The organism is Humibacter soli (assembly GCF_054779035.1).
Genome location: NZ_BAAGYX010000001.1, coordinates 1,192,748 through 1,308,090, shown reverse-complemented (window position 1 = coordinate 1,308,090; position 115,343 = coordinate 1,192,748). Strand labels below are relative to the sequence as shown.

At 67.9% G+C, this 115,343-nt stretch carries 106 protein-coding genes, 2 tRNA genes and 1 riboswitch (2 of these 109 running past the window's edge); of the genes, 78 read left to right on the top strand and 30 right to left on the bottom strand.

Going from position 1 to position 115,343, the window contains the following annotated elements; translation table 11 throughout:
- From ACYVDN_RS06150 to ACYVDN_RS06085, 14 genes are all read left to right on the top strand, one after another.
- Positions 1–1,176, top strand: the 3' portion of a protein-coding gene (locus tag ACYVDN_RS06150) for an FHA domain-containing protein (RefSeq protein ID WP_460569468.1). It extends 189 nt beyond the left edge of the window; 1,176 of the gene's 1,365 nt are visible here — the last part of the coding sequence; its start codon lies beyond the left edge, outside the window; the stop codon is at positions 1,174–1,176.
- Positions 1,173–2,831: a serine/threonine-protein kinase gene (locus ACYVDN_RS06145; RefSeq protein ID WP_460569466.1), complete on the top strand. Its 1,659-nt coding sequence runs from the start codon at positions 1,173–1,175 to the stop codon at positions 2,829–2,831. Before ACYVDN_RS06150 ends, ACYVDN_RS06145 begins: the two co-directional genes overlap by 4 nt.
- Positions 2,828–3,529: a hypothetical protein gene (locus ACYVDN_RS06140; RefSeq protein ID WP_460569464.1), complete on the top strand. Its 702-nt coding sequence runs from the start codon at positions 2,828–2,830 to the stop codon at positions 3,527–3,529. The genes ACYVDN_RS06145 and ACYVDN_RS06140 overlap by 4 nt, the downstream gene beginning before the upstream one ends.
- Before the next feature lie 121 nt (positions 3,530–3,650).
- Positions 3,651–9,005 (top strand): Ig-like domain-containing protein, encoded by a 5,355-nt coding sequence (locus ACYVDN_RS06135; RefSeq protein WP_460569462.1) that lies wholly within the window; start codon positions 3,651–3,653, stop codon positions 9,003–9,005.
- A 66-nt stretch (positions 9,006–9,071) separates the two neighbouring features.
- Entirely contained in the window at positions 9,072–10,034 is a 963-nt protein-coding gene (locus ACYVDN_RS06130) for an AAA family ATPase (RefSeq protein ID WP_460572264.1), read from the top strand.
- 4 nt (positions 10,035–10,038) lie between these two features.
- Positions 10,039–11,331 (top strand): DUF58 domain-containing protein, encoded by a 1,293-nt coding sequence (locus tag ACYVDN_RS06125; RefSeq protein ID WP_460569460.1) that lies wholly within the window; start codon positions 10,039–10,041, stop codon positions 11,329–11,331.
- Positions 11,332–11,393: 62 nt separating this feature from the next.
- Positions 11,394–13,691, top strand: a complete 2,298-nt coding sequence (locus ACYVDN_RS06120; protein WP_460569458.1) for a transglutaminase-like domain-containing protein — start codon at positions 11,394–11,396, stop codon at positions 13,689–13,691.
- An 8-nt stretch (positions 13,692–13,699) separates the two neighbouring features.
- Positions 13,700–14,176 carry an FHA domain-containing protein gene (locus ACYVDN_RS06115; RefSeq protein ID WP_460569456.1) on the top strand — a complete coding sequence of 159 codons (477 nt, stop codon included), beginning with the start codon at positions 13,700–13,702 and terminating at the stop codon, positions 14,174–14,176.
- Between the two features lie 67 nt (positions 14,177–14,243).
- Positions 14,244–15,740 (top strand): 3-isopropylmalate dehydratase large subunit, encoded by a 1,497-nt coding sequence (leuC, locus tag ACYVDN_RS06110; RefSeq protein ID WP_460569454.1) that lies wholly within the window; start codon positions 14,244–14,246, stop codon positions 15,738–15,740.
- Between the two features lies 1 nt (position 15,741).
- A complete protein-coding gene (gene leuD / locus ACYVDN_RS06105) occupies positions 15,742–16,341 on the top strand; it encodes a 3-isopropylmalate dehydratase small subunit (RefSeq protein WP_460569452.1) in 600 nt (199 codons plus the stop codon).
- Entirely contained in the window at positions 16,341–17,711 is a 1,371-nt protein-coding gene (gene murA, locus ACYVDN_RS06100; protein WP_460569450.1) for a UDP-N-acetylglucosamine 1-carboxyvinyltransferase, read from the top strand. The genes leuD and murA overlap by 1 nt, the downstream gene beginning before the upstream one ends.
- A gap of 40 nt (positions 17,712–17,751) precedes the next feature.
- On the top strand, positions 17,752–18,534 hold the full coding sequence (locus ACYVDN_RS06095; RefSeq protein WP_460569448.1) for a lysophospholipid acyltransferase family protein: 783 nt from the start codon (positions 17,752–17,754) through the stop codon (positions 18,532–18,534).
- A gap of 19 nt (positions 18,535–18,553) precedes the next feature.
- Complete coding sequence (locus tag ACYVDN_RS06090; RefSeq protein WP_460569446.1) at positions 18,554–19,648, top strand: NAD(P)H-dependent glycerol-3-phosphate dehydrogenase; 1,095 nt, start codon at positions 18,554–18,556, stop codon at positions 19,646–19,648.
- On the top strand, positions 19,551–20,639 hold the full coding sequence (locus tag ACYVDN_RS06085) for a D-alanine--D-alanine ligase family protein (RefSeq protein WP_460569444.1): 1,089 nt from the start codon (positions 19,551–19,553) through the stop codon (positions 20,637–20,639). Before ACYVDN_RS06090 ends, ACYVDN_RS06085 begins: the two co-directional genes overlap by 98 nt.
- A gap of 125 nt (positions 20,640–20,764) precedes the next feature.
- On the opposite strand, the gene ACYVDN_RS06080 is transcribed toward ACYVDN_RS06085, so the two are convergent.
- The gene (locus tag ACYVDN_RS06080; protein WP_460569442.1) at positions 20,765–21,304 is read right to left on the bottom strand and encodes a DUF3515 family protein; all 540 of its coding nucleotides are present in this window, start codon (positions 21,302–21,304) and stop codon (positions 20,765–20,767) included.
- 132 nt (positions 21,305–21,436) lie between these two features.
- Between ACYVDN_RS06080 and ACYVDN_RS06075 the strand changes: the two genes are divergently transcribed.
- Positions 21,437–22,474: a thiamine-phosphate kinase gene (locus ACYVDN_RS06075; RefSeq protein ID WP_460569440.1), complete on the top strand. Its 1,038-nt coding sequence runs from the start codon at positions 21,437–21,439 to the stop codon at positions 22,472–22,474.
- On the opposite strand, the gene rsmD is transcribed toward ACYVDN_RS06075, so the two are convergent.
- Entirely contained in the window at positions 22,444–23,040 is a 597-nt protein-coding gene (gene rsmD / locus ACYVDN_RS06070) for an RsmD family RNA methyltransferase (RefSeq protein ID WP_460569438.1), read from the bottom strand. The genes ACYVDN_RS06075 and rsmD overlap by 31 nt on opposite strands.
- Positions 23,041–23,089: 49 nt before the next feature.
- Here rsmD and ACYVDN_RS06065 point away from each other — a divergent pair, with 49 nt between their 5' ends.
- From ACYVDN_RS06065 to mutM, 9 genes are all read left to right on the top strand, one after another.
- Complete coding sequence (locus ACYVDN_RS06065; RefSeq protein ID WP_460569436.1) at positions 23,090–25,342, top strand: ATP-dependent DNA helicase RecG; 2,253 nt, start codon at positions 23,090–23,092, stop codon at positions 25,340–25,342.
- Between the two features lie 91 nt (positions 25,343–25,433).
- Positions 25,434–25,916: a pantetheine-phosphate adenylyltransferase gene (gene coaD / locus ACYVDN_RS06060; protein ID WP_460569434.1), complete on the top strand. Its 483-nt coding sequence runs from the start codon at positions 25,434–25,436 to the stop codon at positions 25,914–25,916.
- On the top strand, positions 25,913–26,944 hold the full coding sequence (locus tag ACYVDN_RS06055) for an AAA family ATPase (RefSeq protein ID WP_460569432.1): 1,032 nt from the start codon (positions 25,913–25,915) through the stop codon (positions 26,942–26,944). Before coaD ends, ACYVDN_RS06055 begins: the two co-directional genes overlap by 4 nt.
- 10 nt (positions 26,945–26,954) lie before the next feature.
- Positions 26,955–28,289: a DUF58 domain-containing protein gene (locus ACYVDN_RS06050; RefSeq protein ID WP_460569430.1), complete on the top strand. Its 1,335-nt coding sequence runs from the start codon at positions 26,955–26,957 to the stop codon at positions 28,287–28,289.
- 46 nt (positions 28,290–28,335) lie between these two features.
- Positions 28,336–30,642 (top strand): transglutaminase TgpA family protein, encoded by a 2,307-nt coding sequence (locus tag ACYVDN_RS06045; protein WP_460569428.1) that lies wholly within the window; start codon positions 28,336–28,338, stop codon positions 30,640–30,642.
- Between the two features lie 112 nt (positions 30,643–30,754).
- Positions 30,755–31,249 carry a YceD family protein gene (locus ACYVDN_RS06040; protein WP_460572262.1) on the top strand — a complete coding sequence of 165 codons (495 nt, stop codon included), beginning with the start codon at positions 30,755–30,757 and terminating at the stop codon, positions 31,247–31,249.
- Positions 31,250–31,254: 5 nt separating this feature from the next.
- A complete protein-coding gene (gene rpmF / locus ACYVDN_RS06035) occupies positions 31,255–31,458 on the top strand; it encodes a large ribosomal subunit protein bL32 (protein WP_460569426.1) in 204 nt (67 codons plus the stop codon).
- 58 nt (positions 31,459–31,516) lie between these two features.
- The gene (gene rnc / locus ACYVDN_RS06030) at positions 31,517–32,197 is read left to right on the top strand and encodes a ribonuclease III (RefSeq protein WP_460572260.1); all 681 of its coding nucleotides are present in this window, start codon (positions 31,517–31,519) and stop codon (positions 32,195–32,197) included.
- A 1-nt stretch (position 32,198) separates the two neighbouring features.
- Positions 32,199–33,128 carry an Fpg/Nei family DNA glycosylase gene (mutM, locus tag ACYVDN_RS06025; protein WP_460569424.1) on the top strand — a complete coding sequence of 310 codons (930 nt, stop codon included), beginning with the start codon at positions 32,199–32,201 and terminating at the stop codon, positions 33,126–33,128.
- On the opposite strand, the gene ACYVDN_RS06020 is transcribed toward mutM, so the two are convergent.
- Together ACYVDN_RS06020 and ACYVDN_RS06015 are read right to left on the bottom strand one after the other, a co-directional pair.
- On the bottom strand, positions 33,115–34,101 hold the full coding sequence (locus ACYVDN_RS06020; RefSeq protein WP_460569422.1) for an MDR/zinc-dependent alcohol dehydrogenase-like family protein: 987 nt from the start codon (positions 34,099–34,101) through the stop codon (positions 33,115–33,117). The two genes, mutM and ACYVDN_RS06020, sit on opposite strands and share 14 nt — an antisense overlap.
- Entirely contained in the window at positions 34,101–35,174 is a 1,074-nt protein-coding gene (locus ACYVDN_RS06015) for a GNAT family N-acetyltransferase (RefSeq protein ID WP_460569420.1), read from the bottom strand. Before ACYVDN_RS06015 ends, ACYVDN_RS06020 begins: the two co-directional genes overlap by 1 nt.
- A 205-nt stretch (positions 35,175–35,379) precedes the next feature.
- On the opposite strand from ACYVDN_RS06015, the gene ACYVDN_RS06010 reads away from it, so the two are divergent.
- Together ACYVDN_RS06010 and smc are read left to right on the top strand one after the other, a co-directional pair.
- Positions 35,380–36,597, top strand: coding sequence for an MFS transporter (locus ACYVDN_RS06010; protein WP_460569418.1), 1,218 nt, complete (start codon positions 35,380–35,382; stop codon positions 36,595–36,597).
- Between the two features lie 118 nt (positions 36,598–36,715).
- Positions 36,716–40,270, top strand: coding sequence for a coiled-coil domain-containing protein (gene smc, locus ACYVDN_RS06005; RefSeq protein WP_460569416.1), 3,555 nt, complete (start codon positions 36,716–36,718; stop codon positions 40,268–40,270).
- Here smc and ACYVDN_RS06000 read toward each other — a convergent pair.
- From ACYVDN_RS06000 to ACYVDN_RS05990, 3 genes are read right to left on the bottom strand one after another with little or no spacing between them, the layout of a single operon-like run.
- Entirely contained in the window at positions 40,239–41,600 is a 1,362-nt protein-coding gene (locus tag ACYVDN_RS06000; RefSeq protein ID WP_460569414.1) for an FAD-binding oxidoreductase, read from the bottom strand. The genes smc and ACYVDN_RS06000 overlap by 32 nt on opposite strands.
- Before the next feature lie 41 nt (positions 41,601–41,641).
- Positions 41,642–42,148, bottom strand: a complete 507-nt coding sequence (locus ACYVDN_RS05995) for a hypothetical protein (protein ID WP_460569412.1) — start codon at positions 42,146–42,148, stop codon at positions 41,642–41,644.
- A complete protein-coding gene (locus ACYVDN_RS05990; protein ID WP_460569410.1) occupies positions 42,135–42,461 on the bottom strand; it encodes a helix-turn-helix transcriptional regulator in 327 nt (108 codons plus the stop codon). Before ACYVDN_RS05990 ends, ACYVDN_RS05995 begins: the two co-directional genes overlap by 14 nt.
- Positions 42,462–42,512: 51 nt before the next feature.
- On the opposite strand from ACYVDN_RS05990, the gene ftsY reads away from it, so the two are divergent.
- Genes ftsY through ffh form a run of 3 tightly spaced genes read left to right on the top strand, consistent with a single transcriptional unit; the run spans position 42,513 to position 45,515 of the window.
- Entirely contained in the window at positions 42,513–43,385 is an 873-nt protein-coding gene (gene ftsY / locus ACYVDN_RS05985) for a signal recognition particle-docking protein FtsY (RefSeq protein WP_460569408.1), read from the top strand.
- Between the two features lie 3 nt (positions 43,386–43,388).
- Positions 43,389–43,889 (top strand): DUF2004 domain-containing protein, encoded by a 501-nt coding sequence (locus ACYVDN_RS05980; protein ID WP_460569406.1) that lies wholly within the window; start codon positions 43,389–43,391, stop codon positions 43,887–43,889.
- A gap of 54 nt (positions 43,890–43,943) precedes the next feature.
- Positions 43,944–45,515, top strand: a complete 1,572-nt coding sequence (gene ffh / locus ACYVDN_RS05975; RefSeq protein WP_460569404.1) for a signal recognition particle protein — start codon at positions 43,944–43,946, stop codon at positions 45,513–45,515.
- 30 nt (positions 45,516–45,545) lie between these two features.
- Here the strand turns inward: ffh and ACYVDN_RS05970 are convergent, their stop codons facing one another.
- The gene (locus ACYVDN_RS05970) at positions 45,546–46,679 is read right to left on the bottom strand and encodes a glutamate--cysteine ligase 2 (protein ID WP_460569402.1); all 1,134 of its coding nucleotides are present in this window, start codon (positions 46,677–46,679) and stop codon (positions 45,546–45,548) included.
- 259 nt (positions 46,680–46,938) lie between these two features.
- On the opposite strand from ACYVDN_RS05970, the gene rpsP reads away from it, so the two are divergent.
- The 14 genes from rpsP to ACYVDN_RS05900 all read left to right on the top strand — a co-directional run bounded on the left by rpsP (position 46,939) and on the right by ACYVDN_RS05900 (position 58,132).
- Positions 46,939–47,358 (top strand): 30S ribosomal protein S16, encoded by a 420-nt coding sequence (gene rpsP / locus ACYVDN_RS05965; protein ID WP_460569400.1) that lies wholly within the window; start codon positions 46,939–46,941, stop codon positions 47,356–47,358.
- A gap of 4 nt (positions 47,359–47,362) precedes the next feature.
- Positions 47,363–47,590, top strand: coding sequence for an RNA-binding protein (locus ACYVDN_RS05960; protein WP_460569398.1), 228 nt, complete (start codon positions 47,363–47,365; stop codon positions 47,588–47,590).
- 5 nt (positions 47,591–47,595) lie between these two features.
- Positions 47,596–48,198 carry a ribosome maturation factor RimM gene (gene rimM / locus ACYVDN_RS05955; RefSeq protein WP_460569396.1) on the top strand — a complete coding sequence of 201 codons (603 nt, stop codon included), beginning with the start codon at positions 47,596–47,598 and terminating at the stop codon, positions 48,196–48,198.
- Positions 48,199–48,269: 71 nt separating this feature from the next.
- A complete protein-coding gene (locus ACYVDN_RS05950) occupies positions 48,270–49,904 on the top strand; it encodes an acyl-CoA dehydrogenase family protein (protein ID WP_460569394.1) in 1,635 nt (544 codons plus the stop codon).
- A 28-nt stretch (positions 49,905–49,932) separates the two neighbouring features.
- Positions 49,933–50,652 (top strand): tRNA (guanosine(37)-N1)-methyltransferase TrmD, encoded by a 720-nt coding sequence (gene trmD / locus ACYVDN_RS05945; protein ID WP_460569392.1) that lies wholly within the window; start codon positions 49,933–49,935, stop codon positions 50,650–50,652.
- A gap of 74 nt (positions 50,653–50,726) precedes the next feature.
- Positions 50,727–51,194, top strand: a complete 468-nt coding sequence (locus ACYVDN_RS05940; RefSeq protein WP_460569390.1) for a hypothetical protein — start codon at positions 50,727–50,729, stop codon at positions 51,192–51,194.
- Between the two features lie 233 nt (positions 51,195–51,427).
- Positions 51,428–51,775, top strand: a complete 348-nt coding sequence (rplS, locus tag ACYVDN_RS05935; protein WP_460569388.1) for a 50S ribosomal protein L19 — start codon at positions 51,428–51,430, stop codon at positions 51,773–51,775.
- 173 nt (positions 51,776–51,948) lie between these two features.
- On the top strand, positions 51,949–52,695 hold the full coding sequence (lepB, locus tag ACYVDN_RS05930) for a S26 family signal peptidase (protein ID WP_460569386.1): 747 nt from the start codon (positions 51,949–51,951) through the stop codon (positions 52,693–52,695).
- Positions 52,696–52,705: 10 nt separating this feature from the next.
- Positions 52,706–53,533 carry a ribonuclease HII gene (locus tag ACYVDN_RS05925; RefSeq protein ID WP_460569384.1) on the top strand — a complete coding sequence of 276 codons (828 nt, stop codon included), beginning with the start codon at positions 52,706–52,708 and terminating at the stop codon, positions 53,531–53,533.
- A gap of 11 nt (positions 53,534–53,544) precedes the next feature.
- Positions 53,545–53,868, top strand: a complete 324-nt coding sequence (locus ACYVDN_RS05920) for a DUF2469 domain-containing protein (RefSeq protein WP_460569382.1) — start codon at positions 53,545–53,547, stop codon at positions 53,866–53,868.
- A gap of 142 nt (positions 53,869–54,010) precedes the next feature.
- On the top strand, positions 54,011–54,376 hold the full coding sequence (locus ACYVDN_RS05915) for a YraN family protein (protein WP_460569380.1): 366 nt from the start codon (positions 54,011–54,013) through the stop codon (positions 54,374–54,376).
- Complete coding sequence (locus tag ACYVDN_RS05910; RefSeq protein WP_460569378.1) at positions 54,376–55,899, top strand: YifB family Mg chelatase-like AAA ATPase; 1,524 nt, start codon at positions 54,376–54,378, stop codon at positions 55,897–55,899. The genes ACYVDN_RS05915 and ACYVDN_RS05910 overlap by 1 nt, the downstream gene beginning before the upstream one ends.
- A complete protein-coding gene (gene dprA / locus ACYVDN_RS05905) occupies positions 55,896–57,107 on the top strand; it encodes a DNA-processing protein DprA (RefSeq protein WP_460569376.1) in 1,212 nt (403 codons plus the stop codon). The genes ACYVDN_RS05910 and dprA overlap by 4 nt, the downstream gene beginning before the upstream one ends.
- A gap of 98 nt (positions 57,108–57,205) precedes the next feature.
- A complete protein-coding gene (locus ACYVDN_RS05900; protein ID WP_460569374.1) occupies positions 57,206–58,132 on the top strand; it encodes a tyrosine recombinase XerC in 927 nt (308 codons plus the stop codon).
- 95 nt (positions 58,133–58,227) lie between these two features.
- On the opposite strand, the gene ACYVDN_RS05895 is transcribed toward ACYVDN_RS05900, so the two are convergent.
- A complete protein-coding gene (locus ACYVDN_RS05895; protein ID WP_460569372.1) occupies positions 58,228–58,821 on the bottom strand; it encodes a peptidoglycan DD-metalloendopeptidase family protein in 594 nt (197 codons plus the stop codon).
- A gap of 225 nt (positions 58,822–59,046) precedes the next feature.
- On the opposite strand from ACYVDN_RS05895, the gene ACYVDN_RS05890 reads away from it, so the two are divergent.
- From ACYVDN_RS05890 to ACYVDN_RS05850, 9 genes are all read left to right on the top strand, one after another.
- The gene (locus ACYVDN_RS05890; RefSeq protein ID WP_460569370.1) at positions 59,047–60,516 is read left to right on the top strand and encodes a sugar porter family MFS transporter; all 1,470 of its coding nucleotides are present in this window, start codon (positions 59,047–59,049) and stop codon (positions 60,514–60,516) included.
- A 244-nt stretch (positions 60,517–60,760) separates the two neighbouring features.
- Complete coding sequence (gene rpsB / locus ACYVDN_RS05885; protein WP_460569368.1) at positions 60,761–61,732, top strand: small ribosomal subunit protein uS2; 972 nt, start codon at positions 60,761–60,763, stop codon at positions 61,730–61,732.
- A 45-nt stretch (positions 61,733–61,777) separates the two neighbouring features.
- Complete coding sequence (gene tsf, locus ACYVDN_RS05880) at positions 61,778–62,605, top strand: translation elongation factor Ts (protein WP_460569366.1); 828 nt, start codon at positions 61,778–61,780, stop codon at positions 62,603–62,605.
- Positions 62,606–62,718: 113 nt separating this feature from the next.
- Positions 62,719–63,429 carry a uridine monophosphate kinase gene (gene pyrH, locus ACYVDN_RS05875; RefSeq protein ID WP_460569364.1) on the top strand — a complete coding sequence of 237 codons (711 nt, stop codon included), beginning with the start codon at positions 62,719–62,721 and terminating at the stop codon, positions 63,427–63,429.
- 91 nt (positions 63,430–63,520) lie between these two features.
- Positions 63,521–64,075 (top strand): ribosome-recycling factor, encoded by a 555-nt coding sequence (frr, locus tag ACYVDN_RS05870; RefSeq protein ID WP_460569362.1) that lies wholly within the window; start codon positions 63,521–63,523, stop codon positions 64,073–64,075.
- Between the two features lie 7 nt (positions 64,076–64,082).
- Positions 64,083–65,072, top strand: a complete 990-nt coding sequence (locus ACYVDN_RS05865; protein ID WP_460569360.1) for a phosphatidate cytidylyltransferase — start codon at positions 64,083–64,085, stop codon at positions 65,070–65,072.
- 43 nt (positions 65,073–65,115) lie between these two features.
- Positions 65,116–65,658 carry a DivIVA domain-containing protein gene (locus ACYVDN_RS05860; protein WP_460569358.1) on the top strand — a complete coding sequence of 181 codons (543 nt, stop codon included), beginning with the start codon at positions 65,116–65,118 and terminating at the stop codon, positions 65,656–65,658.
- A 184-nt stretch (positions 65,659–65,842) separates the two neighbouring features.
- Positions 65,843–66,457 carry a lysozyme family protein gene (locus ACYVDN_RS05855; RefSeq protein ID WP_460569356.1) on the top strand — a complete coding sequence of 205 codons (615 nt, stop codon included), beginning with the start codon at positions 65,843–65,845 and terminating at the stop codon, positions 66,455–66,457.
- Positions 66,458–66,543: 86 nt separating this feature from the next.
- Positions 66,544–66,840 carry a hypothetical protein gene (locus ACYVDN_RS05850; RefSeq protein ID WP_460569354.1) on the top strand — a complete coding sequence of 99 codons (297 nt, stop codon included), beginning with the start codon at positions 66,544–66,546 and terminating at the stop codon, positions 66,838–66,840.
- A gap of 15 nt (positions 66,841–66,855) precedes the next feature.
- On the opposite strand, the gene ACYVDN_RS05845 is transcribed toward ACYVDN_RS05850, so the two are convergent.
- Positions 66,856–67,896 carry an AI-2E family transporter gene (locus ACYVDN_RS05845; protein ID WP_460569352.1) on the bottom strand — a complete coding sequence of 347 codons (1,041 nt, stop codon included), beginning with the start codon at positions 67,894–67,896 and terminating at the stop codon, positions 66,856–66,858.
- A gap of 28 nt (positions 67,897–67,924) precedes the next feature.
- A complete protein-coding gene (locus tag ACYVDN_RS05840) occupies positions 67,925–69,373 on the bottom strand; it encodes a coiled-coil domain-containing protein (RefSeq protein ID WP_460569350.1) in 1,449 nt (482 codons plus the stop codon).
- Between the two features lie 316 nt (positions 69,374–69,689).
- Here ACYVDN_RS05840 and ACYVDN_RS05835 point away from each other — a divergent pair, with 316 nt between their 5' ends.
- On the top strand, positions 69,690–71,570 hold the full coding sequence (locus tag ACYVDN_RS05835; protein ID WP_460569348.1) for a hypothetical protein: 1,881 nt from the start codon (positions 69,690–69,692) through the stop codon (positions 71,568–71,570).
- Positions 71,570–72,523, top strand: a complete 954-nt coding sequence (locus ACYVDN_RS05830; protein WP_460569341.1) for a tetratricopeptide repeat protein — start codon at positions 71,570–71,572, stop codon at positions 72,521–72,523. Before ACYVDN_RS05835 ends, ACYVDN_RS05830 begins: the two co-directional genes overlap by 1 nt.
- A gap of 361 nt (positions 72,524–72,884) precedes the next feature.
- Here the strand turns inward: ACYVDN_RS05830 and glgB are convergent, their stop codons facing one another.
- Positions 72,885–75,098, bottom strand: a complete 2,214-nt coding sequence (glgB, locus tag ACYVDN_RS05825) for a 1,4-alpha-glucan-branching protein (RefSeq protein ID WP_460569339.1) — start codon at positions 75,096–75,098, stop codon at positions 72,885–72,887.
- Positions 75,095–77,149 carry an alpha-1,4-glucan--maltose-1-phosphate maltosyltransferase gene (locus tag ACYVDN_RS05820; protein ID WP_460569337.1) on the bottom strand — a complete coding sequence of 685 codons (2,055 nt, stop codon included), beginning with the start codon at positions 77,147–77,149 and terminating at the stop codon, positions 75,095–75,097. The genes glgB and ACYVDN_RS05820 overlap by 4 nt, the downstream gene beginning before the upstream one ends.
- Positions 77,150–77,233: 84 nt before the next feature.
- Here ACYVDN_RS05820 and glgP point away from each other — a divergent pair, with 84 nt between their 5' ends.
- Positions 77,234–79,792, top strand: a complete 2,559-nt coding sequence (gene glgP / locus ACYVDN_RS05815; protein WP_460569335.1) for a glycosyltransferase family protein — start codon at positions 77,234–77,236, stop codon at positions 79,790–79,792.
- Between the two features lie 125 nt (positions 79,793–79,917).
- On the opposite strand, the gene glgX is transcribed toward glgP, so the two are convergent.
- Positions 79,918–81,966 carry a glycogen debranching protein gene (gene glgX / locus ACYVDN_RS05810; RefSeq protein WP_460569333.1) on the bottom strand — a complete coding sequence of 683 codons (2,049 nt, stop codon included), beginning with the start codon at positions 81,964–81,966 and terminating at the stop codon, positions 79,918–79,920.
- A gap of 19 nt (positions 81,967–81,985) precedes the next feature.
- Between glgX and ACYVDN_RS05805 the strand changes: the two genes are divergently transcribed.
- Positions 81,986–83,254: a cysteine desulfurase family protein gene (locus ACYVDN_RS05805; RefSeq protein ID WP_460569331.1), complete on the top strand. Its 1,269-nt coding sequence runs from the start codon at positions 81,986–81,988 to the stop codon at positions 83,252–83,254.
- Between the two features lie 246 nt (positions 83,255–83,500).
- Complete coding sequence (gene mnmA / locus ACYVDN_RS05800; protein ID WP_460569329.1) at positions 83,501–84,613, top strand: tRNA 2-thiouridine(34) synthase MnmA; 1,113 nt, start codon at positions 83,501–83,503, stop codon at positions 84,611–84,613.
- 11 nt (positions 84,614–84,624) lie between these two features.
- Here the strand turns inward: mnmA and ACYVDN_RS05795 are convergent, their stop codons facing one another.
- Positions 84,625–85,173: an RBBP9/YdeN family alpha/beta hydrolase gene (locus ACYVDN_RS05795; protein WP_460569327.1), complete on the bottom strand. Its 549-nt coding sequence runs from the start codon at positions 85,171–85,173 to the stop codon at positions 84,625–84,627.
- Between the two features lie 132 nt (positions 85,174–85,305).
- Between ACYVDN_RS05795 and ligA the strand changes: the two genes are divergently transcribed.
- The 9 genes from ligA to ACYVDN_RS05750 all read left to right on the top strand — a co-directional run bounded on the left by ligA (position 85,306) and on the right by ACYVDN_RS05750 (position 96,550).
- Positions 85,306–87,690, top strand: coding sequence for an NAD-dependent DNA ligase LigA (ligA, locus tag ACYVDN_RS05790; RefSeq protein ID WP_460569325.1), 2,385 nt, complete (start codon positions 85,306–85,308; stop codon positions 87,688–87,690).
- Positions 87,683–89,422, top strand: coding sequence for an alkaline phosphatase family protein (locus ACYVDN_RS05785; RefSeq protein ID WP_460569323.1), 1,740 nt, complete (start codon positions 87,683–87,685; stop codon positions 89,420–89,422). The genes ligA and ACYVDN_RS05785 overlap by 8 nt, the downstream gene beginning before the upstream one ends.
- A gap of 118 nt (positions 89,423–89,540) precedes the next feature.
- Positions 89,541–89,840, top strand: coding sequence for an Asp-tRNA(Asn)/Glu-tRNA(Gln) amidotransferase subunit GatC (gatC, locus tag ACYVDN_RS05780; RefSeq protein ID WP_460569321.1), 300 nt, complete (start codon positions 89,541–89,543; stop codon positions 89,838–89,840).
- Entirely contained in the window at positions 89,840–91,390 is a 1,551-nt protein-coding gene (gene gatA, locus ACYVDN_RS05775) for an amidase (RefSeq protein WP_460569319.1), read from the top strand. Before gatC ends, gatA begins: the two co-directional genes overlap by 1 nt.
- Complete coding sequence (gene gatB / locus ACYVDN_RS05770) at positions 91,390–92,892, top strand: Asp-tRNA(Asn)/Glu-tRNA(Gln) amidotransferase subunit GatB (RefSeq protein ID WP_460569317.1); 1,503 nt, start codon at positions 91,390–91,392, stop codon at positions 92,890–92,892. Before gatA ends, gatB begins: the two co-directional genes overlap by 1 nt.
- A 144-nt stretch (positions 92,893–93,036) precedes the next feature.
- Positions 93,037–93,363: a YciI family protein gene (locus ACYVDN_RS05765; RefSeq protein WP_460569315.1), complete on the top strand. Its 327-nt coding sequence runs from the start codon at positions 93,037–93,039 to the stop codon at positions 93,361–93,363.
- Between the two features lie 148 nt (positions 93,364–93,511).
- A complete protein-coding gene (locus ACYVDN_RS05760) occupies positions 93,512–95,128 on the top strand; it encodes a DUF7059 domain-containing protein (protein ID WP_460569313.1) in 1,617 nt (538 codons plus the stop codon).
- 35 nt (positions 95,129–95,163) lie between these two features.
- A complete protein-coding gene (locus ACYVDN_RS05755) occupies positions 95,164–95,610 on the top strand; it encodes a DUF3054 domain-containing protein (protein ID WP_460569311.1) in 447 nt (148 codons plus the stop codon).
- A gap of 31 nt (positions 95,611–95,641) precedes the next feature.
- Complete coding sequence (locus ACYVDN_RS05750; RefSeq protein ID WP_460569309.1) at positions 95,642–96,550, top strand: oxygenase MpaB family protein; 909 nt, start codon at positions 95,642–95,644, stop codon at positions 96,548–96,550.
- Positions 96,551–96,558: 8 nt separating this feature from the next.
- Here the strand turns inward: ACYVDN_RS05750 and ACYVDN_RS05745 are convergent, their stop codons facing one another.
- The 4 genes from ACYVDN_RS05745 to ACYVDN_RS05730 form a co-directional block, all read right to left on the bottom strand.
- A complete protein-coding gene (locus ACYVDN_RS05745; RefSeq protein WP_460572258.1) occupies positions 96,559–97,206 on the bottom strand; it encodes a DUF1345 domain-containing protein in 648 nt (215 codons plus the stop codon).
- 5 nt (positions 97,207–97,211) lie between these two features.
- Complete coding sequence (locus ACYVDN_RS05740) at positions 97,212–98,912, bottom strand: acyl-CoA synthetase family protein (protein ID WP_460569307.1); 1,701 nt, start codon at positions 98,910–98,912, stop codon at positions 97,212–97,214.
- 77 nt (positions 98,913–98,989) lie between these two features.
- On the bottom strand, positions 98,990–99,559 hold the full coding sequence (locus tag ACYVDN_RS05735; protein ID WP_460569305.1) for a TIGR03086 family metal-binding protein: 570 nt from the start codon (positions 99,557–99,559) through the stop codon (positions 98,990–98,992).
- A gap of 119 nt (positions 99,560–99,678) precedes the next feature.
- Entirely contained in the window at positions 99,679–100,374 is a 696-nt protein-coding gene (locus ACYVDN_RS05730; RefSeq protein WP_460569303.1) for an SDR family oxidoreductase, read from the bottom strand.
- A 100-nt stretch (positions 100,375–100,474) separates the two neighbouring features.
- On the opposite strand from ACYVDN_RS05730, the gene ACYVDN_RS05725 reads away from it, so the two are divergent.
- The 3 genes from ACYVDN_RS05725 (at position 100,475) to ACYVDN_RS05715 (ending at position 101,941) form a co-directional block, all read left to right on the top strand.
- A complete protein-coding gene (locus ACYVDN_RS05725) occupies positions 100,475–100,849 on the top strand; it encodes a hypothetical protein (RefSeq protein ID WP_460569301.1) in 375 nt (124 codons plus the stop codon).
- The gene (locus tag ACYVDN_RS05720) at positions 100,846–101,202 is read left to right on the top strand and encodes a gamma-glutamylcyclotransferase family protein (protein WP_460569299.1); all 357 of its coding nucleotides are present in this window, start codon (positions 100,846–100,848) and stop codon (positions 101,200–101,202) included. Before ACYVDN_RS05725 ends, ACYVDN_RS05720 begins: the two co-directional genes overlap by 4 nt.
- A 76-nt stretch (positions 101,203–101,278) precedes the next feature.
- Positions 101,279–101,941: a hypothetical protein gene (locus tag ACYVDN_RS05715; RefSeq protein ID WP_460569297.1), complete on the top strand. Its 663-nt coding sequence runs from the start codon at positions 101,279–101,281 to the stop codon at positions 101,939–101,941.
- A gap of 35 nt (positions 101,942–101,976) precedes the next feature.
- Here ACYVDN_RS05715 and ACYVDN_RS05710 read toward each other — a convergent pair whose 3' ends face one another.
- Complete coding sequence (locus tag ACYVDN_RS05710) at positions 101,977–102,981, bottom strand: aldo/keto reductase family protein (protein ID WP_460569295.1); 1,005 nt, start codon at positions 102,979–102,981, stop codon at positions 101,977–101,979.
- Between the two features lie 92 nt (positions 102,982–103,073).
- Here ACYVDN_RS05710 and ACYVDN_RS05705 point away from each other — a divergent pair, with 92 nt between their 5' ends.
- On the top strand, positions 103,074–104,351 hold the full coding sequence (locus tag ACYVDN_RS05705) for a DNA polymerase IV (RefSeq protein WP_460569293.1): 1,278 nt from the start codon (positions 103,074–103,076) through the stop codon (positions 104,349–104,351).
- Positions 104,352–104,423: 72 nt separating this feature from the next.
- Here the strand turns inward: ACYVDN_RS05705 and ACYVDN_RS05700 are convergent, their stop codons facing one another.
- On the bottom strand, positions 104,424–105,344 hold the full coding sequence (locus tag ACYVDN_RS05700; protein WP_460569291.1) for an endonuclease/exonuclease/phosphatase family protein: 921 nt from the start codon (positions 105,342–105,344) through the stop codon (positions 104,424–104,426).
- Between the two features lie 93 nt (positions 105,345–105,437).
- Between ACYVDN_RS05700 and ACYVDN_RS05695 the strand changes: the two genes are divergently transcribed.
- Entirely contained in the window at positions 105,438–105,812 is a 375-nt protein-coding gene (locus tag ACYVDN_RS05695; protein WP_460569289.1) for a spore germination protein GerW family protein, read from the top strand.
- Here ACYVDN_RS05695 and ACYVDN_RS05690 read toward each other — a convergent pair.
- On the bottom strand, positions 105,784–105,987 hold the full coding sequence (locus ACYVDN_RS05690; protein ID WP_460569287.1) for a hypothetical protein: 204 nt from the start codon (positions 105,985–105,987) through the stop codon (positions 105,784–105,786). The genes ACYVDN_RS05695 and ACYVDN_RS05690 overlap by 29 nt on opposite strands.
- A 109-nt stretch (positions 105,988–106,096) precedes the next feature.
- A riboswitch (TPP riboswitch) is annotated at positions 106,097–106,207 on the top strand.
- Between the two features lie 59 nt (positions 106,208–106,266).
- Between ACYVDN_RS05690 and ACYVDN_RS05685 the strand changes: the two genes are divergently transcribed.
- The 5 genes from ACYVDN_RS05685 to ACYVDN_RS05665 are packed head-to-tail and all read left to right on the top strand — an operon-like array spanning position 106,267 to position 110,190.
- The gene (locus tag ACYVDN_RS05685; RefSeq protein WP_460569285.1) at positions 106,267–106,947 is read left to right on the top strand and encodes an ECF transporter S component; all 681 of its coding nucleotides are present in this window, start codon (positions 106,267–106,269) and stop codon (positions 106,945–106,947) included.
- A gap of 9 nt (positions 106,948–106,956) precedes the next feature.
- A complete protein-coding gene (locus ACYVDN_RS05680; RefSeq protein WP_460569283.1) occupies positions 106,957–108,507 on the top strand; it encodes an ABC transporter ATP-binding protein in 1,551 nt (516 codons plus the stop codon).
- Positions 108,504–109,301: an energy-coupling factor transporter transmembrane component T family protein gene (locus tag ACYVDN_RS05675; protein ID WP_460569281.1), complete on the top strand. Its 798-nt coding sequence runs from the start codon at positions 108,504–108,506 to the stop codon at positions 109,299–109,301. The genes ACYVDN_RS05680 and ACYVDN_RS05675 overlap by 4 nt, the downstream gene beginning before the upstream one ends.
- Positions 109,288–109,884, top strand: a complete 597-nt coding sequence (locus ACYVDN_RS05670; protein WP_460569279.1) for a nucleoside/nucleotide kinase family protein — start codon at positions 109,288–109,290, stop codon at positions 109,882–109,884. The genes ACYVDN_RS05675 and ACYVDN_RS05670 overlap by 14 nt, the downstream gene beginning before the upstream one ends.
- 45 nt (positions 109,885–109,929) lie before the next feature.
- Complete coding sequence (locus ACYVDN_RS05665; RefSeq protein WP_460569277.1) at positions 109,930–110,190, top strand: hypothetical protein; 261 nt, start codon at positions 109,930–109,932, stop codon at positions 110,188–110,190.
- Positions 110,191–110,212: 22 nt separating this feature from the next.
- On the opposite strand, the gene ACYVDN_RS05660 is transcribed toward ACYVDN_RS05665, so the two are convergent.
- The 7 genes from ACYVDN_RS05660 to orn form a co-directional block, all read right to left on the bottom strand.
- Entirely contained in the window at positions 110,213–110,560 is a 348-nt protein-coding gene (locus ACYVDN_RS05660; protein WP_460569275.1) for a metallopeptidase family protein, read from the bottom strand.
- Between the two features lie 49 nt (positions 110,561–110,609).
- Complete coding sequence (locus ACYVDN_RS05655; RefSeq protein ID WP_460569273.1) at positions 110,610–111,302, bottom strand: response regulator; 693 nt, start codon at positions 111,300–111,302, stop codon at positions 110,610–110,612.
- Positions 111,272–112,468, bottom strand: a complete 1,197-nt coding sequence (locus tag ACYVDN_RS05650; RefSeq protein WP_460569271.1) for a sensor histidine kinase — start codon at positions 112,466–112,468, stop codon at positions 111,272–111,274. The genes ACYVDN_RS05655 and ACYVDN_RS05650 overlap by 31 nt, the downstream gene beginning before the upstream one ends.
- Positions 112,465–113,166, bottom strand: a complete 702-nt coding sequence (locus ACYVDN_RS05645) for a DUF2306 domain-containing protein (RefSeq protein ID WP_460569269.1) — start codon at positions 113,164–113,166, stop codon at positions 112,465–112,467. The genes ACYVDN_RS05650 and ACYVDN_RS05645 overlap by 4 nt, the downstream gene beginning before the upstream one ends.
- Before the next feature lie 77 nt (positions 113,167–113,243).
- A complete protein-coding gene (locus ACYVDN_RS05640) occupies positions 113,244–113,852 on the bottom strand; it encodes a TetR/AcrR family transcriptional regulator (protein WP_460569267.1) in 609 nt (202 codons plus the stop codon).
- A 205-nt stretch (positions 113,853–114,057) separates the two neighbouring features.
- Positions 114,058–114,130: transfer RNA gene (locus tag ACYVDN_RS05635), tRNA-His, on the bottom strand.
- A gap of 30 nt (positions 114,131–114,160) precedes the next feature.
- Complete coding sequence (orn, locus tag ACYVDN_RS05630) at positions 114,161–114,781, bottom strand: oligoribonuclease (RefSeq protein WP_460569265.1); 621 nt, start codon at positions 114,779–114,781, stop codon at positions 114,161–114,163.
- A gap of 158 nt (positions 114,782–114,939) precedes the next feature.
- On the opposite strand from orn, the gene ACYVDN_RS05625 reads away from it, so the two are divergent.
- Positions 114,940–115,200, top strand: a complete 261-nt coding sequence (locus ACYVDN_RS05625; RefSeq protein ID WP_460569263.1) for a YbbN family protein — start codon at positions 114,940–114,942, stop codon at positions 115,198–115,200.
- A gap of 45 nt (positions 115,201–115,245) precedes the next feature.
- Positions 115,246–115,321, top strand: a tRNA-Arg gene (locus ACYVDN_RS05620).
- A 20-nt stretch (positions 115,322–115,341) separates the two neighbouring features.
- Here the strand turns inward: ACYVDN_RS05620 and ACYVDN_RS05615 are convergent.
- Positions 115,342–115,343 carry a 2-nt sliver of a site-specific integrase gene (locus ACYVDN_RS05615; protein ID WP_460569261.1) on the bottom strand. It continues 1,156 nt past the right edge of the window, so only 2 of the gene's 1,158 nt are visible here; the start codon falls outside the window, past its right edge; only part of the stop codon is in view: it crosses the right edge, with 2 bases visible at positions 115,342–115,343.

Below are 115,343 nucleotides of genomic sequence, written 5' to 3'. Positions count from 1 at the left end.
GGCTTCGTGCTCGCGGAATGGGATGGCGGCGATTCCGCCGATGGCAGCACCTTCGAGGCGCGCTTCATCGTGCGCGGCGGCGCCGGCGTGGCGGTCGAGACCGAGGGCGGCAGCGAAGACATCACCGCGCGCGGCGTCTCCACCTGGGTCGAGCGCCCGGTCTCCGACATGACGGGATTCCGCATCGAGTGCTTGCCGTCGGACCACGTCCCGGGCCCGGCTCTCCCCCTGGTCGTCGGCACGGCATGGGTGAGCGCGCTGACCTTCGGGTCGCTCGTTGGCGGCTTCGCCGAGGTCGCTGCGGCGATCCCGACCGCCGACGTCGACCTCGATCGCACCATCGCCGATCTCGAGTTCACGGTCGCGGGCGCGGATGCCCCTGAGCCCGCGCGCGCGACGAGCCGCGACACCACCGTGCACGACACGACCGTGCACGACAGCACCCTGCGCGACAGCACAGTGCGCGAGGCACCGCACGAGACCACCGGGTATGACCACCTTTTCGGCGCCACCATGATGCGCAGCGTCGAGGATGCCGCGGCCCGCCCCGCTGAGGATGTCGAAGAGCCAGGTGCGGACGCCCTGAGCAGCACAGCGTTCGGCGCCACCGCGCTCGGCGGAGCGGCGCCGAACGGCCCGGCCCAGGGCAACACCGCCCATGGCAACACCGCCCAGGGCGGTACGGCACTGGGCGACCACGACGGGCTCACCGTGATGAGCGGTGATCTGCGGGTGCTTCGCGAGTCGACAGGGGCTCACGCTCAGTCACCGGCTCCGGGGCACCCCGGCCCCGCAACGCCGGCATCTCCGGCCGCCGCACCGGCCGTGCCGGACGAGCCCGGCTTCGTGCTGCAGCTGCCGGATGGCGGCGTCGAGCCGATCGACGGCATGGTCGTCGTCGGCCGCGCGCCGAGCGTGAGCAAGATGGGCGGCGGACGGGTTCCCCGCCTCGTGACGGTCGACAGCGTGGAGCACGACATCTCGCGCAACCACGTGCAGCTCACCGTCGAGGGCGGCACGGTGGTCGTCACCGACCTGCACTCGCGCAACGGCACGTTGATCGCTCTCCCCGGCAAAGCGCCGCAGAAGCTGCGAGCCGGAGAGCCCACCTCGGTGATCGCCGGAACCGTGATCGACCTCGGCAGTGGAGTGACACTGGGCGTCGTTCAGGCATGAGCAGACGCGCCGCCGCTCAAGCGCCCGACCTTCCGGGCTACGACTATCAGCGGCTCCTCGGCTCTGGTGGCTTCTCCGACGTCTTCCTCTACGAACAGAAACTGCCACGACGCAACGTCGCCGTGAAGGTGCTGCTCACCGACCAGCTCGACCAGCAGTCCCGCACGCAGTTCGTCGCCGAGGCGAACGTGATGGCGCAGCTGTCTGCACATCCCTACATCGTCACGATCTACCACGCGGATGTCTCGGCGGATGACCGACCGTACTTCGTGATGGAGTACTGCTCTGGACCGTCGCTGGGGGAGCGGTACAAGCGGGAGCGGCTGCCGGTCGAAGACGTGCTGCGCATCGGCATCCGGGTGGCAAGCGCGGTCGCGACAGCGCACGCCGCAGGCATCCTGCACCGCGACATCAAACCGGCGAACGTGCTCACCAACGACTTCGGATGGCCCGCGCTGACCGACTTCGGCATCTCCTCGACCCTCGAAGACGAGCTGCCCGTCCACACCACGACGCTCTCGCGGCTCGAGGCCGCATCGGGCGCGACCGACACGACGAAGCAGTCGATCGGTCTCTCGGTGCCGTGGTCGCCGCCGGAGATGTTCGAGGACGATCCGAAGCCCGACGTGCGGAGCGACGTGTTCTCGCTCGCGGCCACCGTGTACACCGTGTTGGCCGGGCACACGCCGTTCGAGATCCCCGGGCGCTCCAACGGCACGCTGGACCTGATCGGCCGCATCGAGCGCGGAGCGATCACACCGATCGACCGACAGGATGTACCGCGCACGCTGATCGCCGTACTGGCAAAGGGCATGGCATCGCGTCGGGAAGACCGGTTCGCATCGGCCGTCGACTTCGCACGGGCACTGCAGCGCGTCGAGATGGAGCTCGGATACGCGCCGACCGGCATCGAGGTGCCGAATCTCGTGACGCCGGCCCCCTCGACGCGCGAATCGGCGGATTCCGCTGACGAGACCAGGGTGCGTTCAGTCGCCACCGTCGTCGCGCAGAAGCCGCCGGCGCCCAGTCCACCCCAACGGCAGGCACCGCCCCCGCCCGCGCCGACATCTCCCGTGCCGACGCCGCAGCCCGATTCGGCGGTGCAGGCCGACGCGACGAGGCTCCGTGGGATGCCTGTTGTGGATGCCCAGGCTCCCGAGCACACCGTCATCCGCTCGACACCCGTCTCCCAGCCTGTCGTCGACGTTCCTGCCGTGCCGGAAGAAGAGTCGCGGCCGTCGAAGCGCCGCACGGCGCTCATCCTCGGCATCGTCGCCACGGCCGTCGTCGTCATCGGTGGAGTCGTCGCAGCGATCGCGCTGGTTCCGCACACCTCGGCGCCGACGCCGGCCGCCCACTCAGCAGGGAACGGCGACGGCACCATCCAGGTCTCGGCCGTGCCCGATCCGAAGCTCAAGTCGGCTGTGCGCAGCGCGGACGGCACCAGTGTGACGTTCACCTGGACGAATCCCAAGCCCAAGGCGAACGACCACTACGAGTGGCAGCAGGAGGGCACGACCCACGGAGCGCAGTCGACCACGACTCCGACCGCGACCGTCACGGGACTGACCCCCGGCTCCGCGGTGTGTGTCGACGTCGCGATCATCCGTGACGGCGTCGCATCTCCGAACCCGCTGAAGGCGTGCAACCCATGAACCCGATCAGCGTGGAGTTCGTCGGCGAGACGTTCGACATCACCTCGCCGGGCGACTTCGGCATCGGCAGGGAAGCCGACCTGACCATCGATGACAACCCCTACCTGCACCGTCGGTTCCTTCGCATCTTCGACGAGTTCGGCATGTGGTGGATCGCCAACGTCGGCACACTGCTCACGGCGACCGTGACCGACGGAACGGGCGGGGTGCAGGCGTGGCTCGCACCTGGAGCACGGCTGCCGATCGTGTTCGAGACGATGCACGTCATGTTCAGCGCCGGCCCGACCACGTACGACTTCACGATCCGCAACCCGAACGACCTGTTCAGCACCTCGCGCATCACGCAGGAGTCCGCCGGGTCGACGACCATCCTGCCCGTCACCCTGACGACGAGCCAGCGGCAGCTCATCGTCGCCCTCGCTGAGGGCGTCCTTCGGCAGCAGATCCCCGGCAGGGCAGAGGTGCCGACTTCAGCGGATGCCGCAGCACGGCTCGGCTGGTCGATGACCACCTTCAACCGCAAGCTCGACAACGTATGCGAGAAGCTCGACAAGCTCGGTGTCGCCGGGCTTCGCGGCGGGGCGGGCAACCTCGCGACCAGCCGGCGCACGCGTCTGGTGGAGTACGCCGTCGCCACGCGTCTCGTCGGTCAGGAAGACCTCGCGCTGCTCGATCGAGAGCCAACCGAAGGCGCGTGAAACCGGGCATTTCTCACGTTCAATGCACCGATCTGTCTAGTCCTCGTTCGTGTGCTAGCTTGTACGGGGCTCGGGGGAGTCCGGGGTCACACATCGACGAGTACTGGGGGAGGCACGCGCCGTGCTGAGATCCCTCTCGATGTGGATCCGACGGCACAAAGCCCTCACCTCGGCCATCGTCATCGCTCTCGTCGCCGCCATTCCGGTCACCGTCGCCGTGTTGCACAAGGGCTTCCCGACCGACGACGTGAACCTCGACGCTCGTGATGTCTGGGTGACCAACGGCGACAAGCTGATGGGCGGAAGGCTCAACCACCAGATCGACGAGCTCGACGCGGCTGTGAACGGCGCATCCAGCGATCTCGACGTGCTGCAGGACGGCACTGCCTACTTCTTGACCGACAGCAAGAACGGAACGCTCGAGCGCATCGATCCCGCGTTCGTCTCGCTGACCGACCGAGTGAGCATCCCCGCAGGCTCCCAGGTGTCGTACGGCGGAAGCACCCTCGCCATTACGTCGCCGGACGGCAAGGTGTGGGTGCTCGACGCCTCGACCAGGCTCGCCTTCGATCCTTCGAAGACACCGGTGTCTGCGAAGATCGGCACGGGCACGAAGACCGTCGTGACGAAGCAGGGTGTCGCCTACAGCGCATCACCGGCCAAGCACGTGCTGGTGCGGTTCGACCATCCCGGCGCATCCGGCCAGTCGTCGTCGTTGGATGTCCCGCAGTCGTTCCAGCTGTCTGCAGTCGGCGACCATCCCGTCGTGCTCGACACCAAGCGCAACAGGGTGCTGATCGGAACCGGCACCGTCGTCGCCTTGCCGATCAAGGGCATCCAGCTCCAGGAGCCGGGGGAGGACAACTCGTACGCTCTTGTCGCATCGGGGAGCGGTCTGCTCAAGGTGCCGGTCGGGGGCGGACACGTGCAGATTGTCGGCGCGGGCATTCGACATGCGGTGACGAACGCCGATCAGGTCTCCGCGCCGGTCTGGCTGAACGGATGCTCGTACGGCGCCTGGGCGGGCGCTTCCCGCTATCTCTACGCCTGCGACGGCAAGCCGGCCGTCGGCGTCGACATCGCGCAGCAGGTCACCGGCGATGATCTGCGGTTCAGAGTAAACGGTGACGTGATCGCCCTCAACAACCTGCGCAACGGCGACGCGTGGGTCGTGTCCAGCAACATGCGGCTCGTGCAGAACTGGGCGAGCCTGAAGCCGAACGAGTCCGAGGTCAACGGCAACACGGGCCAGACGAAGCCCGTGCTGCAGTCGTTCCAGGACACGCTCGCCCACCGAACGCCGGTGAACCATCCGCCGATCGCCGTCGACGACAGCTTCGGGGTGCGCGCAGGGCGATCCACTGTGCTTCCGGTGCTCGACAACGACACCGACCAGGACGGCGACGTCCTGACCGTGACGCAGGTCTCACCCATCCCCGCAGCGATCGGCCATCTCGACATCATCGAGGGCGGCCGGGCCGTGCAGCTCACCGTCGCCGACGGGGTAACGGGCGGTGTCTCGTTCCGCTACACGATCGACGACGGCCGCGGAGGCATCGCGTCGGCGCAGGTGAATGCCACGGTGCACCCCGCGACGCAGAACGCGGCCCCGGTCAGCAAGCGGGAGAGCGACGCCTCGGTCGAGGTCGGTCAGTCGGTGAGCTACGACGTGCTGAACGACTGGAGCGACCCGGACGGCGACGACATCTCCCTCACCTCCGCGCAGTCCACGACGGATGACCAGGTGCAGTTCCAGCCGGACGGCAACGTCACCTTCGTGAGCAAGAACGGCCAGACCGGCGTCAAAGAGGTGCGGTACACGGTCTCCGACGGGCATGCCAGCGCGACGGGGTCGCTCATGGTCACGGTGAAGCCGCAGGGCTCCCTCGACCCGGTCGCGACGCCTGACTTCGCGTCGGGCGTCACCGGCCAGGCGATCACCATCGACCCGCTGACGAACGACCTCTCGCCCTCCGGAGACGACCTGAATCTGGTCGGCGCCAACTTCGACAGCGGCCCTTCGGAACCGGTCGTCGTCGCCGACCCGCAGAAGGGCACGGTGACGGTCAGTGCGTCGGAGCCGGGGGAGTACTACCTCAAGTACACCCTGGGAGCGGGCGCGAAGACCACTGTCGGCTTGATCAGGGTCGACGTGACGCCGGGGAACGGCGACGGCGGACCGATCGCGGTCGCCGACGATGCGTACGTGCGACCGGGCGAGACGACCACGGTGAATCCACTCGCGAACGACAGCTCGCCATCGGGCAGGGTGCTCGCGGTGCGCTCCGTGTCGAAGTTCGACGCCTCAGCCGACCTGAACGTGGAACTGCTCGACAACCAGGTCGTGAAGATCACCTCTCCGAACGTGCTGCCGCAGCAGGTGCAGCTGAACTACGTGGTCTCCGACGGGCTCAAAGAGGCGACATCCACCATCACCGTCGTGCCCATTCCGCCCCTCGTCGTACACCAGCCGCCCGTGGCGACGGATGACGCAGCCACGGTTCGCGTCGGCGACATCACGACCGTCAGCGTGCTGGACAACGACTACTCGCCCGACAACGAGCCGTTCACCATCGACCCGAAGCTGCACGACACGTCGAACGCGGGCGCAGGAGCCACCGCCTTCGTCAGCGGCAACACGGTGCGCTACCAGGCGCCGGACAAGCCGGGCCAGTACTCGGTGTCGTACGGCATCAGCGACAAGTGGGGGCAGAACGCGATCGCGACGGTCACGTTCCAAGTGACGGGTAAGGATGGCAAGGACCGGCCACCCGTGCCCTCGACACTCACCGCACGGGCGTTCGCCGGGTCGAGCATCCCGATCACCGTTCCGCTGAGCGGCATCGACCCCGACGGCGACTCAGCGACCCTCGACGGCATCATCAGCCAGCCGACGCTCGGACGCATCGCGAGCTCCGGCTCGAACTCCTTCACGTACGAGGCGTACCCGGGCTCAGGAGGCACTGACACCTTCACGTACCGGGTCGTGGACACCTACGGCAAGACCGCGACCGGCACGGTGCGCATCGGCGTGATCCCGCGGCCGACGAGTCTGCAGCCCCCCGTCGCTGTGAACGACACGGTGCAGGTCAAGCCGGGCAAGACGGCATCGGTGCCGGTGCTCGCGAACGACTCCGATCCGAACGGTTACACCATCTCGGTGCAGAAGAAGCTCACCGACGTCGACCCGGCGCTCAAGGCGTCGGTGCACGGCCAGATCGTTCTGGTGCAAGCCCCGCAGAAGCAGGGCGTCTACGTCGCTCGCTACACGATCACGAACGGCCAGGGCGGTCAGGACAGCGCCTACGTGCAGGTCATCGTGACCAACGACGCGAAGCCGGTCTACCCGACGGCGATCGACCAGATCGTCGAGCCGAACCAGGTGGCGGGCAAGAAGAGCGTCAAGGTCAACGTCTACGACGGCGCCGTCAACCGCTCTGATCTCGTCAACGCCCTGCAGGTCGGACTGACCGGACCGAACGCGAAGAGCGCGACGGTCGGCCAGAACGGGTCGGTGACGGTGACGCCGGGGAACGAGCGGATGGCCGTCGCCTATACGCTGACAGACCCGGCGACGGGGTTGAAGGGCGAGGCGTTCATCGTCGTGCCGCCGGCCTCGGACGGCACGCCTCCTCCCAGGGTCAAGGTGCCGCAGCAGATCGTGTCGATGAACGCGTCGAAGACGTGGAAGCTGTCCGACCTCATCACGGTGCCGTCCGGACGTCCGGCGAAGATCACCGGGGCATCCGGCGTCACGGTGACGCACTCCGCTGTCTTGCCGTTCGTGGATGACCAGACGCTGACCTTCACGGCCGAGAAGGACTACCGCGGACCGGCCGCCATCACCTTCAAGGTGAACGACGGACGCGAGCCAGGCGCGAGCGGCGACCGCGTCACGTCGCTCGTGCTCCCGATCACTGTCGGAAACCCGGACCAATCGGATGTCCCGCCGACGTTCACGCCGCCGAACGTCACCATCGAGGCGGGCGAGAAGGCGACGACCGTCGACCTGCGCGCGTCGAGCTTCCACCCCAACCCGCAGATCTTGAGCAAGCTCACGTACACCGACTTCTCGGGAGCGTCGAACGGCATCGTGGCGACGCCGAACGGCTCGACGCTGACACTGTCGGCACCGTTCGGCGTGCAGCCGGGCTCCACGGCGACCATCACGTTCAAGGTGAATTCGGCGACGGCCTCGATCGCCGGATCCGTGAACGCCAAGGTCGTGAGCTCGACGCGTCCGATCGCGCAGCAGAAGAACCCGCCGATCACGCGGGACATCCGCCGCGGAAACACGACGACTGTCTCCGACGCGGCGAGCGACGACAACTGGGTGAATCCGTTCCCCGGGCACGCCCTGACGATCGCCACGGCGAAGCAGGTCAGCGGGCCGAACGGGGTAACCGTCACGTTCACCGACTCCTCGATCACGGTGTCGGCCGCCTCAGGGGCGGACATCGGCGTGGTCAACGTGCAGTTCACGGTGCAGGATGCGACGAAGGATCCGGCCAGAACGAAGGCGACGATCGGCCAGCTGCAGGTGACCCTCCACGACGTGCCCTCGAAACCCGATCCGCCGACCGCCGCGGCCAACGGCGACAGCTCGATCAACGTTACGTTGAACGCCCAGCCCGCCGACAACGGCAAGCCGATCCAGGACTACGTCATCTACGCCAATGGGTCGAAGGCGAAGACGGTCACTGCGCTCGGCACCTATGCGATCGACGTCGTGAACGGCACGGGATACACGTTTACGGTCGTCGCAGAGAACGCTGACGGTCCGAGTGTCGCCTCCGCGGAGAGCAACGGCGTCACGACGTGGGGCACGCCAGTGACGCCAGGGCAGCCGTCGATCGGAGAGAGCGGGGATTCACCGAACGGTGTCGTGACCTTCGGCTGGAATACGGTGGACACGCGCGGCGCGTTGCAGACCTACGAGTGGCAGCTGAGCAGTGGCCAAAGCGGTCAGACGACAGGAAACAACGCATCGGTCGGTGGCCTCGGCCAGGGCAGTTACTGGGTCAAGGTCCGCGCGCAGAATAAGGGCGGCGTCTGGAGTGCCTGGTCGCCGCAGAGTTCGAGCGTCAACGTGCCCAACCCGCCACCACCGAACCCCTCGGGCGACGTCGTCAAGGGTAAGCATCCGCCGTCGGGCTGGGGCAGCTGCAGTACGGGCTGGAATTTCATCGCAGCGAGTTACACCGATGTGCCGTCGGGCAGCTACAAGCTCATCCCGTCGCTCTCCAACAGCCCGGCGGGGAGCGGTCCGATCGGCAGCGACTTCATCACAGTGGATATCGGCGGATCAGGGACCGTTTCCACCCACGGCTGCTTGGGCAATCCGGGCGCGGGATCAACCGTCACGGTGGAATTCCAAGCAGTCAGCGGCACCAACGCCAAGTCGTTCAGCGTGTCAATCTCGGGCTCCGGCTGGAACAGCCTGCCTATGACGAGCGTCGGCCCGGCGGGCTCATGACCGAGCGATCCCGATGAACAGCACGACCAGAGACATCAGCACGAACAGAGAGGACCGACCATGGCGGTGACGCAGGAGCAGGCGAACTGGTTCGCCGGTGCCTTCGGGCAGTTGGTGGCGAACGTCGACAAGGCGATTCTCGGCAAGGAGCACGCCATCAAGCTGGTGGTGACCGCCATGCTGTCCGGCGGCCACGTGCTGCTGGAGGATGTGCCTGGAACCGGCAAGACGGTTCTGGCGAAGGCGCTGGCCAACACCATCCAGGGCACCCAGTCGCGCATCCAGTTCACGCCCGACCTTCTGCCGTCGGATGTCACAGGTGTGACCATCTACGACCAGTCGAACGGCCGCTTCGAGTTCCACCCCGGTCCGATCTTCGCGTCGGTCGTGCTCGCGGACGAGATCAACCGCGCCTCGCCGAAAACGCAGTCGGCCCTGCTCGAGGTGATGGAGGAGGGCATCGTCACAGTCGACGGTGTGAGTCATCCCGTCGGCAACCCGTTCATGGTGATCGCCACCCAGAACCCCATCGAGCAGGCCGGTACGTACTCGTTGCCCGAGGCGCAGCTCGACCGCTTCCTGATCAAGACGTCGCTCGGGTACCCGGACCACGACACGACGGTTCGGCTGCTGATGGAATCCTCGAACCGGGCTCGCGCCGCATCGGTGTCCGCGATCATCGCGTCGGAGTCGGTGACGACCATGTCGCAGCTGGCGGCCGACGTGCACACCGACGGCGCCGTGATGGGATACCTGAGCGAGCTGGTCAGTGCCACACGTGCCGACAAGGATGCCGCACTCGGTGTCAGCATCCGCGGCGCCCTCGCGCTCGCCCGGGCGGCGAAGACCTGGGCCATCGCGGCCGGCCGCACCTACGTCACACCGGATGACGTGCGCGAACTCGCCGTCCCCGTTCTCGCCCACCGCGTGATCGTCGACCCGGAGGCCGAGTTCGCCGGAGTGCGCGCCGAGGACATCGTCGACCGGGCCGTCGCGACCGTGAACCCGCCGGTGTACCGGGCGGCGTGATCGCATGACCACAGCCGAGCAGCAGCCGCGCTCGCAGGCGACCTTCGCCCTGCGAGAGCTGTGGCGCGCCCTCGGCACGGCCGCCTCGAGACTCCTCAGGTGGCTCGAGCGCACGTTCGAGAAGCCGATCGCCGTCGCCGTGAAGGCCGGGCGGACCGTGACGCCCGTCGGCTGGATCGTGACGGTCGGTGCCGTCGTGTCGCTGCTGCCGGCGTTCGTGCTCGGCTGGGCAGAGTTCGCCTTCATCGGGTTCACACTGGCCGCGGCGATGCTCGTGGCATGCGCCTATCTGTTCGGCCGTGCAACCTACCGGGTCACCGTCGAGCTGAATCCGCGTCGCGTCACGGCAGGGGACCGCGCCATGGGCAGCATGGCCGTCGTCAACTCCGGCCGGCGTCCTGTGCTTCCCACCCGCATGGAACTGCCGGTCGGCGACGGTCTCGCCGAGTTCGTCGTGCCACGGCTCGCTCCGGCGGCCGAGGAGGAGAACCTCTTCGCCATCCCCACCGAGCGTCGAGCGCTCATCGTCGCGGGCCCTGCCATCAGCGTGCGCGGCGACCAGCTCGGGCTGCTGCGCCGCACGACGACGTGGACCGACCAGGTCGAGCTCTTCGTGCATCCGAAGACCGTGAGGATCGCGGCGACCGCACGAGGTCTCGTTCGCGACCTCGAAGGGCAGACCACCAAGGCCATCACGGACAGCGACCTCGCGTTCCACGCCCTGCGGTCGTATGAGCCGGGCGACGACATCCGCAACGTGCACTGGCGCAGCTCGGCGCGCACCGGCCAGCTCATGGTGCGGCAGTACCAGGAGACGCGCCGCTCCCAACTGCTCCTGCTGATGAGTGCGGAGAAGAGCCTCTACGCCTCCGACGAAGAGTTCGAGCTCGCCGTCTCCGCCCTCGCATCGATCGGTGTCGAGGTGATCACCGAGGAGTCGGAGCTCGACGTCATCTGGGAAGGCGCAACGCTGCGCGCCCGTACCCCCATGACGCTCCTCGATGACACGTGCCGCATCCAGCCGGTGGAGAGCAGGTACTCCACGCTGCGCGAGTTCGCGCGCACAATCGGCATGCGGCTCGACGCTCCCAGCCTCGTGATCGCCGTCGTCGGAAGCACCGTCACCAACCGTGACCTCCACGCTCTCTCGTCGCTCTACCCGAGCGACACCCCGGTGATCGCCGTGCGCGCGGACGTGAACGGCGAGCCCGGTCTGCGCAAGGCGGGCAACGCGATCGTGGCGACCGTGACGAAGCTCACCGAGCTGTCGCCTCTGCTGCAGAGGGCCGGCCGGTGACCGCGGCGACACCATCGACCCGCGCGACACGGGCACCGGCGAGCGGAGCGTCCACGAGTCGGGTGTCGGCGATCCGCGCATCCGTGTGGACAGACGTCGTCGTGTTCGCGGTGCTCACCTTCGTCGCTCTGCTCGGGTTCGCCCCGGCGTTCGGACCTCTCGGCTACCTCGTCGCGGGCATCGGCGGCCTCGTGATCGGATCGGCGGTCGCCGTAGTCGGAGTGCTCCTGCGGCTGCCCGTCGTGATGACGGTGCTGATCGGCATCGCCGCCTACTTCGTCTTCGGTACGGCGCTCGCCCTGCCCGGCGAGGGCATCGCGGGGGTCGTGCCGTCGGGAACGTCGCTGCTCGACCTGGCCACCGGCGCCGTTTTCGGGTGGTCTGACGCCGTCACCCTTCGGGCTCCGCTGGAGGCTCCGCCCTACATCGCCGTCGTTCCCTACGCCGCGACCCTGATCGTCTCGCTCGCCTGCGTCTCGATCGCCCTCCGTTGGCCGGCCGAGGGCAAGCGGGCCACGCTCCGCGCCGCGCTGATCGTCGCCGGACCGCTGGTCGTGTTCCTGCTCGCCATCCTGCTCGGCACCCGGGATCCGTTCTACGCGGGCATCCGCGGTGTGCTGTTCGCTGCGATCGCGATCGGGTGGATCGGATGGCGGGTGCGACGCTCCAAGCGCTCGATCGCCGCCGACCCAGGGCTGCAGCGCAAGGCGATCACAGGATCCGCGATCGTCGTGGTGCTCGCCGTGGTGATCGGTGGGGCCGCGGGATTCGTCGTGGCGCCGTCATCCGCATCGAGGGTCGTGGTGCGCGACGAGGTGCAGCCGCCGTTCGATCCGCTGGAGTACCCGGCGCCCCTCGCGGGCTTCCGCAAATACACGAACGACCTGCAGAAGACGAAGCTCTTCAGCGCCACGAACCTGCCGAACGGCACGCTCGTGCGCCTCGCGACGATGGATGCCTACAACGGCGTCGTCTGGAGTGTCACCGGACCGGGGGAGCAGACCAACGGTTCCGGCAGCTTCGAGCTGCTCGGCAGCACGATCCCCACGCCGCCGCTGTTCACCGCTGGGGCCTCGACGACGTCGAAGTTCACCGTGCTCGGCTACAACAACGTCTGGCTGCCCAACCTCGGTTACGTGGACAAGCTGACCTTCGACTCGCACCCCGGCGACACTGATCCGACCACGACCGTGCGCGTGAACGCAGCGACCGGAACCACCGCCGTCACGAGCGGCGTCTCGCGCGGACTCACTTACACGATCGACGCGACGGCACAGAAGATCCCCAACGACAAGGCGCTGAAGAACGTGCCCGTGGCGTCGATCACCATGCCGAGCGTCACGAATGTGCCCGACGTGATCGCCACGAAGGCTGAGCAGTACGCGGGTGGTTCGGCCAGCGCCATCCAGAAGCTTCGCAACATCGAGCGGTCACTGAAGAAGCTCGGCTACCTCAGCCACGGTCGCGCCTCCGACCCCGTGCCGTCACGGGCAGGCGAAGGCGCCGACCGCATGAGCGACCTGCTGCAGAAGACTCCGATGGTGGGCGACCAGGAGCAGTACACCTCGGCGTTCGCGCTGATGGCACGTCACCTCGGGTTCCCCGTGCGCATCGTGATGGGCTTCACGGCGCACAGTGACGGCAAGGGTGCGACGACGTACACGGGCGACGACATCACGGCGTGGGACGAGGTCGCGTTCCAAGGCGTCGGCTGGGTGCCGTTCTTCCCGACCCCGACCAAGACGGATGCCCCCAAGGACCAGACCGTCAAGCCGAAGCTCCAGCCGCAGCCCCAGGTGCGTCAGCCCCCGAACACGCCCCCGAAGGCCGACGACCTGCTCACCCCGGTCAAGACGAAGGACAGCAAGCCGCCGAAGGACAAGCACGCGTTCGTGGTGCCGGTCTGGACGTACTACGCCGGTGGAGCCCTGCTCGTCGTGCTCCTGGCGATCTTCCTTCCGATGCTCGTCGTTGCCATCCGCAAGGCGCGACGCCGCAGACGAAGAGCGAACGGCCCTGGCGACAGACGAGCGGCCGGTGCATGGAGCGAGCTGGTCGATCGGTTCGGCGAGCTCGGGTATCAGGTGCCACCCGTCGCGACACGAAGTCAGACGGCAGCGTCGCTGGAGGCGCAGTCCGAGCAGCAGGGCATCCCGCTCGAACCGGCAGTGCTGCGCGGTCTTGCCGCCGATGCGGATGCCGCCGTGTTCGACGGTTCAGACGTGACGTCGGAGCGCAGCGACCACGTGTGGGGAAGGGTCGACGCCGTACTGCGGTCAGTGTCGAGCTCGGCAGGATGGCTGCGTAGGCGCATCGCGTCGTATCGGTTCCACAAGCGTCGTCCGACCCCATCGGTATAGTGATTTCGGTGGACACGCCGGGTTTCATCACGCCGCCTCCAGGCCTGATTCCGCCGCGCGAGAACACCGGAACGCACACCGAGCGCATGCCGCAGCGCACCTCGCTGCCCACCTTCAACGCGCCCGCGCCGAACGAGGATCAGTCGCCCGCTCCGCGCACGTGGCTCGTCGTGCTTCCGACCGGAGCACGGGTGCCGGTCGATGGGGCTCTGCTGGTCGGTCGCAATCCGGTGCGGTTCGAACCGTGGACCGAGGCGAGCCTGCTGCCCGTCGACGACCCAGCCCGCAGCGTGTCGAAGACCCACGCCGTGATCGAGACGGTCGGCGACGGAGTGCGTGTCACCGACCTGCACTCCACCAACGGCGTGAGCGCGACGGGCCCCGAAGGCACCTCGGTCGCCCTCGCTCCCGGAGAGGCCTTCCCGGTCGATGCCGGCGCGATCGTCATGCTCGGCAGCTACCGGGTTCAACTGATCGCCGGGTAGCTCATCCGGGTGATCAAAAGTGGTATCCCAAAGTGGTATCCTGACGCACACGCAAGGAGGGTTCGACATGACCACAGCATCCGATGCCGTGCGCACCGACGAGCAGGCGACGACCGGCGAAAGCCGTCCCCGCACGCTGGCCGAGAAGGTGTGGGACGACCATCTGGTCGTCAAGGGCGAGAACGGCACGCCCGACCTGATCTACATCGACCTGCACCTCGTGCACGAGGTCACGAGCCCGCAGGCGTTCGACGGCCTCCGCGCGGAGGGCCGGCCGGTGCGCCGCCCCGACCTCACGATCGCCACCGAGGACCACAACACGCCGACCATCGGCATCGACAAGCCGATCGCCGACCTGACAAGCCGCACGCAGATCGAGACGCTGCGCAAGAACGCGCAGGAGTTCGGCATCCGTCTGCACTCTCTCGGCGACCTCGAGCAGGGCATCGTGCACGTGGTGGGCCCACAGCTGGGCCTGACCATGCCGGGCATCACCGTGGTCTGCGGAGACTCCCACACGTCGACCCACGGAGCATTCGGCGCGATGGCGTTCGGCATCGGAACGAGCGAGGTCGAGCACGTGCTCGCGACGCAGACTCTGCCGCTGAAGCCCTTCAAGACCATGGCCATCACCGTCGAGGGTGAACTGCGACCGGGGGTGACGGCGAAGGACATCATCCTGGCCGTCATCGCCAAGATCGGCACCGGCGGCGGTCAGGGCTACGTGCTCGAGTACCGCGGCAGCGCCATTCGCGCCCTCTCGATGGAGGGCAGGATGACCATCTGCAACATGTCGATCGAGGCCGGAGCCCGCGCCGGCATGGTCGCCCCTGACGAGACCACGTTCGCCTACCTGAAGGGCCGCCCGCACGCTCCTGCCGGTCAGGACTGGGATGACGCTATCGAGTACTGGAAGACACTGACGACCGACGACGACGCCGTGTTCGACGCAGAGGTCTTCATCGACGCGAACGAGCTCGAGCCTTTCGTCACCTGGGGAACCAACCCCGGCCAGGGCGTCTCGCTGAGCGACGTCGTTCCGACCCCGGCCGACTTCGAGGACCCGAACGCCCGCGCGGCGGCCGAGCGCGCCCTCGAGTACATGGATCTGGAGGCGGGAACGCCGCTCAAGGACATCCACGTCGACGCCGTCTTCATGGGTTCGTGCACCAACTCGCGCATCGAGGACCTGCGCGCGTTCGCCTCCGTCATCAAGGGGCACACGAAGGCCGACGGTGTTCGGGTGATGGTCGTTCCCGGCTCCGCGCGCGTGCGCATCGAGGCCGAGGCCGAGGGGCTCGACAAGGTGTTCGAGGAGTTCGGCGCCGAGTGGCGGTTCGCAGGGTGCTCGATGTGCCTCGGCATGAACCCCGACCAGCTCGCGCCGGGGGAGCGCTGCGCCTCGACCAGCAATCGCAATTTCGAGGGACGCCAGGGCAAGGGCGGGCGCACTCACCTGGTGTCGCCGGTCGTGGCGGCCGCGACGGCAATCCGCGGCACTCTCTCGAGCCCGTGGGACCTCGAACGATCCGAAGTCCGTGACGACGTGAAGGCAGGGGTTTGACATGGAGAAGATCTCGACGCTGACCGGCGTCGCCGTTCCGCTGAAGCGGTCGAACGTCGACACCGACCAGATCATCCCCGCAGTGTTCCTGAAGCGGGTCACCAAGACGGGCTTCGACGACGCGCTGTTCTACGCGTGGCGACAGGACCCCGACTTCGTGCTCAACCAGGAGCCCTTCCGAGCGGGCAAGATCCTCATCGCCGGCCCTGACTTCGGCACCGGTTCGTCGCGTGAACACGCCGTGTGGGCGCTGCGCGACTACGGGTTCACCGCGGTGCTGAGCCCGCGGTTCGGCGACATCTTCCGGGGAAACTCAGGGAAGCAAGGACTACTCACAGGAACCATCTCCGAGGACGACCTCGAGCGCCTGTGGGCGGCGATCGACGCCCAGCCGGGAATAGCGGCCACGGTGGATCTGGTTGAGCGAAAGGCGAGCATCGGCGGGGTGACCGTCGGATTCGACATCGATGATTACACTAGGTGGCGATTGCTCGAGGGGCTGGATGACATCGGCCTCACCTTGCGTGATGAAGCGCAGATCACAGAATTCGAAACCCGCCGCGCCTCGTGGCGGCCCAAGACATTGCCGGTGAAAATCTAGTGAACTCACTTCTTCAGGATGCGCAGGCCGCAGGGGCCAGGGTCGGATTGACCGCCGAGAAGATCACCATCAACGGCGGGCGGCCCCTGAAGGGCAGCATCCAGTTGAAGGGGGCCAAGAACCTCGTCACCAAGGCGATGGTCGCTGCGCTGCTCGGCGACGGCCCGAGCGAACTGCGCGACGTTCCCGACATCAGCGACGTGCGCGTCGTGCGGGGACTCCTGGAGATCCACGGTGTCAAGGTCACCGACGGTCCCGACGAGGGCGTGCTGCTGCTCGACCCGAGCAACGTCGAGAGCGCCCACATGGCCGACATCGACGCGCACGCCGGGTCGAGCCGCATCCCGATCCTGTTCTGCGGTCCGCTGCTGCACGCGCTCGGTGAGGCCTTCATCCCCGACCTGGGCGGATGCCGCATCGGAGACCGTCCGATCGACTTCCACCTCGAGGTGCTGCGGCGGTTCGGCGCCGTCGTCGAGAAGCTGCCGAGCGGCATCCGCATGACGGCTCCGAACGGTCTGCACGGGGCGAAGGTCGAGCTGCCCTACCCGAGCGTCGGTGCGACCGAGCAGGTTCTGCTCACCGCGACGAAGGCCGAGGGAATCACCGAGCTGCGTGGCGCGGCGATCGAGCCCGAGATCATGGATCTCATCAACATCCTGCAGAAGATGGGTGCGATCATCACGGTCGACACCGACCGCGTCATCCGCATCGAGGGTGTTTCGCGACTCACCGGCTACAGCCACACGGCGCTCTTCGACCGCAACGAGGCCGCCAGCTGGGCTGCGGCCGCGCTGGCCACCGGCGGAGACATCTTCGTCGGGGGAGCCCGCCAGCCCGAGATGCTCACGTTCCTCAACGTGTTCCGCAAGGTAGGCGGCGCCTTCGACATCGACGACGACGGCATCCGGTTCTACCACCCGGGCGGCGACCTCAAGGCCGTCGTGATCGAGACGGATGTGCACCCCGGCTTCATGACGGACTGGCAGCAGCCGCTCGTCGTCGCGCTCACCAAGGCGAAGGGCATCTCGATCGTGCACGAGACCGTGTACGAGCAGCGCTTCGGATTCGTGGATGCCCTCGTCGACATGGGTGCGACGATCGAGATCCACAAGGAGTGCCTCGGCGGCCATCCTTGCCGGTTCGGACAGCGCAACTTCAACCACTCGGCTGTCATCGCAGGACCGACCGAACTGCACGCCGCCGACATCGAGGTGCCCGACCTTCGCGGCGGATTCAGCCACCTCATCGCGGCGCTGACCGCGACGGGCAAGTCCACGGTGAGCAACGTCGGCATGATCAGCCGCGGCTACGAGAACTTCATCGGCAAGCTCGAGCTTCTCGGCGCCGACTTCGTGCTGGAGGGCTAGCAAGCCTTTCCTGGAATACCCGATAGCGGATAATGGGCGGGTGCCGAAAACACCCGATGAACTGGACGCCGCCCCCGCTCGAAGGGTGTTCAAGGAGACTCACCGGCCCAGCGTGTTCTGGCCCATGGCGGGCGTCGTCGTTCCGCTGGTCGGCACGATCGCGCGCTTCAAGGTGCACGGGCGGGAGAACCTGCCGCTGACGGGGGCGTACGTCATCGCGCCGAACCACTACAGCGAGATCGATCCGCTCGTCGTCGGGTCGATGATCTGGCGTCGCGGGCGTGCGCCGCACTTCCTGGCCAAGGAGAGCCTGTTCAAGGTGCCCGTCGTCGGCTGGTTCCTCTCGAAGTCCGGTCAGGTGCCGGTGAGCAGGAGCCACGGCGGCCGCGGTGCGCCCATCGCTCAGGCCCAGCACATCGTCGACGACGGCAGCGTCGTAGTCGTGTATCCGGAGGGCACCCTCACGCGTGACCCCGAGCTGTGGCCGATGCGGGGCAAGACGGGGGCGGCAAGGCTCGCGCTGGACTACGGAATCCCGGTCATCCCCGTCGCGCACTGGGGAACTCAGCAGATCATGGCTCGCTACTCGAAGAAGATCAGCCTCTTTCCGCGCAAGACCATCACCTTCTCGATCGGCGCGCCCGTCGATCTCTCCGAGTACCGTGACCGTCCGCGCACGGCGACCGTGCTGGCCGGAGCGACGGACAAGATCATGCAGGCCATCACCCATGAGCTCGAGACGCTGCGTGGCGAGAAGGGGCCGGAGAACCGATGGGACCCGGCCGACCACGCGCAGAGTGAGACGGGGCGCTTTGAGGGCTAAGCCGGCGCCGGCGAGGCGCGTGACCGTCCTCGGGGCAGGCAGCTGGGGAACGACCTTCGCGAAGGTGCTCGCCGACGGCGGATCCGACGTGACCCTGTGGGCACGACGGCCGGAGGCCGCTCGCGAGATCACCGAGGCCAGGCGCAACAGCAAGTACCTGCCGGGCATCAACCTGCCCCGCAATCTGAAGGCCACGTCCGACCTCGCTGAGGCAGTGCAGGGCGCCGATCAGTTGTTCCTCTCCGTGCCCAGCCAGACCCTGCGTGACAACCTGATCGCACTCGAGCCGGTGCTCCCGCCCGACATCCCCGTCGTGAGCCTCATGAAGGGTGTCGAGAAGGGAACCGGCCTGCGCATGAGCGAGGTGATCGTGGAGGTGCTGCCGATCGACCTGGATCGCGTCGCCGTGGCATCCGGCCCGAACCTCGCGCTCGAGATCGCACAGCGGCAGCCGACGGCCGCCGTGGTGTCGTCGACCAGCGTGGAGACGGCGCAAGAGGTCGCGATGGCCGCGTGCAACCCGTACTTCCGCTCGTTCGTGAACACGGATGTCATCGGCACCGAGTTCGGCGGCGTGCTGAAGAACCTCATCGCTGTCGCCATCGGCATCGTCGACGGCGTCGGATACGGCGAGAACACCAAGGCGTCGATCATCACGCGCGGACTCGTGGAGATGACGGACTTCGCCGTCGCCCACGGAGCCGAGCGGGAGACTCTTGCCGGACTCGCCGGACTCGGCGACCTCATCGCCACCTGCCAGTCGCCGCTGTCGCGCAACAACACGGCAGGCAGGCTGCTCGGCCAGGGATATGCGTTCGCCGAGGTCGTGAAGCAGATGAATCAGACGGCGGAAGGCCTGGCATCCGTCGCTCCGATCCTCGCGCTGGCGAAGGCCAAGGGCGTCGAGATGCCCATCGTCGAACAGGTCGGCCAGGTGCTTGCCGGTACGCTCGAACCGAAAGATCTGGCCCCCCACCTGACCACGGACGACACCCCCCGTGGCGAAAGGACTACGGATGACTCACAAGCGCGTCCTCGTGCTACTTTTCGGCGGGCGTTCGAGCGAGCATTCGATCAGTTGCGCCACGGCGGGCGGGGTTCTCGGGGCGCTTGACCGCGACCGCTACGACGTCATTCCTGTGGGGATCACGCGCGACGGTGCGTTCGTTCTCGAACGGGATGACCCCGAGGCGTTCGCGCTCGACCCCGACGCTCTCCCCGAGGTGCGCGACGACGGCAGCCGCGTGCGGTGGCCCGACTCGGTGCGGTATCGCGAGCTGACCGTGGAGCGCGACGGCGTGATCACGTCGCTCGGCGAGGTCGACGTGGTGTTCCCGATCCTGCACGGACTGTGGGGCGAGGACGGCACGGTGCAGGGGCTGCTCGAGCTAGCCGGCATCCCGTACGTAGGGTCCGGCGTGCTGGGCAGCGCACTCGGCATGGACAAGCACTTCACCAAGACGGTGCTGCAGGCGGCGGGCATCCAGGTTGCCCCGTGGGTCACCGTGACCCGCGACCAGTGGGAGCGCGAGCAGCACACCGTCGCCGAAAGCCTGCGCGAGCTCGGCTCCCCGCTGTTCGTGAAGCCCGCTCGCGCCGGATCCAGCGTCGGCGTGACGAAGATCACGTCCATCGAGGGGCTTCCCGGCGCCCTCGACGTCGCGTTCGCCGAGGATGACAAAGCCCTCGTCGAGTCGGCCATCGCGGGCCGCGAGGTCGAGATCGGTGTGCTCGGAGCACGGTCGGGCGAGCGGGCGCGGGCATCCGTCGCCGGCGAGATCGTCGTGACCGAGCGCGGCTTCTACGATTTCGAGGCCAAGTACCTGGATGCGCCGGGCGTCGAACTGGTCTGCCCGGCCGAGCTGACGGACGAGCAGCTCGCGGAGATGCAGTCGCTCGCGGTACGCGCATTCGAGTCGATCGACTGCGCTGGGCTCGCCCGTGTGGACTTCTTCCTCACGAACGATGGCTGGGTGATCAACGAGGTCAACACCATGCCGGGGTTCACGCCGATCTCGATGTTCCCCAAGGTGTGGCAGGCGAGCGGCTTCAGCTACCCGGAGCTCATCGACGAGCTCATCGACCTGGCCCTCCAGCGCGGCTGAGCGGCGCCCCGCAGCTTGCCGAGGTCGGGCGCGCCTTTCCGCGAGACTTCGTCTCCACCCCAACGCTGCGGGCTCCGCCCGCTGTCTCGGCGAGGGCGTGCAGTCTCACGGATCGTGGGGCGCGGTCAGCGGGTGGGTGACGGCGTCGGAGTCGCGGTGGGAACCGGCGCCGTGAGGTCGGAGGTGCTCAGGCACTTCTCCTGCTTCTTCTGCGGGATCTCGCTGATCGCGTCCGCTAGGTCGGGCAGCACCGACGCGTCGGCGACTCCACCCTTTCCGTGCTGGATGACCACCTCGGTGGCCGGCGTGCGCCCGAACGTGATGTAGCGAAGGGCCGTGTCCGCTGGGTCGTTCTCCAGGACCCAGTCGATGCCGTTCACGGTGATGCACGGCTTCGACGTGGGTCCGATCGGCGGAACACCGCATCGCAGCAGAACGACGGCGGGATCGCCCCAGGCGCCCGTGGCCTGCGCGTTGGTTTCGCGTTGCGCCTTGCCCGCGACCGTATCGGGGAGGTGCACGGTGAGGTCCGCGCACTTGGGATCGTTCGCGTCCGGCGCCGGATCGAGCGCGACGGTCGGGGCGCACGCCGTGAGCAGCAGAGCGGACGAACAAACGGCGATGACGGCGAGCAGCCGGCGGGCACGAGGGGGGCGGGGTGACATCGTTCATCACGATATCGGCGATTGAGGTGAGAGACCTGGGCGCCTCCCCGTGGGTTGAGGCTCGCACGAGCCCCAGTGCATCGCTCGCGCCGGCTCGCGGAGAGACACAGCCGTCGCGATAGCGTTGGAGCCGTGACGGACTCTGGGCGCAAGGGGCACGCGGAGGCCGCGACGCTGGCCTCGATCGGTGAGGTCGCGACACTGCGTCGCATCTTTCCGCGACTGCCGGCATCCGATGCCACCATCGTCGGCCCGGGTGATGACGCCGCGGTGCTGGCCGCACCGGACGGCCGCTATGTGGTGACGACAGACATGATGATCGCCGGACCCGACTTCAGGTGGGCGTGGTCCAGTCCGACCGACGTGGGCTGGAAGGCCGCAGCGACGAACCTCGCCGACGTGGCCGCGATGGGCGCCATGCCGACCGCGCTCGTCGTCGCGATCGCCGCACCCGGTGACACACCGGTCACGACCCTCGAAGCCATTGCCGACGGCCTGCGTGAGGGATGCGAGTCGCTCGCGCCCGGCTGTGGCGTCGTGGGCGGTGACCTCTCCGTCTCGGACGTCTTCACGCTCGCGGTCACCGCATTCGGCGATCTGGAGGGGAGGGAGCCGGTGCTGCGGTCGGGCGCACAGCCAGGAGACATCGTCGCAGTAGCCGGAACGATCGGCAGGGCGGCGACCGGCCTCGTCGCCCTCTTCGCGGACGGCGTCGACGATGACGGTGTCCCCGATGCTGCGCGCGGAGTGGCGGTCGCCGCTCGCGTCCCGGAGGTGGCCGTGCAACTACGGCCGACGCCGCCCATCGCCGCCGGGGTCTCCGCTGCCATCGCCGGCGCAACCGCCATGCTCGACGTCAGCGACGGGCTCGCGCTCGACGCGGGGCGGGTGGCTGAGGCGTCGGGCGTCCGGATCGACCTGGCCTCCGAGGCTCTCGCGTCGTTGGCGCCGGACATCGATCCGGCGCTCGCGCTGACCGGGGGAGAGGACCACGCGCTGCTGGCGTGCTTCCCCACGGACACCGTGCCACCGGCGCCGTTCGTCGTGATCGGCACGGTCGAGCCCCGAGACGTGGATGATCCTGCCGAACGGGTGACCGTCGACGGGCATCCCTACGGTCGCCGCTCCGGCTGGGACCCTTATTCCGGCTGGGACGGCGTCGCGGGCTGAGCGAACCACACGGCGGTCTCGCCGTACGACTTCGACCTGAACGGTTCCAGCCCGGCCGGCCAGGACGGCTCGGGGGAGCGCGCGCTGCGTTCGACCACCACGACGGCATCCGTGTTCAGCGACGGGATGAGCGCCTCGAGCACTCCCGCCAGGTCGGCCTCATCCACGTCGTACGGGGGGTCGATGAACACGAGGTCCACCGCGCGCTGATGAGGATGACCGAGGTAGGCCATCACGGAGCTCTGACGCACGTCGACGACTGGCGTGACGTCCCGAGCGGACTTCGCGGCCGCCGTGATGACCGCCGCGGCGTTGGCACGGCACACGGAGGCCGCCTGCGCATTCTGCTCGACCAGCACGGCGGAGGTCGCACCGCGACTCACGGCCTCGAGAGCGAGCGCACCCGAACCGGCATACAAGTCGAGCACTCGCATGCCGCTGACGGCATCCATCGACTCGAGCGATGAGAACATCGCCTCACGCACGCGGTCGCTCGTGGGCCGGGTGCCCGAGCGCGGCACCGCGAGACCGAGCGATCCGGCGAAACCGGCGACGATACGGGGCATACCTTCGACACTATCCGCAGGTGTCGGTCGCACCGCCTAGCCTTGGTGCATGGCGCAGACACGAGCGAGCCGGGCAGCAGATGCCTCGGAGCGCGACGAGGTCGGTGCCTCGGCAGGTCCGGTGAAACTCGCCACTGCGCTCTCCGCATCGATCGGCACCAGGCAGGCTGCGCTCTTCCATCGGGCATTCGGGCACGAGACGGTCGGCGACCTGCTCGCGCACTACCCCCGTCGCTATGCGCACAGGGGAGAGCTCACGGCTCTTGCGGAGATTCCGACCGGCGAAGACGTCACGATCGTCGCCGAGGTGAGGAGCTGCAGCTCTCGCCCGATGCGTCAGCGTCGGGGCTCGATCCTCGAGGTCGGGATCTCCGACGGCACGGGCATCCTCACCCTCACATTCTTCAACCAGGCATGGCGGGCGAACGAGCTCGTTCCTGGCAGACGCGGCATCTTCGCCGGCAAGGTCAACCGCTACAAGGGGTCGCTGCAGCTCACCCATCCCGACTACGAGCTCTTCGACGACACCCCTGGAACCGCGGCAACCTCGGGGCCCGCCGTTGAGGCCTGGCAGATCCAGCCCATCCCGATCTACCCAGCGACGTCCACGCTGGCGAGCTGGAAGATCGCGAAGGTCATCCGCGAGGAGGTGATGCCCAAGCTGCGCGACGTGGATGACCCGGTGCCGCCGGAGCTCGCCGCCGAGCATCGACTGGAGCGGTTCAGGGCCGCACTCACGGGCATCCACACACCGGCCAACGATGCCGACTGGCGCAAGGCGCGCGACACGCTTCGCTACCAGGAAGCGTTCGTGCTGCAGGCTGCACTGCTGCAGGAGCGCGCCCGGCTGCGTGAGACGGCGGCGACGGCACGCAAGCCGGTGCCGGGCAGGTATGCCGACCGCTTCGAGGCAGCGCTGCCGTTCCAGCTCACCGACGACCAGCAGGCGGTCGGCGACCAGATCGCCGGCGACCTCGCCCAACCCGTTCCGATGAACCGACTCGTGCAGGGTGAGGTAGGCAGCGGCAAGACCGTCGTCGCGCTACGTGCCATGCTGCAGGTGGCCGACAGCGGTGGGCAGTCCGCCTTCCTGGCGCCGACGGAGGTGCTCGCCTCGCAGCACCTCCGATCGATCGTGGCGGCTCTCGGTCCCGACCTCGCGGCGGATCTGATGCCCACGCTCCTCACCGGCCGGCTCACCGCGTCGGAGCGCAAGAAGGCGATGCTGCGCGCCATCAGCGGTCAGGCGCAGATCGTCGTCGGAACCCACGCGCTGCTGAACGAGAACGTGTCGTTCTTCGACCTCGGCCTCATCGTCGTCGACGAGCAGCACCGCTTCGGAGTCGAGCAGCGTGACGCGCTTCGCGCCAAGGCGTCTTCCCCGCCGCACCAGCTCGTGCTGACGGCGACACCCATTCCGCGCACCGTCGCGATGACGGTGTTCGGCGACCTCGACGTGTCGACCATCGCGCAGCTCCCAGCGGGGCGACAGCGCATCGAGAGCTTCGTCGTTCCTCTGGCCGAACATCCTCGCTGGGAATCCAGGGTGTGGGAGCGCGCTGCGGAAGAGATCGCTGCCGGCCACCAAGTGTTCGTCGTGTGCCCCGCGATCACTGCCAAGGAGGCGGAGGACGACGAGCTCGGCGGCGACGTGGATGACGCAGCCGAGCCATCCGCACCGACGGTCCCGGCAGCCTCGGTCGAGCAGACCCTTGCAGCCGTGCAGGCCGACGCCCGCCTTGCCGGCGCACGAGTCGCGGCGCTGCACGGGCGGATGAGCGCGGACGAGAAGGATTCCGTCATGCTCGCGTTCGCGGCGGGAACGCTCGACCTGATCGTCGCGACGACGGTCATCGAGGTCGGCGTCGACGTGCCGAACGCCTCAGCCATGATCGTGCTCGATGCCGACCGCTTCGGCGTCTCGCAACTGCATCAGCTGCGCGGAAGGGTCGGCCGCGGCGGCGTCCCCGGCCTGTGCCTGTTCGTGACGGCGGCAGAAACAGGTACCACCGCACGCGAACGTGTCGACGCGGTCGCGGCGACCCTCGACGGATTCGAGCTCGCCGAGGCCGACCTCGAGCTGAGGAGAGAGGGCGACGTGCTGGGCAGCAACCAGTCCGGCGGCCGTTCGTCGCTACGGCTACTGAGGGTTGCGCGTGACGGCGAGGTGATCGAGCAGGCGCGGGCGGACGCCGGTGGCGTGCTGGAGCACGACCCGCACCTTGTGGGGCACCCGGCACTGGCATCCGCGATCGCTTCACGGCTCACCGACCAGTCGCGAGACTTCCTGGCGAGGGCGTGATCGTGCGACGATCGGCGCCTCGTTCGGCATCCTGCGAGTCGTATGCGAACAGTAACGAACCGATAACCCCCCGCCGCTATTCTGGAAATCTATGAGCAGGATCGCCGTTGTCCCTGGTTCGTTCGACCCCGTCACCCTGGGGCACCTCGACGTGATCGCGCGAGCCGCGCGCCTGTTCGACGAGATCCACGTTCTGGTGGTGCACAACCCCGACAAAGACGCGATGCTGCCGATCGCCCAACGCGTCGCCCTGATCGAACGGTCCATCGCCGACGAACGGCTGCCGTCCAACGTCATCGTTGCGGCATGGAGTGTCGGGCTCCTCGTGGACTACTGCACCGATGTCGGCGCGAAGGCCCTGGTGAAGGGCATCCGTTCGCAGGTCGACGTGGCCTACGAGACGCCGATGGCGATCGTCAACCGCGATCTGGCCGGTGTCGAGACGGTCTTCTTGCTGCCCAATCCGGCGAACGCGCACGTGTCGTCTTCGCTGGTGCGTCAGGTCGCCGCGCTGGGCGGTGACGTGAGTCCGTACGTTCCTCGTGCGGTCTACGAGTACCTGCAGGAGCCATGAACAGTCTTCCCACCAAACAACCCACGGATGCGGCATCCGCAGCCGACGAGGTCGAACCCGATCTGACACCCGAAGAGCTCCAAGCCGACGCCGACCAGATCGCGGCGAACGTCGAGGCCGTGATCGACGGCAAGCACGAGGCGGTCCGTGTCGCCTTGACCGTGTTGCTGGCCGAGGGCCACCTGCTCATCGAGGATGTGCCCGGCGTCGGCAAGACGATGCTGGCCAAGGCACTCGCCAAGTCCGTCGACAGCAGCGTCAGCCGCATCCAGTTCACGCCCGACCTACTGCCCTCCGATGTCACCGGAGTCTCGGTGTACAACCAGCCGGAGCGACGCTTCGAGTTCAAGCCGGGGGCCGTGTTCGCCAACATCGTGATCGGCGACGAGATCAACAGGGCAAGCCCCAAGACGCAGTCCGCGCTGCTGGAGTGCATGGAGGAGCGGCACGTCACGGTCGACGGCTCCACCTATCCGCTTCCCGACCCGTTCATCGTGATCGCCACCCAGAACCCCGTCGAGATGGAGGGCACGTACGAGCTGCCCGAAGCGCAGCGCGACAGGTTCATGGCCCGCATCGCCATGGGGTATCCGGACGAAGAGGCCGAGATCGAGATGCTCACCGGTCGTGACACCTCGAGCCCGCTCGCGCAGATCGGCGCAGTCGTCAGCACCGAGCGGCTCAGGCGCATGATGAGCCTGGCACGCCGCGTCTTCGCGTCCGACGCGCTGAAGCACTACGCGGTCGCGATCGCACGCGGCACCCGCGAGGACCCGGATCTTCGGTTGGGGGCGAGCCCGCGCGCGACGCTGCAGCTCGTGCGCGCTGCGAAGGCAAGGGCGGCGTTGGATGGCCGCGACTTCGTGCTCCCCGACGACGTGGACGATCTCGCAGTTCCAGTGCTCGCGCATCGCCTTCTGCCCACCAGCAGGGCGATGGGACAGCACCACGAACGCACCGCCGTACTCTCGGAGATCGTCTCCCGCATCGTCGCCGCGACGCCCGTGCCGACGGGGCAACAGAAGTAGCCTGAAAAGCATGAGGACGACTCGAGTCCGGTCAGCAGCGCAGCGGCCGAGGCCGACCTGGCGTGGCGCAGGAATCGCCATCGCCGGGGTCATCGCCATGATCGGAGCCGCCCAGTTGGGCCGCGTCGACCTGCTCGTGCTCGGACTCGTGCTCCTGCTCCTCCCGCTCGCCGCAGCCATCGCGGTGACCATCGATCGCCCATGGATCAGCGTCGGCCGAACCTTCGAGTCCGACCTGGTGATCGTGGGCGAGACGGCGAACGTCGCCCTCGTGGTGCGCAACGAGTCCAATCGCATGTCGCCCGGTCTGAGATGGCGGGATGACTGTCCTGCGCCGCTCGTGGCGCCGGGTTTCGCCGCACTTCCACAGCTCGGTGAGCACGCCCGCGCCAGCAGGGACCGCTCGGACAGCACAGTGGTGAGGTACTCGATCGAGGCGACGGTGCGGGGCGTGTACGACGTCGGCCCGCTGCTGCTCGAGCGCACCGACCCGTTCGGACTCGTGCGATGCCTCTACGCGATCGGGTCGTCGAAGCCGCTGATCGTGGTTCCGCGCGCGCTCGACCTCACGGAGGCGGAGTTCGAGTTCTCCCGCAGCGAGGGATACGAGCACGAGCTCGTGAAGCAGAGCATCCCCAACGCCGACGAGCTGATCGCCAGGGAGTACCGCCCCGGCGATCCGATGCGACGGGTGCACTGGCGTGCGACGGCCAGGCACGACAAGCTCATGGTGCGCCAGGAGGAGCCGCGCAGCAACCCGGAGACCTGGGTGCTGCTCGACACCGATTCAGGGGCGCGAGCTGAACACCGTCATGCCGGCTCGGATGCCCGCAACCCGCGCTTCGAGGCGGCCATCGACCTCGTGGCATCGATCGGAACGCATCTCGTCGGACAGGGATTCGCGCTCGGAGTGGTCGAGACCGCCCCGATCCAGCTCCTCGGACGCGCCGGAACCGCGCGGGCGGGCACCGGCGGACTCCCCGTCGCCGCGTACGACCCTCCCGGCGGTGGGCAGACGTTGCTCGCCGGCCTGGCGGCCCTCGAGCAGGTTCCGCGGGACAACGCCGATTCCGCTGCGGTGTTCAGTGCAGCCCTGCGCCGCAACCCGCAGGCCGTGCCCGCATTCGTGGTGGTGGTCGACGGGGATCACGACGAGTTGGCCGCGGCCGCGTCCCTGCGCATCCTGTGCGACCCTGCCGTTGCCTTCTTCGTTGGTGAGCGCCCAGACCTTCGCGAGCACTACGAGCGCAGGGGCTGGACCTGCGTCGACGTGCAACCCGGCGAGTCGCCGGCCGCCGTCTGGCAGCGGGCAGGCATCGAAGCGCCGACGGTGCGTCGTGGTTGACACCGCCCGGTCCGCGAGGACCGGCCCTGGTCGGCGGCCTCCTGTCGTGTCGTGGCGTCCGGCCGCGCCGGCACCCGTCGCGACCTCACCGGAGCGCTCGCAGCGCGTCACCGATGTCAGGCTGTTCGTGGCACTGCTGGCGGTCATGGGCGCCCTCACCGTGGCGCTCGGCGGGCTGATCTCCGGGGCGGTGTGGTGGATCGAGCTCATCCTCACCGCCGTCGTCGTGCTCGGGGTCGCGGTGGGATGTCGCCTCACGCGTCTGCCGCGCGCTGTGGCACCCATCGCATCGCTGGTCGCACTCCTGTTGCTCGTGACGGCCCTGTTCGCGTCGTCCACCGCGCTGCTGGGCTTCATCCCCACTCCGGCGACATTCGGAGAATTCGGTCGACTCGTGACCGAAGCGCGGGTGTCGTTCAACAACCAGGGAGTGCCCGCCGATCCGATTCCGGAGTTCCTCTTCCTCACGGTCGCGGCAGGGGGAATCATCGCCTGGACGGCCGACCTGCTCGCCGTCGTGCTGCGCCGGCCTGCGTTCGTGGGCGTGCTCGTCGTCGCCGCGCTCAGCGCCCCGGCGTCGCTGCTCAACGGCGGCATCGCTCCGCTCGCCCTGGTGCTCTGCCTCGTTGCCTACCTGCTGCTGTTGCGGGCCGACGTGCGTTCGACACGCGGCGCGGGCGCCGAGCTCGGGTCATCTCTTGCGATCGCCGCCGGCGCGATCGTGGTCGCGCTGGTGATCGGCACCACAGCGCCCGGGTTCCAGCAGGTCGGACGGCAAGCCATTCCGGCGTCGGGAGTCTTGTTCGGCCAGGGCGTGAGCCCCTTGATCGACCTCGGCGCCGACCTGCGCCGCCCGCTCCCCGTGACGGTCATCAACTACACGACGACGGACCCCACCCCCGGCTACCTGCAGATGACCACACTCGACGCCTTCTCCGGGGCGGTGTGGCGCCACCTGCGCTCGTCATCGACGTTCTTCACGTCCTCGACGAAGATCTCGAAGGTCCCCGGTCTCACCGACAAGGTGAAATCGACGAAGGTCACCACCCAGGTGCAGGTGCACAACATGACGAGCTCATGGCTGCCCGCCCCGTACCCGGTGGAGCGGGTGACCGGCCTCGCCGGCAGCTGGGGATGGGAGGAGAAGGACCTCACCGTGACGGGCTACACGGCGACGACGGTGAATCAGCAGTACACGGTCGTCTCACGCAGTCTCGAACCGACGGCCAAGCAACTGCGTGACGCGGGCACCGACTATCCCGGCTCGGTCGAGAACGACCTGCTCGTGCCGAGGGACGCGCCTGGGATCATCGCGGCGACTGCGCGGTCTGTCACCGCGGGTGCGGTGACGCCGTACGACAAGGCCGTCGCGCTGCAGGCCTACTTCCACGACGGCCAGTTCCGCTACTCCCTCAATGCGCCGAAGGACGGTGGGTACGACGGCGACACGCCCGGCACGATCGCGACGTTCCTGGAGCAGAAGGCCGGCTACTGCGTGCACTTCGCAGCCGCGATGACCTTCATGGCGCGTGACCTTGGCATCCCGGCACGCATCGCGGTCGGCTACCTGCCGGGCACTCAGACCGGAGCGTCGGGCTCGAAGGGCGTCTTCTCCGTCAGCTCCGACGACCTGCACGCGTGGCCGGAGCTGTACTTTCCCGGGGTCGGGTGGGTGCCGTTCGAGCCGACCGTCGGTCGAGGGTCCGTTCCGGACTACGAGACAGCGCAGGCCGCTCAAGCGCAGTCCGCCCCGACCGCCACGGCGACTCCGACCGGCGGCAAGGGCCTGAAGCTCGCCACCGACGCACCGGCGACCACGGGATCGCCGGATGACCCGACGGCGACCGCGATCTCGTCCAGCGGCAGCGTGGCGGCCGTGATCCTGGTCGTGCTGGCGCTGTTGCTGACGCCTCTCATCGTGCGCAGGCGCCTGCGAGCGTCACGGCTCGCCTCGGTGAGCAACGGCGGGGGCAAGGTCGCGACGATGTGGGTCGAGCTGCGGGCGTCGTGCCTCGATCTGGGCCTCGCCGTGCCGGCGACCGAGACCCCGAGGGTCTTCGCCGAACGGCTCAGACGAACGTGGGAGGAAGCTCCGCCCGGGGCACCGAGCGTCGACGCGCGCGCCAAAGCTTCTGCGGCATTGGATGAGCTGATCGACGCCATCGAGCGTGATCGGTTCGCACCGCGCACCGGCAACTACGCCGATCCGCAGCTCGCTGCCGACGTCGTCGCAGTTGTCTCCGCGATCGCCGGGACCGCGGGGTGGGCGCGTCGCGTTCGCGCCCAGGTGGCGCCGGTATCGCTGCTCGAGGGACGTCTGCGGTCACCGGGGGCGGCGCGATTCAGCAGCTGATGGCGGTCGGCCTGCGATCGGAACCGCCGCGCTAGAATGCTGGTTCGTGTCTGCTCCAGTGCGCAACCCCTATTCCGTCAACGTGCGCGACCTTCTGCATCGCCCAGGCGAGATGCGCGAGGAATCGATCGTCGTCGACTCCCCGGAGAAGCTCGGCGAAGGGCTGATCAGCGTGGAGGCCGGAACCCCGGTCGACCTCGAACTGCGGCTCGAATCGGTGCACGAGGGCATCCTGGCGTCCGGTGAGGTGTCGACCGTCGCGACAGGCGTCTGCGGCCGCTGCCTGACGGACATCGCCGAGAGTGTCCAAGTCGACTTCCAGGAGCTTTTCGCGTATTCTTCTGGGGAAGCTTTTGACTTTGAGGTTCACGACGACCACGTGGATCTTGAACCTCTTGTCAGGGATGCGGTGGTGCTGTCACTGCCGTTCCAGCCGGTGTGCCGGCCGGATTGCCCAGGTCTCGACCCAGAGACCGGCGAACGGCTTGCCGATCTGCCGGATCGCGAACCCACGAAGACCACCGACCCGCGGTGGGCTGCGCTCGCGGACTTTCCTGCTTCCGACGACGTGGCCGGCCCCGCCGGTTCCCCAGACAGAGAAGAGTAGAGATCATGGCTGTTCCCAAGAGGAAGAAGTCGCGTTCCAACACGCACTCCCGCCGCTCGCAGTGGAAGGCTCAGGTTCCCAACCTGGTCAAGACCATCGAGAACGGCAAGGTGACCTACAGCCTTCCGCATCACGCGAAGGTCGTCGAAGACTCGGCCGGTACCCCGCTGTTCCTGGAGTACAAGGGCCGCAAGGTCGCCGACGTCTAAGGTCGTGTCGAGCGACACGGCCAAGGCAGCCGATGCAGGACGGTCCGATCGGGCCGTCCTGCAGTCGCGTGCGCTGCAGCAACTCCTGGGCATCGACATCGATCCCGAGCTGCTGTCCCTTGCGCTCACCCACCGTTCGTACGCGTACGAGCATGGCGGCATTCCCACCAACGAGCGCCTCGAGTTCCTCGGAGACTCGATCCTTGGGCAGGCGGTCACGGTCAAGCTGTTCCGCGACAACCCGCGGGTCGACGAGGGCGGGTTGGCCAAGCGGCGCGCGTCGCTCGTGAGCAGCGTCGCCCTCGCCGAGGTTGCGAGGGGCATCGGGCTCGGGCAATTCGTGCTGCTCGGCAGGGGCGAGACGCAGAGCGGTGGAGCCGACAAGTCGTCCATCCTCGCCGACACCGTCGAGGCGATCATCGGTGCCGTCTATCTGGATGCCGGGGGAGACGTCGCCACCGAGTTCGTTCTTCGGCTGATCGGGCCGCTCTTCGATGACCCCGACCGGTTCGGCGCCGCGATGGATCCCAAGACCAGCCTTCAAGAGCTGGCGGCACGACACGGCGCACCCGCGCCGCACTACACGGTCACCGACAGCGGACCTGACCACAATAAGACCTTCCGTGCCGTGGTCTCTGTCGACGGCGTTGTGACCGCCGATGGCGAGGGCACGAGCAAGAAGAACGCCGAGATGGCCGCGGCGCTCAAGGCGTGGACGCTGGCCAACGGCCGCGACTGACGTGCCAGAGCTCCCCGAAGTCGAGGTCGTGCGGGCCGGTCTCGAACCGGCCGTGACCTCGGCGACCATCTCGTCCGTCGAAGTGCTCGACGAACGCGGCATCACCAGGCACGATCGATCGATCGGCGAGCTCCCAGCGATGCTCACGGGCAGACGGATGCTCGGAGCGGCCCGACGGGGCAAGTTCCTGTGGCTGCCGATCGCCGCCGACTCCGATGCCTCGGCATCGAACGCCCTGCTCATCCACCTCGGCATGAGCGGGCAGGTGCTGCTGCGCGAGGCTGGGGAGCCCGCCGGCCGGCACGCGCGGGTGCGGCTCGTGCTGGAGCATCCGGAGCGCGGAGAGCTCGCCGTGCACTTCGTCGACCAGCGCACGTTCGGATCGCTGGCTGTCGACACTCTGGTGCCGACCATCGACGGCGCGCCTGGCGGGCTCGGAACGGACCTTTCCCTGGTGCCGAGCCAGGTCGCGCACATCGCCCGCGACCCGCTCGACCCGGCGTTCGACGACGCAGGATTCCTCCGTGCGCTCGCGACGCGACGCACGACCGTGAAGCGTGCGCTTCTCGACCAGACGCTGATCAGCGGCGTCGGCAACATCTACGCGGACGAGGCGCTCTGGGCCGCGAGGGTGCACTACGAGCAGCCGACGCAGACGCTCTCGCGTCGCAAGGCCCGTGAGCTGCTGTCAGAGGTGCGGCTGGTGCTGCAGAAGGCGCTCGCGGAGGGCGGCACGAGTTTCGACGCCCAGTACGTGAACGTCAACGGTGCGTCCGGCTACTTTGCGCACAGCCTTGAGGTTTACGGCCGAGAGGGCGAGAGTTGCAGCCGTTGCGGCACGCGGATCGTACGTCGCCCGTTCATGAACCGCTCGTCGCATTTCTGTCCGAAATGCCAGGTCATCCTGAGCCCACCCGTCAGGGCACGATGAGCAGTCGCCGCCCATGGGTGACGCCGGCTTCGACATCCGCGTGCGCCCGCGCCGTCTGTTCCAACGGCCTCCGCTCGATCACGGGGGCGGGCAGGGCGTCGGCAGCGACGGCCGCCCCCACAGCGTCCGCCGCTCTGCGCAGTTCGCCGACCCTTGCGTTGCTGATCGCGAAGCCGACGATGCCGCGGTCGTGCGTGTACAGCTCTCCGAATGCCAGCTCGTCGCGCCTGGTGATTCCCGCCACCAGCACGATGCGTCCCCGCTCGGCGAGAAGCGGAACCGCCTGCCCGAGGCGAAGGCTGCCCGAGGTGTCGAACCAGACATCAGCCCCGTTCGGCAGCGCGGTGGCGATGCTGTCGTCGAGCCCCGACGCGCGGTAATCGAGCCCGATCGCTCCGGCTTCCGCGAGCCGAGCGAGGTCGCGTTCGCCCGCCGTCGCCACCACCGTCGCTCCGAGGCCGATCGCGATGCCGACGGCACATCCGCCGACGTTGCCTCCGCCTCCGCCGACGAAGGCCGTGCCACCCGAGGCAAGGCCGCCGTGCTCGACGAGCCCGAGCCAGGCCGTCGAGGCGGGATGAGCCAGCGCGACGAGAGTGATCGGGTCGACGCCGGCCGGCACGTGGTAGAGGCGGTCGGCCGACACGACCGCGTACTCGGCCGCCGCGCCCTGCCGGCCGCCGTGGCCCAGGCTCGTGCACCACACGGAGTCCCCTGGGGAGAAGTCGGCTACGTCGTCGCCGACCGTCTCGACGGTGCCGACGAGGTCACGGCTGACGACGAATGGGAACGTCATCGGCGTCCGGTAGGCGCCGCTGCGCACGAAGGTGTCGACGGGATTGACCGTCGTGGCGGCGATACGCACGAGCACCTCGGTCGCAGCGGGCTGGGGCACGGGTACGGTCTCGACCCGGATGGCGTCGGCGGGCCCGAGCTCGTGGATGACCGCTGCTCGCATCGTCTGCTGTGCCATCAGGCGAGACCCTTCTGCCAGTTGCCGTCGAGGGCGTAGGCCTCGAAGCCCATCCGCTTGTTGATCGCCAGGATCGGGCTGTTCTCTCCGGCGTTCCAGGTGAGGATGCGCTCGACTGCGGGAGCGACCTCCGTCAGCGCGCGCAGGTTGGCGAGCTTCACCGCAAGGCCGAGCCGGTGGCCGCGGTGGGCGGCGACCACCAGGGTGTCCCACTGCTCCACCTTCTTCGATCCTTGAGCGACGAGCAGGATCGTGTACGCGACCACCTCACCGGAGGCCGCGTGCACGGCAGCGGCGACGAGCGGAGGCTCGCCCGCATCCATCCAGCGCTGCTCCTGCTCGCGCACCCGGGTGGCATCCCACCGCTCGGTGTCCACCGCGATGCCGTCGTGCGGCACGTCGATCACCATGCGCGCTCTCGCCGCGGCATAGCTGTCGACGAGCTCGTCGGGGCAGCGTTGCCACCAGGTCACGATGCGGTAGTCCTGCGAGTGGGAGTCGGCCTCCCTCTGCAGGTTTAGGGCGACGTCATCCGGAATCGGCAGGGTCAGCCGGCTGACCTGCTCGACCTGACCCAGCCGGTAACCCGACGCGAGGGCGAATCGCACGGAGTCATCCTCCGCGGGCAGCCCGAGCGGGCCGGACTCCGGAGTCAGTCTCGGAGCATGTGGCAGCAGGTCGGCGAGCACATGCTCGGTGAACGTCGAGATGTCGACGCGACCGGCATCCCCGACCAGGTCTTCTCCGAGTCGGAGCAGAGCCGTTCCGATGCCGTGCCGTCTCGCGGGAGGGATGACCTGCACTTCGACCTCCGCCGTCGTGGCGTTCTCGTCGAGGGGCACGGTCACCAGCAGGCGGCCGGCGGGGTCGCCGTCGAGTCTGGCGAGGTAGAGCATCCTGAGCCGGAAAGGGCTCTCGCCGTACCAGGCAAGCTGATCGGCGGGGTCGTAGACGAAGTCGTCGTTGCGCCACAGTTCGAGGGCACACGCGTTGCCCACATCGACGAAGCCCGCGAAGTCACCCGAGGCATCGGCATCCACGGTCTCCGGGACCACTACCCGTTCGATGGTCACTCGCACGAGAAGAACCCCTCCGCTGCCGAATCGACTGACAACACCGACCTTAGATAACCTTGCACGCGTGTTCATCGTGATGTTCATCTGACGGCACTGCGTACCACCTGCGCAGACTCCTGCCCAACAGGGTGCGTCAACCCTGCCTGCGGGCCTCTCACCGTCAGATTCCGCCGTCGTCGCGCGGTCACCCTCGAAAGTCACGATGTTCTCCGTTCTTCTCCTACCGGGCGCACTGCGCTCGTTCCTGCCGTCCCTCCTCGGCCGTTTGGCGCTTGCGATCGCGGGCCTCGCGCTCGTGCTCGCCGTGCAGTCCGCTTCGGGCTCCTTCGCGACGGCGGGCGCCGTGTCGGCCGTCTTCGGCCTGGCCAACGTCGTGGCCTCGCCGTGGCGCGCCCGCGCGCTCGACCGCTGGGGCGCCTCGCTCGTTCTCGCGCTGCTCGGCACGGTGCAGGCGGCAGGTTTCGGTCTGATCGCGGTCACGATGTCGCTCGGGCATCCCGCGTTGGCTGTTCTGATCGCCCTTGCCGGGCTGGCCGGTCTGTCGGCACCGCCGTTCGGTGCGGCGATGCGCGTGACGTGGGCGGACCTCACAACCCCGGGCGTGACGAGGAGCACAGCGTTCAGCCTCGATGCGACCTGTGACGAGATCGTCTTCGTCGTGGGTCCGATCATCGCTGCGAGCGTCGTCACACTGGTGTCCGGTCCCGCGGCGCTCGCTCTCGTCGCCGCGATCACGCTGGTGGCAACGGCCGGATTCGCCAGCAGCAGGGTCGTGCGCTCGCAACGCGGTTCGCGCCGAACGGATCAGACCGCTCCGAGCCGCGTGCTCGGCCTTCCCGGCTTCGCTCGCGTGCTCGTCGTGCTGTGCGGGGTCGGCGTGGTGCTCGGCACGTTCGAGATCGCGACTCCTGCGGTGGCGACCGCGGCTCACGCCGAGGTCGTATCGGGATGGCTGCTCGCCGCGCTCTCGGTGGGTAGCGCCGTCGGCGGCGTCGTCTACGGGCACCTCCGGTGGCGGATCGCACTCGATGTTCGGCTGTTCTGCTGCGCTGTGGGAATCGGTCTCGTCACCGTCGTCAGCGCCTTGGCCACCGGGTTCGGACTCGTGGCGTTCGGAGTCACGGCAGTCGTCGTCGGACTGTTCCTGGCGCCCGCACTCATCACCGGGTATCTCGCAGCAGACGATATGGCGCCCGCACATGCCAGAACCGAAGCGTCGGCCTGGACCAACACCGCGCTCAACCTCGGCGCCTCCATCGCGACGGCCGTCGCCGGCCTGATCATCGCCGGCCCAGGGCCGGCGGTCGCGCTCATCGGTGCCGCCGTCGTGGCACTCGTGGCTGCCGCGGTGACACCATTCGGCAGGCTCGCACGAGTGAACACCGCGATCGTCGTCGAACCCGAAAACAACGGGGCGTGATCGTGACGCGGATGTCGTGCTTCGGCCCGATCATCCGCCACGTGACCTCGCTGCCGGGCCCTGGCCCGCGTGTCGGGTACCGTAGAGACGGCTTGACCGAGGGAAGGGGGCGTCAGGCGTGCATCTGAAGAGCTTGACGCTCAAGGGGTTCAAGTCCTTCGCACAGCCGACGACGTTCGCCTTCGAACCGGGCGTGACCTGCATCGTCGGCCCGAACGGCTCAGGCAAGTCCAACGTCGTGGACGGCCTCGCTTGGGTGATGGGGGAGCAGGGCGTCAAGACCCTGCGCGGCGGCAAGATGGAAGACGTCATCTTCGCCGGCACGTCCACCCGTGGTCCGCTCGGCCGTGCCGAGGTCACCCTCACCATCGACAACTCCGACGGCGCGCTGCCGATCGAGTACTCCGAGGTCACGATCAGTCGCACGCTGTTCCGCAACGGCGGCAGCGAGTACGCGATCAACGGCAAGCAGTGCCGGCTGCTCGACGTGCAGGAGCTGCTGAGCGACTCCGGCCTCGGGCGCGAGATGCACGTCATCGTGGGCCAGGGGCAGCTCGACGCCGTGCTGCACGCGAGCCCGGATGACCGACGCGGCTTCATCGAGGAGGCGGCGGGCATCCTGAAGCATCGTCGCCGCAAAGAGAAGACGCTGCGCAAGCTCGAGGCGATGCAGACCAACCTCACGAGGCTGAGCGATCTGGCGGGAGAGATCCGGCGGCAGCTGAAGCCGCTCGGCGCCCAGGCGGAGGTGGCACGAGAGGCTCAGACCATCGCCGCCGTCGTCCGCGACGCGCGGGCGCGACTGCTCGCCGACGAGGTCGTCTCGTTGCGCGGCTCGCTCGACGGGTACTCGCGCGACGAATCCATGCGGCACAGCGAACGCATCGTTCTGCAGGAGCAGCTGGAGCAGAAGCAGCTGCGCATCTCGCGCATCGAGCAGGAGCAGGTCGGCGACGCCGTCGATGCTGCGAGGCGCACGGCGTTCGCGCTGGAATCCGCACAGGAGCGGCTGCGCTCCCTGTTCACTTTGGCGAACCAGCGCCTCGCGCTGCTCGGCTCCCAGGCGGAGAGCGCCGAGTCCGCGTTCACGGTGACCCCTGACATGATCCAAGCGTCAAAAGCCGAGTCGGCCATGCTGCGCGACGGCGTCGGCGAAGCGGATGCCGCAGTGGTCGCCGCACAGACCGCGACCCGTGCCGCACGTGGTCGGCTCGACGCCCTCGACGAGCAGATCGCGGCGCAGAGCACCCTGGTGTCGCAGCACGATCTCGAGCTCACCAAGCTCGCCGGACAGGCGGATGCCGCTGCCCAGCGTCTCGCGGCACTGCGCGGCGAGGTGCTGCGTCAGCGCAATCAACTTGAGGCCGCGGAGCAACGGCGCGCTGCCGCCGAGGAGGCACTCGCCGACAGCGAGGATGATTCGCCGCTCGGACCCGACGCGCAAACCGACCTCGCCGAGGCGTACGAGCTCGCTCAGGCCGCCGTGTTCGAGGCCGAGGCGGAGATCGAACGGCTTCGAGACGAGCTGCGAACGCTGGAACGTGAGCGCGACGCTTTGTCCGGCCAAGTGAACGCCCTGGGGCGCGCGCTCGAGGCGCGGGACGGCTCGGCGGCGCTCATCGCCGCTGGTCGCAACGGTGTGAAAGGCCGCGTGGCTGACGCCATCAAGGTCGAGCCCGGTTTCGAGGCGGCCATCGCTGCGGCACTCGGCACGCTGGCAGACGCCGTGCTCGTCACGGACAGAGACGCCGCCGTCGACGCCGTTCGGTTCGCCCTTACGGAAGACCTCGGTTCCATCGAGGCGGTCGTCGAGGGCGGTCCGGCCGGAGACGCGCCGCGGTCGCACGCGAATCCGCCCAAGGGGGCGCGGGTCGCCGTCGACCTTCTGATCGAGGCGACGCCGAGCATCCGCGGGCTGCTGAGCGGCGTGATCGTCGTCGAGGACCTGGCAGAGGCGCAACGACTGTGGTCGTCCTTCGCGGGCGCAGGCACGGTGCTGGTCACCCGCACCGGCGAGGTGCTCTCGGAACACACGCTCAGAGGCGGCTCGGGCAGGGGTGCTGGTCGGATCGAGCTGCTGGCCGAACGGGATGCCGCCGCCGCGCGCCTCGAGGAGCTCGAGTCGGCCATCGCGAAGGCCAAGACCGAGCACGACGAGCAGCGTGAGGCTCTGCAAGCTGCGAAGCAGACGTCCGCGGCCGCACTGACCCAGCTGCGCGCTTACGATGCCCAGCTCGCTGAGCAGACGGAGAAGACGAGCCGGTTGACGGCGCAGGTCGACGCCGCGAACGCCGAGGCCGAGCGCATCGCCAAAGGCATCGCGGAGTCGGAGGCCAAGGTCGAAGAAGCCGATCGTGCCTCGTCGGCTTCGACGCGCGCGCACGAGACGCACGCGTCGAAGCCGCGACCCATCCTCGACGTCAGCGAGCGGGATTCCGTCTCCGCTGAGCTCGAGGCGTGCCGCGAGGCGGAGGTGCAGGCGAGGCTGGCTGCGGAGACCGCGAGAGAACGCGTGCGTGCCGAAGACGCTCGTGGGGCATCCCTCGCCCAGCGACTCGAGGCCGAGCGTGCCGCGGCGGCGGAGGCCGCACGGCGAGAGGTGATCCGCAGGCACCAGGTGGACGCAGCTGAGCGGGTAACGGCGATGCTGCCGAGCGCCCTCGATTCCGTCGACCGATCCGTGAGTCAGGCTCGCACCGAGCTGGCCGCTGCAGAGGCGGCGCGGGCGGGTCAGAACGAGGAGCTGGTCGCGCTGCGCCGTGACGAGGCGTCTCTCCGTGATCGGCTGCAGGCCGTGAGCGAGAGCGTGCACGGGCTCGAGCTGCAGATCTACGAGAAGAAGCTGCACCTGTCCAGCCTGCTGGAGCGCGCGGGCAGCGAGCTCGGTCTCGTCGAAGACGTGCTCGTCGCCGAGTACGGGCCACAGGTGGCCATCCCGGCGGAGACGGATGACGGCTCAGAGCGCCCGTTCGTCCGCGCTGAGCAGGAGAAGCGGCTGCAGGATGCCGAGCGCAAGTTCGCACGTCTCGGCCGCGTGAACCCGCTGGCGCTCGAGGAGTTCGCCGCGTTGGAGCAGCGCCACAAGTTCTTGACCGAGCAGCTCACCGACCTCGCGAACACGCGCAAGGATCTGCTCACGATCATCGACGACATCGACGAGCGCATGCAGGGCATCTTCGCCGACGCGTTCGACGACACCCGCCAGGCGTTCGCCGACGTGTTCCCGGTTCTGTTCCCCGGCGGGAGCGGCAGCATCAGGCTGACCGACCCCGACGACCTGCTCACGACCGGCATCGAGGTGTCCGTCAAGCCGGCCGGCAAGAAGATCGAGCGGCTGTCGCTGCTCTCCGGAGGGGAGCGCTCCCTCGCCGCTGTCGCGTTCCTGATCGCGATCTTCAAGGCGCGACCGAGCCCGTTCTACATCATGGACGAGGTCGAAGCGGCGCTCGACGACGCCAACCTCGGCCGGCTGCTGACGGTGTTCGAGGAGCTGCGCGAGTCGAGCCAGCTGATCGTCATCACACACCAGAAGCGCACCATGGAGATCGCGGATGCCCTGTACGGCGTCTCGATGCGGCAAGACGGCGTCTCCGCCGTCGTCGGGCAGCGCGTCGCCGAGCGGGACGACTCCGCGGCGGGCGTCAGTCGGGAAGTCGCCGCGCTCCACGGATGACGCCGCTCGGGTCGCGCTCCGCCTTGAGCTCTTTCAGCCGGGCGATCGCGGCTCCGTCGAACGCGTCGCCCAGTGTGGCTCGTTCATCGAGGAACGTCGGCACGTTCCCCGTCGCCGGAGTCGATGCCGCCGCACTCGTGAGCGGCGCGAACGCCTCATCGACGCCGGTCAGTGCTTCAGGGCTGGGCGCGATCACGCTCGCACCCACGTATGCAGCGGCATCGATTCGCCCAGCGACCGCATGCTCCCGGCTGCCCGCGAGTAAAGCGCCGCCGAACGGACGCACCTCGATACGGGTAAGACCAGCGCTGCTGCCCTTCGCGAACGCGTCGATCAGACCCTCCGCCGAGGTGGAGTCGTAACCGCTCGACGCACTGCTCCAGTCCGCGTACGGCATAGGGTCAGTCGGTTCGGCGGCCACCTGCGCCAGCGAACCGATGCCGAAGACCTGGGTGGTGTCCGCGAAGGGGGTGCCGACCGAGCGCAGTGGCGCGATCGCCGGGGCGCCGGTGTCGAAGCCGCCGATGTGCAGGATGTCGACCGAAGCCACTGTCTTGCCACGCAGTAGCTCCGGCACGGACGGCGCTCCGGGAAAGTTCATCATGCCGAATGAGAGCCCGAGCGTCGGTTCCGACCTGGCGACCTCGAACATGGCGGCCAGCAGTTCGGCCGCGCTCTCCGGGGTGAACATGAGCTTGCCGCCGAACAGCTCGTCGCCGTCGAACAGGGAGAACTCGATCGCAGTCACGACGCCGAACAGACCGCCGGCACCGCGCAGAGCCCACATAAGATCGGGGTCGGCGTCCTGCGTGACTCGCGTGAACTCGCCCGACGCGTCGACCAGCTCGACGGCGGTCACGGCAGGCGATTGCAGGCCATAGGTGCGGGCGAAAAGCGAGTGTCCCCCTGCGAGCGAGTAGGCGACGGTATTGACCTCCGGGTTGCTGCCTGCCAGCGCCACCAGCCCGCTGCCGTCGAGCGCCGTGAGCACCCTGCCCCAGTTCACACCGGCGCCCACCCTCGCGGTTCGCCGAGCGACATCGATGCTCACCTCGTCGAACACCCTCGGCCGCACGAGCACGATGTCGGAGAGGTCTGCGCCGGCCGAATGGCCGTTCGGCTGGGTCAGCACTCCGAGGCCCGCCTCCGCGGCAGCGCGGACGATCTGCTGCACATCCGAGACGCCGGCCGGAACCGCCACCGCCGCAGGGTGTTGCTCGACGCCGAGATTCCACGCGCGCTTCGCGTCGTTGTAGTCGTTGTCGCCGGGCAGAACGAGCCTGCCGGTCAGTCGAGAGCGAAGGCCGATGAGTTCGGGTGCCTGTGCCATGTGCGAGACCGTAGCCGTGGCCACCGACATCCGCGGATCGCTCAGTGATTCTTCTCGTGGCGAGAGGCGAGGATCTCGCGCAGCGTGGGCAGCACACGCTGGTCCTTCGGCCGGTTCGCCGCCTGCTTGGAGCGGATGATGTCGGCGAGCGAGGCGACACGGGTGTCGATCCCGCGGATAGCGATCGTCAGGGCTCCCTCGTCGAGATCGGGAAAACCCTCTGTACCGTTCGGCGCGAACGAGATGTCGAGCCGGCCAAGTCTGGTCGCAAGATTCCACACGGATGCCGCGCCGAGCGAGGCGGCGTCACGGGCAAACGGCAGACCGTCGGGCTCTGACTGGGTGTAGACGCGCGCGTCCAGGTCTCTGAGTGCGCTCGAGAGGCGGCCGAGGTTCTCCGTGGTGCGTTGTGGGGTGATGTCGACGTCCTCGGTCGGAAAAGGAGAGCCCTGCAGAATCGCGGCGAGGCCTCCGATGAGCACGAAGTGAACATCGTGCTCGCCCAGCACTTTCAAGATCTCCGGCGAGTCCTGCTCATGCTGCGGCATCGGCGGCCCTCCGCAACTCGCGGAACCCAGCGGCGATCTTTTCGTGCCGTTCGAGGAGCTCGTCCGGCGTCACATCGATCAGTGGAGCCGCGAGCAACCAGTCCGAGTCGTCGCGTTCGACCAGCATGAAGTCCAGATCGAGATCCATCAGCCGCAGGTATCGGATGACGTCGTCGAAGCTCGGCGCCGTCTTGGCGGCTTCGAGTCGAGCGATCGCGGACTGCGTCGTGCCCGCCAGCTCAGCCAGCTGCGCCTGGGTGAGGCCGCGTCGCTTGCGGGCCTCACGGATCAGGTCGTTCCCCATGCCCTTCATGGGCCCATGATAGCGCATCTGCTATATGCTCAACGCCTCTATTCTTGACTCATGGCAGAACGCTCCTGGTCGCTCGCGGGCGCGCTCCGCGGCATGTTCGTCAAACCCACGATCGACGAGACCACGTGGGATGACCTCGAGACGGCGCTCATCACCGCCGACTTCGGGCCAGACGTCACCGAGGCCCTCGTCGACGAGATGCACCAGAAGGTGGATCGCTACGCGACCACCGACCTCAAGGATTTCCAGCGGATGCTCCGCGAGACCATCGAGGAGCGTCTCGCCAAGTTCGACCCGACCTTGCACCTCACGGACCGCCCCGCCGTCGTGCTGGTCGTCGGCGTGAACGGGGTCGGCAAGACCACGACGATCGGCAAGTTCGCACGATTCCTTCGTGGTTACGACCGCTCGGTGGTGGTCGGCGCTGCTGACACCTTCCGTGCCGCCGCTGTCGAGCAGCTCGCGACCTGGGCGCAGCGGGCAGGTGCGCAGATCGTGCGGCCTCAGCAGGAACGACAGGATCCGGCATCCGTCGCGTTCCAGACCGTGGAGTTCGCCAAGAACACGGGAACCGAGATAGTCATCATCGACACGGCAGGCCGGCTGCACACCAAAGGCGGCCTGATGGACGAGCTGTCCAAGATCAAGCGGGTCGTGGAGAAGCAGGCGCCGATCGCGGAGGTGCTCCTCGTGCTCGACGCGACGACCGGGCAGAACGGTCTCGCGCAGGCGCAGGCATTCATCGAGCACGCCGGCGTGACAGGGCTCGTGCTGACCAAGCTCGACGGCTCGGCCAAGGGCGGCTTCGTGCTCTCCGTCCAAGAGCGCACCGGGCTTCCGATCAAACTGATCGGCCAGGGAGAGGGCATCGGCGATCTCACCGGTTTCACTCCTCACGTCTTCGCGCAGCAACTGGTGGGCTGAGCCATGGCGATCGAGCACGACTACTTCGGAGTCGTCGAGGAGGACTCGACGGGCGGGCTGTACTGGTCGGAGACGATCGAGGTCGCGGAGCAGGCCGTGGAGGTCGACCTCACTGCAGCGGACGCGGCCGACGTCTCTGAGACGGGACTGGATGCCGCCGCCGCCGTCATCAACGCGCTCGAAGGCCTCGACGCTCGGGCTCGCGACGCACTCGTCGCCGAGCTGAGCCAGCGCGGATCGGTGACAACGCAGTACGTCGACCAACAGGTCGACGACATGGGGGAGTCGCTGCTCGATCTGCTCGTGCACAACTCCGGCGACATCGCCATGGATGTTCTGCGGTCGCTGCAGCTGATGCGCGTTTCGCTGCGGCCCGACCACACCGAGGACGACGAGGCGTTCGCCGTCTTCACGTACTCGATCGACCCCGACGAGACGGATGCCGTGCTTCAGGTCAGCTTCGACGACCGCGGCGACGTGGTCTCCGTCGACGACGGCGAATAGCGGCCGTCTGACTGCGGCAGGCATCCAGCACGCTCCAGTACGATTGACCCCACCATGGCTACCTTCGGCACTCTCTCCGACCGGCTCACAGAGACCTTCAAGAACCTCCGCACAAAGGGCAAACTGTCGGCGTCGGATGTCGACGGCACCGTGCGGGAGATTCGTCGCGCGCTGCTCGACGCCGACGTCTCGCTCGACGTCGTCAAGCAGTTCACCGCCACCGTGCGCGAGCGCGCCCTCAGCGACGAGGTCAACCAAGCGCTGAACCCCGCGCAGCAGGTCGTCCAGATCGTCAACGAGGAGCTCGTCGCGATCCTCGGCGGCGAGCAGCGTCGCCTCGAGTTCGCGAAGAACCCGCCGACCGTGATCATGCTCGCGGGGCTTCAGGGTGCCGGTAAGACCACGCTCGCTGGCAAGCTGGCCAAGTGGCTCAAGAAGGACGGCCACACCCCGATGCTCGTGGCGGCGGACCTTCAGCGTCCGAACGCCGTCACCCAGCTTCAGGTGGTGGGGGAGCAGGCCGGTGTTCCGGTGTTCGCGCCCGAACCCGGGAACGGTGTCGGCGACCCCGTGCGTGTGGCGAAGGACGCCGTCAAGCAGGCCGAGCGCCAGCAGTACGACGTGGTCGTGATCGACACCGCCGGCCGATTGGGCATCGACGCCGAGCTGATGAAGCAGGCCGCCGACATCCGCAAGGCCACGCAGCCCGACGAAGTGCTCTTCGTCATCGACGCGATGATCGGTCAAGACGCGGTGAACACCGCGAAGGCGTTCCAGGAGGGCGTCGACTTCACCGGTGTCGTGCTCACCAAGCTCGACGGCGACGCGCGAGGCGGTGCGGCCCTCTCGATCGCCTCGGTCACGGGCCGCCCGATCATGTTCGCGTCGACGGGTGAAGGACTCGACGACTTCGAGCCGTTCTACCCCGATCGCATGGCGAGCCGCATCCTCGACCTCGGTGACGTGCTCACTCTCATCGAGCAGGCGCAGCAGGCCTTCGACGAGGAAGAGGCGCGCAAGGTCGCTGAGAAGTTCGCGACCGACAGCTTCACGCTCGACGATTTCCTGAAGCAGATGCAGCAGCTGCGCAACATGGGTTCGATCAAGAAGATGATCGGCATGCTTCCCGGCGCGGGTCAGATGCGTCAGCAGCTCGACCAGTTCGACGAGAAGGAGATCGTGCGCACCGAGGCGATCATCCAGTCGATGACACCGGGCGAGCGGCACAACCCGAAGCTCCTCAACGGATCGCGTCGCCTGCGCATCGCGAAGGGCTCGGGGATGACCGTCACGGACGTCAACCAGCTGGTGCAGCGCTTCGACCAGGCCTCCAAGATGATGAAGACCGTTGCGAAGGGCGGAGTGCCGAACGTGCCGGGCATGGGCCCGATCCCTGGAGCCGGGTACAGCGGGGCGCGCAAGCAGCAGCAGAAGAAGAAGGGCTCGCGCTCAGGCAACCCGGCGAAGCGAGCGGCAGAGAACGCCGCCATCGCCTCCGGTGCGAAGCCGGCAGGATCGTCATCCGGCGGTTCGGGCTTCGGCCTCGGCGGCCAGAAGTCGGGCGGCCAGCAGACACCGACCGGCGAAGAGCTCGCGGCGGTGCAGAAGCTGTTCGGCCGCGGCTGAGAACACAGCTCAGTCGACCGAGCCGACCGCTCAGTCGAGACCGTTTCGCAGCTCACGAGTCAACGAAGAGACCACGGCAGGCAGGCTGCCGCCGTTGGCCTCGGCGACCGCCAGCTGCCGCTGATAGCTGACGCCCTTCGCGAGGATCAGCTCGACATCCCTCAGCTCGCGTTCGCACCCGAGGCGCTCGGCGATGGGTGCGAGCTCCTCGACGAGCATCCGGATGCCGTCGACGACACGTCCCTGCGCGCCTCCCGGGTCGAGGATGATGTCGGCGTCGATGCCGTACCTCGCCGCCCGCCACTTGTTCTCGCGCACGAACCACGGCTGCAGAGCGAGCGGTTGCTCTCCGAGGTCGAGTTGGTCGGACATGCGCTCGACGAGACAGTGGATGACCGCAGCCAGCGCCCCGAGCTCGGTCGCACTCGACACACCGTCGCACGCCCGCATCTCCACCGTGCCCCAACGAGGCGACGGCCGGATGTCCCACCGCACTTCGCTGTAGTCCCTGATCACCTGCGTGGCGATCAGGTCGGCGACATACGCCTCGTAGTCCTGCCAGCGTTCGAGCTGCCACGGCAGCCCTGCCGTCGGCAGCTGCTGGAACATCAGGGCACGGTTCGACGCGTACCCGGTCGCCACTCCGCCCCAGAACGGGCTCGAAGCGCTGAGAGCCTGCAAGTGGGGATAGTAGGTGAGCAGACCATTCACGATCGGCAGCACCTTGTCGCGGCGCTCGACCCCGACGTGCACGTGCACACCCCAGATCAGCATCTGACGGCCCCACCATTGGGTGCGCTCCAGTAAGTGGTCGTACCGTTCGCTCGGCGTGGTGCGCTGGTCGAACCATTGGGCGAACGGGTGGGTGCCTGCGCACATCAACTCGACGCCGAGCGGGTCGGTGGTCTTTCGAACGTGGTCGATCAGCGTGCCGAGTTCTGCGACCGCATCGGGAACGGTGCGATGCACGCTGCTGATCAGCTCGATGGTGTTCAGCAGCAACTCGTGCGTGATCTGCGGATGCTCGGCGCCGTCGCCGGGCCCGACCGACTTCAGCACCTCGTCGGCGATCTGCACCAGGTCACCGGTGTCGCGGTCGACGAGGGCGACCTCCCACTCGATGCCGACGGTCGATCGCTCCGACGATGAGAAATCGATGCGCATCCGGCCCCCTCACCGAGCGTGTCTCCTTGCATCATCATGAACCATGAGGGTGCCTCAGAGCGTGCCTTCGTCAAGGAACACCCCGGAACGGCTTTCGGATTATCCTTCGAGCCGCGAATCTGCAAGAATGGTCAGTCGAGTTCATACGGGACGACCCTCTATCAGACCGTAGAAGAACTCTCCATCAGACCTCCTGCCGCGTGTGCCCCACGCCCTCGGCAGACAGTTCGCGCGAAACACGTCAAACCTCTGGAGAATTGTGGCTGTCAAGATCCGCCTCAAGCGGCTCGGAAAGATCCGTGCCCCCTACTACCGCATCGTCGTCGCCGACTCGCGCACCAAGCGCGATGGTCGAGTGATCGAAGAGATCGGCAAGTACCACCCCACCGAGGAGCCCTCGTTCATCGAGGTCGACTCCGAGCGTGCCCAGTACTGGCTCTCCGTCGGTGCGCAGCCGACCGAGCAGGTCGCCGCCATCCTGAAGCTCACGGGCGACTGGGGCAAGTTCAAGGGCGACAAGGACGCCAAGAGCACGGTCAAGACGGCCGAGGCCAAGGTCGCGTTCGTCGCCGACGAGAAGAAGAAGCCGGTGCTCAAGCCGAAGACCGAGAAGCCGGCGCCGAAGGCCGAGCCCGAGGCTGAGGCATCCGAGTCCGCCGACGAGACGACCGAGGCGTAATACCTTGCTCGCTCCTGCTCTGCAGCACCTGGTCGAAGGCATCGTCGATCACCCCGGCGATGTGCACGTCGTCGCGAAGGAATCTCCGCGCGGCGAGGTCCTCGAGGTTCGTGTGAACCCCGAGGACCTCGGCCGGGTGATCGGCCGTTCGGGCCGCACCGCGAAGGCGCTCCGCACCGTCGTCAGCGCGCTGGCCGACGGCCGTCGCGTTCGCGTCGATCTTCTCGACTGATCAAGGTGAGCGGGAAGCAACCGAAGGCGCAGCTTCGCGTCGGACGTCTGACCAAGGCCCACGGTCTCAAGGGGGCCATCAAACTCGAGCTCTTCACCGACGACCCGGAGCGTCGCTTCGTGCCCGGTGCCGAGTTCTCACTGCAGGTGCCTTCCGGGTCGAAGTGGCACGGCAAGACCCTCACGCTCTCCGAGCTGCGCTGGTACAACGGGCATCCCGTCGGCTTCTTCAAGGGTGTCGGCGACCGCACGGAGGCCGAGTCGCTGATCAAGGCGATCCTGTGGGTCGACCAGGATGACAGTGTCGAAGAGGATGCCTGGTACGACCACCAGCTCGTAGGGCTCTCCGTGCTCCGCGATGGTACCGAGGTCGGTACCGTGGCTCGTGTCGACCACCTGCCGGCGCAAGACCTGCTCGCGGTCAAGACACGCGACGGTGAGGTTCTGGTGCCGTTCGTCTCGGCCATCGTGCCCGAGGTCGACATCCAGGCCGGAACGGTCACGGTGACTCCGCCGATCGGGCTTTTCGAAGAGGCTCCCGACGATGAAGAGGCCCCTGAGGAGCCGGACGCAGCGGACACAGAGTCCGCGGAGTCGTCCGCCGACTAGCCTCGAGGTGCGGCCGACGCTCGACTCAGACGAGTCTGGCTGACGCGGCGGCGAAAGGACGGCGCTCGACGATGAGACCGGCACCCCATACGACCCACACGGTGGCCAACCAGGCGCCGGATCGCGTCGACGTGAACGAGTTCACGACCCACGCGGCGCTCGTCGAAGGCGTAGCCAGGTTCGACGCCGCCTGGGCGATCGCCGAACTGACCCAGGTCGGCGATCTCGTCGGGGGTGCGGATTTCCAGCGCTCAGCCCAGCTCGCCGAGCGTCGGGAGCCGGTCCTTCGCGCCTTCGACCGGCACGGGAATCGCGTCGACGAGGTCGACTACGACGACGCGTATCACCGCGTCATCTCCGCGTCCGTCGCACATGGCGCGCACACGGCCGCCTGGGCCGATCCGCGTCCTGGCGCGAACGTCGCGCGCGCCGCGACCTTCATGCTGTTCGCACAGGTCGAGCCGGGCCACGCCTGCCCGGTGTCGATGACCCACGCAGTCGTGCCTGCCTTGCGACAGCAGCCCGAGCTCGCTGAGCGATGGATGCCTCGCATCCTGAGCCGCTCCTACGATCCCCGGCTCTACGCCGGCAAGCAGAGCGCGCTGTTCGGCATGGCGATGACCGAGAAGCAGGGCGGCAGCGACGTACGAGCGAACACGACCGTCGCGGTGCGCGACGGCGACGGCTGGCTCATCACCGGGCACAAGTGGTTCTGCTCCGCCCCGATGAGCGACGCCTTCCTCGTGCTCGCTCAGACGGATGACGGCCTCGGCTGCTTCCTCGTGCCGCGCGTGCTCGACGACGGCACCCGCAACGTGTTCCGCATCCAGCGGCTGAAGGACAAGCTCGGCAACCGGTCGAACGCCTCGAGCGAAGTGGAGTTCGACGGGACCGTCGGCTTCGCGGTGGGGGAGCCGGGTCGTGGGGTGCGCACCATCATCGAGATGGTGGCGAGGACCCGCCTCGACTGCGTGCTCGGATCGGCGGCCGGCATGCGGCAGAGCGTCGCGGAGGCGGCGTGGCACATACGCAACAGGGCGGCGTTCGGCCGCACTTTGATCGACCAGCCGCTGATGCGCAATGTGGTCGCCGATCTCGCCCTCGAGTCCGAGGCGGCGACCGCCGTCGCGCTCCGCCTTGCCAGAGCGCATGACGTCGACGCTTCCGACTCCGACGTGGCGTTCCGTCGCCTGGCAACGGCCGTCGAGAAGTACTACGTGTGCAAACGCGGACCAGGCCACGCGTACGAAGCTCTCGAGTGCCTCGGTGGCAACGGCTACACCGAGGACTATCCGCTCGCCCGCCGATACCGCGAGCAGCCGGTGATGGCGGTGTGGGAAGGTTCCGGGAACGTGATCGCTCTCGACATCCTCAGAGTGCTGTCGAGGGAGCCGGACTCCGTCGCTGCTGTGCGGGACGAGCTCGCGTCGGCGGCACCTGCCGACCGCAGGCTGGCCGAGACGCTGCGCTCGATCGACGCGCGCTTGACGCAGGCATCGGGTCGGGATGCGGACGACGTCGCATTCGACGCCCGCCGGCTCGCCGAAGACCTGGCCGTCGCTCTCCAGGCGGCGGTGCTGCTGACCGGGGCGCCGGATGCCGTCTCCGATGCGTTCTGCGCCTCGAGGCTCGGCGTCGAGCGCGGCTCCCTGTACGGAACGCTGCCCTCGGGTGTCGACGTGGCGGGCATCCTCTCCCGCGCCTGAGGCCGATCGCGACCCTAGACTTCACGGTGTGCGCATCGACATCGTAACGATCTTCCCCGCGATCTTCGATGCCCTCGACATCTCCCTGCTCGGCAAGGCGAGGCAGAACGGCATCGTGGATCTGCGGGTGACCGACCTGCGCGATCACACGCACGACAGGCACCGCACCGTGGATGACACGCCGTACGGCGGCGGAGCGGGCATGGTGATGAAGCCCGAGCCGTGGGGCGAGGCCTTGGACGCCGTTCTCGACGTCGGAGATGAGCACAGTGCAGCGCTCGACGGGCGCGACGATCCCGTGGTGATCTTCCCGTCTCCCGCCGGCGAGGTCTTCACTCAGCGGATGGCCCGTGAGCTCTCCGAGGAGTCGCACCTGGTCTTCGGATGCGGGCGATACGAGGGCATCGATCAGCGCGTCTTCGATGAGGCCGCGAGCCGAGCCCGCGTGCATCTGGTGAGCCTGGGCGACTATGTGCTCAACGGGGGCGAGGTCGCCGTCATGGCGATGATCGAGGCGATCGTGCGCCTCATTCCCGGCGTGGTCGGCAATCCCCAGAGTCTCGTCGAGGAGTCGCACGAGGACGGCCTGCTCGAGTACCCGTCGTACACCAAGCCGCCGGTGTGGCGAGGGCGCGAGGTCCCGCCCATCCTGCTCAGCGGCAACCACGGCGCCATCGCGACGTGGCGGCGTGAGCAGCAACTGGAGCGCACGAGGCGCGTTCGGCCGGATCTGATCGGTCCAGACTGAATCGCCCGTCAGCCCGCGGCGAACAGCGGTCGACTCCCAGCCGCCGTCCCTGTCGCCGCGCGTAGTCTGTGGGCATGTGGCTGGGCAGGGCGCTTCTGAGATGGCAGTTGGTCGCCATCCCCGTTCTGCCGTTGTGGCTGCTCGTCGGCTACGGCATCTTCGGCGCAGGCCCTGCCGGCTTCTTCCTGCTGTTCCTCGGCAGCGGCCTCCTGTTCGTGTTCCTCGCGGTCATCGCCGGGATGACGCGCCTCCGTCCCGCGGTGCGCGAGCGCCGCGCGCTCGGCGGATGGGACATGGTGCTGCTCGTCGCCTGGCACCTCGCGTTGATCGGTCTTGGGTTCTTCGGAGCGACGGGCATCGCGTTCGGTGTGGCGAGCGTCGTGCTCGGCCTCGGGGTCTTCTGGCTCACGGTCTGGGAGATGGCTCGCGAGTGGCGTGATCGGGTCGGAGGGGTCGCGGCACAGACATCCACCCCGCCGCCTCCCACCAGACGCCCCGGCGACGACGGAGACGTCATCATCGTGCACGAGACCGGTCGCTGAGCCCAGCCGACCGGTGAGGCGGCTGACAGAAGCCGCCCCGACTACGCCGGTTTGGACGGCTCCTCGCTTCATGGCAGAATGGAAGACTGTGCCGCGGCACGGTCTCTGCCTCCGGGGAGACACGCACTGCACACCGGGTCACCACGACACCGGGCGCGAACGGCACTCGATCATCCTCACGTCATCATTTGATCCGTGCTCGACCGGTTGCGGGCACAGAGAGCGAATTCATCATGCACATCCTCGACGTCGTCGACGCCGCTTCGCTGCGTTCGGACATTCCGGAGTTCCGCCCCGGCGACACCGTCAAGGTGCACGTCAACATCACCGAGGGAAACCGCTCCCGTATCCAGGTCTTCCAGGGCGTCGTCATCTCGCGCTCGGGCGAAGGCGTGCGCGAGACGTTTACCGTTCGCAAGGTGAGCTTCCAGGTCGGTGTCGAGCGCACGTTCCCCGTGCACTCGCCGGTCATCGACCACATCGAGCTCGTCACCCGCGGTGACGTTCGTCGCGCCAAGCTCTACTACCTGCGCGAGCTGCGCGGCAAGAAGGCGAAGATCAAGGAAAAGCGCGACGCGTAGTCCGCGCAACCTTTAGCACGACATCGGACTGCGTGTTCGCAGCCGATACTGAGCTCCCGATCCCGTATCGTGGCTATGCCGCACAGCGGCTCAATCGGTTCGGAAGCGCGGGGCAACTCGCGCTTCTCCAACCTCAGTCGCCGATACACTGGCTCGGGAGCTCAGGCGGTTAAATGACGGACGACACTCTGCCCACTCGATCGGATCGCGTGGCTTCGGAGAAGAAATCACGCCAGCGCGGCGTGAAGCTGTTCCTTCGTGATCTGGTGATCATTTTCCTGGTCGCCATTCTGGTCTCGTTCCTGATCAAGACTTTCGTCGTCAGGTCGTTCTACATTCCGTCTGGGTCGATGGAGAACACGCTTCAGATCAACGATCTGATCATCGTGAACGAACTCGAGCCGAATCTGATGCCGATCAAGCGCGGCGATGTCGTGGTCTTCACTGATCCGGGCGGTTGGTTGCCGCCCGCCGCGCCGAGCAACCAGAACCCGGTCGCCGCCGGCATCGAGTGGGCGCTGTCCCTAGTCGGACTTGCGGCTCCCGACAGCGACGACCACCTCGTCAAGCGAGTGATCGGGCTGCCCGGCGATCACGTCTCATGCTGCAACGCGCTGGGGCAGCTGGTCATCAACGGCTCCCCGATCTCGGAGCCCTACACGGTCATCCCACCTGGCGAGACCGACGCCGCCAGCGTGCACTTCGACGTCACGGTGCCCAAGGGCGACCTCTGGGTGATGGGCGACAACCGCTACAACTCGCAGGACTCGTCACGCAACCAGAACCTTCCGGGTAAGGGCTTCGTTCCGATCAAGGATGTCGTGGGCCGGGCCATCGTGATCAGCTGGCCGATCAGCCACTGGACGTGGCTTTCGAACTACCCAGAGGTCTTCAGGGGCGTCGAGGACGACAAGCAGTAACCTCGACCACGTGGTGACCGCGAAGAAGACCGAAGGTGCGTCGGGGCGCACGACCGCCAAGGCGAAGAAGCCCGCTCGTCCCGTGGTCCCGAGCTACCGCTTCGAGAAAGAACTGCACGCCGCCGGCAACGTGACGGTGATCGGGTGCGACGAGGTCGGCAGGGGCGCGCTGGCGGGTCCCGTCGCCGTCGGCATGGTCGTCGTGGATGCCCAGGTCGGTCGCTGGCCGAAGGGCCTGCGCGACTCGAAGATGCTGCCGGAGCCCAAGCGCGAAGAGCTCGCACCCCTGTGCATGTCGTGGGTTCGCTATCACGCCGTCGGAATGGCCTCTGCCGCGGAGATCGATGAGTTCGGCATCATGGCCTGTCTCAGCACCGCCGGCGCGCGCGCCTTTGCTACGCTGCAGGCCGCCGGCGCCTCGTTCGATGCCTGCACCATCGTGCTCGACGGCAATTACGACTATCTCTCGCGTGCGCTCCCGATCAGCGTGCCCGTCGTGCCGCGCATCAAGGCCGACCAGTCCTGCGCGTCCGTCTCGGCGGCATCCGTCATCGCCAAGGTGCATCGCGACGCGATCATGATCGAGCAGGATGCCGTGCATCCCGGATACTCGTGGGCGAGCAACAAGGGCTATTCGTCGAAGGAGCATTTCGACGCACTCGGACGGCTCGGCGCGAGCCCCCTTCATCGGCGCACGTGGTTGAAGCCGGAGCGCACCGAGCCACTCGCGCTTGACGGCCTGGAGCTCGACAGCATTCAGATCGACGGACTCGAACTCGGCGAGGTCCCGCCGATCGTGCTCGACCATGCCGTCGAAGGGCGGCAGCCTGCAGCGTAGACTTGCGGGCGATGGACGAGGACGAATTCGACGACTACGACCGCGAAGTCGAGCTGGCGCTGTATCGCGAATACCGCGACATCGTCTCGCAGTTCAAGTACGTGATCGAGACCGAGCGGCGCTTCTATTTGGCGAACGAGGTCGAATTCGTACGCCGTGACACCGCGAACGACTTCTATTTCGAGATCACCATGCACGACGTCTGGGTCTGGGATGTCTACCGCGCAGACCGCTTCGTGAAGTCGGTTCGCGTGTTGACGTTCAAGGACGTCAACATCGAGGAGCTCTCCAGCAAGGAGTTCGAGATCCCGAAGGAACTCGCGCTCGACGAGTAGGCCGCCGCGCCTTTCAACCATCCCGGCGGCGGGCGGAAGCCTCTGCGTCCCCAACCGCGGTATTCCCGGTGTCATTCGATGGTGACGCTCGCCCGCCTCGACGCGCGGCTGCTTCCCTCCACGCTGGCAGGGGAGGCATTCGATGGCGAGAAAAGACGAGCTGGGCAGGCGAGGCGAAGACCTGGCCGCACGGTATCTGGCAAGACGCGGCTACCGTGTTGTCGCCCGGAATTGGCGATGCGCACTCGGTGAGATCGATCTGATCGTCGAGCGCGGAGGCGAGGTGGCGATCGTCGAGGTGAAGACGCGTTCGTCCGTCGCTTTCGGGCATCCGTTCGAGGCGATCACACCGGCGAAGGCTGCAAGGCTGCGACGACTGACCGCGCAATGGTGTGAGCAGAGCAGCGTGCCCCATCGTGAGGTGCGGGTCGACGCCGTTGCTGTGATCGCTCCCGATGGCGCCCGCGACAGCGACGTGGAGATCGAGCACCTCGTGGGGATCTGCTGATGGCCATCGCGCGCACCAGCGCCGTCGCTCTCGTCGGTCTCAGGCCCAGCATCGTGGATGTCGAAGCGGACATCTCTCCGGGGCTACCCGGTTTTGCTGTGATCGGGCTTCCGGATGCCGCACTCGGCGAATCCCGAGGCCGCGTGCGTGCCGCGGCCCTCAACGCGGGGCTTCCGATCACCTCACGCAAACTCACGATCAATCTGTCGCCGGCGGCGCTGCCCAAGCACGGAGGAGGGTTCGATCTCGCGATCGCCCTCTCTGCACTGGCCGCTGCGGGAGACGTGTCCGCCGAGTCGGTCGCCTCGACCGTGCACATCGGCGAGCTCGGTCTCGACGGGCGGCTCAGGCCGACGCCCGGCGTGCTTCCCGCTGTCATCGGAGCCGCGAGCGCGGGACTGAACAGGGTGATGGTGCCGTCGGCGAACGCCGAAGAAGCGCGACTGGTTCCCAACGTCGAGGTGATCGCCGTTCCGTCCCTCAGGGAGGCCGCCATCAGACATGGCGCCGAACTCGAGCCCGTGCCTGTCAAGCCGTGGCCGTCCGCCGGTGCTTCCGGGGACGAACCTCACACGCCTGAACTGAGTGACATCGTGGGCAACGACGACGCCATCGAAGCGCTGACCGTCGCGGCTGCCGGTGGGCACCACATGTTCCTGCTCGGGCCGCCGGGCGCTGGCAAGACCATGCTCGCTGAGCGGCTTCCCGGGCTCCTGCCCGACCTGGATTCCGATGCGTCGCTGGAGGCGACGTCGATCCGCTCACTCACCGGCGCGGCAGCCTCACGGCTCGTCACCCGACCACCGTTCGAGGCGCCGCACCACACGGCTTCAGCGGCCGCGATCGTCGGAGGCGGCAGCGGTCGCATCACTCCAGGAGCCGCCGTGAGGGCCTGTCACGGCGTGCTCTTCCTCGACGAGGCGCCCGAGTTTCCGGCGAGCGTGCTCGACGTGCTGCGTCAGCCGCTGGAATCGGGTGAGATCCGCATCCACCGTGCCAACGCGGTTGCGACGTTCCCCGGTCGCTTCCAGCTCGTCATGGCAGCCAACCCGTGTCCGTGCGGCCAATACGGAGCACCGGACGGCGAGTGCACCTGCGCCCCGTCGGTGCGTCGCCGCTATCTCGGCAAGATCTCGGGGCCTCTGCTGGATCGGGTCGACGTTCGGCTGACCGTTCGGCGGGTGACCGCCACCCAGCTGAGGCTCGGTGCCGAGACCCCGCGCATCACGACAGCGGATGCCAGGGCTCGCGTGATCGCCGCCCGCGAGGCGGCCGCGGCTCGTCTGGCACGAACACCGTGGCGCACCAACGCTCAGGTTCCCGGTTCGTGGCTCCGCGAGGGCGCGCGGCTGCCGGCGGGTGCCACCGCCGTCCTCGACAGGGCGCTCGAGCGGGGAGCGATCACCATGCGCGGCTACGACCGTTCGCTTCGACTGGCGTGGTCGCTCGCCGACGTGGCAGGAGCCGATCGGCCGACGGCCGAGCACATCGGCGTCGCGCTGTACCTGCGGAAGGGAGCATGAGGGTGAGCATCTTCGGACTACCCGAGCCGCGACTGCGCGACCTCGTGCAATCCGTGAGCGGCGATGTCGTGCTGGAGGAGGCAGCGGTCGCTGAACGGTTCGCACGCGCCACCTGGACCGTCATCGCGGAGCCTGGCGATGGAGCCGCCGGCGCTCTGATCGCCGAGGTCGGTCCGTCCGCTGCCTTGTCGCTCGTGCTCGATAACGAGCACGCCTCAGCGACGTCGACGAGCTCGGCCCTCGCCTCCGGGCTGGATCGATGGAAGCCACGGCTGCGGTCGCTCGACGTGGAACGAGCGCTCCAACTCGCCGCACGCGTGGGCGCGAGGCTTCTTGTGCCGGCGGAGACGGGAGGGGATGCGAGCGCGTGGCCGCACGGCGTCGACGACCTCGGCGTACATGCACCCGTCGCTTTGTGGGCTCGCGGCGATCCCGCCAGGCTGAGCAGCCGGCTCCCGGGGATCGCGCTCGTCGGAGCGCGGGCCGCGACGGGCTATGGCGAGCACGTGGCTGGGGAGATCGCCGCAGGGCTCGCAGAGCGAGACCACGCGATCGTGTCGGGCGCCGCCTACGGCATCGACGGCATGGCCCACCGGGCAGCCCTGGCCGCGGGCGGTCCCACCGTCGCGTTCCTCGCCGGCGGGGTCGACAGGTTCTACCCGGCCGGCCACGACGAGTTGCTGCACCGCATCGTCGGTCGCGGCGTCGTTGTCTCCGAACTGCCCTGTGGGGCGGCTCCCACGAAGTGGCGTTTCTTGGAGCGGAACCGGCTCATCGCTGCCGCCTCCGCCGCGACGGTCGTGGTCGAGGCGGGAGCACGATCCGGGTCGCTGAACACGGCGGGACACGCTGCGACTCTCGGGCGCCCGCTCGGCGCCGTACCAGGACCGGTGACGTCGCCGACATCTGCCGGCTGCCACCGCCTCCTCCGCGAGTACGACGCCGTCTGCGTCACCGACGCGGCCGAGGTCGCCGAGTTGGTCGACGGATCAGACACGTCGTCTGGGCCGAACCGACCGCGCGACGACCCCGACACGATCCGCGTACTCGACGCTATGACGACCCGATCGGGGCGTACCCCTCCTGAGATCGCGGCACAGTCCGGACTCGCGATCGCGACGGTGCTCGCGGTGCTGGGGACCCTCGCGGTGTCCGAGAGGGTGCGCGAGGTGCCGGATGGCTGGGTGGCGGTATCGCGTCGGACCTGACGACTCCGGTCATGACGCCGCTGGTTCCGACGAGGTTGAAACGCCCGACCCCAGGGTGTCGAGTGTGCGACGAAGGAAACCGCAGCCAAGCTGAAGACGTGCGATGGGACGACGCCATCTCGGGGTTCGAGCGATACCTGAGTGCTGAGCGCGGGTACTCGGCGAACACGGTGCGCGCGTACATCGGCGATCTCAGGGCGCTCGCCGACTTCGCCGAGCACGAGGGTGCGGACGATCCCTCCGCCGTAGGGCTCGCCGTGCTGAGGGACTGGTTGTGGAGGTCGCAGCAGAGCGGGCTGGCCAAGGCCTCCATCGCCCGCCGCGCCGCTGCAGCGAAGGGACTCACCGCGTGGCTGGAGCGCACCGGCTGCGCATCTGTCGACGCCGGGCGCAGACTGCGCGCACCGAAGGCTGATCGCAGGCTGCCGCGAGTGGTCGGCAAGGACCAGGCATCCGCACTGCTGGAAAGCCTTGCCCACGACGCCGAGTCGGGCGATCCCGTTGCGGTGCGCGACCTCGCGGTCGTGGAGCTGCTCTATGCCTCAGGGTTGCGAGTCTCCGAGCTGACAGGCATCGATCTCGACGACCTCGACCACGAGCGTCTGACCGTGCGAGTGGTCGGCAAGGGATCGAAGGAGCGCGTGGTGCCGTTCGGTGTGCCGGCGGAACACGCAATGGACCGATACCTGCGCGCGGCGCGTCCTGCCCTGTCGGCCAGACGCACCGGCGAGGCGCGACCAGGCGATGCGCACGCGCTGTTCCTCGGCGCCCGAGGCGCGCGTCTCGACACCCGAACGGTGTATCGCATCGTCTCGTCCCTGCTCGCCGACCTGCCGGGCACAGGGCCATCCGGACCGCACGCGCTCCGGCACACCGCGGCCACCCACTTGCTCGACGGGGGCGCAGATCTGCGTGCCGTGCAGGAGCTGCTCGGCCATGCCAGCCTCGGCACCACCCAGATCTACACGCACGTGTCGACGGAGCGGCTGAAGGAGAGCTACCAGAGGGCGCATCCGAGGGCCTGAAGGACCACCATCAAGCGCGGGTACTGCGGGGCGTTGCGCTTGGCTCAGCGCGACGCGCACGACACATCGCGAAGTGCAGCGGTTCAGGCGATGGCTCAGCGCATCGGGAGCAACACTGCGCGCGGCACCCCGCCGAAGTACAGCATGGGTGAGACGTACTGCCCGTCGATGCGAACGCCGAGGTGCAGGCATCCGCTCGAGCAGTGTCCGCCGGTCGATACGACACCGATTGCTGAGCCCTCGGCAATGGAATCGCCCGTCTTGAAATCGCTCCTCACCGGTTCCATGCTGATGAGGAGACCATCCCGCGTCTCGATGGTGATCGTCGGTCGATCCACCACGACGCCGGCGAAGTGCACCGCTCCCGCGGTCGGCGAGACGACGACAGCGCCTTCGCCGGCTGCGATGTCGATGCCGCGGTGGCCGGCCGAGTACCGCGACGCGGGGGCCTCGAAGCCTCGAAGCACCCGACGAGCGCCCAGCAGTGGCCACGTCCACTTGTCCGCTGCCTGCGGTCCCACATCGAAGGCTGCCGACCGACCGATCGAACGGAAAACGACCCCGTCGCTCCCGCTAGAGCTCGCGCCCGCGCTCGCCGGATCGGGGGTTCCGACGAGCACGAGCGCGAGTGCCGCCGCCGACACGGCCAACCCCGCTCGGGTTACGGAGTGACGGTGCGGCGACGGCATGGCATCCAGACTGCGCCGCGACGCACGCGGAGAGTCGTAGGGGAGTGGCTTCTGTGGACAACCATGCCGGTCGCCGGCTGTGGACGCAGAGTGTGTCGAATCGCGCGGGATGCCGAGTGCACGAGGACGGCGATCGCGCAAGGGGTCCGACACGACACGAGGTGGCAGGGCTCCTGAGCCCTCTGCGGTGCTAGCGTGCAGACAGGACAGAGGGGGGAATCCGACATGTCTGACGAGCATTCGCATGCGCAGGACACCGACGCCGAATCCACGACCGGAACGGCGCACAGGGGCAAAGTCCTAGGAATCACGATCGCGGCCGCGCTGGGCGGCTTGCTCTTCGGATTCGATACCTCCGTGATCAACGGAGCGGTCGACTCGATTCAGAGCACCTTCCATCTCGACTCGGCCTTGGTCGGGTTCACCGTGGCGATCACGCTCATCGGGTGCGCGATCGGAGCATGGTTCGCCGGCCAGCTCGCCGATGCATGGGGCCGCAAGGCTGTCATGGTGATCGCCGCGATCCTGTTCGTCGTGAGCTCGCTCGGATCCGGTCTCGCCTTCGCCGACTGGGACCTGATGGTGTGGCGACTCATCGGCGGGCTGGCGATCGGTGCGGCATCCGTGATCGCTCCCGCGTATATCGGCGAGATTGCCCCGGCGAAGCTCCGCGGCGGGCTGAGCTCACTTCAGCAGCTCGCGATCACCCTCGGAATCTTCCTCGCCCTGCTCTCGGATGCGGCGCTTGCGGGCTCTGAGGGCGACGCCCTCCGGGAACTGTGGTTCGGGCTGCCGGCATGGCGCTGGATGCTCCTCGTCGGCGTCATCCCGGCTGTCGTCTACGGCATCCTCTCGCTCTCCATTCCGGAGTCGCCCCAGTATCTGGTGCGCAAGGGCCGACGCGACGAGGCCAAGGCCGTCGTGCGCGACGTGACGGGCGCCATCGACATCGACCAGCGCATCGGCGAGATCGAAGACAGCCTCGAGAGCCAGCGTCGCGCCCGATACCGCGACCTTCGTGGAAAGGCATGGGGACTCCAACCCATCCTCTGGGTCGGTCTCGGCATGGCCGCCTTCCAGCAGTTGGTCGGCATCAACGCGATCTTCTACTACTCCACGACGCTGTGGAAGTCGGTGGGCTTCAGCGCGAGCGACTCGTTCATCACCTCGGTCATCACGTCGGTCATCAACGTGGTGCTCACGTTCGTGGCGATCCTCTTCGTCGACAGGGTCGGCAGGAAGCCGCTGTTGCTCTGGGGCTCTGCCGGAATGTTCGTCGGCCTCGTGCTTGCGGCGATCTCGTTCTCGCAGGCCCATGTCTCAGGATCGAACGTGACGCTGCCGGAGCCGTGGGGCGTCATCGCTCTGGTCGGAGCGAACCTGTTCGTCATCTTCTTCGCGGCGACCTGGGGACCCGTGATGTGGGTCGTGCTCGGCGAGGTGTTCCCCAACAAGATCCGCGGCATCGGTCTCGGCATCGCTGCCGCCTGCAACTGGGTCTTCAACTTCTTGGTCACCCTGCTGTTCCCGATCCTCAGCCAGGCCGTCGGCCTCGGATGGGTGTACGCAGGCTTCGCACTGTTCGCAGCCCTCTCGTTCTGGTTCGTGTTCTCGGCCCTGCCGGAGGTCACGGGGCTGGAGCTCGAGGACAAGACCAAGACGCAGGTGCACAGGGACCGCGCGGCCACCGCGTAAGCCGCTCAGCGCGGCCGAAGCTGCCGCGATCCCGATGCTATGATTGTCGGGCACCCCGCCCGTCGGGGTGACTACGCGCGCCCGTTCGCCTCGAACATCAGGCGCAAGCATCCAACGGTCTTCGACTTCGGTCGAAGCGGATGCCTGCCGGGCGCCAGGCGCGAGGACCATCCGGTTTCTCGCGAGACAACCGACATGACATTCCGCGCGCCTGCGCTCGAATGTCGAGAAAAGGAGAACGGCCATGGCCGTCGTCACCATGCGCCAGCTGCTCGACAGCGGCGTGCACTTCGGACACCAGACCCGTCGCTGGAACCCGAAGATGAAGCGCTTCATTCTGACGGAGCGCTCCGGCAGCTACATCATCGACCTTCAGCAGTCGCTCGCGTACATCGACAAGACGTACGACTTCGTCAAGGAGACGGTCGCCCACGGTGGCACCATCCTCTTCGTCGGCACGAAGAAGCAGGCCCAGAACGCCATCGCCGAGCAGGCGCAGCGTGTCGGCCAGCCCTACGTGAACCAGCGCTGGCTGGGCGGTCTGCTCACCAACTTCCAGACGGTCTCCAAGCGTCTCGCCCGCATGAAGGAGCTCGAGGAGCTCGACTTCGAGGGCACCACAAGCGGCTTCACCAAGAAGGAGCTGCTGATCAAGAAGCGCGAGCTCGACAAGCTCCACAAGTCGCTAGGCGGCATCCGCAACCTGAGCAAGACTCCGAGCGCACTCTGGGTGGTCGACACCAAGAAGGAGCACCTCGCCATCGACGAGGCGAAGAAGCTCGGCATCCCGGTGATCGCCATCCTCGACACCAACTGCGACCCCGACGAGGTGCAGTACCCGATCCCGGGTAACGACGACGCGATCCGCTCGGTCGGCCTGCTCACCCGCATCGTCGCCGACGCCGCGGCCGAGGGCCTCATCCAGCGCCACCAGAAGCCCGAAGAGGGCGAAGAGGGCGCCGAGCCGCTCGCCGAGTGGGAGCGCGACCTTCTCGAGACCGGTGACGGTTCCGTGCAGTCCAGCGCCGAGACCGCCAAGGTCGCCGACGCCGACCTCGCAGAGGGCAAGGCAGAGGCTGCCGCCATCGTCGACGAAGAGGCCGAGCAGATCGAGGCCACCGAGTCCGAGGCCGACGCCGAGGGAGCATCCAGCGAGGCCGCAGAGGTCGTCGCGGCAGATGCGATCGCCGAGGGCGACGCCGCAGAGGCCAAGTAGCCGCACTCCAAGCAACCGCACTTTCGAACCGAGGAGTCACACCACATGGCAAACGTCAGCATTGCCGACATCAAGGCGCTGCGCGAGCAGCTCGGCACCGGAATGGTCGACACCAAGAAGGCGCTCGAGGAGGCCGATGGCGACATCGAGAAGGCCACCGAGATCCTGCGCCTGAAGGGTGCCAAGGGCAACGCCAAGCGCGCCGACCGCTCCACCAGCGAGGGCCTCGTGACCGCTCGCGAGCACGGCGGTCGTGCCTACATGCTCGAGCTGAACTGCGAGACCGACTTCGTGGCGAAGAACGACAAGTTCATCGCGCTGGCCGGTGGCGTCGAGGAGGCCGTGATCGACGCGGCCGCGACGACCCTCGAGGAGGCGCTCGCGGCTCCCGCCGCCACCAAGACCGTTGCCGAGGTCATCAACGACGAGGCGGCGATTCTTGGCGAGAAGGTCGAGCTGCGCCGCTTCGTCAGCCTGCCGGGCGAGAAGTTCTCCGTGTACCTGCACCGCACGTCGAAGGACCTGCCCCCGCAGGTCGGCGTTGTGCTCGCCTACTCGGGCGACGACGCCGAGACCGCTCGCAGCATCGCGCAGCACATCTCGTTCGCCAACCCCGAGTACCTCACGCGCGACGACGTTCCGGCCGAGTCGGTCGAGAACGAGCGCCGCATCGTCGAGGAGATCTCGCGCAACGAGGGCAAGCCGGAGGCGGCGCTGCCCAAGATCATCGAGGGTCGCCTCGGCGCCTACTTCAAGCAGGTCGCCCTGCTCGACCAGGACTACGCCAAGGACAACAAGCTGACCGTCGCCAGGGTCGCCCAGGATGCCGGTATCACCATCACCGGTTTCGCCCGGTTCAAGGTCGGCGCTTAAGCAGAAAGAGAAGGAGTCCGGATCGTGACACGCGATCCGGGCTCCTTTTCTGTGTGCTCCGAAGCCGGCCACCATTACGTTAGATTCCGTACACGTCAGAAGGGACTCGCCACATGCCAGCTGCCACGAGACGGAGGGTCCTTCTCAAACTGTCCGGAGAGGCGTTCGGAGGCGGATCGCTCGGCGTGAATCCCGACGTCGTCGGGTCGCTGGCGAGGGAGATCGCCAAGGCCGCAGAAGACGTCGAGGTCGCGATCGTGGTCGGGGGAGGCAACTTCTTCCGCGGGGCCGAGCTCAGCCAGCGCGGCATGGACCGTGGCCGCGCCGACTACATGGGCATGCTCGGAACCGTCATGAATGCGCTCGCGCTTCAGGACTTCCTTGAGCAGGCCGGGGCGGAAACGCGCGTGCAGTCGGCGATCAGCATGACGCAGGTCGCCGAGCCGTACATCCCTCGTCGGGCAGAACGGCACCTCGAGAAGGGTCGCGTCGTCATCTTCGGCGCTGGCGCCGGCCTGCCGTACTTCTCCACCGACACGGTCGCCGTGCAGCGTGCGCTCGAGATCGGCGCCCACACCGTGCTCATGGCGAAGAACGGCGTCGACGGTCTCTACAGCGACGACCCCCGCAAGAACCCCGACGCCGTCAAGCTCGAGCACATCTCGTACCAGGATGCCCTAGTGCGCAATCTCAAGGCGATCGACGCGACCGCCCTCAGCCTCTGCCGCGACAACGGGATGCGCATGCAGATCTTCGGCATCGAGCCGGAGGGCAGCGTCACCGACGCCATCCTCGGCCGCGAGATAGGCACGATCGTCGACTGACGATGGCGACGCGGTGCGTCGTTGCACGACGCGAACTGAGGGCACGTCAGCCCTAAGCTTGACTCTGATTCAACGAACGAAGGAGCGACACGTGATCGCGGACTCATTGGCTGCAGCGACGGAGCGCATGACGAAGGCCGTCGAGGTGGCCAAGGACGACTTCTCCATGGTGCGCACCGGCCGCGCGAACCCTCAGCTCTTCCAGCGCATTCTGGTCGACTACTACGGCACGCCCACGCCCCTCGCTCAGCTCGCCTCGCTGCAGAACCCCGAGGCGCGCACCCTCGTCATCACGCCCTACGACAAGTCGGCCCTGAAGGAGATCGAGAAGGCCATCGTGGCCGCCCCGAATCTCGGCGCCACTCCGAACAACGACGGCCAGATCATCCGCGTGACCATGCCCGAGCTGAACGAGGAGCGCCGCAAGGAGTACGTCAAGCTCGTCCGCGGAAAGGCAGAGGACGCTCGCGTGTCGATCAGGAACATCCGGCGCAAGTCGAAGGATGAGCTCGACGCGCTGAAGTCCGAGGTCGGCGACGACGAGGTCTCCCGCGCGGAGAAGGAGCTCGAGACCATCACGAAGAAGCACATCGATCAGGTCGACGAAGCCCTCACCCGCAAGGAAGCGGAACTCCTCGAGGTCTGATCAGACGATGACGACGCCGCCCGACGCCAACCCCGGCTCGCCGGGCGATGACGCGCACCGCTCGCTCTTCAAGCGACGCATGCGCGATCGGCGCGCCGACCTCGAACGCCAGGTGCAGGCGACGAAGGCGCAACTGGATGCCACGAGTGAGCGCATCCAACAGCGCACAGGGCGCAACCTTATCTTCGCTGTGCTCATCGGCCTGGTTCTCGGCGGGCTGTTCCTGGTGAGCCTGATCTTCATCAAAGAGCTCTTCATGGTGTTCGCGGCCGCCCTGGCCGGGTTCACCGGCTTCGAGTTCGCGACTGCGCTGCGCATCGCCGGGTTGCGCGTTCCCAGGGTCGCACTGACCGTCGTCGCGGTCGTGCTGGTGCCTACCGCGTATTACCTGCACGCATCGGGGGAGTGGCTGGTCGCGATCGCTGGCATCCTCTTCCTCTGGGTATGGCGTCTCGTGGAGGCCATCCCGAGGTCGAAACGCATCGCCGGTCCCGCGCTCGTGCGAGACCTCGTCGCCTCCGCGTTGGCGATCCTCTACGTGCCGTTCCTCGCGTGTTTCGCCGTGCTCCTGGTCGCACAGCCGGATGGCCAATGGTGGACTCTTGCGACCCTCATCCTCGTCGTAGCCGTCGACACCGGCGCGTACGCCGCCGGACTGTCGTTCGGCAAGCATCCGATGGCGCCAACGATCAGCCCCAAGAAGACCTGGGAGGGCTTCGCGGGCGCAGCCGCCGTCGCACTCATCGCCGGCGTTCTGCTCGCGGTCTTCATGCTCCACGCGGCCTGGTGGTTCGGCCTGATCTTCGGCGCTCTGCTGCTGATCACGGCAACCCTCGGCGACCTCACCGAGTCGCTCATCAAGCGCGACATCGGCATCAAGGACATGAGCTCGTGGCTTCCCGGACACGGTGGATTCCTCGACCGGCTCGACTCGATCCTGCCGTCGGTCGCGCTCGCATACGTGCTCTACGTGATCTTCGAACCGCTCTTCCACTAGCCGCCTGCGGCGTCTTCACCGACTCGTTTGGCAGAATGGCCACGTGGCAACCTTTCCGACCGTGAAACGCGGCAAGCGCGGGTACGACCCTGCAGAGGTCGACGACTTCCTCGGCACGGCCCGCAAGGCCTACGACGGCGATCCCGACGTGCAGCTGACGTCTGAAGACATCCGCCGCACCGGGTTCACCCTTCGGCACCACGGCTACCGGCCCGAAGCGGTCGACGGTGCGCTCGAGCGGCTCGAGGACGTCTTCGCCGTACGAGAGCGCGAACTGGCCAGGCAGGAGATGGGCGAGACCCGGTGGCTCGAGGAGGCCAGGGGGACCGCACAGGTCATCCTGAACCGCCTCGGGCGAGAAGAAGGCCACAGATTCTCCCGCACCAGCATCTTCACCATCGGCTACAACCGACGCGAGGTCGACAAGTTCGCCAAGCGGCTCTCCCGCTACTTCAGGGACGGCATGCCGCTCTCGGTCGACGAGGTGCGCACCATCGTCTTCCGGCAGCAGCGAGGCGGCTATCGCGAGGCCCAGGTCGATCTTCTGCTCGACGCCGTCGTCGACGTCATGCTGGCCGTTCGGTGACGGGCATCGACACCCCGTCGGATGACCGCGACACCGGCTTTTCTCCGAATCGGAGTGCTTCCGCTTTGTCCCTGCCACCGATCTTCGTTATCGTAGTGTGATCGTGGCCAGGCGAGTCAGACACCTAGCAGAGCCTCCCGCACCGACCCGGAATGCGGTGGAGGCACGTCGTCGGCGACCCCGCATGGCTCGCCCGGTCGTCGTCGGAGTGGCGTTCCTCGCCGCGATCGGCTTCTTCCTGGTGAACATCGTCGACCCGTATTCGGGCGCGACCGCATCGCCCGATTTCGCGTCGAGCCACGCGCGCTTCCTCGGCCAGCCCGTGCAGAAGCTGGCCGTGTCGGACACGGCGTCGGAGCAGACCGTCAGCGTGGACAAGTACTCCTCCAAAGCCAAGCCGAAGCCCAAGCCGGTGGTCGTCGCACCGGTAGCGACCGACTCGTCGTCATCCGATTCCTCGGGCTACACGGGCGCGCCTGCCGCGGGAACGCCCGACCCCGGAAGCGCTCAGGCGTACGCGCAGGGCGTGCTCGCCTCGCAGGGCATGGGAGCCGACCAGTTCAACTGCCTGGTGGCGCTGTGGAATCGCGAGTCGAGCTGGAACGTCTACGCGTACAACGCGGGAACCGGCGCCTACGGAATTCCGCAAGCCCTCCCCGGAAGCAAGATGGCCTCGGCGGGCGCTGACTGGGCAACCAGCTTCGTGACGCAGGTGAACTGGGGTCTCGGCTACGTTGACGGTCGGTACGGCACGCCGTGCGGCGCCTGGGCCCACTCAGAGTCGGCCGGCTGGTACTGAGCCGAGTTCTCGCCGCTGCGCTCCATCGGTTCGGCTGTTCGTCGGCGCGTCCGATTCGCCGACACTTCGATTTGTAGACTTGTCGGATGCCGCGTAGCAACCATCCGAAGAGGCGCGGGGCATCGCGCGACGACGAGTCAGACGATCTGAGCCGGCTGATGTCCGGCTGGCGCCGCACCGAGTCGCGCAGGGGCCGTGAATGGAACGTGCAGCCGGTCTCGGCGTCGGCTGCGGTCAAGAGCTACACCTGCCCGGGGTGCGGGGGAGTGATCGAACCCGGTGTCGCGCACCTCGTGATCTGGCGGGCGGATGGCGTGCTCGGAGACGCAGCCGACCTCCAGGCCCGTAGGCACTGGCACACCGCGTGCTGGCGTGTCGCCTGACGCCAGGCGCGCGCGTCAGAGCTCATTCTGGCGGGGGATGACCACCTGCTTGATGATCAGCAGGATCGACGCTGCCACCGGGATGGCGATCAGCGCGCCGAGGATGCCCAGGAGTGAGCCGCCCGCCAGAGCCGCGATGACGACGACAGCGCCGGGCACGGAGACCGCGCGGTTCATGATGCGCGGGCTCAGAACATATGCCTCGACCTGCATGTAGATGATGTACCAGATCGCGGCCACGAGGGCGGTGAGGGGCGAGGACAGCAGAAGGGTCAGCAGCACGATGATGATCGAGCCTGACAAGGTTCCCACCAGCGGTATCAGCGAGAACAGGAAGGCGATCCCGGCGAGGAGTATCGGGAAGGGTGCGCCGATGATCGACAGGAAGATGGCACTTGCTATGCCGTTGCACAGCGCCAGCGCCACCTGACCCATCACGTATTTGCCGACCGAGTCGGTGATCTGCTCTGCGATGTCCGCGAACCGTGCACGCTTCGACGCCGGCACGAGCTCGTACACGGATCGCTTGATGTTGTTCAGCGACGCTGTGAAGTAGATCGTCAGGATCAGCACGATGAGCACACCGAAGATGCCGCTCACGATGCCGATGCCCGCCTGCAGCAGGCCGCCGCCGATGCTGCCGATGTTCTTCTGCAGCCCGTCCCAGATCTGCGCGAGCGTCTTATCGAAGTCGATCGCGGGGAACTGGTGCTTGAGAGCCGAATACCAGTCCTGAGCCGTGCCCTTCTCGACGAACTGGGTGATCGTCTTCACGAGCCCGGTGCCCTGCGCGATGATCACGGGCACCATGGCCCAGATGATTCCGCCGAGGATGACGATCACGCCGACCAGCACGACGATGATCGCCGACCAGCGCGGCAGCTTGCGCCGTTCGAGGAACGCGATGATCGGCTCGAGGCCGAGCGCCAGGAACAGCGCAGCACCGATGTAGGTGAGGATCGTCGACAGCGAGACGATCGCCGACAGGATGAGGATGCCGAGTCCGACACCCAAGGTCCCGATCAGTCCGACACGAAATGCGTTCTGGATCTTCACTGAACGAGCCCCCTCACCCGTCGCGGGATCAGCCGTTGTCGGCAGTCACCTGCTCGGCCTGGTTCAAGACGCTCCGCAGGCTTTCGAAGTAGCCGGCGACCGTCTCGCGCTCGATCCTAATCTGCGACAGGCGCTCTTCAGCGTCAGCCACGAGCTTGCGGCTGCGGTCGTCGGCTTCTTCGACGATCGTGTGCGCACGGTCTTCGGCAGCACGCACGATGTCGCGAGCCGAACCCTCGGCCTCCTTGCGCGCCGCTTTGACCTCGGAGCGCATCTCCTTCTCGATTGCTTCGCCCTCCGAGCGCACCTCGTTGGTGCGGCGGGTCGCCTCCGCCAGCTCGGCGTTGGCGTCGTCGAGGTACTTCTGCGTCTGCGAGACAGCCTCCTGGTGCCTGGCGAGGTGCTCCTTCTCCGACTCGTCGCGGCGTGCCTTGAGCTCCACCTCGAGCTCCATGCGTGCGCGCTCCGCCTCGTGGGTGAGGCGCTCGGACTCGGCGGCGACCTGCGAACGCACGCCGGCCAGCTCCTCCTCGTGCTCCTTGCGGGCCTTCTCCATCTCGCGCTGGAAGGAGTTGCGCACCGTGTCGGCCTCGGCCTGCGCGTCAGCCTGGCGCTGCTCGAGCTCCCGGGCGAGCGCGGCACGCGCCTGCTCGATCTCGTTGGCGAGGTCGACCCTGGCCTGCTGCGTGTCGCCGGCAAGGTCACGCTTCGCCTGGGCGATCTCGGCTGCGAGAGCCGTGCGGCGGTCCGAGAGCTCGTGCTCGACCTCCGAGCGTCGAGCGGTGACCTCCCTCGCCAGCGACTCACGGGTCTCATCCACCTCGCGGTTGAGGCCGTCCGCCGCAGCGCGAGCGTCGGCGGCCTCCGCGGCCGCAGCTGCCTTGACCTCGGCAGCGTCGTGCTCGGCCTCCGCCTGCGCCGCCGCCGCCTCGCGCTTGCTCGTCGCACGCAGCTCAGCGGCCTCTGTGGCCACCGCACTGCGCAGCGACGCCGCCTCGCGCTCCGCCTGCTGCAGCAGGGTGTCGGACTTGGTGCGCGCCTCGTTGACGAGCTCGTTCGCCTCGATGTTCGCGTCTTGCAGGGTCGTGTCGGCCTGGGCGTGAGCCTCGGCGAGGATGCGCTCGGCCTGCTCTTCGGCGGTACGGCGAGCCCGCTCGACCTCACCGGCGACGGTGGCGCGGAGCTTCTCCGCGTCGATGTCGGCCTGGGCGATCATCCGCGTCGACTGCTCCTCTGCAACGCGGAGCGTGTTCTCGAGCTTCGTGCCGAGGCCGGAGAACGTCGGGCTTCCGACCTCTTCGATCTCGGCGTTCAGCTCTTCGATGCGAGCGTTCAGCCGCTTGGTCTCTTTGGCGGCGTCGGCGTTCTGCGTGTTGGCGTGGATCAGCTCGCGGCGCAGATCCTGGATCGCCCTGTCGACTTCGTCTTTGTCATAACCGCGGAAGACTTGAGTGAACTCGGTCTCTTCGGTGGCCACGTGCTTCTTCTCTCCGGTGTGGGGGCATGTCGAGGGATGAACCCGCCGGGCATTCGGTGAACGGCGCGGCATCCGGTGCTTTGCCCACAGCTTCGGTGCAGGGCAGGCCATTCGAGTGTAGTCGCGCGCGGGCGGGGACTGCACCACTACGAGGCACAGCCGGCGCCCGCGACCATAAGCGGCATTCAGGCCGCTGGCAGCCGCTTTTCAGACGGGTTTCGGTATCGTTGAGTCTCCGTGGGCGCTGCACCGGCGTGCGGCTCCCGGCCCGCCGTGCCACCCCCGACATCGAAGGCACGGCAGTGAAGGAGAGTTCGTGCGATTTCTGGTCGCCATTCTGGCGTTCGTCGTCGCTGCCGTGCTGATCGCAGCCGGCATCGCCCAGCGCACGATCTGGATCCCCGCCTCCAACGTCATCACCGCGACGGTCGTCAAGGGCGGGGCGCCGTACACCGTCATCGACGGGTCGGTGCTTCGCGCTCGCGCCGGCCAGCAGACCCTGACCGTGTCCGGCGGCGCGACCCCGTTCGTGGCCTACGGTCGAACGGCAGACGTGCTCGCGTGGATCGGCAAGGACAAGTACGCCAAGGTCACCTATGACCCGGCGACCAACACTCTGCATTCGAAGGTCGTGAAGGGCAAGGCGACGGTGCCGTCCGGTTCGACCGCGACACCCACCCCCACTCCGACTCCCTCTCCGAGCGCAGCGAGCTCCACGACAGGATCGAACACCGACACGGCCTCGTCGAATCGGACAGGGGCGAATCCCGCGGGATCGGATCTCTGGCTCGAGGAGTTCAGCGGCGCGTCCGCATCGATCACGAAGATGAATGTGCCCGACACCGTGAGTGTGATCATCGCAAGCGACGGAACGAAGCCTGCTCCCGACAAGGTCAGCCTGAACTGGCCACTCGACAACAGCACGCCCTTCGCCGGGCCGCTCATCGTCGGAGGCATCGTCGTCGGAGCCTTCGGAGTGCTCATGTACATCCTGGGACTACGGCACCTGCGTCGTTCGCGCGGGCCGCGTCGCGGAGGCGGCAAGCCGCCGAAGCTGCCGCGCGGATCGAACAAGCCGCCGACAACCGACGATTCGACGCCGCAGGTCGGGCAGGCGAACCGAGGCCGGCGTTCGATCGGACGTGCGTTCACGGGAGTGCCCGTCGTGCTCGTCGGCACTCTTCTGCTCGCCGGATGCTCGGCCGATTACTGGCCCCAGTTCGGAGCTGCGTCGACGCCGAAGGCCACCTCGACGCCGATCGCGACCGATCTGCCCGGCCAGGGCAAGGACACGCCGCCCGCGGCTGTGACCGGTCCGCAACTCGACGACATCGTGAACCAGATCTCCAAGACCGCCGCGAAGTCGGACGCCAAACTCGACGCGACGCTCGCGGGGACGCGATTCAGCGGACCGGCGCTTGCCGCGAGGACCGGAGACTACGCACTGCGCGCCAAGAAGTCGGACGCCGCGCCCGAGCAGACGATTCCTGCGAACTCGGTCTCGCTCGCATTGCCGGAGGCGACCGACACCTGGCCGCGCGTCGTGAGCGCGGTCGTGCACGACCCGAAGGACGCCAAGGCCGCGCCACTCGACCTCGTGCTCGTGCAGGAATCCCCGCGCGACAACTACACCGTCGAGTATGCGGTCGCGCTCGAGGCCAATGCGAAGGTGCCCGACCTGCCGCCCGCGAACATCGGCACGTCGATCGTGCCGCCGGATTCGAAGCTGCTCCTCGTCGCACCCGACCAGCTCGCAAGCGAATACGGCGACGTGCTCGCCAACGGCGACAAGAGCAAGTACTACAAGCAGTTCGACTCGAAGTCCGACAAGCTCGCGCCTCAGGTCGGCGCAGCCTACAAGGCCGCTCAGATCGCTCAGCTGCCAAAGACCGCGTCGCTGCAGTTCACGCACGCACCGGGCGCGGACGGCCCGATCGCGATGGCGACCAATGACTCCGGCGCCGTCGTCTCGGTGAGCCTCAATGAGACATCCACGCTGAAGCCGGTCGAGGCCGGCGCGACCGTGTCTACGAGCAACCCCAATGTGCAGGCGCTCACGGGAGTGACGGACAGCACCAACGGCATCGAGACGACGTACGGCTATCAGTTACTGTTTTATGTGCCGCCTGCGGAGTCGAATCAGAAGATCGTGATGCTCGGTTTCACGCAGTCGTTGCTCAGCGCGAAGGAACTGTGATGACGAACACGCCCGACGCCACGTCGTTTCGTGGCGCAGTCGATCTCTCTGCTCTCGTGAACCGCCCCTCACCCGCGGCACGAGGCGAAGCGGATGCCGTACCTCGGCAGAGCCTGCCTGGCCTGGTCTACGACGGCACCGACCAGAACTTCGATCAGTTCATCGAGCTGTCGAACACGGTGCCGGTCATCGTCGACCTCTGGGCCGAGTGGTGCGGACCGTGCAAGCAGCTCTCACCGGCGCTCGAGCGCGCGGTGAACGACTACGCGGGCAGGCTCGTGCTTGTGAAGGTGGATGTCGACGCCAACCCTGGCCTCGCACAGGTCTTCCAGGCGCAGTCGATCCCGACTGTCGTCGCGATCATCGGCGGCCGCCCCGCTCCGCTGTTCGTGGGAGCGATCCCTGAGCAGCAGGTGCGCGACGTGTTCGAGCAGGTGCTGCAGATCGCCGAGCAGAACGGTGTGACGGGCAGCGTCGCGGTCGACTCCGAGGCCGGGCTCGAGACCGAGGACGAAGCGGCGGAGCCACAGCCGGAGCCGTTGCCCCCGCACCACCAAGAGGCGTACGACGCGATCGAGCAGGGCGACTTCGACACGGCGATCGCCGAGTACCGCCTCGCAATCGCCCAGAACCCGAACGACGCGCTCGCTGTCGCGGGGCTCGCGCAGGTGAGCCTGCTGAAGCGACTCGCCTCTGTCGACTCTGCCAAGGCCCGAGACGCCGCCGCAGCAGCGCCCGCCGACGTGGATGCCGCACTCGACGTCGCCGACCTGGATCTCTCCGGAGGCCACGTAGACGACGCATTCGGCAGGCTCCTCGAGCTGTTCGCCGGCTCCGACCAGGCAGGGCGTGACAGCATCAGGGAGCGCCTCCTTGAGTACTTCGAGGTGGTAGGAGTCGCGGACGCACGAGTCGTGCGCGCTCGCGGACGACTCGCAAGCTTGCTGTATTAGCCTCGCGCGCCGGTCCCCGCCCGGCGCGCCGCCGTTGGCAGGGCGCGTGGTCGGGATCGGCGCCGTACACGCCGCCGCCTCGTAGAGCGTCGCACGTTGGCCGCGTGGTGCGTTTGAGTGCACCCTCGGCGGCGTTGTGGCGTCGTGGTCCTTCCGTGGGTTGAGGAGCACGCGGCGTAGCGGCGCGCGTCTTGAAACCCGGCGCTCGCGGCTCTCTCGGGTGGGCGGGTTTCGAGACGCTCGCCTTCGGCGTGCTCCTCAACCAACGGTGACGCGCGCCTGCGGCGTGCTCCTCAACCAACGGTGACGCGCGCCTGCGGCGTGCTCCTCAACCGAGGGTAAGGGCGCTCCGTACGCGTCCTCAGCGCTTGGCGCGGAGCCAGAGGGCGCCGAGAGGCGGGAGCGTCAGAATAGCCGACGCTTGCATGCCACCCCACGGGGCATCCTTCGCGTGCACGACGCCGAAGTTGCCGACACCCGAGCCGCCGAAGTCGAGGGCATCCGTGTTGAGCACCTCTTCCCATTCGCCGGCGAACGGCATCGGCAGTCGATAGTCGTTGTGCGGGTTGCCGGAGAAGTTCACGACGCAGACGAGCGGATCGCCGTCGGCGATGCGGCCGAACGCCACCACGTTGCCGCGTGCGTCACCGCCGTCGATCCACTGGAAGCCGCGCGGCTCCTGGTCGTACCTCCAGAGTGCCGGCTCGTCCCGGTAGATCGCGTTGAGGCGTGAGACGAGCTCGAGCAGGCCGCGGTGGGCCGGCTGGTCGAGGATCCACCAGTCGAGGCCCCGATCCTCGCTCCACTCGCTGAGCTGCCCGAACTCCTGGCCCATGAAGAGGAGCTGCTTGCCGGGATGCGCCCACATGAACGCGAGGTACGCGCGCACGTTCGCCAGTTGCTGCCAGTGGTCACCCGGCATCTTGTTCGCCAGCGAGCCCTTGCCGTGCACGACCTCGTCGTGGCTGATCGGCAGCAGGAAGTGCTCGCTGAACGCGTAGACGAACGAGAAGGTGATCTCGCCGTGGTGGTACGAGCGGTACATCGGGTCCTCGTGCATGTACTGCAGCGAGTCGTGCATCCACCCCATGTTCCACTTCAGCCCGAAGCCGAGGCCACCTGCGTTCGTCGGGGCGGTGACCCCGGGATAGGCCGTTGATTCCTCGGCGATCATCACGATGCCCGGGTTGCGCTTGTACGCGGTCGCAGTCGCCTCCTGGAGGAAGCCGATCGCCTCGAGGTTCTCGCGTCCACCGTGCACGTTCGGCGCCCACTCGCCGTCCTTGCGCGAGTAGTCGAGGTAGAGCATCGACGCGACGGCGTCCACACGCAGGCCGTCGACGTGGAACTCCTCCAGCCAGTACAGCGCGTTGGCGACCAGGAAGTTGCGCACCTCGGAGCGCCCGAAGTCGAAGATGTACGTGCCCCAGTCCTGGTGCTCGCCGCGTCGCGGGTCCGGATGCTCGTAGAGCGCCTGGCCGTCGAACCTGGCGAGCGCCCACTCGTCCTTCGGGAAGTGGCCGGGCACCCAGTCCATCAGCACGCCGATGCCGGCACCGTGCAACCTGTCGATCAGATAACGCAGGTCGTCGGGATGCCCGAACCGACTGGTCGGCGCGTAGTAGCCGGTCACCTGGTAGCCCCACGAGCCGCCGAAGGGATGCTCGGCCAGCGGCAGGAACTCCACGTGCGTGAACCCGAGCGGCACGAGGTAGTCGATGAGGGCATCCGCCGCCTCGCGATACCCCAGTCCCGGTCGCCACGAGCCCAGGTGCAGCTCGTACACGCTCATCGGGCCGCTGTGCGGATTGGATGACGCGCGCGCGTGCATCCATTCGCCATCGTTCCAGGCGTAGTCGCTGACGACGACCACGGATCCCGTCGCGGGGGAGACCTCCGCGTAGCGCGCCATCGGGTCGGCCTTCATGCGCCACTGGCCGTCCCTGCCGAGGACCTCGAATTTGTAGACCGCGCCCGGTTGGATGCCAGGCAGGAAGAGCTCCCACACGCCGCTGCGACCCATCGACCGCATCGCGGCTGAGACGCCGTTCCACTGGTTGAAGTCTCCGACGACGCGCACGGCGGCGGCGTTAGGGGCCCACACGGTGAATGCCGTGCCACTCACACCGTCGTGCTCGCGGTAATGGGCGCCGAGCCCGTCCCACAACCGTTCGTGCCTGCCCTCCGCGATGAGGTGCAGGTCGAGCTCGCCGACGGTGGGCGTGAACCGATACGGGTCGTCTGCGACCCAGCGTGAGCCGTCGTCGTATGACGCCTCGATCAGGTACGGCTCGGGGCCGAGCACGCTGATGCCTTGCCAGATGCCGTGCCCGACGTGTGCGAGCGAGATTCTGCCGCCCGTCGAGACGATCGCCGTGACGGCTTTCGCGAGCGGACGCAAGGTGCGGATGACGGTGACACGGTCCGCGATCCGGTCGCCGGCCACGACGTGCTGGCCGAGAACCGAGTGGGGGTCGTGGTAGCGGCCATCGGCGACCGCGGCGAGCAGCCCATCGTCGAGATTCGTCGGCGACATGGCCGAGGACCCGTCGGCGTGCTTCGTTGCAGACGTCATGATGCCTCCACGGTGAGGATGTGCACGGGCTCGTGGAAGGCATCCAACCGCACATAGTTGGCGGAGGTCCAGTTCCAGCGTTGACCGGTGACCGCGTCGGTCACCACGAAGTCCGATCCGGCGGGCAGCCCGATCGCGGGAAGGTCGAGGTGCACGACGGTCTCGCGCACCGAGTGCGGGTCGACATTGGCCACGACGATCACCGTGTCGGGCTGACGGGTGCCGGTGAAGTCGCGGGAGAGGTGCTTGCTGTAGACGAGCACCGCGTCATCCTCGCTGCTGTGCACGTGCAGGTTGCGCAGCTGACGCACCGCGGGATGCTCGCTTCGCACCCGGTTCAGCATCGTGAGGTACGGCGCGAGCGACTCGCCGGCTGCCTCGGCGCCGGCGAAGTCCCGCGGCCGGTACTCGTATTTCTCGTTGTCGATGTACTCCTCAGCACTGCTGCGCGCCACCGACTCGTACAGCTCGAAACCGGCGTACACACCCCAGAGGGGAGCACCCGTGGCCGCGATCGCCGCGCGAACCTTGAAGGCCGGCCTTCCGCCGAACTGCAGGTAGGCGGTGAGGATGTCGGGGGTGTTGACGAACAGGTTGGGGCGCATGAACGCCGAGGTCTCGTGCGAGATCTGCTCGAGGAACTCCTCGAGCTCCTCCTTGGTGTTGCGCCAGGTGAAGTAGGAGTACGACTGCTGGAAGCCGGCCTTCGCCAACGTCTGCATGACCGCAGGACGAGTGAACGCCTCGGCGAGGAAGATCACCTCCGGGTGCTTCGCCCGCACGGTGTGGATGAGCCACTCCCAGAAGTCGAGCGGCTTCGTGTGAGGGTTGTCCACCCTGAAGGTGCGGATGCCCGCCTCGATCCAGTACTCGACGACACGCAGCGCCTCCGCCCGGATGCCGGCCGGATCGTTGTCGAAGTTGATCGGGTAGATGTCCTGGTACTTCTTGGGCGGGTTCTCCGCATATGCGATCGTGCCGTCGGGCAGCGTCGTGAACCACTCGGGGTGGTCCCGCACCCACGGGTGGTCAGGCGAGGCCTGTAGGGCGAAGTCCATCGCCACCTCGAGGCCTGCCTTCGTCGCCTTGCGCACGAAGTGGGCGAAGTCCTTCATGGAGCCGAGCTCGGGGTGCAGTGTGTCGTGCCCGCCGTCCTCGCCGCCGATGGCCCACGGCGAGCCCGGGTCGCCCGGCTCGGGGGTCAGCGTGTTGTTGCGGCCCTTGCGGAAGCTCTCGCCGATCGGATGCACGGGCGGCAGGTACACCACGTCGAAGCCCATCGCGGCCACCGCAGGCAGACGCTTGGCAGCCGTGCGGAACGTTCCGGACTCCCAGCTGCCGTCCGCCCGCTGCTTCGCGCCTTCCGAGCGCGGGAAGAACTCGTACCAGGCGGCGACCCCGGCGCGCTCGCGCTCGACCTCGACGAGATGCTCCTCGCTCGTGGTCGTCAGAGACGCGATGGGGCGGGCGGTCAGGATGTCGGTCACGCGGTCTCCCATCGCCGCGGCCAGGCGCGCGGCAGGGTCCGTGTCCGTGTCGGTGATCGTGGCGAGCAGCTCGTTCAGGGCTGACCGGTCGGACGGCGGACGTCGGGATGCGAGGGCGCGGGTGAGCAGCTCGGCGCCTTCGGAGAACACGAGCTCGACATCCTGACCGATCGGCACCTTGACCTCTGCTGCGTGCCGCCAGGTAGCCCAGTCGTCTGCCCATGCCCGCACGGCGAACCGCCACATGCCCACCGTGGGGAGTTGGGCAAGGGTGTGCCAGCGGTCGAGGCCCGGCTCACCGGGTGCCATGCGCTTGCGGGCGATCAGGCCGTGCGGATCCCGCAGCTCCAGCTCGACGCCGATCACACCGTGGCCCTCGCGGAACGCGACGGCGGAGAACGGCACCACCTCGCCGGCGAATGCCTTCGCGGGCCACGCTCCGCCGTCGACGACGGGTCTCACGTCGAGGATCGGCAGTCTGCCGAGCACGCCGCGAATTGCGGCGTCGTGGTGTTCTGCGGGCGCTTCGCCCTTGCGTGGTTGCGGCGACGTCGGGGACGGCATGCTCCGACCGTAGCGCGCTGATGGCCGGATGTCGCTCCGCTGGCGTTCACGTCTCGTAAACCTCACGCCGGTAGGGTGGCTGAGGTGAAGGCAATCCGACGATTCACCGTTCGCGCTGTCATACCCGACTCGCTCCAAGCCCTCGACGAGCTGTCGTCCAACCTGCGTTGGTCGTGGCACGAGCCGACCAGAGACCTCTTCCGGCACGTTTCGGAGAACCTCTGGGACGCCACCAATCACGACCCGCTCGCACTCCTCGGATCCGTGAGCCCCGAGCGCCTTGCGGAGCTCGCCGGCGACGAGGGATTCGTCGGATGGGCGAACGGCCTTCGCGACGATCTGCGCCGCTACATCTCGGAGCCGCGCTGGTACCAGACCCTCGAAGACGCCCCAGCCGCCATCGCCTACTTCTCGCCGGAGTTCGGCATCACCGCGGCGCTTCCGCAGTACTCGGGCGGCCTCGGCATCCTGGCGGGCGACCACCTGAAGAGCGCGTCGGACCTCGGCCTGCCGCTCACCGGCGTCGGCCTGTTCTACCGCTCGGGATACTTCGCCCAGTCCCTCTCGTCCGACGGCTGGCAGCAGGAGAGCTACCCGGTGCTCGACCCCGACGGGATGCCCCTCTCGGTGCTGCGCCACCCGGACCGCACCGCTGCGCTCGTCGCGCTCGCGCTGCCCGACGGTCGCACGCTGAGCGCGCGCATCTGGACGACCCTGGTCGGCCGCGTCCGCCTTCTGATGCTCGACACGAACATCCCGGAGAACGACGACGACCTGCGCGGCGTGACCGACCGTCTCTACGGCGGCGGGGGAGAGCACCGGCTGCTGCAGGAGCTGCTGCTCGGCATCGGCGGGGTGCGCGCGCTTCGCATCGCCGGGTCCCTTCTCGGCGGTCCGCAGCCGACGGTGTACCACACCAACGAAGGCCATGCCGGTTTCCAGGGTCTGGAGCGGATCGCCGAACTGGTCGGCGACGGGCTCTCGTTCCCCGCCGCGCTGGAAGCGGTGCGGGCTGGGACCGTGTTCACCACGCACACACCCGTCGCCGCCGGGATCGACCGCTTCGAGGCATCCCTCGTTCGTCGGTACTTCGAACAGCGCGACCTGGTCACCGGTGTCGATGTCGACGACGTGATGCGGCTCGGAGCCGAGAACTACGCCGGTGGATCGCCCGGCGTGTTCAACATGGCGGTCATGGGCCTGCGGCTCGGACAGCGTGCGAACGGTGTCTCGAAGCTGCACGGCAACGTCTCGCGGCACATGTTCTCGGGACTCTGGCCGGGATTCGATCCGGACGACGTGCCGATCGGGTCGGTCACCAACGGCGTGCACGCGCCGACGTGGACCGATCCGCTGCTGCTGCAGCTCGCCGAACAGAACCTGGGAAGCTCCGACACGACGCACGCCGACTGGCAGTCCCAGAACCTCGGGGATGACCGGTTGTGGGAGGTGCGCGGCCGCCTCAGGGAGAACCTGGTGCAGGATGCCCGTGCTCGCGTCGCCGGAGCGTGGCACCGCAGGTCGCCCGACACCATCGTGCCGAGCTGGGTGCAGGACATGCTCGATCCCGGCGTGCTGACGATCGGCTTCGCGCGTCGTGTCGCGACGTACAAGCGACTCACGTTGATGTTGCACGACAAGGAGCGTCTGACGAGCATCCTGAACGATCCGGAGCGTCCGGTCCAGCTGGTGATCGCCGGCAAAGCCCACCCGGCCGACGACGGCGGCAAGCGGCTCATCCAGGAGCTCGTCGAGTTCGCTGCGCGACCCGAAGTGCGTGAGCGGCTCGTCTTCCTCCCCGACTACGACATGACCATGGCGCAGACGCTCTATCCGGGCTGCGACATCTGGCTGAACAACCCGCTGCGACCGCTGGAAGCCTGCGGCACCAGCGGCATGAAGGCCGCTCTGAACGGAACTCTCAACCTGTCGATCCTCGACGGCTGGTGGGCCGAGTACTTCGACGGCGAGAACGGCTGGGCGATCCCCTCTGCCGACACGGCAGGGGACAGCGCAGAGCGCGACGCCCTGGAGGCCACGGCGCTCTACGACCTGATCGAGCACCAGATCGCGCCGAGGTTCTACGATCGCGACGAGCGCGGGGTCCCCGTGCGCTGGATGCAGCAGGTGCGGCACACCCTCAAGACGCTGTCGCCCGAGCTGAGCGCCGACCGCATGGTGCGCCAGTACGTCGAGGAGCTCTACGTGCCGGCCAGTCACGAGGCGCGCGAACTGCAGGCCGCCCGTTACGCGGGAGCGCGCGAGTTCTCCGCATGGAAGGCACGCATCGCCGCGGCATGGCCGCAGGTCAGCGTCGTGCACGTCGAGTCCGGCGGTGTCGACGCGGTCCCCCAGGTGGGCGACCGTCTGCGGCTGCGGGCACACGTCGAGCTCGGCGAGCTGAAGCCCGACGACGTCGCGGTCGAGGTGGTCTACGGTCACACCGGAGAAGACGACGAGCTGGTCGCCGTTCTCCGTGAGACCTTGGAGGCGCACGAGGGCGGCACGGGCAGCGCGATCGCTTTCGAAGGCATCGTTCCGCTCGACCGTTCCGGCTCGTTCGGCTACACGGTGCGCGTCGTGCCGAACAACGCCTACATGGCGAGCCCCGCAGAGCTCGGGCTCATCGCGATCGCGGAGTAGTCGCACGCAACCGTGGGTTGAGGAGCACCGCGAAGCGGCGCGTCTCGAAACCCGCACCACCGCATTCTCGTGGGCGGGGTTTCGAGACGCGCGCCTGCGGCGTGCTCCTCAACCCGCGGTAGCGGTCAGCAGTGGGCCCGGAAGAGCTTCATCTCCGTCGGGCCCACGTCGAGGATGTCGCCAGGGGCGTACTCCGTCGTGTCGGGTGTCACGGTCTCGTCCGCGCTGTCCCACAGCAAGGTGTAGCCTTCGACGCCCTCGTGTTCTGGCAGGGTGACCGGCACGACGGTCTCGAGGCCGTGCACGATCAGCAGGATCCTGTTGAGCTCCTCGAACTCCGGTGTCGAGGCGGCGAGGTACTGCAGCGTGCGGTTGTGGGGCGAGTCCCAGTCGTCGACGGCCATGGTGTTGCCGTCGGCGTCGTACCAGTCCATCTGACTCGCACTGGGCACGGTTTCGCCGAACCTGCCGAAGTGCACGGGGCGCAGCGCAGGGTTCTCCTTGCGCAGCCGGATCAGCTCGGCGGTGACGGCGGCGAGCTCGTGCTGGCGCGGTGACCAGTCCCACGAGAACCACGTGAGCTCGTCGTCGTGGCAGTAGGCGTTGTTGTTGCCGTTCTGCGTGCGGCCGTATTCGTCGCCGGCCGTGATCATCGGGATGCCCGCCGACAGCAAAAGCGTGCCCATCAGGTTGCGGATCGCCCTGCGGCGCTCGGCGAGGATGTCGTCGTCGGTGGTCGTCCCCTCCGCGCCGTGGTTGAACGAACGATTGTCATCCGTGCCGTCGCGGTTGTCCTCGCCGTTTCCGAGGTTGTGCTTGTGGTCGTACGAGACCAGGTCGGCGAGGGTGAAGCCGTCGTGCGCGGTGATGAAGTTGACCGACGCAAGAGGACCCCGCTCGGCGCTGAACAGATTGGATGACCCTGCCAGCCTTGTCGCCAGCGAGCCGATGCCGGCTGAGGGTGCACCGTGACGGCGAGCGTCCGCGATGTCGGTGAGCCAGAACGATCGCGCGCGGTTGCGGTACCTGTCGTTCCACTCTGACCAGCCGTCGGGAAAGTTGCCGGTCTGCCAACCGCCGAGGCCGACATCCCACGGCTCCGCGATGAGCTTGACATCCTGCAGCGTCGGATCAGCGGCGATGGTCGTGAGCAAGGAGTGCTCCGGGTCGAAGGCACCGGTCTCATCGCGCCCGAGCGTGGCCGCGAGATCGAACCTGAAGCCGTCGATCTGCACCTCGTTCGCCCAGTACCGCAGCGAGTCGAGCGCGAGGCGCTCGGCGATCGGGTTGCCGAAGTCGATCGTGTTGCCCACGCCGGTGGTGTCGATGTAGGAGCCGTCGGCGTTCTGCCGGTAATACGTGGAATTGTCGATGCCGCGCAGGCTCGTGGTCGGGCCGCCGAGCCCTTCCTCGGCGGTGTGGTTGTACACGACGTCGAGGATGACCTCGATACCGGCGGCGTGCAGCAGTCGGACCATGCCCTTGAACTCGCGCAGAACAGCTTCTGCTCCCGACACCTGCGCCTGGGTCGTCGCATATGGCGCGTGCGGCGTGAAGAAGTTCAGCGTGTTGTAGCCCCAGTAGTTCGAGAGGCCGAGCCTGGTCAGGCGCTGCTCGGTCACGAACGCGTGCACGGGCAACAGCTCGACGGCCGTGACGCCGAGGCGATGAAGGTGCTCGATGGTCGCCGGGTGCGCAAGGCCCGCGTACGTTCCGCGCAGCTCGGCGGGGACGCCCGGATTCAGAACCGTCAGCCCCTTCACGTGGGCCTCGTAGATCACGGTGTGGTCACGTGGAGTCCTCGGCTTCGACACCCCGGCCCAGTCGAAGGAGCCGTCGACGGCGACCGATCGCCACTCCCTCGAGCCCGAGCGCACCAGTCCACGCGAATACGGTTCGATCAGGGGTTTGCGCTCGTTGTAATGGAACTCTGGGCCACGCGGACCCGAACACTGGATGTTGTAGCGTGTCCCGGGCGTCAGATGCTCCGACTGGGCGGTCCACACGTCGTTCTCGCCACGGGTGAGCGGAACGCGCTCCGTGAGCCAGTGCAGGTCTTTGTCGTCGAAGACCAGCAGTTCGACGGTTGTGGCGTGCTTCGAGTAGACCCGGATCGTGCCGCCGTCCGGGCTCGACGTCACGCCGAGCTGCGACAGGGGATCCTCCGAAGGCATGCGTCTTACAGTAATTCGTATGCCGGTCTACCTTGACCACGCCGCCACCACACCCGTTCTGCCAGAAGCGATCGAGGCGTATGCGCGCGCCTTGGCGACGGTCGGGAATCCGTCGAGCATCCACACGGCCGGACAGACCGCGAAGCGAGTGCTCGAAGATGCCCGTGAACGTGTCGCGGGGACCCTCGGTTGTCAGGGGATCGAGCTCGTCTTCACCTCCGGTGGAACAGAGGCGATCAACCTCGCGATCAAGGGTCTCTACTGGGCGCGGCGGGCGAACGGTGCCACGCGCATCCTGGTGCCGGAGGGCGAGCACCACGCCACCGTCGACACGGTCGAATGGCTCGCCGCGTACGAGGGCGCGCAGGTCGAATGGCTGCCGCTGGATGACCGGGGATTCGTGCGGCTCGACGCGCTCGAGTCCGCGCTCGCGGTCGACCCGGCGGAGATCGCGCTGCTCACCTTCCTCTGGGCGAACAACGAGGTGGGCACGATTCAGCCGGTGGAGCGGATCGTTTCGCTTGCCGCGTCCGCTGGGGTTCCCGTGCACATCGACGCCGTATCGGCATATGGACACCTGCCCATCGACTTCGCCGGCATGCGGAGCCGAACGGGCTCGGTCGGTTCGGCCGGGCTCGTCGCGCTCAGCGTCTCGGCGCACAAGATCGGCGGGCCGATCGGGGCAGGGGGCCTCGTTCTGTCGCGGGATGCCACGATCGTGCCGCTCCTGCACGGCGGCGGCCAGCAGCGACAGGTGCGAAGCGGAACCCAGGACGTGGCAGCCGCGACGGCGTTCGCGGTTGCGGCAAGGGCGGCGGACGCCTCGCGGGAGCCGGAGTCCGCTCGGCTCGTCGCGCTGCGGGACCGGTTGATCGCCGGAGTGCGCTCAACGGTGCCCGATGCGGTGCTCAGCGGGCCGGAGCCGGGTGAAGTGATTCTCGGTGATCGGGAACGTGATGACGCTTCCGCTACAGATGCCCGGCTCGCGTCCAACGTGCACTTCACCTTTCCGGGATGTGAGGGTGACTCGCTGCTGTTCCTGCTCGATGCCGCGGGTGTCGAGGTGTCGACCGGCTCGGCGTGCCAGGCAGGCATCCCCGAGCCGTCGCACGTGCTCCGCGCCATGGGACGCAGCGAGGATGACGCACGCGGGGCGCTGCGGATCACACTGGGCCGCACCTCGACAGACGCCGACGTCGACGCCTTCCTCGCCGCGTTGCCCGCCGCCCACGCGCAGGCGTCCCGGGCGGGCATGGCCACCCGCGAGTCCGCCCTCGGCGCTCGCTGACGGGCTCCGCGGAGCGGCGCGTCCACCGTGGGTTGAGGAGCTCCGCGGAGCGGCGCGTCTCGAAACCCTCAAGCCTCGGCCGCCGTAGGGGTTTCGAGACGCGCGCCTGCGGCGAGCTCCTCAACCGGCGAGGGACGCTCGCCTGAACCGAGCTCCTCAACCGGTGAGGGACGCTCGCTTGCAGCGAGCTCCTCAACCGACGGGGTGCGATCCGACGTTCAGGGACCATTTCGTAGACTTGGAGCCATGCGTGTTCTGGCGGCGATGAGCGGGGGAGTGGACTCCGCGGTGGCGGCCGCGCGCGCAGTGGACGCCGGGCACGACGTCGTCGGGGTTCACCTGGCGCTCAGTCGCATGCCCGGAACGTTGCGCACCGGCAGCCGTGGCTGTTGCACCATCGAGGACTCGATGGATGCCCAGCGGGTCGCGAACATCATCGGCGTCCCCTACTACGTGTGGGACTTCTCCGAGCGCTTCAAGCTCGACGTCGTCGACGACTTCATCGCGGAATACTCCGCAGGTCGCACTCCCAACCCCTGCCTGCGTTGCAACGAGAAGATCAAGTTCGCCGCGCTTCTCGAGAAGGCGATGGCACTCGGCTTCGACGCGGTCTGCACCGGCCACTACGCGAGCATCCTGACGGATGCCGACGGCAACCGCGAGCTGCACCGCGCGGCCGCGTGGGCGAAGGATCAGTCGTACGTGCTCGGTGTACTCACGGCCGAGCAGCTCGCGCACGCCATGTTCCCGCTCGGGGCGACGCCCTCGAAGGCGGAGGTGCGCGCGGAGGCCGCGGAGCGCGGCTTCACGATCGCGCAGAAGCCGGACTCCCACGACATCTGCTTCATCCCCGACGGCGACACCCGCGGATGGCTCGCCGAGCACGTCGGCACGGCGCCCGGTGAGATCGTGGACCGCTCCGGTGCCGTCGTGGGCAGCCATCAGGGTGCGCATGCCTACACGGTCGGCCAGCGGCGTGGCCTGGGCATCACGGTTCCCGCACCGGACGGACGCCCTCGTTTCGTGCTCGATGTGAAGCCCGCCGAGAACACCGTCGTCGTCGGGCCCAAGGAGGCGCTCGACATCTCCGAGCTCGCCGGCCGGAGGATCACCTGGGCCGGGCAGCCGCCCCGCGATGCGGAGTCCCCGTTCGCCTGCGAGGTGCAGATCCGTGCGCACGCCGACCCGGTCGCCGCAACGGCGGTGATGGATGACGGTGAGCTGGTCATCCGCCCCGAGACCCCGTTGAGCGGTGTCGCCACCGGCCAGAGCGCCGTCGTCTACGTCGGCACCAGAGTGCTCGGCCAGTGCACCATCGATCGCACCGTGAGCGCGGTTCCGGCCGGCGCAGCCGGCTGACGGGATCGCGGTTACTCGGCGATCGGAGTCGGCAGCGCTTTGCCGAGCCCTGCGGCGAACGCCGTCAGCAGTCGGCGTCCCTCTTCCCATTCGCCGAGGCGGCTCGCCCGGTTGAGATGACCGTGGGGACCGACCCCGATCAGCGGCGAGCCCCAGAGAGTTCGCAACTCGCCGAGATGCTGTAGCGAGCAGTACGGATCGTCCTGCGATGCGACGATGACCGATGGGATAGCCAGCCGCCGGTGTGGTGCGCTGAACCCGACTGCGGCGTCGGGGAACGCCGGTCCGTTCTCGTCGGGCGGCGCCACCAGGAAGGCACCTGCCGCGCGGCCGCCCTCGACGATCCAGGATGCGGTGGCCAGACATCCGAGACTGTGGGCGACGAGCACGTCATCCGGTCCCGTCACCCGTCCGATGGCGGCGAGCCAATCCTCGGCTTCCGGCTCGGTGAACGATGCGGGTGCGATGCGCACAGCGGAGGGACCGAGCGACTCCTGCCAGAGCGATTGCCAGTGATCGTGCGGCGAGTCGTCGATGCCGGGAACGATGACGATACGCATGGCTCTCCTCGCGTTACGGATGCTTCGCAGACATTCTGGCGGAACATCGTGGCGCACCGAGTGCTCGACGTGCGCCGCGCGGATCACGCCGAAAGCCTCGGTTACGTCGGTGGTCGTCCCTAAAATCATCGTGTGACGGACCTGCCAGCAGACTTCGATTCCGCCCGCGCCGAATCTGAGGCGCTCCGCGATCGCATCGAGCGCAATCGCATCGCCTACTACGAAGGCGGGAGCCTGATCAGCGATGCGGAGTACGACACCGACATCCATCGCCTCGAGGCGATCGAGCGGGAGTTCCCCGAACTCGCCGGTCAGGACAGCCCGACGCAGACGGTCGGCGCCGAGCTCGCGTCGGCCGGCTTTCCTCCGCACGAGCACGCAGAGCGCATGCTCAGCCTCGACAACGTGTTCAGCGTCGACGAGCTCCGCGACTGGGCGGTGAAGACCGCGGATGCCGCCGGTCACTCCGTGCAGTGGCTCACCGAGGTGAAGATCGACGGGCTGGCCATCAGTCTGGCGTACCGCGATGGCGTGCTCGAGACCGCGACGACCCGCGGTGACGGTCGCGTCGGCGAGGACATCACGGAGAACGTCGACTGGATCCCGTGCATCCCGCAGCTGCTCACCGGTACGGGCTGGCCGGAGTTCTTCGAGGTGCGTGGCGAGGTGTTCCTCAAGACCGTCGACTTCGAGTTCCTCAACGAGCGACAGCATCAGCTGCAGGAGCGCTATGCCGCGGAGCAGCGCGCAAAGGGCAGGCCGGACGACGAGATCAAGACTCGCTTCCCCGAGTTCGCGAACGCCCGCAACACGGCGGCGGGCAGCTTGAGGCAGCGGCGCGAGAACAAGTCGCCGCAGGAGCTCGACCTCATGCGCGAGCGGCAGGGCAGGCTGTCGTTGTACCTGCACACCCTCGGTGCTTGGGCGAACCCGCCGGTGACGACGCAGTCCGAGAGCTACGAGCTGCTGCGCGGTTGGGGCCTGCCCGTCTCGCCGCACAACCGCGTGCTCGGCTCCATCGACGACGTCGCGGCGTACATCGCCGAGATGGGCGAGCGCAGGCACTCGCTCGAACACGAGATCGACGGCGTCGTCATCAAGGTGGACGACCTGGCGACGCACGATGAGCTCGGCTCGACGAGTCGAGCTCCGCGCTGGGCGATCGCCTACAAGTACCCACCGGAGGAGGTCTTCACGAGGCTGATCGACATCCTCGTCGGCATCGGACGCACCGGCCGTGCAACACCCTTTGCGGTGATGGAGCCGGTGAAGGTGGCGGGAAGCACGGTGCGGCAGGCAACGCTGCACAACCAGCAGGTCGTCAAGGCGAAGGGCGTGCTGATCGGCGACACGGTCGTGCTGCGCAAGGCGGGCGACGTCATCCCCGAGATCCTCGGTGCGGTCGAGGAGCGACGCGACGGCACGGAACGGGAGTGGCGCATGCCCGAGCGCTGCCCCGAGTGCAACACGCCCCTCGCTCCGGCGAAAGAGGGCGACATCGACCTGCGCTGCCCCAACTCCCGGTCGTGCCCTGCTCAGGTGCGGGGCCGCGTCGAGCACATCGCCGGTCGCGGATCGCTCGACATCGAAGCGCTCGGTGAAGTCGCCGCAGCAGCGCTCACCCAGCCGCTGCATCCGCCGACCCCGCCGCTTCCCACAGAAGCCGGGCTGTTCGACCTCACCCTTGAGCGCATCTTCGACATCGAGGTGATCGTGCGGGATCACGAGACCGGTCTGCCCAAGGCTGCGGATGACGGCGAGCCGGGGCGAGAGATCGTGACGCGCGACGGGGTGCCGATGCGGGTTCGCACCGACACGCCGTTCCGACGCCAGCGCAAGGTCAGCGGAAAAGATGCCGACCCGGCGTTCGACTCGAAGGCGTCGGCCTTCGCGGGAACTCCGACGCACGTGCCGTCGAAGCTCGCCCACGACATGCTCGCGAACATCGATGCCGCGAAGCAGAAGGAGCTGTGGCGCTTCCTGGTCGGGCTGAACATCAGACACGTCGGTCCCGTTGCCGCCAGGGCGCTCGCGTCGTGGTTCGGGTCGCTGGATGCCGTCCGTGCGGCCACCAGGGACGAGCTCGCCGCGGTCGACGGTGTCGGCGGCATCATCGCCGACGCGGTGCTCGACTGGTTCGACGTCGACTGGCATCGAGAGATCGTGGACTCCTGGCGGAACGCCGGCGTGCCGTTCGCCGTGCCGGGACATCCCGGGCCTGGCAAGGCGGGCGAAGAGACCGGACCGCTCGCCGGAATCACCGTCGTCGCCACCGGCTCGCTGGAGGGCTTCAGCAGGGAGGGCGCCGTCGAGGCGATCATCGCCGCGGGCGGCAAGTCCGCGTCGAGCGTGTCGAAGAAGACCGATTTTGTCGCGGCAGGACCGGGCGCAGGGTCGAAGCTCGCGAAGGCTGAGGAGCTGGGCATCCGCATCCTCGACTCCGCCGGGTTCAAGCTGCTGCTCGAGGGCGGCCCAGACGCGGTGCCTGCGGTGTCCGAGGTGCCCGCGGATGACTGACGACGGCAGTACATCGCGACGCTCGTTCCTGAAGAGAGCGGGGGTCACGGCGGCCGGTGTCGCCGCCGGGGGAGCGGTCGGTGCGGCCGTGGGTGCAGGGGTCGGTGTCGCCGCAGGCCAACACGCGGCGAACGCCGAGATCGAGAAGCAGTTCGGTCTGCTGCCCGTGCCCGAGAAGCCCGGTTTCGACCATCTCGTGGTCGTCATGTTCGAGAACCGGTCGTTCGACAACATCTTCGGCTTCCTCTACGCCGACGAAGAGCCACCGCACGGCCAGCACTTCGAAGGACTGGATCCCACGCGTCACAGCAATCGAGATCCGCTGACCGGGGCCGATATCCCGGCGCACGTGTACACCGGCACGACCGACTTCGTCATGAGTCAGCCCGACCCCGATCCGGGCGAGGAGTATCCGTTCGTCAACCATCAGGTCTTCGGAACTGTCGATCCTGCCGAGAACGCGAATCGGTTCGTGCAGCAGATGCAGCCCCCGTTCAATGCGCCGCCCGCCGGCGCGGAGGCGAACATGAGCGGCTTCCTCGCCAGCTACATCGACCATGTGCGCGTCGAGCGGCGCGGTGAGACTCCGCCGCTCACCGAGTACCGGCACATCATGGGCGGGTTCGACCCGGCCATGCTTCCGGTGTTCTCCACGTTGGCCCGCGAATTCGCGGTGTACGACAACTGGCATTGTGCTGTCCCATCGCAGACGTTCTGCAACCGCTCGTTCTTCCACGCGGCCACGTCGCACGGCTTCGTCACCAACAGCGGGGGCGCAGGCTTCCGCAAGTGGTTCGAGGTCGACGACGACGCGCAGACGATCTTCAACCGCCTCGAGGAGTCCGGGGAGAGCTGGGCCGTCTACTTCGACGACCATCAGTTCGTCTCGATGACCGGGTTCATCCACGCAGCCGTACTGCAGCCGTTCTGGAAGACCGAGCACTTCCGAACCATGAGTCAGTTCCGGGACGACGTCGAGAAGGGCCACCTGCCTGCGTACTCGTTCATCGAGCCGCGCATGATCTACGACCACAACGACATGCATCCACCTGCCGGTCCCCGGACCAGGATCGATATCGACGGTTCGGTCATCGAGGGCGGCACGATCTCCGACGTGCGCGCTGGCGAGGCTCTGCTCCACAGCATCTACAGCTCGATCAAGAACAGTGCTTCGCTGACCGGATCGAACGCGATGAACACGATGCTCCTCGTCACCTTCGACGAGCACGGCGGCCTCTACGACCACGTTCCGCCGCCCGCGGCGGTGCCGCCATCCGGGCATCTGGGTGAGACCGAGATGGGGTTCCGATTCGATCGCCTCGGCGTACGTGTGCCGGCGATCGCGATCTCGGCGTGGACGGCCAAGGGACACGTGATCAACGAGACGATGCACCATTCCAGCGTGACGGCAACGCTGGAGAAGAAGTACGGGCTGCCACCGCTCACCGACAGGGACAAGACGGCTCCCACTATCGACAACGCCGTCACGCTCTCGACACCGAGGCAGCCCGTGAGCTGGCCGCAGACCCACCCGCAGTGGGTGCCGCCGAACCCCGAGGCATCCGCTCCGGTCGCCGACGGAGACGACGACCGTCCGCTGGCGTCACCGGGTGTCGGCCTGCTCGGCATGCTGATCGCCTACTACGGCGGAGACGAGTCGCAGGTGCCTCGCACCTATCGCGAGGCCTACGAACTGGTCACGGTGAAGGGTCAGGGCATCTTCGGCACCTGACGATCAGACCAGCACGCTCGCGCCGAATAGACTCGAAGGCATCCCGCGAACCCACGAACACCGTGGCTCACGAACACCGTGCCACGAGCGCGGTGCCCGACCTACACCATGGAGACGCATGCCCGACATCAGCGCCGACCAGGTACGGCATCTCGCCGACCTGGCCCGCATCGACCTGAGCGACGCCGAGCTCACGAGCCTGACGGCCGAGCTCGCGCAGATCGTGGAATCCGTGGCGAAGGTGAGTGAGGTGGCGACGCCCGACGTTCCGGCGACGAGCCATCCCATTCCGATGACCAATGTGTTCCGCGAGGACGTCGAGGTTCCCGGTCTCACTGTTGAGCAGGCACTCTCCGGTGCTCCCGACCGCGAGGGCGACTTCTTCCGCGTGCCGCCGATCCTGGGGGAGGAGGCCTGATGAGCGACCTGACCCGTCTCACCGCCTCCGCTCTCGCCGAGAAGCTCGCCTCCGGCGAGGTGTCGAGCGTTCAGGCCACGCAGGCTCACCTCGACCGCATCGCAGCGGTCGATGGCGACGTGCACGCCTTCCTGCACGTGGCCTCCGATGACGCACTGAAGACGGCGGCCGTCGTCGACGGACGCCGTGCAGCAGGCGAGAAGCTCGGACCGCTCGCGGGCGTTCCGATCGCCATCAAGGACGTGCTCTGCACGTACGACATGCCCTCCACGGCCGGGTCGAAGATCCTCGAGGGATGGGTGCCGCCGTACGACGCCACCGTCGTGCGCAAGCTGCGCGAGGCGGACCTCGTGCCGCTCGGCAAGACCAACATGGACGAGTTCGCGATGGGCTCGTCGACCGAGCACTCCGCGTACGGGCCGACCCACAACCCGTGGGATCTCGACCGCATTCCGGGCGGCTCCGGTGGTGGCTCTGCTGCCGCCGTCGCGGCGTTCGAGGCGCCGCTCGCACTCGGCAGCGACACGGGCGGCTCGATCCGCCAGCCCGCCGCGGTCACCGGCTCCGTTGGCGTCAAACCCACCTACGGCGGAGTGAGCCGCTACGGCGCCATCGCGCTGGCCAGCTCGCTCGACCAGGTCGGGCCCGTGACGCGCAGCGTGCTCGACGCGGCTCTTCTTCACGACGTGATCGCCGGGCACGATCGGTTCGACTCCACGTCGCTGACCCAGCAGTGGCCCTCGATGGCGGATGCCGCCCGGGCCGGTGTGAAGGACGACGCTCTCAAGGGCGTGCGCGTCGGCGTCGTCAAGGAGATCTCCGGCAGCGGAGAGGGCTTCCAGGCCGGCGTGAAGCAGCGCTTCGATGAGACCGTTCAGTTGCTCACCGCGGCAGGTGCAGAGGTCATCGAGGTGTCGGCCCCCAGCTTCGAGTACGCCGTCTCGGCCTACTACCTGATCCTTCCCGCCGAGGCGTCGAGCAACCTCGCTCGCTTCGACTCGGTGCGCTTCGGGCTCCGCGTGAGCCCGGAGAGCGGCCCCGTGACCAGTGAGCGCGTGATGTCGGCGACGCGAGACGCCGGATTCGGTGCTGAGGTGAAGCGGCGCATCATCCTTGGCACGTACGCTCTGAGTGCCGGCTACTACGACGCCTACTACGGCAGCGCGCAGAAGGTGCGCACGCTCATCCAGCGCGACTTCTCGGCCGCGTTCGAGAAGGCCGACGTGCTGATCAGCCCCGCGGCACCGACGACGGCGTTCCGTCTCGGAGAGAAGATCGACGACCCGCTGGCGATGTACCTGAACGACGTCACGACCATTCCGGCGAACCTCGCTGGCGTTCCTGGGCTGGCCTTGCCCGTCGGGCTCGCGCCGGAAGACGGACTGCCGGTCGGACTGCAGATCATGGCGCCTGCCAGGCAGGATGCCCGGCTGTACACGATCGGTGCGGCACTCGAGCGGCTGCTCGAAGCCGGGTGGGGTCATCCGCTCAGCTCGCAGGCACCCGAGTTGGCAGAGGCGACGTTCGCGAGCGAGGAGGGTGCTGTCTGATGGCGAAAGACGCACTGATGGATTACGACAAGGCTCTCGAGCTGTTCGAGCCGGTACTCGGCTTCGAGGTGCACGTCGAGCTGAACACCACGACGAAGATGTTCTGCGGCTGCGCGAACGAGTTCGGCTCGGGCGCGAACACGAACACCTGCCCGACCTGCCTGGGCCTTCCCGGCGGACTCCCGCAGGTGAACCACAAGGCCGTCGAGTCGAGCATCAGGCTCGGCCTCGCGCTCGGGTGCGGCATCGCCGAGAGCTCGCGCTTCGCACGCAAGAACTACTTCTATCCCGACACGTCGAAGAACTTCCAGACGTCGCAGTACGACGAGCCGATCGCCCACGACGGCCAGGTCACGGTCGAGCTGGAGAGCGGACGCCAGGTGACCGTGCTCATCGAGCGCGCCCACATGGAAGAGGATGCCGGCAAGCTGACGCACGCTGGGACCTCCGGTCGCATCCAGGGCGCCGATTACTCCCTGGTCGACTACAACCGTGGCGGCGTGCCGCTCGTCGAGATCGTCACGCGCATGATCGAGGGCGCCGAGAGCGATGCGCCGGAGGTCGGTCGGGCCTACGTCGCGTACATCAGGGAGCTGGTGAAGGCGCTCGGCGTCTCGAACGCGCGCATGGAAGAGGGCAACGTGCGGTGCGACGCGAACGTGTCGCTGCGTCCGCGCGGCTCGAATGTTCTCGGCACCCGCACCGAGACGAAGAACGTCAATTCGCTGCGCTCGGTGGAGCGCGCTGTGCGGTACGAGATCCAGCGGCAGGCGGCCATCCTGAACGGTGGCGGCACGATCACGCAGGAGACCAGGCACTGGCACGAGGACACCGGCACCACGTCGGCAGGCCGCCCCAAGAGCGACGCCGACGATTACCGGTACTTCCCCGAGCCGGACCTGGTGCCCGTGGCGCCGAGCCGCGAGTGGGTCGAGGAGCTGCGGGGCACGCTGCCGGAGCCGCCGGCCGAGCGCCGCGCCCGTCTGCGTGAAGCGTGGGGCTTCACTGCGCTTGAACTGCAGGATGTGGTGAACGCCGACCTTCTCGACGCGGTCGAGGCGACAGTCGCGGAGGGTGCGTCGCCGGCATCCGCTCGCAAGTGGTGGACCGGCGAGATCGCCCGCGTCGCGAACGCACGTGGCGTTGCGGCGACCACTCTGGTCTCACCGCTGCACGTGTCGGAACTCGTCGCGCTCGTGGAGAGCGGCGACCTCACCGACCGGCTCGCGCGGCAGGTTCTCGAGGGAGTGATCGACGGCGAAGGCTCGCCGTCCGAGGTCGTCGAGGCCCGCGGGCTGAAGGTCGTCTCCGACGACGGTGCGCTGATCGCAGCCATCGACGAGGCGCTCGCGGCCCAGCCCGACGTGCTGGCGAAGATCCGCGACGGCAAGGTGCAGGCGGCGGGCGCCGTGATCGGTGCCGTCATGAAGGCCATGAAGGGCCAGGCGGATGCCGCACGCGTGCGTGAACTCGTGTTGGAGCGTGCCGCGACCGCCGGTTGAGACCCGCCACCGCTGATTGAGGAGCACCTGGGTAGCGGGCGAGTCTCGAAGCCTCGAACTTGTCCGCAAAATCCGATGTGCAAAATGTCGGATCAGGAAGCAACGGCGCGACGTGTCAGTGAGTGAACGACGAAAGGAACGCTCATGCGATACATGTTGTTGATCTGCACCGACCCGACCGGCGAGCCGGAGGAGTCCGCCGACGTGCCCATCGACCAGTGGGTGAGCGAGCTCGAGGCCTCCGGGGAGCGCACCGACGGAGAGCGGCTGCCCGCCGAGACCGCCAAGGTGGTCCGCAGGCGAGGCGACCGACTGATCATCACCGACGGCCCGTTCGCGGAGTCGAAGGAGCAGATCGCCGGGTTCGATCTGATCGAGGCGGAGTCGCTCGAGCGTGCGCTGGAGATCGCGGCTCGTCATCCGATGGCTCGCGGTGGCCTCGTCGAGGTGCGCCAGTTCTATCAGGAGTAACCCTTCGGGGTGCTTTCCCCCTTTCACCACCGTTGGATTTCGGAGATCTGCGGCGACACGCCGCGGCCCGCCTGCGCCGCGCCGCACGCGTCGGCAGATCTCCGAAATCCGGCCAGGCGGAGGTGTCCGTAGGTGGTTGAATGTGGGGATGCGAGCAGACGGCTTCGACGCCCATCCCACGGGTGAAGCTGAACTCGATCCGGAACTGATGTCGTGTCTGCGCGATGATCTGCTCGCAGCGCACTTCACCGTCGCTCGGCTCGAGTCGCTCTGGGGCGAAGAGGCGGCGGCCGCCTTGTACCGCGGTCAGCGCGCAGCGGCGAGACGAGCCGCGGCTCATGGCGTCGAGCAGGGCGATCCCGTCGCGGTGCTCGGTGTGGCGTTCGTGCTCGGCCTACCGGTGCCGTCTCGGGCCATGGCATCCGCTCTGCCGGGGCTCGGACTCGACGGCGCCGTGCGTCTCGGGCTGATCGGATCCGTCCCGGGTTCCGACGACGCAGCATCTCTCCCCGACGACGTGATCGCGCTCGTCGATCTGCGCCCCTACGCCTTCGCGGACGACCTCGGCGCAGGAGAGTGGTGGATCGCCTCCGACCTCGGCGAGCTGGCGGTGGGCCGCGCTCTCCGCGAAGATCACGTGCTCGGCGTCGGCGGAGCGTCCAACACGCTGAGCGCCATCATGATCCGTGACCACGTGGGCACTGCACTCGATCTCGGCACGGGGTGCGGCATCCAGGCGCTTCACGCCTCCCGCTACGCCGACCGCGTCGTCGCCACCGACATCTCCGCCCGCGCACTCGGCTTCGCGGAGTTCAACGCGCGCCTGAACGGCGTGCACAACGTCGAGTTCCGCCTTGGCGACATGTTCGAGCCTGTCGGGCAGGACCGGTTCGATCGCATCGTCTCCAACCCGCCGTTCGTCATCACGCCCCGAGTGGCAGGCGTACCCGAGTACGAGTACCGCGACGGCGGGCTCACCGGAGACGCGATCGTCCGAAATGTGGTGCACGGCGTGCGCGAGCACCTGAACCCTGGCGGGATCGCCCAATTCCTGGGCAACTGGGAGTACCACGGCGACGTCGAGGCGTTCGATCGGGTGCGGGAGTGGCTCGGCGACGCCGGCGTTCCAGGCGCGCTCGACGCGTGGGTCGTCGAGCGAGAGCTGCAGGATGCTCCGCAGTACGCCGAGACGTGGATCCGCGACGGCGGCACGCGGCAGGGAACTCCCGAGTTCGAGCGGCTCACGGATGCCTGGCTCGATGACTTCACGACGCGTGACGTGCGCTACGTGGGCTTCGGGTACGTGACGCTTCGACGGCCGGCGGAATCGCCCGTCACGCTGCGCCGGTTCGAGTCCGTCGAGTCAACGGGGGCGCCGGAGGGCGGGCTCGGTCCGCATCTGGCCCGCGGGCTGCGTGCAGGCAGATGGCTGGCCTCGATGGATGACGCCGCCCTGCAGCTCTCGACGCTGGTCGTCTCCGGTGACGTGACGGAAGAGCGCCACTACTGGCCCGGCGCTGAGGATCCGACGGTGATCGCGCTCGCCCAGGGTGGAGGGTTCGGTCGCACGATCTCCGTCGACACCGGCCTTGCGGCCTTCGTCGGCGCTTGCGACGGCGATCTCGCGGTCGGCGTGATCGTGGGCGCTCTCGCCGACCTCCTCGGAGTGGGCGCGGCCGAGCTCGCAGCCGACCTGCTCCCGCGTGTGCGGGAGCTCGTCTTCATCGGCATGCTCGAACCTCAAGGACTCGACGCCGACGCGTGACGGTGGGCGTCGCGCGGTCTTCTTAGACTGGACTCATGGCCGATTCAGCACCCGTATCGCAGCGCTCGCGCTCGTCTCGCTCCACCGGCGCCGTCGTGCTCGCGGCGGTGCTCGACGTCGTGCTGGTGCTCGCGTTCGTGCTGATCGGCCGGGGCAGCCACGGAGAGAACGTGATCGGCGGCGCGCTCGTGACCTTCTGGCCGTTCGCGGTCGGACTCGTGGTCGGATGGCTCATCAGCCTCGCCTGGCGACGGCCGACCGCACTGTGGCCCACTGGTGTCGTCGTATGGGCGTCAACGCTCGTGATCGGCATGCTGCTGCGGGTCGTGAGCGGCCAGGGCATCGCCGTCTCGTTCGTCATCGTCGCCGCCATCGTGCTCGCTGTTTTCCTGATCGGATGGCGCGCCGTCGCGCTGCTCGTGACGACCCTTCGCCGCCGACGTACCGCGGGTGCCGTTCCCGCCGACGGCGCGAGCCGCTGACAGGCGATCCGGCGCGGAACGGATGACGGGGATGTCGCGGCTGACCGAGCCGCTTCGGGCCAGGCTGCAGGAGACGCTCAGCGGGCAGCAGACCGGCGTTCCAGGGTGGATCGACGAGTTCGAACACGGCGTCGATGCGGGATTCTTCGGTCCGGGCTCAGCCGTGTGGGCGGTGAACGGCGGCATGTCGACGTTGGTGGCGGGGGTGCGTGCTCTGCTGATGCAGGCTCTTCATCCCGGTGCTCTCGCCGGAGTCTACGACTGGTCTCGTTTCAGGGACGACCCGCTCGGTCGCCTGAACGGCACGATCCGCTGGATCTTCACGGTCAGCTACGGCGACACCGACCAGGCCGTCGCCGGATCGGAGTGGGTGAAACGCCTTCACGAACGCGTCGTCGGCGACTATGTCGACGGGCACGGGCGTGCCGCGCGGTATTCGGCCAACGATCCGGACCTGGCCAGGTGGGTGCACCTCGCATTCACCGACGCCTTCCTGTCGACGTACGAGATCTGGGGAGGGGACGTGCCGGGCGGGTCTGACGCCTACGTCGCCGAATGGGCGATCGCCGGCGACCTGATGGGGGTGCTCGACCCGCCGCGCACCAGGGCAGAGCTCAAGGCGGCGCTGCACGGGTATGCAGACGCCGGCGAGCTGCGCTGCGACGATCGCACGCGCGAAGTCGTGCGCTTCGTGCGGCACGCCCCGCTGCGCCGCACGCTCCGGCCCTCGTACGCGGTGCTCTTCGGTGGTGCCGTCGCATCGCTCGAGCCGACGTTCCGCGACCTCCTCGGGCTGAAAGCTCCGCACTTCGGTCCCGTTCCTCTGCCCGCCGTCTCCGCCGCGGGTCTGGTGCTGCGCGGCGCCGGAGCCCTGCTGGGCGATCAGACGGCGGGGGAACGTGCCGCGCGGGTGAGACTGGCCGCTCTCGCCGCCGGTTGACCGTGGGCTCAGAACGTGAGACCCGCCACGAGGTTGACGACCGACGCGAGCACGACGGTTCCGAACACGTACGAGAGCAGGGTGTGCCGGAGGATGACGCCGCGCAGCTCCGTCGTGCTGATGCTCGTGTCCGACACCTGGAACGTCATCCCCAGGTCGAAGGACAGATAGGCGAAGTCCATGAACCGCGGGTCGTCGTCGGTGTTGAAGTCGATGCCCCCGACCGGGTCCGCATAGTAAATGCGTGCATAGCGAAAGGTGTACAGCGTGTGGAGCAGCGCCCACGACAGTGCGACGCTGAGTACCGCAGCGAAGGCGCCGACCGCCTGTTCGACCCCGTGCGCCTGCCGGGTGTGGACGAGCAGAACGGCGACCGCGCCGAGGCTCGCCACCGCGACCGCCACGATGAGCACCTCCCGCACGCCGCGTCCGGGATCCTCTCGGGTGGAGTGCGTTCGAGTCATCTCCGCGTCGAACCTGCCGATCACGAGCGCCCACACCCAGATCACGTAGGTGGCGCATGCGGCCGCCCAGCCGCCGACCGGGGCGTACCACCACGAGCCGGCGAATCCGGTGATCAGGCAGACGCCCAGACCGATGGCGAACATCAGGATGAATCGCAGGCGAGGACGATTGCCCGTGGCCTCGCGCGGCATGACGGTCACGCCGTGGCCTCGCCCTCCGCGAGCGCCGTCAGCTGCTCGACGACCTGTCGCCGCAGCACCTTTCCGACGATCGACCGGGGAAGGTCCTCGACCTCGAAGACCCGCCGCGGCACCTTGTACGGGGTCATGGTCGAGCGCGCGAACGCCCTGATCGCTTTCTCGTCGAACGGGATGCCCGGCTTCATGATGACTGCGGCGACGACATCCTCTCCGCCCCGCTCGCCGGGAAGTCCGACGACCGAGACGTCGGCGACGCCCTCGTAGGCACGCAGCTCGTCCTCCACCTCGGTGGGCGAGACGTTGAAGCCGCCCGTGATGATCAGCTCCTTGATGCGATCGACGATGCGCACGAATCCCTGCTCATCCATCGTCACGATGTCGCCGGTGTGCAGCCATCCGTCGGGGTCGAGCACCTTCGCCGTCTCCTCGGGCCGACGCCAGTACCCGCGGAACACCTGGGGGCCGCGTGCCTGCAGCTCGCCCCGATCGCCGAATCCGACGACGCGGTCGTCGTCAGGGTCGACGACACGCAGCTCCGTGCTGGGCAACGGAAGGCCGACGGTTCCCGCCTTGCGCGTCGAGCCGACCGGGTTCGCCATCAGCACGGGGGAAGCCTCGCTGAGCCCATAGCCCTCGACGAGGTATCCGCCGGTCTGCGTCTCCCACAGGTCGACGATGGTCTGTGGCAGGCTCATCGCGCCTGAGATGGCGATCTCGATGCCCGAGAGGGAGATCTCCCGCTTCTTTGCGGCCGTGACCAGGCGTTCGTAGATCGGCGGCACGGCGGGCAGGAAGGTCGGTGGTCGCTTCTTCACGACGTCGAGAACCGCGTTCGGGTCGAAGTTCGGGAAGAGCACCAACCGAGCACCCATGCTCATCGCGAAGGTGAGGCACAGCGTGAGCCCGTACGCGTGGAACAGGGGAAGCACCGCGTACACGACAGAGGTGCCCCGCGGCACGCTCGGCACCCATGCGCGCGCCTGCGCCGCGTTCGCCACCAGATTGCGGTGGCTGAGCATGACGCCCTTCGGCAGCCCTGTGGTGCCGCTTGTGTACTGGATGAGCGCGAGATCGTCCAGCTCGGGGCGGGGAACGGATGCCCCGATCGGCTCCGACTTCGTAAGGGTCGCCCAGCTCACTGCTCCCGTGGTCTTCGCCTGCAGCTGCGAGCGCGCGGCGCGGGACTTGGCGATCGGCAGACGCAGGGCGAACCGCAGTCGCGCAGGCATGGCATCCACCAGGTCGACGGCCACGATGCGCTCGAGGCCGATGTCGGCTGGCATGTCCTGCAGGGTTGCGACCACCTTGGTCCAGGCGATCGCGATGGTCGCGCCGTGGTCCTCGAACTGGTGGCGCATCTCGCGCGGCGTGTACAGCGGGTTGTGCTCGACGATGACGGCGCCGAGCCGCAGCACGGCGTAGAAGGCGATGACGTGCTGCGGGCAGTTCGGAAGCACCAGCGCGACACGATCGCCTGCCCGCACGCCCAGCGCGGCAAGCCCGCCGGCGACACGGTCGATCGCGTCGCCGAGCTCGCGATAGCTCGTCGTGGCACCGAAGAACTCCAGGGCGACGTGACTGCCGTACGTGGCGACGGACTCTTCGATCAGGTGGGGCAACGATCCGCTCGGCGGATCGATGTCCGCCGGAACACCCTCGGCATAGCTCGACAACCACGGCCGTTCGGCGCTGCTCATGTCTCCCAGCGTATGCTCACGGCACAGGCGCGCCCGGCATCGCCGCGGACCGTCGTGCGGCGTCTTTCTGCAAGCTTCTAAACGGTCACTCGGTCGTCACGCCCGGTGAGTGCCAGCAGCCGGGACTGCAGCGATGCGTCCTCGGGCACCGGGACCGGCGACGCGAACAGGCCGCTCGCCTCGAGGGTCTCCTTCTGCGGTTCGAACACCGTCCAGGCCGCGGCGACGAGCGCGTCTCCCAGCTGCTCGTCGGCGCCAATCGCGCGGGCGAGATCCCAGGTGTGCACGATCACATCCGAGGCCTGCTCACGCAGGTAGGCGCTTGCGGGAACCCTGTCGTACGAGAGGTTGACCTTCGCGTCGGGGTCCACGGATGCCCAAGCACGCGTCGCCGCGAGCGAATACCGCCGCCACTCGGCCACGAGATCACTGCCGAGCGGCTCGAGCCGCGACCTGGCCTCTCCCACGGTGCGCCCGGCCAGCAGCAGCGGAACCCACTGCTGCTCCTCGATCACGTGCGAGACGAGTTCCCGCACGTCCCAGTCCACGTCCGGGGTCGGAGCGGACCAATCGACGACCAGCTCGATGCGCTCGCCGAATGCAGCGTGCGCGCCGACCTGGACGTCCAGCCAGTCCGTGAATGACATATGGTGTTTCTCCTGCTCAGCGTGGTGCTGTTCGGTGTCGTCGACACTGTCGACACCCGCCTGCTGCGGGCCTGCCAGTGCTTCGTCGTGTGTGTTCCAGAACCGTGGGTCGCGCTCGTTCATTCCGCCGTGCCCCCGCTCGCTGCGCGTTGACCGCCGCCGCCCGCGTTTCCGAGGGCGTCGGCGATGGGAGTGGGGCCCGAGACGAGGTCGAACTGGGTGCGCACCGTCTCGGGACGGCGCAGTACCTCGGCGATGACCGCCGCTACGTCCTCGCGCGGGATGGAGCCGCGAGCCAGCCTCGGGGCGATGCTCACCAGACCCGTTCCGTCTTCCAGGGTGAGGGCTCCCGGCCTGATGATCGTCCAGTCCAGCGAGGTGCGCCGGAGCTCGGCATCTGCGTCGCGCTTCGCGGCGACGTAGGCGGCCCACGACTCACTGGCGTCGGCCGCGACCGGATCGTCGACGCCCATCGCGGAGACCTGCACGAACCTCGAGATTCCCGCGTGCTGTGCGGCGAGCTGCGCCTTGATCGAGCCGCCGTAGTCGACGGTCGCTTTGCGTGCCACACCGGAGTCGGGGCCGGCACCCGCGGTGAACACCACGGCATCCGCGTTCTCGATCGCCTCCGCGACGGCGCCGGCGTCGGCCGTCTCGATGTCGAGGAGCACTCCTTCACCGCCGAAGCGGTAGATGTCGTCTGCGTGGTCCTCGTTTCGCACGATGCCCACGAACTCGTCACCCTGGTCGTAGAGCACCCGCATGAGCTGTTGCGCCACTTTGCCGTGTGCTCCGATGATCGCCACCCGTGTCATGAGTCCATCATGCTCGCTCCTGACGCCGGTGTTTTAACCTGCCAGCTCTCATGCGTCTACCGGGTCAGCGCGGCCAAGCGCCATTGCGGGGAGTGGGACAATGGCACACGTGTGGAGACGACGCGACAGGCAGGGCACGACGCGACCGGACGAGGTGTTCGGCGTCGGCGTGCAGGTGCATGTCATCGACGACGACCGCGAGGGAACACTGGGCTGGGTCGGCGATCCGACGGGTGTGATCGTGGCCAGCGCGACCGGGCTCGCAAACGGCGCGTTCGACGTGCAGCGACTCTCCGGCAGGGTGTGGGTCGTGTCGTTCGACGAGCCTCAGTACCGAGTCGATGGTGCAGGTCCGTTCGACCGGGCCAGCGTTCCGGAGTATCTCCTGATGACGGCCCCGGTCGCCGACACAAGCGCGGACGACGACGAGGACGCGAACGCCGACCGCGCGGGCAGGGCAGAGGACGAGTCGTGAGCCACCTGCTGTTCTCCTACGGCACGCTGCAGCTTCCCGCGGTGCAGCAGGCGACCTTCGGCAGAGCCATGCCGATGCGCGCTGCGACCCTGCCCGGCTACGTTCTCGACACGGTCGCCATCACCGATCCCCACGTCGTCGCGGTGAGCGGCAGCGCGGAGCATCCCTTCGCACGACGCACCGGAGTCGAGTCGGACGTCGTGGCGGGCTCCGTCTTGGAGCTGGATGACGCCGAGCTGGCCTCTGCAGACGAGTACGAGGTCGACGACTACACACGCGTCGCGGTCACGCTGGGCACGGGGGAGATCGCGTGGCTCTACGTCGACGGTGCCACCGTCGACTCTGAGGGCTGACGGCGTGAGAATCCGAGGCTGAGCATCGGCCTTCTTTCCGTCGCCGATGTCGGTCCCCGCTTCTATACTGCGAGTCATGCTCGTGGAGGGCACCCTTCGCTGGCGGGTCACGGAAGACTGCCCGTTGGACCTGCTTGTCGCGCTGTGCTTGCGCGACCTCGCCGGGCTCGATGGCGCCGGCGACCCGCCCCTGCCGTCCGTTGTGCCTGCCGTTCAGCGCGAGCCGGCAGTGCACCGCATGCTCGCGGTCGCACCCCATCAGCAGCTGCCGCCCCTTGAGGGCGGCCAAACCGCCGACGAGTTGCCGACGCTCGCCGACGAGTGGACGAGGTGGTGGCGACGCTCGGTGGTGCGGATGAACGCCGTGGCGTCATGGAGCACGTTGTTCGTGCCGCCGCACTTCGCGGCATTCGACCGCGAGCTCGAGCTGCAAGACCTGGTCATCGCCCGGTTCGCAGACGCCGTCGCCTGGTCGAACGCCAGGCGTGCCGAGTACCTGGCCGACGATCTGGCGCATCACTCCGAGTACTCGGCCGAGATCGTCGACGTCGTGCGAACCCGCGAGCACGAGCTGCGAAGGCAGGCGGGGTCATTCCGCCTCGACATCGAAGCCCTGCCGCTCGCCGAGAAGGGAGCATGGGTGGTCGGACCCGACACGGTCGTCATCAGCTGGAGCCTGCGTGACGACCGTGCCGCGTTCCGAAGCTGGTTCGAACCCCTGGTCGCCGCCCTCGTCTGAGGGCGACGCCGTCTGGGATCGACGCGACCTTGGCGCTACGCGACGCGGGTCGCGGGAGAGACGGTCAGCTCTGCGTCGGTCATCGCGACGGGCAGGATGACCTCGTCGATGCGCTTCAGCACCTCGTCGTCGAGCTTCACACCCGCAGCCTCGGCGTTCGAGGCGACCTGCTCTGGGCGGGATGCCCCGACGATGGCCCCGGCGACGTTGGGGTTGTGCAGCACCCACGCCACGGCGAGCTGGGCGAGCGTGAGGCCCGCCTCGTCGGCGATCGGCTGAAGGCTCTGCACCGCGGTGAGCACCTCGTCGGAGAGGAACCGCTTGATGGCTCCCGCACCGCCCTTCTCGTCGGTGGCGCGGCTGCCGGCGGGCAGCTCGGCGCCCGGCTTGTACTTGCCGGTGAGCACGCCCTGTGCAACGGGAGACCAGACGATCTGGGAGATTCCGAGCTCCTCCGACGTGGGGACGACCTCGGCCTCGATCACCCGCCACAGCATCGAGTACTGCGGCTGGTTCGAGATCAGCTGGAACCCGAGCTGCTTCGACAGCGCATGGCCGGCGCGAAGCTGCTCCGCGTTCCACTCGCTGACGCCGATGTAGAGCGCCTTGCCGGCGCGAACGACGTCGGCGAAGGCCTGCATGGTCTCTTCGAGCGGTGTCTCGTAGTCGTACCTGTGCGCCTGGTAGAGGTCGACGTAATCCGTGCCGAGACGGCTGAGCGATCCGTCGATGGACTCGAAGATGTGCTTGCGGCTGAGGCCGGTGTCGTTGTGGCCGAGCGGTCCGGTCGGCCAGTAGACCTTGGTGAAGATCTCGAGGGACTGGCGGCGCTGGCCCTTGAGGGCATCGCCCAGCACGACCTCGGCCTTGGTGTTCGCGTAGGCGTCGGCGGTGTCGAATGTCGTGATGCCGGCGTCGAGGGCCGCGTGCACCGACGCGGTGGCCGCATCGTTCTCGACCTGAGAGCCGTGGGTGAGCCAGTTGCCGTAGATGATCTCAGAGATCTTGAGTCCGCTGTTTCCGAGGTATCTGAAGTCCATGTCGTCAACGTTATCTGCACTGTCACGGCGTCGTGACGCCCGCAAAGAAGGAGGACCGCGCGGTCGTCGGTGGTGGGTGCGACACTGAACGGGTGGGACGTGGCGACGGACGGGACAGGCAGGTCACCGTCGGAGAAGTGGATGACACGGGCGCCACGAAGCTCCACGTCGACATGGACGCCTTCTACGCGTCGGTCGAGCTGCTCGACCGTCCCGAGCTCCGCGGTCGTCCGGCGATCGTCGGGCACGCGTCGGGTCGCTCCGTCGTGTCGAGTGCCACGTACGAGGCGCGGAAGTTCGGAGTTCGCAGCGCGATGCCGGTCTCGCAGGCGCTGCGGTTGTGCCCCGATGCGGTGGTCCTGGAGCCGCACTTCGACAAGTACGCCCACTATTCGCAGCAGGTGGTGGGCATCCTCGGCGATGTCACTCCGCTCGTCGAGCAGGTGAGCATCGACGAGGCGTTCCTCGACGTCGCCGGCTCGGTGCGGCTGCTCGGCTCTCCCGCGACGATCGGCGCAGCGATCAGAAAGAAGGTTTTGGCCGAGACGGGGCTGGCCTGCTCTGTCGGGGTGGCAGGCACGAAGTTCATGGCGAAGCTGGCGTCGACGAGGGCCAAGCCGGACGGCATGCTCGTCATCCCGGTGGCGGAGACGCTCGCGTTCCTGCATCCTCTGCCGATCGGAGCGCTCTGGGGAGTCGGGCCGGCGACGCAGGAGACCTTGCACCGTTACGGGTTGCGCACAGTGGGCGATGTCGCATCGACTCCGCTCGACGTGCTGAGGCGCTGGGTCGGCGAGGCGTCGGGTGTGAAGCTGCACGAGCTCGCGAACGGCATCGATCCGAGGCGGGTCGAGACTTCGACGCGGGAGAAGAGCATCGGACATGAGGAGACCTTCGAGCACGACCTCACCGACCTCGCCGTGCTGCGCCGTGAACTCCTGCGGCTCTCCACGCAGGTGGCCGCCAGGCTGCGCAAGCACGGGATGACCGGCCGCACGGTTGCGCTGAAGCTGCGATTCGCGGACTTCCGCACCATCTCCCGATCCCGCACCCTCGGCGAGCCCACCAACGTCGGCAAGCGCATCTTCGAGGAGGCCGCTGAGCTGTTGGACGCCGCACTGGATCAGGGCGGCGCCGTGCGTCTTCTCGGCGTGCGCGCCGAGCAGCTCGTGCCGGACGGCACCGGTGCTCCGTTGCTCTGGGATCCCGACGAGGACTGGCGCGACGCCGAGCACGCCATCGACAAGGTCGTCGCCAAGTTCGGGGGCGGCGTCGTCACCCCGGCCGCGTTGGTGGGAAGTGTGCCGCGACGCGTCGGCGACACCGCGAACGCGAAGGTGATCAACGAGCGGGAGGAGCCGGCAGGCTGAATCGCTCCACCCCGGGCATCCCGTGGATGGGCGACAGGGGGGTACGCAGGCCCGTCGGCAGCGTGGTGCGGCTCAGCGCAGTGTGACGTCGATGCCGCGGTGGTCGCTGCCGTTCGCGGGCAGCACGGTGCTCGTCACGGTCGTGAGCCCACGTGTGAGCAGGTGATCGACCCTGGCGAACGGGAAAGACGCCGGCCAGGTGAACCCGAAGCCGAACGTCGATGTCGGCGCCTCCGTCACGGTCTGCTCGAGCTGCCGGAACTCGCGGTCCGTCGAGCCGGAGTTGAAGTCCCCGACGACGATGACTCGCGGGTCTTTCGCGTCGTCGAGAGTGCTCTTCAATGCGGAGAGCATGGTGTCGCGCTGCTGGTACTCGCCGAGGCGCACCGACGCCATGTGCACTTCGAAGACCCGCACGGGGCCGTCCGCAGTGCTGACGTCGACGCTCAGCGCGCGGTTCCAGCCAAGGCCCAATTCGAGGGGCTCGCCTGCTGAAAGCGGAGTCTTGCTCCACACGCCGATGGTGCCGACCACGTAGCTGTGCGGATACGCCGTAGCGAGCATGCGCTCGGCGACCGGGGTCGATTCGGAGTCGAGCTCCTGAAGTGCGACGACGTCCGCACCCCGCGCCATCAACGAGTGGATGGTCGCGGCTGGGTCGTGATTGCCGGCGTCGATGTTTTCGCTGACGACGTGGAGGTTCGCCGTCTGGGTCGACTCGTGGGGAATGACCATCGGCACGAACAGCACGGCCCATGCCGCCGCCGCGATGCCCACGCCGATCCAGGCGAACGGCGATCTGCGACCGACCGCCGCGGCGACGACGAGCGCAGCGATCGGCACCCACAACCACGGCAGGAACGTCTCGAGAAGCGACATGTAGCCGCCGACGTCGGGAATCCACGCGTGGGTGAGCAGGAGGAGGGCGGTGATGAGGCCGAGCACACCGACGACGATCCCGCGATCGGAGGCTCGTCGGCGGGCTTTCGACACCCGACGATTATGGCGTGATGGCCTTAGTGTCTATTGCACGATATGTCCAGCAAGCCGTGGTGTTATCGCGCGCACCCCGAGTAGCTTTGAGCCATGGCTGATCTCGTGCTCAAGCTCGCTGATTCACTCAAGTCCACATCGGGTGTGCGGACCGCCTACGGCGACCCGGTGACCATCGACGATGTCACCGTCATCCCGGTCGCACTCGGCTGGTTCGGATTCGGCGCTGGGGAGGGCCCGCGTGAGCCGGCACTCGGCTCGGGCGGGGGCGGCGGGGGATTCAGCATCCCGATCGGCGCCTACATCAAGGACAAGACGGGGGTGCGGTTCGAGGCCAACCCGATCGCGCTGCTGGCGGTGGGCATCCCGTTCGTCGCGGTCTCGACCGTCGGGCTCTCGCTGATGTTCCGGTCGCTGCGGGGACGCCGTCGACTGGTGCTCAAGGGCTTCCCGGGGCGTCGCCGCTGATTCCACGCGCGGCGGCGTTGCGTTCAGCCGCGGCCCTCTCGGCAGCCCGTTTGCTCGCCAGTGCCGCCTTGCGCTCTGCGGCGAGCCGTTCGAACTTGCGCAGACGCACGATCATCAGCCGCAGCAGCAGCACGAACGCGAGCGCCACGATGAGCAGCACCCACATGATGACCATCGGCGTCTCCTCACGCGAACCCGAACACCACACTAAGCGTTCGCGGCGTCATCCGCTTCACGATCGCGTCCGCCGAACCGTGCGCTGCGGCGGGTGCTGACTATACTCGTGTGACGAACACGGGAGTCCGGTGAGCCGGGCTGAGAGGAAGGTTCTCCAACCTTCGACCGTCGAACCTGATCTGGATCATGCCAGCGCAGGGAGGCCATCTCTTGGGAGCTTCGCACCGTGCGGAGCATTCACCCGTGCCCACGTACTCGAGACGAGAGGGCACGCATCGTGCACGCAACCATTGCAGCAACCTCGACGCCCGCCAGGCGGGTCTACCGCTGGCGCGTCGTCGACATCATCGTCGCGGCGGTCGTCGGAGTGGCATCCGGCGTCATCTTCTGGGCATGGGGTCTGGCGTGGACCCCGCTGTCGGCCGCTCTGACCCTCCTCGGCCCCGGCGCGGCGGGTCTACTGGCCGGCGGCTGGCTCTTCGCGGGAGTCGTCGGCGGCCTGATCATCCGCAAGCCGGGCGCAGCGCTCTTCACCGAGATCGTCGCGGGCGTTGTCGAGATGCTGATCGGCAACGAGTGGGGTTTCACGAACTTCATCTGGGCGGCCATCGAGGGTGCGGCAGCCGAGATCGCGTTCGCCATCCTGCTGTACAAGGTCTGGAACCTCGGTGCTGCCCTTTTCGCCGGCGGGCTCGCCGGTCTCTCGACAGGTCTGCTCGACACCACCTTCACGTCCCTCGCTGCACTCGACGCCGCGCAGCGCTGGCTCTACATCGGCACAGCGGTGCTCTCCGGTGTCGTCATCGCCGGACTGCTCGGCTGGCTGGCTGTTCGCGGGCTCGCAGCAACAGGAGCACTGAGTCGCTTCGCCGCCGGCCGGCGGACGCGGGTCGTGGATGACGGTGCCGTGAGTGACGACCGTGCCGACGCCTCGACCGGTTCCGCCGGGAGCGTGTAGGAGAGCCGGATGACCTCGGAGCGCGCCTCAGGCGGCGCACGGGTGCTCGCCCGCGGCTGGGGCTGGCGTCACGCCGGCCGGTCGCGGTGGGCCGTGCGCGACGTCGACCTCGACATCCGGCCGGGTGAGCGAGTGCTGCTGTTGGGCGCGAGCGGCGCAGGAAAGTCGACGCTGATGCAGGGGATCGCCGGAGTACTCGGCGGTGACGACGAGGGCGATGCCGCTGGCACCCTCACCGTCGACGGGCTGCACCCGGGGGCGGCGCGGGACCGGGTCGCGATGGTGCTGCAGGACCCCGATTCCCAGGTCGTCATGGCCAGACTCGGCGACGACGTGGCGTTCGGGTGTGAGAACTCCGGAGTGCCGGCCGCGGAGATCTGGCCGAGGGTCGAGACAGCCCTGAGGCATGTCGGGCTCGACCTTCCGCTGTCGACCCCGACCTCTGCCTTGTCCGGCGGCCAGAAGCAGCGACTGGCGCTCGCGGGCGCCATCGCGATGCGTCCTCGACTCCTGCTGCTCGACGAGCCGACGGCCAACCTCGACCCGGCGGGCGTGGACGAGGTGCGGGATGCCGTCGAGAGGCTCTGCCGCGACAGTGCGGCGACCGTGCTGATCGTCGAGCACAGGGTCGCGGTGTGGGCATCCATCGTCGACCGGGTCATCGTCTTGGACGAAGCCGGCGGCATCCTCGCCGAGGGAGGCCCTGACGAGGTGCTCGACGGACGCAAGGCCGAGCTCGACGCTGCCGGCATCTGGGTTCCAGGGTCTGCCTCGGTCCGCATCCGGCCGGCAGCTGCGGAGGGGGAGACCCTCCTCACGGCGCGGTCGTTGAGCGTAGGGCGGACGCCGTTCGGCACGCGTGTGGCGCAGGTGGCAGCATCGGGCGTCGAGTTCGCGACGCAACGCGGGCGAGCCTTGGCCGTGACCGGGCCGAACGGCGCCGGCAAGTCCACAGTCGCCCTCACCGCGGCGGGCTTGCTTCGCCCGGTCGACGGTGTCCTCGAAGCGCGCGAGTCGTTCCGAAGAGGGTTGCCCGCCGAGCCCTCGCGGTGGCGATCGCGCCAGCTCGTGACCAGGATCGGCACGGTCTTCCAAGACCCGGAGCACCAGTTCGTTCGGTCGACGGTGCGCGACGAGCTCGCGGTCGGCCCCCGAGCTGCGGGTGTCGATCGCCGTGCGGCGGATGCACGAGTGGACGAGCTCCTCGACCGACTACGCCTGGCGCGCCTCGCTGCCGCGAACCCCTTCACCCTCTCCGGCGGCGAGAAGCGGCGGCTCTCCGTCGCCACCGCGATCGCCACGAGGCCCGATCTGCTGGTGCTCGACGAGCCGACCTTCGGGCAGGATGCCCGTACCTGGCGTGAGCTCGCCGCCCTGCTCTCCGAGCTGCTCGACGCCGGCCACGCCGTGATGGCCGTCACCCACGACGACGGGTTCGTCCACGCGCTCGCGGACGACGTGCTCGCGCTTCCCGGAGCAGCCGCGCCGGTCGAGACGCCGGTCCGCGGGCAGACGCATTCCGTCGGCGAGCAACCGCGCGCGGTGGAGGCGACACGATGAGCGTCGTGCTGACACCCGACATCCGCTCCGCCCGCATCGCTGGGATCAGCCCGGTGGCGAAGCTCGCTGCAGCCCTGCTGATCTCGCTCACGCTCGTGCTCACGATCGACTGGGTGTCGGCAAGCGTCGCACTCCTTCTCGAGGCGATGCTGTTGCCCTTCGCCGGAGTGCCCGCCAGGCAGTTCTGGCTGCGCACCGCGCCGGTGTGGATCGCCGCGGCGGCCGCAGCCATCGCGACGGCCCTGTACGGGGCCGACTCCGGCGCGGTTCTCTGGAGCCTCGGTCCGGTCACCGTCACGCAGGGGTCGCTCTCGCTGGCCGGCGCGATCGCGCTCAGGGTGCTCGCCATCGGCATCCCCGGTGTCATACTGTTCGCCACCTCCGATCCGACCGACCTGGCCGACGGACTCGCCCAACTCGTCCATCTCCCCGCACGGTTCGTGCTCGGGGCGCTCGCCGCACTGCGTCTCGTCGGACTGTTCATCGACGACTGGAGGGCGCTCGGACAAGCGCGACGAGCCCGCGGCGTCGGCGACGGGGGAGGACCCCTTGGAGCCATCCACCGCCTCGGCTCGCGGTCGTTCGCACTGCTCGTGCTCTCGCTACGCCGTGGGAGCAAGCTCGCGACGGCGATGGAAGCCAAGGGGTTCGGAGGGACGACGCGGCGCACCTGGGCCAGGAAGGCACGATTCGGTCGTCGCGATGTCGCCATGGTCTGCATCGGTGCGGGTATCGCGGCATGTGCGACGGCGGCCGCCGTGCTCGCAGGAAGCTGGTCCTTTGTCGTCTCCTGACTCGAACCTCGCCGCCGGACCCGTGACTCCTGTCGACTCAGGCACGCCTCCGGCGATCGTGCGCGCGGCGCTCGAGAGGTCGGAGGCACCGATCATCCTCATCGACGGCCCGAGCGGGGCCGGCAAGTCGAGGCTCGCCGACGCCGTGATCGCGGCGTGGCCCGAGCGGCGGGCACGGCTCGTGCGTATGGACGACATCTACCCGGGGTGGGAGGGACTCGCGGCTGCGGCAGAGCTCGTGCCCGCCGAGCTCCTCGGACCCCTGCGCGCCACCGGCGCGGGCCGCTGGCGAGGCTGGGACTGGGTCGCGTCGTCGCCCACCGACTGGCACTCCGTCATCGGTGGTCATCCACTCGTCGTCGAGGGCTGTGGATGCCTCACGCGGGCATCAGCGCCGCTCGCCGACCTGCGGGTGTGGCTCGGAGCGGACGACGCCGTACGGAAGCAGCGAGCGTTGGAACGGGATGCGGGCGCCTTCGACGCGCACTGGGACATGTGGCAGCGCCAGTGGGAGTACCACATCGCCGATGAGTCGCCGCGCGAGCTCGCCGATGTCGTGCTGGACGGCACGCACACAGTCTGACGCGCGCGTTTCAGCGGTTGGCCGCTCGCGCGGTAGCTTTGTGGAATGAGCGACAACGCAACCGAGTACATCGTCGAGTATTCCGACGGTCCATTGGCGGGCACCAGCGAGCGCCGATACCTCGTGCGCGGCAGGTACGACGAGAGCCTGAATGCGGTCGCGGCGATCGACGGCGTCGAGTCGCTCTTCAAGTACAACGCCATCGACAGCCGCGAGATCAGGGGCGAGGTGCACGTGCGCTACGCGTTCGACGCCTCGGACAGCGACCCGTTCGAAAGCGACCCCGAGGACGATCCGGCACGCTGAGCCGCTTGCTCCGGGCGCGGCCTCACGCCCACCCGAGCTCGTGCAGTTCCTCGTCGTCGATGCCGTAGTAGTGCGCGATCTCGTGCACGAGCGTGACGTGCACCTCGTCGCGCAGCTGCGTCTCGTCGTCGCAGATCGAGAGCAGAGGCTCCCGGTACACGATGATGCGGTCGGGCATCTCGCCGAAGCCATAGCGATCCCGCTCGGTGAGGGAGATGCCGTCGTACTCGCCGAGCAGGCTCAGCGAGCCGTCCGGCGGCCGACTCTCCACCAGGAACGCGACGTTCTCGATGCCGTCGACCATGTCGTCGGGCAGTGCGTCGAGCTCGTCGATCACGAGTTGTTCGAACTCCGCGGCATCCATGCTCATCACGACACCAGCGTGCCACGAACGGGCGCCGGCCAGGCGGGCCCGTCGTCTACCGGGCGCCGCCCGTTGTGACTCTGCCCGTGTCGTAGGCCCACATCGCCAGCTCGACCCGATTACGGGCGCCGAGCTTCAGCATGATGCTGCCGAGGTGTGCCTTGACGGTGCCGAGGCTCACCAGAAGGTCGGCGCCGATCTCGGCGTTCGTGAGGCCGCGCGCCACGTCGCGAAGCACCTGCTCCTCGCGGGCCGTGAGCGGCTCGGTCGGCCGCACGGGGGAGCCCGCACCGTTCTTCGCGCGGAACACCTCGAGCAGCCGAAGAGTGAGGGCCGGATCGATCAGCGAGTCTCCGGCATGGGCGGCGTGCACGGCGTGCGCGAGCTGGTCCGCCCCCGAGTCTTTGAGCAGGAATCCGCGTGCGCCCGCCTTCAAGGCCGCGTGCACGTAGTCGTCGACGTCGAAGGTGGTGATCACGACGATCGCGAGTGGATGCGCCACATCCATCCCCGCGAGGCGTCGGGTCGCCTCGATGCCGTCGAGCCCGGGCATCCGGATGTCGAAGAGTCCGACGTCCGGGTGCAGACGCTCTGCGAGCCGTACGGCTTCGAATCCGTCTGCGGCTTCGCCGACCACCTCCATGTCGGGCTGAGCGTCGAGGATCATGCGCAGCCCGGCGCGAACGATGGGCTGGTCGTCCGCGACGAGCACCCGGATCATCGACCGGCACCTCTCGTCGGCAGCCATGCTGAGACGGTCCAGCCGCTCACGGCATCGGGACCTGCTGTGCAGGTGCCTCCGAGCGCCGTGGCTCGTTCGCTCATCCCCACGATGCCGAATCCCCTCGTGCCGGCGGGCACGGGATCGTGGTCGGGTCCGGGTAGGCCATGATGGCCGTCGTCGTGCACGCTCAGCCGAACCCCGTCAGGCTCGACCGCCAGGTCCACGTCGATGACGGTGGCCCTCACGGCGTGCCTCCGCGCGTTGGTGATCGACTCCTGCGCGATCCGGTAGAGGGCGGTCGCGACGGGTGCCGGCAAGGGATCGAGGTCGCCGTCCACCTGGAGCGACACTGTCGGGCCGTTGCCGCCTGTTCGGCCATCCTGATCGGCGAGCGCACGAAGGTCGGTCACGCCTGGAGCGGGGGAGCGGCCGCCTTCCGGTGCGTGGCCGTCGGCCGTGCCGTCACGGAGCGTGCCGACGACGGATCGCATGTCGCGCAGCGTTCGTCGTGCCTCCGATTCGATGACGCGCAGCATGTCGGCAGTGGCCTCCTGATCGCGGTCGGCCACGGTCAGGCCCGCCTGGGCGCTGATCGCGATCGCGGAGACGTGGTGTGCGACGGTGTCGTGCAGGTCACGCGCAAGACGCTCGCGCTCCTGGGAACGCGCGCGCTCCAGACGTTCGGTGCGCACGGTCGCGCGGTACCTGAAGACCGCGCCGAGGGACAGGGATGCCGCCACCACGGCGATTCCGCCGACGATGTTCTGCAGCACGGGCGGTCCGACGAACAGCGACCGGGCCATCGCGATCAGCATGATCGCGCCGACCACGATGATCTCCTTGCCCGATCCCCAGCGCACCAGCGTGTACGGCAGGATCAGCAGCGCCGCCATCGTGTACAACTCGATCGACGGGGCAGGGATGAACCACTGCACGGCATCGCCAACGAGCACCGCACCGAACGCGATCAGCACGACGGCCCCGGGATGCGCGCGGCGCCAGAGCAGAGCTGCGATCACGATGAGCTCGACGGCGACCGACGGCCACACGGCGGGCGGCACGTGGCGCAGGACGGCTTCGAGCACGGCGAGTGCCGCCAGCACGCCGACGAGCACCCAGTCCCACCAGGCGCGCGGCCGCGCGTGCTGGGCTCGTGGCAGATGCCACGCTGCGCGTGCCACGGAGGTCACGCCTGCATCCTACGAGGCACTCGTGCGGTGCGTAGGACGTGCCTGCGGATAATCCACTCGGCGACCGCGGGGTTGATGACCCATCCCGCGATCATCGGCACCGCCTTGGTGGTCTCCGGGTTGCCGCCTATCGCCACCCACGCACCCATCGTGATCACCTGGGTTCCCGCACCGAGCGCGATGGCGTAGCCGCGCATCATCCACGCTCGATGGGCGTCGAATCGACGGCGAAGCACCGCGACGAAGCCGAGCACGATCGCCACGAACATCCCGACTCCGAACACCCACCGTGCGGCAGGCAGGAGTCCGCCGTCGTGTGCCGGCAGGACGTAGAACTGGGTCATCCACAGACCCGAGAGCGCCGTGGCCAGCCCCGCAGGCACGAGCACGCGGCCCGCAACGCGGTGCCACTTCGGATGACGGGCGCGGAAGCCCGGCTGGAACTGGAAGGCACCGAGCAGGCTGTACACGGTGGCGCTGACGATGTGGATGATCACGGGCGCCGGCATGCCGGTGAAGCGGGCGTTCTCAGGCGTGGTCTCGACGCCGACGGCGAGCGACGCGACCCGATCCGCGCCGGCTATCACCGGCACCAGGCTGAGCAGCACGAGACCGGCCGGAATGAGCCAGTCGCGACGGCGCGTGCCGGAGTGCGGGGTACGGGTCTGTCCTGCAACGTGCGTGGTTGATGCGGTCATGGACCGATCTTGCGAGTCCGCCGGGTGTGCTCACATCGGCCGAACGGCCAGTGCGGGTCGAACGCCCTCTTACGAGATCAGCGGGTCGGCGATGAGGCCTCGGTGGCCAACACGGACGCGAAGGCCTCGCCGAGCGAGTCCGCGACCGATGTCGGATCGCCGAGGTATCCGTTCACCATCCCTCCGTCGCGCAGGATCATCAGCTGCCGTGCCGCGGCTTCGACATCACGCGCGCCGGCCTCAGCCGCGATGTCGGCGAAGAAGTCGAGCATCCACCGTCTGTGCGCCCTGACCTTGTCACGCACCGGATCGTCGGGATCGGCGAACTCGGCGGCTGCGTTGATGAACGCGCAGCCGCGGAAGCCGGGCTGGCAGCTCACCGAGCCGATGTCGGTGGCGAGCGCGCGCAGCGAGCCGACCGGGTCGTCCGAGCGACGCACCCCCTCCATCCAAGCCCGTTCGGCGGCCGCCTGCCCATCGAGGTAGGCGACGACAAGGTCGCTCTTGGTGTGGAAGTGGCGGTAGAAGGTGACCTTCGTGATGCCGACCTGCTCGATGATGCGGTCGGCGCTCGTCGCACGAATGCCCTGGGCGTAGAAGAGTTCGTTCGCCGCGTCGAGGATGCGTGAGCGCGTGTTCGTCCGTGAGGTGACGGCTGTGGCGGATTCCGGCGCGTCCTGCTGCATCTTCTCCTCCGGTATTGATCGGGTCGGCATGGGTCAAGGTCGGAAACAGTTACCTCTACGATGTAGACGTACTAGTAGCTATATGTTAACACCACCACTGCGACATCACTCGGTGACGGAGACGGTGCAGCGACGGAGACGCGAAGCGATCGCCGCATGCGCGAAGGCCCCGGCAGCTTTGCAACTGCCGGGGCCTTCTTCTCTGGGTGAGTAACGGGGCTTGAACCCGCGACCTCCTGGACCACAACCAGGCGCTCTACCAGCTGAGCTATACCCACCATGCGCCCGAGGGCAACCACACGATTCTATTACATGCGAGGGGCCCAGATTTCCACGACTTCCGCTGCGATCTTCTGACACTCCTCAGACGTGGGTCCCGGCGCTCCGGTGAACACGGCGCGCCGGTAGTAGTCGAGTTCACGGATGGACTCGAGGATGTCTGCAAGAGCTCGATGCCCGCCGTTCTTCGACGGCGCATTGAAGTACACGCGCGGGAACCAACGGCGGGCCAGCTCCTTGATGGAGGAGACGTCGACGTTGCGGTAGTGCAGGTGGGCGTCGAGCCGTGGCATGTACTTTGCGAGGAACATGCGGTCCGTGCCGATGGAGTTGCCCGCGAGGGGAGCCTTCTGCTCGTTGGGCACGAATCGAAGGATGTACTCCATCACCTCGTACTCCGCCTCGGCGAGGCTCTTGCCGTTGGGGATCTCCTCGATGAGCCCGCTCGTGGTGTGCATGTTGCGCACGAAGTCGCCCATGTGGTCGAGAGCGCTCTGATCGGGTTTGATGACGATGTCGATGCCGGGATCGAGCGGCACCAGTTCGAAGTCCGTGATCACCACGGAGATCTCGACGAGTTCGTCCGCTTCGAGGTCGAGCCCCGTCATCTCGCAGTCGATCCAGACAAGGGCGTCGTTCGCTGTCGGCATGGCGGCAAGTCTATCGACGGCCTCCGACGCCCGCGGATGGCCTCCTGACAGTTGTGGACGCGTGCTGTCGTCACCCGCAGCCGAAGCGACAATACGGGCCTCAAGTGGAGAGCGATGCACGCGGAGCCGACTCGTCGCCCGCGATCTAGAATCCACTCGTGGAGTTGCAGTTGTACACGTCGGCGTTCTGCGAGCCGTGCATGCAGACGAGGGGTGTCCTCCGCGAGGCGGAGCGCCTGGTGCCCGAGGCCACGGTCACCGAGTTCGATGTCGTGCGCTTCGAGGAGCGGGCAAGAGCGGCGGGCATCCACTCGACACCCACCGTCGTTGTGCTCGACGCAGAGGGCGACGAGGTGTTCAGGGCCATTGGCGTGCCCAGCCTTGCGCAGGTTCTCGTGGCCGCGGCGAAAGCCATCTGAGCGCACGCCCTGCGGTAGCCTGGAAGCCGCTCGTGACAGCCGGCCGCCCCCGTAGCTCAGCGGATAGAGCAGGAGCCTTCTAATCTCTTGGTCGCAGGTTCGATTCCTGCCGGGGGCACCAGATCAAGGAACTCGGGCTGTTC

Excerpts from the sequence above, each read along its gene's own strand:
- ACYVDN_RS06145 (WP_460569466.1), top strand. The coding sequence starts at position 1,173 with ATGAGCAGACGCGCCGCCGCTCAAGCGCCCGACCTTCCGGGCTACGAC.
- ACYVDN_RS06140 (WP_460569464.1), top strand. The coding sequence starts at position 2,828 with ATGAACCCGATCAGCGTGGAGTTCGTCGGCGAGACGTTCGACATCACC.
- ACYVDN_RS06125 (WP_460569460.1), top strand. The coding sequence starts at position 10,039 with ATGACCACAGCCGAGCAGCAGCCGCGCTCGCAGGCGACCTTCGCCCTG.
- leuC (WP_460569454.1), top strand. The coding sequence starts at position 14,244 with ATGACCACAGCATCCGATGCCGTGCGCACCGACGAGCAGGCGACGACC.
- leuD (WP_460569452.1), top strand. The coding sequence starts at position 15,742 with ATGGAGAAGATCTCGACGCTGACCGGCGTCGCCGTTCCGCTGAAGCGG.
- ACYVDN_RS06085 (WP_460569444.1), top strand. The coding sequence starts at position 19,551 with ATGACTCACAAGCGCGTCCTCGTGCTACTTTTCGGCGGGCGTTCGAGC.
- ACYVDN_RS06080 (WP_460569442.1), bottom strand. The coding sequence starts at position 21,304 with ATGTCACCCCGCCCCCCTCGTGCCCGCCGGCTGCTCGCCGTCATCGCC.
- rsmD (WP_460569438.1), bottom strand. The coding sequence starts at position 23,040 with ATGCCCCGTATCGTCGCCGGTTTCGCCGGATCGCTCGGTCTCGCGGTG.
- ACYVDN_RS06065 (WP_460569436.1), top strand. The coding sequence starts at position 23,090 with ATGGCGCAGACACGAGCGAGCCGGGCAGCAGATGCCTCGGAGCGCGAC.
- coaD (WP_460569434.1), top strand. The coding sequence starts at position 25,434 with ATGAGCAGGATCGCCGTTGTCCCTGGTTCGTTCGACCCCGTCACCCTG.
- ACYVDN_RS06055 (WP_460569432.1), top strand. The coding sequence starts at position 25,913 with ATGAACAGTCTTCCCACCAAACAACCCACGGATGCGGCATCCGCAGCC.
- ACYVDN_RS06050 (WP_460569430.1), top strand. The coding sequence starts at position 26,955 with ATGAGGACGACTCGAGTCCGGTCAGCAGCGCAGCGGCCGAGGCCGACC.
- ACYVDN_RS06040 (WP_460572262.1), top strand. The coding sequence starts at position 30,755 with ATGCGCGAGGAATCGATCGTCGTCGACTCCCCGGAGAAGCTCGGCGAA.
- rpmF (WP_460569426.1), top strand. The coding sequence starts at position 31,255 with ATGGCTGTTCCCAAGAGGAAGAAGTCGCGTTCCAACACGCACTCCCGC.
- ACYVDN_RS06020 (WP_460569422.1), bottom strand. The coding sequence starts at position 34,101 with ATGGCACAGCAGACGATGCGAGCAGCGGTCATCCACGAGCTCGGGCCC.
- ACYVDN_RS06010 (WP_460569418.1), top strand. The coding sequence starts at position 35,380 with ATGTTCTCCGTTCTTCTCCTACCGGGCGCACTGCGCTCGTTCCTGCCG.
- ACYVDN_RS06000 (WP_460569414.1), bottom strand. The coding sequence starts at position 41,600 with ATGGCACAGGCACCCGAACTCATCGGCCTTCGCTCTCGACTGACCGGC.
- ACYVDN_RS05995 (WP_460569412.1), bottom strand. The coding sequence starts at position 42,148 with ATGCCGCAGCATGAGCAGGACTCGCCGGAGATCTTGAAAGTGCTGGGC.
- ACYVDN_RS05990 (WP_460569410.1), bottom strand. The coding sequence starts at position 42,461 with ATGAAGGGCATGGGGAACGACCTGATCCGTGAGGCCCGCAAGCGACGC.
- ftsY (WP_460569408.1), top strand. The coding sequence starts at position 42,513 with ATGGCAGAACGCTCCTGGTCGCTCGCGGGCGCGCTCCGCGGCATGTTC.
- ACYVDN_RS05980 (WP_460569406.1), top strand. The coding sequence starts at position 43,389 with ATGGCGATCGAGCACGACTACTTCGGAGTCGTCGAGGAGGACTCGACG.
- ffh (WP_460569404.1), top strand. The coding sequence starts at position 43,944 with ATGGCTACCTTCGGCACTCTCTCCGACCGGCTCACAGAGACCTTCAAG.
- ACYVDN_RS05970 (WP_460569402.1), bottom strand. The coding sequence starts at position 46,679 with ATGCGCATCGATTTCTCATCGTCGGAGCGATCGACCGTCGGCATCGAG.
- ACYVDN_RS05950 (WP_460569394.1), top strand. The coding sequence starts at position 48,270 with ATGAGACCGGCACCCCATACGACCCACACGGTGGCCAACCAGGCGCCG.
- ACYVDN_RS05940 (WP_460569390.1), top strand. The coding sequence starts at position 50,727 with ATGTGGCTGGGCAGGGCGCTTCTGAGATGGCAGTTGGTCGCCATCCCC.
- rplS (WP_460569388.1), top strand. The coding sequence starts at position 51,428 with ATGCACATCCTCGACGTCGTCGACGCCGCTTCGCTGCGTTCGGACATT.
- lepB (WP_460569386.1), top strand. The coding sequence starts at position 51,949 with ATGACGGACGACACTCTGCCCACTCGATCGGATCGCGTGGCTTCGGAG.
- ACYVDN_RS05920 (WP_460569382.1), top strand. The coding sequence starts at position 53,545 with ATGGACGAGGACGAATTCGACGACTACGACCGCGAAGTCGAGCTGGCG.
- ACYVDN_RS05915 (WP_460569380.1), top strand. The coding sequence starts at position 54,011 with ATGGCGAGAAAAGACGAGCTGGGCAGGCGAGGCGAAGACCTGGCCGCA.
- ACYVDN_RS05910 (WP_460569378.1), top strand. The coding sequence starts at position 54,376 with ATGGCCATCGCGCGCACCAGCGCCGTCGCTCTCGTCGGTCTCAGGCCC.
- dprA (WP_460569376.1), top strand. The coding sequence starts at position 55,896 with ATGAGGGTGAGCATCTTCGGACTACCCGAGCCGCGACTGCGCGACCTC.
- ACYVDN_RS05895 (WP_460569372.1), bottom strand. The coding sequence starts at position 58,821 with ATGCCGTCGCCGCACCGTCACTCCGTAACCCGAGCGGGGTTGGCCGTG.
- ACYVDN_RS05890 (WP_460569370.1), top strand. The coding sequence starts at position 59,047 with ATGTCTGACGAGCATTCGCATGCGCAGGACACCGACGCCGAATCCACG.
- rpsB (WP_460569368.1), top strand. The coding sequence starts at position 60,761 with ATGGCCGTCGTCACCATGCGCCAGCTGCTCGACAGCGGCGTGCACTTC.
- tsf (WP_460569366.1), top strand. The coding sequence starts at position 61,778 with ATGGCAAACGTCAGCATTGCCGACATCAAGGCGCTGCGCGAGCAGCTC.
- pyrH (WP_460569364.1), top strand. The coding sequence starts at position 62,719 with ATGCCAGCTGCCACGAGACGGAGGGTCCTTCTCAAACTGTCCGGAGAG.
- ACYVDN_RS05865 (WP_460569360.1), top strand. The coding sequence starts at position 64,083 with ATGACGACGCCGCCCGACGCCAACCCCGGCTCGCCGGGCGATGACGCG.
- ACYVDN_RS05855 (WP_460569356.1), top strand. The coding sequence starts at position 65,843 with ATGGCTCGCCCGGTCGTCGTCGGAGTGGCGTTCCTCGCCGCGATCGGC.
- ACYVDN_RS05850 (WP_460569354.1), top strand. The coding sequence starts at position 66,544 with ATGCCGCGTAGCAACCATCCGAAGAGGCGCGGGGCATCGCGCGACGAC.
- ACYVDN_RS05830 (WP_460569341.1), top strand. The coding sequence starts at position 71,570 with ATGACGAACACGCCCGACGCCACGTCGTTTCGTGGCGCAGTCGATCTC.
- glgB (WP_460569339.1), bottom strand. The coding sequence starts at position 75,098 with ATGACGTCTGCAACGAAGCACGCCGACGGGTCCTCGGCCATGTCGCCG.
- ACYVDN_RS05820 (WP_460569337.1), bottom strand. The coding sequence starts at position 77,149 with ATGCCGTCCCCGACGTCGCCGCAACCACGCAAGGGCGAAGCGCCCGCA.
- glgX (WP_460569333.1), bottom strand. The coding sequence starts at position 81,966 with ATGCCTTCGGAGGATCCCCTGTCGCAGCTCGGCGTGACGTCGAGCCCG.
- ACYVDN_RS05805 (WP_460569331.1), top strand. The coding sequence starts at position 81,986 with ATGCCGGTCTACCTTGACCACGCCGCCACCACACCCGTTCTGCCAGAA.
- mnmA (WP_460569329.1), top strand. The coding sequence starts at position 83,501 with ATGCGTGTTCTGGCGGCGATGAGCGGGGGAGTGGACTCCGCGGTGGCG.
- ACYVDN_RS05795 (WP_460569327.1), bottom strand. The coding sequence starts at position 85,173 with ATGCGTATCGTCATCGTTCCCGGCATCGACGACTCGCCGCACGATCAC.
- ACYVDN_RS05785 (WP_460569323.1), top strand. The coding sequence starts at position 87,683 with ATGACTGACGACGGCAGTACATCGCGACGCTCGTTCCTGAAGAGAGCG.
- gatC (WP_460569321.1), top strand. The coding sequence starts at position 89,541 with ATGCCCGACATCAGCGCCGACCAGGTACGGCATCTCGCCGACCTGGCC.
- gatA (WP_460569319.1), top strand. The coding sequence starts at position 89,840 with ATGAGCGACCTGACCCGTCTCACCGCCTCCGCTCTCGCCGAGAAGCTC.
- gatB (WP_460569317.1), top strand. The coding sequence starts at position 91,390 with ATGGCGAAAGACGCACTGATGGATTACGACAAGGCTCTCGAGCTGTTC.
- ACYVDN_RS05765 (WP_460569315.1), top strand. The coding sequence starts at position 93,037 with ATGCGATACATGTTGTTGATCTGCACCGACCCGACCGGCGAGCCGGAG.
- ACYVDN_RS05760 (WP_460569313.1), top strand. The coding sequence starts at position 93,512 with ATGCGAGCAGACGGCTTCGACGCCCATCCCACGGGTGAAGCTGAACTC.
- ACYVDN_RS05755 (WP_460569311.1), top strand. The coding sequence starts at position 95,164 with ATGGCCGATTCAGCACCCGTATCGCAGCGCTCGCGCTCGTCTCGCTCC.
- ACYVDN_RS05750 (WP_460569309.1), top strand. The coding sequence starts at position 95,642 with ATGTCGCGGCTGACCGAGCCGCTTCGGGCCAGGCTGCAGGAGACGCTC.
- ACYVDN_RS05745 (WP_460572258.1), bottom strand. The coding sequence starts at position 97,206 with ATGCCGCGCGAGGCCACGGGCAATCGTCCTCGCCTGCGATTCATCCTG.
- ACYVDN_RS05740 (WP_460569307.1), bottom strand. The coding sequence starts at position 98,912 with ATGAGCAGCGCCGAACGGCCGTGGTTGTCGAGCTATGCCGAGGGTGTT.
- ACYVDN_RS05735 (WP_460569305.1), bottom strand. The coding sequence starts at position 99,559 with ATGTCATTCACGGACTGGCTGGACGTCCAGGTCGGCGCGCACGCTGCA.
- ACYVDN_RS05730 (WP_460569303.1), bottom strand. The coding sequence starts at position 100,374 with ATGACACGGGTGGCGATCATCGGAGCACACGGCAAAGTGGCGCAACAG.
- ACYVDN_RS05725 (WP_460569301.1), top strand. The coding sequence starts at position 100,475 with ATGGCACACGTGTGGAGACGACGCGACAGGCAGGGCACGACGCGACCG.
- ACYVDN_RS05715 (WP_460569297.1), top strand. The coding sequence starts at position 101,279 with ATGCTCGTGGAGGGCACCCTTCGCTGGCGGGTCACGGAAGACTGCCCG.
- ACYVDN_RS05710 (WP_460569295.1), bottom strand. The coding sequence starts at position 102,981 with ATGGACTTCAGATACCTCGGAAACAGCGGACTCAAGATCTCTGAGATC.
- ACYVDN_RS05695 (WP_460569289.1), top strand. The coding sequence starts at position 105,438 with ATGGCTGATCTCGTGCTCAAGCTCGCTGATTCACTCAAGTCCACATCG.
- ACYVDN_RS05690 (WP_460569287.1), bottom strand. The coding sequence starts at position 105,987 with ATGGTCATCATGTGGGTGCTGCTCATCGTGGCGCTCGCGTTCGTGCTG.
- ACYVDN_RS05680 (WP_460569283.1), top strand. The coding sequence starts at position 106,957 with ATGACCTCGGAGCGCGCCTCAGGCGGCGCACGGGTGCTCGCCCGCGGC.
- ACYVDN_RS05675 (WP_460569281.1), top strand. The coding sequence starts at position 108,504 with ATGAGCGTCGTGCTGACACCCGACATCCGCTCCGCCCGCATCGCTGGG.
- ACYVDN_RS05665 (WP_460569277.1), top strand. The coding sequence starts at position 109,930 with ATGAGCGACAACGCAACCGAGTACATCGTCGAGTATTCCGACGGTCCA.
- ACYVDN_RS05660 (WP_460569275.1), bottom strand. The coding sequence starts at position 110,560 with ATGAGCATGGATGCCGCGGAGTTCGAACAACTCGTGATCGACGAGCTC.
- ACYVDN_RS05655 (WP_460569273.1), bottom strand. The coding sequence starts at position 111,302 with ATGGCTGCCGACGAGAGGTGCCGGTCGATGATCCGGGTGCTCGTCGCG.
- ACYVDN_RS05645 (WP_460569269.1), bottom strand. The coding sequence starts at position 113,166 with ATGACCGCATCAACCACGCACGTTGCAGGACAGACCCGTACCCCGCAC.
- ACYVDN_RS05640 (WP_460569267.1), bottom strand. The coding sequence starts at position 113,852 with ATGCAGCAGGACGCGCCGGAATCCGCCACAGCCGTCACCTCACGGACG.
- orn (WP_460569265.1), bottom strand. The coding sequence starts at position 114,781 with ATGCCGACAGCGAACGACGCCCTTGTCTGGATCGACTGCGAGATGACG.